This window comes from Methylobacterium sp. 10 (assembly GCF_000519085.1).
In the GTDB taxonomy this organism is placed as follows: Bacteria; Pseudomonadota; Alphaproteobacteria; order Rhizobiales; family Beijerinckiaceae; genus Methylobacterium.
The window spans coordinates 1,352,533-1,434,146 of the sequence record NZ_KI912577.1 but is presented as its reverse complement, the minus strand read 5'-3'; the positions used below and the strand labels follow the sequence as shown (position 1 = coordinate 1,434,146).

General features: G+C 67.8%; 73 protein-coding genes, 2 tRNA genes and 1 riboswitch. Of the genes, 42 read left to right on the top strand and 33 right to left on the bottom strand.

The genetic code is table 11. From position 1 onward, the window contains the following. The first annotated feature begins 405 nt into the window (after nt 1-405). Nucleotides 406-1,749 carry a recombinase family protein gene (locus K368_RS25855; protein WP_245259521.1) on the top strand — a complete coding sequence of 448 codons (1,344 nt, stop codon included), beginning with the start codon at nt 406-408 and terminating at the stop codon, nt 1,747-1,749. A 313-nt stretch (nt 1,750-2,062) separates the two neighbouring features. On the opposite strand, the gene K368_RS0106565 is transcribed toward K368_RS25855, so the two are convergent. Both K368_RS0106565 and K368_RS0106560 read right to left on the bottom strand, forming a co-directional pair. Further along, nucleotides 2,063-2,139: transfer RNA gene (locus K368_RS0106565), tRNA-Arg, on the bottom strand. A gap of 173 nt (nt 2,140-2,312) precedes the next feature. Beyond that, nucleotides 2,313-2,699, bottom strand: coding sequence for a transposase (locus tag K368_RS0106560; RefSeq protein ID WP_027171706.1), 387 nt, complete (start codon nt 2,697-2,699; stop codon nt 2,313-2,315). A 251-nt stretch (nt 2,700-2,950) separates the two neighbouring features. Here K368_RS0106560 and K368_RS24025 point away from each other — a divergent pair, with 251 nt between their 5' ends. From K368_RS24025 to K368_RS0106530, 6 genes are read left to right on the top strand one after another with little or no spacing between them, the layout of a single operon-like run. After that, nucleotides 2,951-4,177, top strand: a complete 1,227-nt coding sequence (locus K368_RS24025) for a transporter substrate-binding protein (protein ID WP_051439785.1) — start codon at nt 2,951-2,953, stop codon at nt 4,175-4,177. After that, nucleotides 4,170-5,801 (top strand): urea ABC transporter permease subunit UrtB, encoded by a 1,632-nt coding sequence (urtB, locus tag K368_RS0106550; RefSeq protein WP_027171705.1) that lies wholly within the window; start codon nt 4,170-4,172, stop codon nt 5,799-5,801. Before K368_RS24025 ends, urtB begins: the two co-directional genes overlap by 8 nt. A 23-nt stretch (nt 5,802-5,824) precedes the next feature. Further along, on the top strand, nt 5,825-6,910 hold the full coding sequence (gene urtC, locus K368_RS0106545; RefSeq protein WP_051439784.1) for an urea ABC transporter permease subunit UrtC: 1,086 nt from the start codon (nt 5,825-5,827) through the stop codon (nt 6,908-6,910). Further along, entirely contained in the window at nt 6,907-7,617 is a 711-nt protein-coding gene (locus K368_RS0106540; protein ID WP_027171703.1) for an ATP-binding cassette domain-containing protein, read from the top strand. Before urtC ends, K368_RS0106540 begins: the two co-directional genes overlap by 4 nt. Further along, a complete protein-coding gene (gene urtE, locus K368_RS0106535; RefSeq protein ID WP_051439783.1) occupies nt 7,614-8,342 on the top strand; it encodes an urea ABC transporter ATP-binding subunit UrtE in 729 nt (242 codons plus the stop codon). Before K368_RS0106540 ends, urtE begins: the two co-directional genes overlap by 4 nt. Nucleotides 8,343-8,367: 25 nt before the next feature. Then, nucleotides 8,368-9,318, top strand: coding sequence for an acetamidase/formamidase family protein (locus K368_RS0106530; RefSeq protein ID WP_027171701.1), 951 nt, complete (start codon nt 8,368-8,370; stop codon nt 9,316-9,318). Nucleotides 9,319-9,428: 110 nt separating this feature from the next. On the opposite strand, the gene ybaL is transcribed toward K368_RS0106530, so the two are convergent. After that, nucleotides 9,429-11,255, bottom strand: a complete 1,827-nt coding sequence (ybaL, locus tag K368_RS0106525; protein ID WP_027171700.1) for a YbaL family putative K(+) efflux transporter — start codon at nt 11,253-11,255, stop codon at nt 9,429-9,431. Nucleotides 11,256-11,546: 291 nt separating this feature from the next. Here ybaL and K368_RS0106520 point away from each other — a divergent pair, with 291 nt between their 5' ends. After that, nucleotides 11,547-12,719, top strand: coding sequence for a YihY/virulence factor BrkB family protein (locus K368_RS0106520; protein WP_027171699.1), 1,173 nt, complete (start codon nt 11,547-11,549; stop codon nt 12,717-12,719). A gap of 28 nt (nt 12,720-12,747) precedes the next feature. Here the strand turns inward: K368_RS0106520 and K368_RS0106515 are convergent, their stop codons facing one another. Continuing rightward, nucleotides 12,748-13,938: a PQQ-dependent sugar dehydrogenase gene (locus K368_RS0106515; RefSeq protein ID WP_027171698.1), complete on the bottom strand. Its 1,191-nt coding sequence runs from the start codon at nt 13,936-13,938 to the stop codon at nt 12,748-12,750. 147 nt (nt 13,939-14,085) lie between these two features. Here K368_RS0106515 and K368_RS0106510 point away from each other — a divergent pair, with 147 nt between their 5' ends. The 4 genes from K368_RS0106510 to K368_RS0106495 all read left to right on the top strand — a co-directional run bounded on the left by K368_RS0106510 (nt 14,086) and on the right by K368_RS0106495 (nt 18,839). Next, nucleotides 14,086-14,382: a nucleotidyltransferase gene (locus tag K368_RS0106510; RefSeq protein ID WP_027171697.1), complete on the top strand. Its 297-nt coding sequence runs from the start codon at nt 14,086-14,088 to the stop codon at nt 14,380-14,382. Next, nucleotides 14,363-14,578, top strand: coding sequence for a HepT-like ribonuclease domain-containing protein (locus K368_RS27295; protein WP_245259520.1), 216 nt, complete (start codon nt 14,363-14,365; stop codon nt 14,576-14,578). The genes K368_RS0106510 and K368_RS27295 overlap by 20 nt, the downstream gene beginning before the upstream one ends. Nucleotides 14,579-14,765: 187 nt before the next feature. Next, a complete protein-coding gene (gene polA, locus K368_RS0106500) occupies nt 14,766-17,819 on the top strand; it encodes a DNA polymerase I (RefSeq protein WP_027171696.1) in 3,054 nt (1,017 codons plus the stop codon). Nucleotides 17,820-18,116: 297 nt separating this feature from the next. Next, nucleotides 18,117-18,839 (top strand): DUF4142 domain-containing protein, encoded by a 723-nt coding sequence (locus K368_RS0106495; protein ID WP_036266021.1) that lies wholly within the window; start codon nt 18,117-18,119, stop codon nt 18,837-18,839. A gap of 345 nt (nt 18,840-19,184) precedes the next feature. On the opposite strand, the gene K368_RS0106490 is transcribed toward K368_RS0106495, so the two are convergent. From K368_RS0106490 to K368_RS0106475, 4 genes are all read right to left on the bottom strand, one after another. Beyond that, nucleotides 19,185-19,949, bottom strand: a complete 765-nt coding sequence (locus K368_RS0106490) for a TetR family transcriptional regulator (protein ID WP_027171694.1) — start codon at nt 19,947-19,949, stop codon at nt 19,185-19,187. Nucleotides 19,950-20,099: 150 nt separating this feature from the next. Then, a complete protein-coding gene (gene proC, locus K368_RS0106485; protein ID WP_027171693.1) occupies nt 20,100-20,927 on the bottom strand; it encodes a pyrroline-5-carboxylate reductase in 828 nt (275 codons plus the stop codon). Next, the gene (locus K368_RS0106480; protein ID WP_018045511.1) at nt 20,924-21,427 is read right to left on the bottom strand and encodes a YbjN domain-containing protein; all 504 of its coding nucleotides are present in this window, start codon (nt 21,425-21,427) and stop codon (nt 20,924-20,926) included. The genes proC and K368_RS0106480 overlap by 4 nt, the downstream gene beginning before the upstream one ends. A 293-nt stretch (nt 21,428-21,720) precedes the next feature. After that, complete coding sequence (locus K368_RS0106475; RefSeq protein WP_027171692.1) at nt 21,721-22,026, bottom strand: accessory factor UbiK family protein; 306 nt, start codon at nt 22,024-22,026, stop codon at nt 21,721-21,723. Nucleotides 22,027-22,255: 229 nt separating this feature from the next. Here K368_RS0106475 and bla point away from each other — a divergent pair, with 229 nt between their 5' ends. The 5 genes from bla to K368_RS0106450 all read left to right on the top strand — a co-directional run bounded on the left by bla (nt 22,256) and on the right by K368_RS0106450 (nt 27,411). Then, a complete protein-coding gene (bla, locus tag K368_RS0106470) occupies nt 22,256-23,143 on the top strand; it encodes a class A beta-lactamase (protein WP_027171691.1) in 888 nt (295 codons plus the stop codon). A gap of 103 nt (nt 23,144-23,246) precedes the next feature. Next, on the top strand, nt 23,247-24,374 hold the full coding sequence (locus K368_RS25505; RefSeq protein WP_027171690.1) for a hypothetical protein: 1,128 nt from the start codon (nt 23,247-23,249) through the stop codon (nt 24,372-24,374). Between the two features lie 149 nt (nt 24,375-24,523). Continuing rightward, entirely contained in the window at nt 24,524-25,252 is a 729-nt protein-coding gene (locus K368_RS0106460; RefSeq protein WP_027171689.1) for a response regulator, read from the top strand. Then, nucleotides 25,249-26,682, top strand: coding sequence for an ATP-binding protein (locus K368_RS0106455; protein ID WP_027171688.1), 1,434 nt, complete (start codon nt 25,249-25,251; stop codon nt 26,680-26,682). Before K368_RS0106460 ends, K368_RS0106455 begins: the two co-directional genes overlap by 4 nt. A gap of 150 nt (nt 26,683-26,832) precedes the next feature. After that, nucleotides 26,833-27,411 carry a hypothetical protein gene (locus tag K368_RS0106450; RefSeq protein WP_027171687.1) on the top strand — a complete coding sequence of 193 codons (579 nt, stop codon included), beginning with the start codon at nt 26,833-26,835 and terminating at the stop codon, nt 27,409-27,411. 41 nt (nt 27,412-27,452) lie between these two features. On the opposite strand, the gene K368_RS0106445 is transcribed toward K368_RS0106450, so the two are convergent. After that, nucleotides 27,453-28,109 carry a glutathione S-transferase family protein gene (locus K368_RS0106445; RefSeq protein ID WP_027171686.1) on the bottom strand — a complete coding sequence of 219 codons (657 nt, stop codon included), beginning with the start codon at nt 28,107-28,109 and terminating at the stop codon, nt 27,453-27,455. 312 nt (nt 28,110-28,421) lie between these two features. On the opposite strand from K368_RS0106445, the gene phaZ reads away from it, so the two are divergent. Beyond that, a complete protein-coding gene (gene phaZ / locus K368_RS0106440; RefSeq protein ID WP_027171685.1) occupies nt 28,422-29,636 on the top strand; it encodes a polyhydroxyalkanoate depolymerase in 1,215 nt (404 codons plus the stop codon). 232 nt (nt 29,637-29,868) lie between these two features. Continuing rightward, nucleotides 29,869-30,177: a 30S ribosomal protein S21 gene (rpsU, locus tag K368_RS0106435; RefSeq protein ID WP_018045519.1), complete on the top strand. Its 309-nt coding sequence runs from the start codon at nt 29,869-29,871 to the stop codon at nt 30,175-30,177. Between the two features lie 83 nt (nt 30,178-30,260). Here rpsU and K368_RS0106430 read toward each other — a convergent pair whose 3' ends face one another. Then, entirely contained in the window at nt 30,261-30,686 is a 426-nt protein-coding gene (locus tag K368_RS0106430; RefSeq protein ID WP_051440013.1) for a response regulator, read from the bottom strand. Nucleotides 30,687-31,084: 398 nt separating this feature from the next. Between K368_RS0106430 and K368_RS0106425 the strand changes: the two genes are divergently transcribed. Together K368_RS0106425 and K368_RS0106420 are read left to right on the top strand one after the other, a co-directional pair. After that, entirely contained in the window at nt 31,085-31,876 is a 792-nt protein-coding gene (locus K368_RS0106425) for a class II glutamine amidotransferase (RefSeq protein WP_027171683.1), read from the top strand. A gap of 88 nt (nt 31,877-31,964) precedes the next feature. Beyond that, on the top strand, nt 31,965-33,401 hold the full coding sequence (locus K368_RS0106420) for an NAD-dependent succinate-semialdehyde dehydrogenase (RefSeq protein ID WP_027171682.1): 1,437 nt from the start codon (nt 31,965-31,967) through the stop codon (nt 33,399-33,401). A 101-nt stretch (nt 33,402-33,502) separates the two neighbouring features. Here the strand turns inward: K368_RS0106420 and K368_RS0106415 are convergent, their stop codons facing one another. The 4 genes from K368_RS0106415 to ppk2 all read right to left on the bottom strand — a co-directional run bounded on the left by K368_RS0106415 (nt 33,503) and on the right by ppk2 (nt 37,450). After that, a complete protein-coding gene (locus tag K368_RS0106415; protein WP_027171681.1) occupies nt 33,503-33,730 on the bottom strand; it encodes a hypothetical protein in 228 nt (75 codons plus the stop codon). A gap of 202 nt (nt 33,731-33,932) precedes the next feature. Then, nucleotides 33,933-35,441, bottom strand: a complete 1,509-nt coding sequence (locus K368_RS0106410; protein WP_027171680.1) for a carbohydrate porin — start codon at nt 35,439-35,441, stop codon at nt 33,933-33,935. Between the two features lie 169 nt (nt 35,442-35,610). Further along, the gene (locus tag K368_RS0106405; RefSeq protein ID WP_027171679.1) at nt 35,611-36,405 is read right to left on the bottom strand and encodes an enoyl-CoA hydratase/isomerase family protein; all 795 of its coding nucleotides are present in this window, start codon (nt 36,403-36,405) and stop codon (nt 35,611-35,613) included. 118 nt (nt 36,406-36,523) lie between these two features. Next, the gene (gene ppk2 / locus K368_RS0106400; RefSeq protein WP_027171678.1) at nt 36,524-37,450 is read right to left on the bottom strand and encodes a polyphosphate kinase 2; all 927 of its coding nucleotides are present in this window, start codon (nt 37,448-37,450) and stop codon (nt 36,524-36,526) included. Between the two features lie 330 nt (nt 37,451-37,780). Here ppk2 and K368_RS0106395 point away from each other — a divergent pair, with 330 nt between their 5' ends. The 4 genes from K368_RS0106395 to K368_RS0106380 all read left to right on the top strand — a co-directional run bounded on the left by K368_RS0106395 (nt 37,781) and on the right by K368_RS0106380 (nt 42,341). Then, nucleotides 37,781-38,128, top strand: coding sequence for a hypothetical protein (locus K368_RS0106395; RefSeq protein WP_027171677.1), 348 nt, complete (start codon nt 37,781-37,783; stop codon nt 38,126-38,128). A 162-nt stretch (nt 38,129-38,290) separates the two neighbouring features. Next, the gene (locus tag K368_RS0106390; protein WP_027171676.1) at nt 38,291-39,319 is read left to right on the top strand and encodes a CorA family divalent cation transporter; all 1,029 of its coding nucleotides are present in this window, start codon (nt 38,291-38,293) and stop codon (nt 39,317-39,319) included. A 62-nt stretch (nt 39,320-39,381) separates the two neighbouring features. After that, entirely contained in the window at nt 39,382-41,727 is a 2,346-nt protein-coding gene (locus tag K368_RS0106385) for an Orn/Lys/Arg decarboxylase N-terminal domain-containing protein (RefSeq protein ID WP_027171675.1), read from the top strand. Then, the gene (locus tag K368_RS0106380) at nt 41,724-42,341 is read left to right on the top strand and encodes a GNAT family N-acetyltransferase (protein WP_027171674.1); all 618 of its coding nucleotides are present in this window, start codon (nt 41,724-41,726) and stop codon (nt 42,339-42,341) included. Before K368_RS0106385 ends, K368_RS0106380 begins: the two co-directional genes overlap by 4 nt. Nucleotides 42,342-42,354: 13 nt before the next feature. On the opposite strand, the gene K368_RS0106375 is transcribed toward K368_RS0106380, so the two are convergent. Beyond that, entirely contained in the window at nt 42,355-42,864 is a 510-nt protein-coding gene (locus K368_RS0106375) for a DUF533 domain-containing protein (protein WP_027171673.1), read from the bottom strand. A gap of 172 nt (nt 42,865-43,036) precedes the next feature. Between K368_RS0106375 and K368_RS0106370 the strand changes: the two genes are divergently transcribed. Then, nucleotides 43,037-43,480 carry a TIGR01244 family sulfur transferase gene (locus K368_RS0106370; RefSeq protein ID WP_027171672.1) on the top strand — a complete coding sequence of 148 codons (444 nt, stop codon included), beginning with the start codon at nt 43,037-43,039 and terminating at the stop codon, nt 43,478-43,480. A 15-nt stretch (nt 43,481-43,495) separates the two neighbouring features. Here K368_RS0106370 and K368_RS0106365 read toward each other — a convergent pair whose 3' ends face one another. Both K368_RS0106365 and K368_RS0106360 read right to left on the bottom strand, forming a co-directional pair. Beyond that, nucleotides 43,496-44,023, bottom strand: a complete 528-nt coding sequence (locus tag K368_RS0106365) for a DUF2721 domain-containing protein (protein ID WP_027171671.1) — start codon at nt 44,021-44,023, stop codon at nt 43,496-43,498. 219 nt (nt 44,024-44,242) lie between these two features. Continuing rightward, nucleotides 44,243-44,998, bottom strand: a complete 756-nt coding sequence (locus K368_RS0106360) for a BA14K family protein (protein ID WP_036266017.1) — start codon at nt 44,996-44,998, stop codon at nt 44,243-44,245. A gap of 283 nt (nt 44,999-45,281) precedes the next feature. Continuing rightward, nucleotides 45,282-45,388: riboswitch (TPP riboswitch) on the top strand. Between the two features lie 85 nt (nt 45,389-45,473). Between K368_RS0106360 and thiC the strand changes: the two genes are divergently transcribed. Further along, nucleotides 45,474-47,381, top strand: a complete 1,908-nt coding sequence (thiC, locus tag K368_RS0106355) for a phosphomethylpyrimidine synthase ThiC (protein ID WP_027171669.1) — start codon at nt 45,474-45,476, stop codon at nt 47,379-47,381. Between the two features lie 46 nt (nt 47,382-47,427). On the opposite strand, the gene K368_RS0106350 is transcribed toward thiC, so the two are convergent. From K368_RS0106350 to K368_RS0106340, 3 genes are all read right to left on the bottom strand, one after another. Then, nucleotides 47,428-48,693 (bottom strand): D-amino acid dehydrogenase, encoded by a 1,266-nt coding sequence (locus tag K368_RS0106350; protein WP_027171668.1) that lies wholly within the window; start codon nt 48,691-48,693, stop codon nt 47,428-47,430. A 366-nt stretch (nt 48,694-49,059) separates the two neighbouring features. Then, nucleotides 49,060-49,449 (bottom strand): tautomerase family protein, encoded by a 390-nt coding sequence (locus K368_RS0106345; RefSeq protein WP_027171667.1) that lies wholly within the window; start codon nt 49,447-49,449, stop codon nt 49,060-49,062. A 68-nt stretch (nt 49,450-49,517) separates the two neighbouring features. Then, nucleotides 49,518-50,867, bottom strand: a complete 1,350-nt coding sequence (locus tag K368_RS0106340) for an aspartate aminotransferase family protein (protein ID WP_027171666.1) — start codon at nt 50,865-50,867, stop codon at nt 49,518-49,520. Nucleotides 50,868-51,037: 170 nt separating this feature from the next. Here K368_RS0106340 and K368_RS0106335 point away from each other — a divergent pair, with 170 nt between their 5' ends. The 4 genes from K368_RS0106335 (at nt 51,038) to K368_RS0106320 (ending at nt 54,874) form a co-directional block, all read left to right on the top strand. Beyond that, nucleotides 51,038-52,444, top strand: a complete 1,407-nt coding sequence (locus K368_RS0106335; RefSeq protein WP_027171665.1) for a PLP-dependent aminotransferase family protein — start codon at nt 51,038-51,040, stop codon at nt 52,442-52,444. Between the two features lie 59 nt (nt 52,445-52,503). Next, a complete protein-coding gene (locus K368_RS0106330) occupies nt 52,504-52,920 on the top strand; it encodes an HIT domain-containing protein (protein WP_027171664.1) in 417 nt (138 codons plus the stop codon). After that, nucleotides 52,920-53,825, top strand: a complete 906-nt coding sequence (gene nudC, locus K368_RS0106325) for an NAD(+) diphosphatase (protein WP_027171663.1) — start codon at nt 52,920-52,922, stop codon at nt 53,823-53,825. Before K368_RS0106330 ends, nudC begins: the two co-directional genes overlap by 1 nt. A gap of 188 nt (nt 53,826-54,013) precedes the next feature. Further along, the gene (locus K368_RS0106320) at nt 54,014-54,874 is read left to right on the top strand and encodes a porin family protein (protein WP_027171662.1); all 861 of its coding nucleotides are present in this window, start codon (nt 54,014-54,016) and stop codon (nt 54,872-54,874) included. A 73-nt stretch (nt 54,875-54,947) separates the two neighbouring features. Here the strand turns inward: K368_RS0106320 and K368_RS0106315 are convergent, their stop codons facing one another. From K368_RS0106315 to K368_RS0106290, 6 genes are all read right to left on the bottom strand, one after another. Next, nucleotides 54,948-57,524, bottom strand: coding sequence for a TonB-dependent receptor (locus K368_RS0106315; RefSeq protein ID WP_051439782.1), 2,577 nt, complete (start codon nt 57,522-57,524; stop codon nt 54,948-54,950). A gap of 120 nt (nt 57,525-57,644) precedes the next feature. After that, the gene (locus tag K368_RS0106310; RefSeq protein WP_027171660.1) at nt 57,645-58,589 is read right to left on the bottom strand and encodes a FecR family protein; all 945 of its coding nucleotides are present in this window, start codon (nt 58,587-58,589) and stop codon (nt 57,645-57,647) included. A gap of 96 nt (nt 58,590-58,685) precedes the next feature. Continuing rightward, complete coding sequence (locus tag K368_RS0106305) at nt 58,686-59,195, bottom strand: RNA polymerase sigma factor (protein WP_051439781.1); 510 nt, start codon at nt 59,193-59,195, stop codon at nt 58,686-58,688. A gap of 523 nt (nt 59,196-59,718) precedes the next feature. Continuing rightward, entirely contained in the window at nt 59,719-60,222 is a 504-nt protein-coding gene (locus K368_RS0106300) for an ureidoglycolate lyase (protein ID WP_027171658.1), read from the bottom strand. Further along, a complete protein-coding gene (locus K368_RS0106295) occupies nt 60,222-61,058 on the bottom strand; it encodes a bifunctional allantoicase/(S)-ureidoglycine aminohydrolase (protein WP_027171657.1) in 837 nt (278 codons plus the stop codon). The genes K368_RS0106300 and K368_RS0106295 overlap by 1 nt, the downstream gene beginning before the upstream one ends. 232 nt (nt 61,059-61,290) lie before the next feature. Continuing rightward, complete coding sequence (locus K368_RS0106290) at nt 61,291-62,592, bottom strand: dicarboxylate/amino acid:cation symporter (RefSeq protein WP_027171656.1); 1,302 nt, start codon at nt 62,590-62,592, stop codon at nt 61,291-61,293. A gap of 214 nt (nt 62,593-62,806) precedes the next feature. Here K368_RS0106290 and K368_RS0106285 point away from each other — a divergent pair, with 214 nt between their 5' ends. Beyond that, a complete protein-coding gene (locus K368_RS0106285) occupies nt 62,807-63,706 on the top strand; it encodes a LysR family transcriptional regulator (protein WP_027171655.1) in 900 nt (299 codons plus the stop codon). Between the two features lie 353 nt (nt 63,707-64,059). After that, entirely contained in the window at nt 64,060-64,443 is a 384-nt protein-coding gene (locus K368_RS0106275; RefSeq protein WP_051439780.1) for a hypothetical protein, read from the top strand. Between the two features lie 108 nt (nt 64,444-64,551). Here the strand turns inward: K368_RS0106275 and K368_RS0106270 are convergent, their stop codons facing one another. Continuing rightward, nucleotides 64,552-64,791, bottom strand: coding sequence for a hypothetical protein (locus K368_RS0106270; RefSeq protein WP_036266011.1), 240 nt, complete (start codon nt 64,789-64,791; stop codon nt 64,552-64,554). A 373-nt stretch (nt 64,792-65,164) separates the two neighbouring features. On the opposite strand from K368_RS0106270, the gene K368_RS0106265 reads away from it, so the two are divergent. The 3 genes from K368_RS0106265 (at nt 65,165) to K368_RS0106255 (ending at nt 68,342) form a co-directional block, all read left to right on the top strand. Continuing rightward, nucleotides 65,165-67,252 (top strand): M48 family metallopeptidase, encoded by a 2,088-nt coding sequence (locus tag K368_RS0106265; RefSeq protein ID WP_036266781.1) that lies wholly within the window; start codon nt 65,165-65,167, stop codon nt 67,250-67,252. Between the two features lie 11 nt (nt 67,253-67,263). Beyond that, nucleotides 67,264-67,761, top strand: coding sequence for a hypothetical protein (locus K368_RS0106260; RefSeq protein WP_027171651.1), 498 nt, complete (start codon nt 67,264-67,266; stop codon nt 67,759-67,761). A 77-nt stretch (nt 67,762-67,838) separates the two neighbouring features. Beyond that, complete coding sequence (locus K368_RS0106255; RefSeq protein WP_027171650.1) at nt 67,839-68,342, top strand: hypothetical protein; 504 nt, start codon at nt 67,839-67,841, stop codon at nt 68,340-68,342. Nucleotides 68,343-68,550: 208 nt separating this feature from the next. On the opposite strand, the gene K368_RS0106245 is transcribed toward K368_RS0106255, so the two are convergent. Further along, nucleotides 68,551-69,690: an HPP family protein gene (locus K368_RS0106245; RefSeq protein WP_051439779.1), complete on the bottom strand. Its 1,140-nt coding sequence runs from the start codon at nt 69,688-69,690 to the stop codon at nt 68,551-68,553. Between the two features lie 415 nt (nt 69,691-70,105). Here K368_RS0106245 and K368_RS0106240 point away from each other — a divergent pair, with 415 nt between their 5' ends. Together K368_RS0106240 and K368_RS0106235 are read left to right on the top strand one after the other, a co-directional pair. Beyond that, the gene (locus K368_RS0106240; RefSeq protein WP_027171648.1) at nt 70,106-71,728 is read left to right on the top strand and encodes a Na+/H+ antiporter; all 1,623 of its coding nucleotides are present in this window, start codon (nt 70,106-70,108) and stop codon (nt 71,726-71,728) included. Nucleotides 71,729-71,908: 180 nt separating this feature from the next. Next, entirely contained in the window at nt 71,909-72,175 is a 267-nt protein-coding gene (locus K368_RS0106235) for a hypothetical protein (protein ID WP_027171647.1), read from the top strand. Nucleotides 72,176-72,434: 259 nt separating this feature from the next. On the opposite strand, the gene K368_RS24010 is transcribed toward K368_RS0106235, so the two are convergent. From K368_RS24010 to K368_RS0106215, 3 genes are all read right to left on the bottom strand, one after another. Then, complete coding sequence (locus tag K368_RS24010; RefSeq protein WP_036266779.1) at nt 72,435-74,456, bottom strand: PAS domain-containing sensor histidine kinase; 2,022 nt, start codon at nt 74,454-74,456, stop codon at nt 72,435-72,437. A 441-nt stretch (nt 74,457-74,897) separates the two neighbouring features. Continuing rightward, complete coding sequence (locus K368_RS0106220) at nt 74,898-75,308, bottom strand: DUF1236 domain-containing protein (protein WP_027171646.1); 411 nt, start codon at nt 75,306-75,308, stop codon at nt 74,898-74,900. 146 nt (nt 75,309-75,454) lie between these two features. Then, nucleotides 75,455-75,529: transfer RNA gene (locus K368_RS0106215), tRNA-Thr, on the bottom strand. Nucleotides 75,530-75,740: 211 nt separating this feature from the next. Here K368_RS0106215 and K368_RS0106210 point away from each other — a divergent pair. Next, nucleotides 75,741-76,637: a diguanylate cyclase gene (locus tag K368_RS0106210; protein WP_027171645.1), complete on the top strand. Its 897-nt coding sequence runs from the start codon at nt 75,741-75,743 to the stop codon at nt 76,635-76,637. A 238-nt stretch (nt 76,638-76,875) separates the two neighbouring features. Next, complete coding sequence (locus K368_RS0106205; protein ID WP_027171644.1) at nt 76,876-77,559, top strand: response regulator transcription factor; 684 nt, start codon at nt 76,876-76,878, stop codon at nt 77,557-77,559. Nucleotides 77,560-77,871: 312 nt separating this feature from the next. On the opposite strand, the gene K368_RS0106200 is transcribed toward K368_RS0106205, so the two are convergent. Further along, nucleotides 77,872-79,056: a DNA topoisomerase IB gene (locus tag K368_RS0106200; protein WP_027171643.1), complete on the bottom strand. Its 1,185-nt coding sequence runs from the start codon at nt 79,054-79,056 to the stop codon at nt 77,872-77,874. A gap of 156 nt (nt 79,057-79,212) precedes the next feature. On the opposite strand from K368_RS0106200, the gene K368_RS0106195 reads away from it, so the two are divergent. Then, nucleotides 79,213-80,370, top strand: coding sequence for a glycosyltransferase family 4 protein (locus K368_RS0106195; protein WP_027171642.1), 1,158 nt, complete (start codon nt 79,213-79,215; stop codon nt 80,368-80,370). Continuing rightward, nucleotides 80,367-81,035 carry a methyltransferase gene (locus tag K368_RS0106190; RefSeq protein ID WP_027171641.1) on the top strand — a complete coding sequence of 223 codons (669 nt, stop codon included), beginning with the start codon at nt 80,367-80,369 and terminating at the stop codon, nt 81,033-81,035. Before K368_RS0106195 ends, K368_RS0106190 begins: the two co-directional genes overlap by 4 nt. Here K368_RS0106190 and K368_RS0106185 read toward each other — a convergent pair. Beyond that, on the bottom strand, nt 81,025-81,399 hold the full coding sequence (locus K368_RS0106185) for a PsiF family protein (RefSeq protein WP_027171640.1): 375 nt from the start codon (nt 81,397-81,399) through the stop codon (nt 81,025-81,027). The genes K368_RS0106190 and K368_RS0106185 overlap by 11 nt on opposite strands. Nucleotides 81,400-81,614 lie beyond the last annotated feature (215 nt).

Below are 81,614 nucleotides of genomic sequence, written 5' to 3'. Positions count from 1 at the left end.
CACCACGCGCAGGCCGCTTAACCTCTCAACCCAGATGGACCAGAGCCTCCGCTCCTGAACACCGCTGAATGTCCCAAATCGTCTGACGACGGACAGTCGGACGGCGCAAGCCTCGCGCCGAGATGGACGGCATGCACCGGGAGCCCGAGCACGCATTGGACGGCGGCGTGCACCTGCAACTGGAAACGTACGTGTCGTCGTCGTCGCCATGCCGGAATCCGTGATCGAGCGCGAGCTTGACGCGGTCGAGCACTATCTCGCTGACGAGATTGACAATCTCCTTCGCTGAACGACGTTGGAGCATTTAACCGCCGCGCAACGAGGTGTTGGCGGCGGCCGCTCGACCCTGTCGCATCGCCTTGCGATCCATCATTCTGTAACCCGAAGAGAATCGAACGGACCGTCATGGCTCGTCGCGCATCACGGCAAAGCTCAGCCGTCTCAACTACTCCGCCTGCACACCGGCAGCTGAGAGCCGTTGCCTACACACGTGTCTCGACCGGCCCCCAAGCCGAAGCCGACCTATCGCTGCCCGATCAGAGAAATCAGATCGCTGAATGGTGTCTGGCGAACGACCACGTTCTCGTCGGTGAGTACGAAGAGCGTGGTGCATCGGCGACGAGCGAGAAGGGACGGCCGCAGCTCGCGGCGCTGCTCGAACGTGCCTGTGATGGATCACGGCCTTTCGACCTCATCGTGGTTCACAGCTTCAGTCGCTTCTTCCGAAACAACTTTTTGTTCGAAGGGGTGCGACGAAGGCTGAAGAAGCACGACGTGCGCGTGGTCTTGATGACCCAGCCCTTCACGGAGGAAGATTCAGCGCACGTCCTGGCTCGAAACATTTTCGGCTTGTTCGACAAATACCAATCTCAAGAAAACAGCAAGCACGTGCTTCGTTCGATGAAGGAGAATGCGCGCCAGGGCTACTGGAATGGCTCGATGCCGCCGTTCGGCTATCGCACTATCGAGACGGAACAGAAGGGCAAACGGCTCAAAAAGATTCTGGCCATTGATCCGGTCGAGGCTGAACTCGTACGGCTGATCTACCGCCTGATCGGCGAGGGCGATGGACGGTCAGGCCCGCTCGGTGTCAAATCAGTCTGCAACTGGCTTAACGAGCGAGGCCACGTTACGCGGACTGGGGCGCGCTGGGGCATCGGACCGCTGCACGATATTCTGACGAGGCCGCTTTACGCAGGAACCTATCAGTTCAATCGGCGCGAGGCGAAGACACGACAGCTCAAGGCGCAGGCGGAGGTTATCGAATCGACGGCTCCGGTCATCGTGACGCCGGATCTCTATCAAGCGGTGCAGGACCCCCTTCGCAGCCGGAGGCCGAGCGAGGCGCCGCCACGCGAGGTCACGGTACCGATCCTGCTTACGGGCATCGCCAAGTGGGCGGCCTGTGGCGGCGGCATGACACTGCGCACTGGCACCTCCAGCACCGGGAGGGTCTATCGCTACTATACCTGCTCGCCGGCGATGCGGATGGGCAAACGTACCTGCCCGGGTACGAACATCGCGATGACCAAGCTCGACGATCTGGTCACTACCGCGCTGGTCGGGCGTTTGCTGACGACGGACCGAGTGCAGGAAATCCTCTCGGGCTTGGTCGCGCGCCGCCAGTCTCGGGTCGGCCCTGCACAGGCGCGGATACAGGCTTTGGCAACCGAAGAGGCCGAAGCCGAGGTACGGCTGAAGCGCCTGTACGCTTCGATCGAGGCAGGCGTCGCCGATCTGAGCGATTGAACCCTGAAACAGCGTCTCGACGATCTGCGGGCTGACCGTGATCGGGCGAGAGCGGCTCTGGAGCGGCTTCGTGAGCAGATTCGGGAACCTGTCACGGTGACACCGGAGCAGGTCGACTCCTTCGTGCGTGTGATGCGATCACGGCTACAGGAGAGTGAAGTGCCGTTTCGGAAAGCCTACCTCCGAGCCATCAACGATACTGTCGAATTTGCAAAGGAAGAGGTGCGGATCACAGGCCGCCGGGATGTTCTGGGAAAAAGCCGTAGGGAACGGCCCTAATGCCCCCCCCGGCGTTCGTAGTTCTGTACGTGAATGGCGCACCCGACACGATTCGAACGTGTGACCTTTGCCTTCGGAGGGCAACGCTCTATCCAGCTGAGCTACGGGTGCTGACCGTGCACGACACCTAGCCCAAGCCGTGCCTCCGCGCAACGGTGTCGTTGACCATGGGACGCTTGCAGGGATGTCTGTGTGACCCTCCTCGAGCACCAGTCGCACGGTGGACGCATGCCGGGCGCGCGGAGGGAGCCTTCCTGAGCCGATGAGGGTGACGGGACCGGGTTCTAGTTGGCCCCTCGCACGAAGGCGTAGCGCCCGACGGAGACGGCTCCCCCGCGATAGCGCACGCTTCCGACGCTGGCCGAAGGCGTTCCGGGGCGGTGGTGTCCCGTTCGGACTGGATGTCCCGTGCTGTCGGCATGGCGAGGGGACAGGGCGAGCAGGGATTGCCTGAGGCGGACCAGTTCGGCCTTCAGAGCGGCGTTCTCGCGCTCGACCTGCCCGAGATGGGCGACGCCTGCCGGCGGTAGGCCGCCGAGGCGGCGACGCCAGCGGTAGAAGGTCCCGACCGAGATATGGGCCGCCTTGCAGATCGCGGCGACGGGGATGCCGTCCTCCGCCTCCTTCAACAGAAAGGCGACTTCCTGATCGGTGTGTCGGGATCGACGCATGGGCAAGCCTCCGCGATGCGAGATGGCGATGCGGCCCAAGCAAGAAGCGCACCGGTGAACGGGAGCCAAGATCTGCTCGCGGTTATCGTCATTCTTGGTAATTTTGACGTTTTGCCCAGCATCAAGCCTGCTTCGTAGGCGGTCCGCCAAGGTTTTGCGCAGACCGGAGGGCATGTGCAGCCCATTTGACCTTCCACCGCGCCATCGGGAATCCGACACTTCGCCTCGTGTCAGGGGAAGGTACAGAGCCCATGGTCGATGTCACGAGGCGTCATTTCATCGGGACCGCGGCGGCGCTCGCCGCCCCCGCCATCATCCGCCCGGCCTGGGCGGCCGATACGGTCAAGCTCGGGTGCCTGTTCTCCTCCTCGGGCACGATGGCCAATATCGAAGGCCGACTGAACCATGTGGTGCGCATGGCCGCGGACGGGCTCAACGCCAAGGGCGGCGTCAACGGGCGCCGCATTGAGGTCGTCACCTCGGACCCCGCCTCGGACTGGCCGCTCTACGCCCAGATCGGACGGCAGATGCTGCAGCAGGAGAGGGTCGCCGCCCTGTTCGGCTGCTGGACCTCGGTCTCGCGCAAATCGGTCCTGCCGGTGGTCGAGCAGAATGACGGGCTGCTGTTCTATCCGCTCCATTTCGAGGGCGACGAGAACTCCAAGAACATCGTCTACGTGAACTCGCCGCCGGCGAGTTCGGTGCTGCCTGCCGTCGATTACCTGATGGGTACGGAGGGTGTCGGGGCCAAGCGCTTCTTCATGATCGGCTCCGATTACGTCTGGCCGCGCACGATCAACAAGCAGCTGAAGGCTTATTGGGCGTCGAAGGGCGTCGCGGCGACTGCCTGGCGCGAGGAATACGTGCCGCTCGGCTTCTCCAACTTCCAGACCCTGGTGAATCAGATCCGGAGCTTTGCCGCCGAGCCGGGCGGCCAGCCGATCGTCGTGCTGACGGTGGTGGGGTCGTCGATTCCCGACTTCCTGCGCGAATTCGCCAACCAAGGCATCCGCGCCACCGATGTGCCGATCCTCGGCCTCGACATGGTGGAGGCCGACCTCGAGGGGCTGGATACCGCGCCGCTCGTCGGCCACCTCAATTGCTGGGCCTATCTCCAGGCCGCCAAGGCCGAGGCCAATACCCGGTTCCTCGGAGACTGGGCCGCTTACGTGAAGGCCAAGTCGGTGCCCTTCAGCGCCGACACGGTCATCGATCCGATGGTCTCGGCCTATGACAGCGTCCAGCTCTGGGCACTGGCGGCGGCGAAGGCGGGGAGCTTCGACGTGCCCGAAGTGCGCAAGGCCTTCGCGGGCCTGAGCTTTGCCGATCCCTCCGGTTACACCCTGACGATGACGGGGGAGAACAACTACGTCTCTCGCGGCGTCTTCATCGGCTCGGTCAACGAGAAGCAGGGCTTCGACATCCTCTGGCAATCGCCCGATGCTCCCAAGCCCGTGCCGTTCAGCCCGTATGGCTGAGGGCGTGAAGGCCTGGATCTGGGGTGCGTTCCTGCTCATCGCCGGTCTGGTGCAGCCGACCTTCGGGGCGACGCCCGGCCTCGACCGCGCCGGTTTCGCCGTCAGCCTGTGCGGCGATGGCGCCGCGCAGACCAGGGCGCTGGATGCGCTGATCCGGTCGAGCGGCGAGGAAGCGGTCGACGATCTCGCCGCCGCGGGCGTCCTGCTGCGCGGCCTGCTGGAGAGACGCCTCGTCTGTCTCGGCGACACGGCCGTCCTGCTCGACAAGGCGGGAGCATCGGCCGGGCGCGAGGTCGGAAGCGGCGCCGTCCGTTCCGCCGAGGGCGGACGCTCGCCGGTGCTCGGCCTGCGCCAGCGCGCCCTCACCGAGACCGCCCTCGGCATTGCGACGCTGGTGGCGGGTGAGACCGTGGAGCTTCGGTCCAGGGGGCTGGCGGCCGTCGAGCGACGCATGGCAGGCGTGCCCGATGCCGTGCTGCTGCGGGCGCAGACCAACGAGAGGGATGCCGGGTTGAAGGCGGTGATCGGCATCGCGGCACAGGGGGCCGCCTTGTCCTCGCCCGACCCGGCGCGGCGTCTGGCGGCGATCCGCGCGGTGGCCGACGCCCCGTCGGGTGCAGTGGTCTCTCGCCTCTCGGCCCTGAAGAGCGATCCCGCCTATGGCGCGGACCCGACCTTCCGCGCGGCTCTGGACGCCGGGATCGTCAGGGTCGAACGGGCAGTGTGGATCGGCAACGGTCTCGCGCTGCTCTACAACGGCTTGAGCTTCGCCAGCATTCTCTTCATGGCCGCTGCGGGGCTGGCGATCATCTTCGGGCTGATGGGCGTGATCAACCTCGCCCAGGGCGAGTTCATCATGGTCGGCGCCTACGCCGCCTACGGCGTGCAGGAGGCGTTCCGCCGGTTCGCGCCGGGCTTCCTCGATCTCTACCTCCTCGCCGCCATCCCCGTCGCGTTCCTCGCCGCCGCGCTGGTGGGGATCCTCATCGAAGCGCTGATCCTGCGCCACCTCTATCGCCGGCCGCTGATGAGCCTGCTCGCCACCTGGGCGGTGAGCCTGTTCCTGATCAATCTCGTGCGCGTGATTTTCGGATCGCAGAACCTGCAATTCGCCATGCCTACCTACGTGAGCGGCGGCGTGCCGCTCTATGCCGATTTCATCGTCACCTGGAACCGGCTCTTCGCCATCGCCTTCGCCGCCGCCACCCTGGCGCTGACGCTCCTGATCCTGAAGCGCACCCCCCTCGGCCTCGACATCCGGGCGGTCACCCAGAACCGCGACATGGCGGCGTGCCTCGGTATCCGCACCCGCCGGGTCGACCGCCTCGCCTTCGGCTTCGGCTCGGGACTGGCCGGGCTCGCCGGCGTCGCCCTGTGTCCGATCTACAGCGTCAATCCGGGCATGGGTGCGACCTTCATCGTCGACAGCTTCATGGTGGTCGTGCTCGGCGGCGTCGGCACCGTCATCGGCACCCTGGTCGCGGCTCTGGGCATCGGCGGTGCCAACGTGCTGATCGAGCCGTTCTACGGCGCGGTCGCCGCCAAGGTGATCGTGCTCGCGGGCATCATCCTGTTCCTCCAGCGCCGGCCCGAGGGGCTGTTCGCCGTCAGGCGACGGCGATGAGCGAAGCAATGGAGACATCGTCCATGACGGCGTCCCGCCGCCTCGTCCCCGGTCTGGGCGGCGATCCGCTCCTGGCGGCGGTGATCGCCCTCGTCGTCGCCGGCGCCCTCGCCCTCGTTCTGCTGCAGCCCGCGCCTTACCTCGTGAACATGGTCGGGCAGCTCGCGGCCTTTGCCATCCTCGCCGTCTCCCTCGATCTGGTCTGGGGCTATCTCGGCATTCTCAGCCTGGGGCACGGCCTGTTCTTCGCCATCGGCGGCTATGTCTGCGCCATGCACCTGCTCTCCCACGCCTATGCGGTCACCGGCGTGGCGCCGGACCTGATGCAGTTCATGGGGTGGAAGACCTTGCCGCTGTACTGGTCCGGCCTGGCGAGCGCGCCGTATGCCCTCGTCGTGGCCCTGGTCCTGTCGGCCGCCATCGCCTTCGTGTTCGGCTATGCTTCGTTCCGCTCGCGGGTGAACGGCGTCTACTTCTCGATCATCAGCCAGGCCCTGGTCTATGTCGCCATGCTGCTGATGTTCCGGAACGATACGGGGCTCGGCGGCAACAACGGCATGACCGGGTTCCCGCTCCTGTTCGGCCATCCCATCGGCGCGCCCGGCACGGTCACGGGTCTGGCCGTGGCGACCCTCCTGGCCCTGGCCCTGGTCCTGGCGGGCGCACGGGCCCTGGTGGTCGGGCGCATCGGCCGGCGCATGCTCGCCTGCCGCGACGACGAGGCCCGCCTGCGCACCCTCGGCTACAGCACCACGCGCCTCAAGCTCGGGATCTGGTGCCTCTCCGCGACGATCGCGGCCTTGGCCGGAATCCTCTACGTGCCCCAGGTCGGCATCATCAATCCGCGGGTCCTCAGCCCCGACCTCTCCATCGAGATCGCGGTCTGGGTGGCCATCGGCGGGATGGGCCGGCTCGGCGGCGCGGTGATCGGCGCCGTCGTGGTCAATGCCCTCAAGTTCTGGCTGAGTGCCGCGATGCCGGAGGCCTGGCCCTTCATCCTGTCGGGCCTCGTCCTGGTGGTGGTGCTGGGACTGCCGAACGGCCTCCTCGACCTCGCGACCCTGCGCCTGAGGCCGACTTGGCTGCGGCGCGGCGGGGAGCTCGGATGAGCGCCCTGGTCATCGAGAACCTGAGCGTCGTGTTCGGGCGGTTCCGCGCCCTCGACGGCCTGTCCCTGGCCATCGATCCCGGCGAGGTCCGGGCCGTGATAGGACCGAACGGCGCCGGCAAGACCACGCTTCTCGACGCCATCACCGGCATCGCCAGACCGACATCAGGCCGCATCCTGCTCGGCGACGATCTCGACCTGACCCGGCGCTCGGAGGCGCAGATCGCCCGCGCCGGGGTGCGTCGCAAGTTCCAGAAGCCCAGCGTCTTTCCCGCCCTCACCGTGCGCGAGAACCTGGAGATCGGCTGCGGCCTCGACTGCCCGACCGCCGAGCGATCCGACCGCGTGGCGGCCTCCCTCGCCGAGACCGGCCTGGAGGGGCGCGCGGACACGCTCGCGGGCTCTCTGGCGCATGGAGAGAAGCAATGGCTCGAGATCGGCATGGTGCTCGCTTCCCGTCCGAGGCTGGTCCTCCTCGATGAACCCGTGGCGGGATTGTCCGATGCCGAGACCGTGCGGACCGCCGACCTGATCCGGTCCCTGCGCCGCCCCGACCGGACGATCCTGGTGATCGAACACGATATGGCCTTCGTCGAGGCGATCGCCGACCGGGTCACCGTGCTGCACGAAGGCCGCACCCTGTTCGAGGGCGGGATGGCCGGCGCCCGCGCGGATACACGGGTCATCGAGGTGTTCCTGGGCCGATGAGCGATGCGTCCCACTCCCTTGCGCCGAGCCCGTTGGGCCTGTCCGTCACCGGCCTCGACCAGCATTACGGCAGTGCGCAGGTGCTGCGGAACGTGGGCTTTTCCATCGCGCCCGGCGCCTGCCTGGCGGTGCTCGGCCGCAACGGTGCGGGCAAGACCACGCTGCTGCGCTGTCTCGCCGGACTGATCCCAACGAGCCAGGGCCGCATCGCCCTCGGCGAGACCGACATCACCGACATGTCGCCGGACCGGCGGGCGCGGGCGGGCCTCGCCATCGTGCCCCAGGGCCGCGAGATCTTCGCGGACCTCACCGTGGCGGAGAACCTGCGCGTCGCCGCACGGGCGCACGGGCTCGACCGCACGGACGCCGTGGACGAGGCGGTTGCCCTGTTCCCGGCCCTGCGCGGCCTGTGGAACAGGCCCGGCGGAAACCTCTCGGGCGGCCAGCAGCAGCAGCTCGCCATCGCCCGCGCGCTCAGTACCCGCCCCCGCCTCATCCTCCTCGACGAGCCGACCGAGGGCATCCAGCCCTCCATCGTTTCGGCGATCGAGGCCGTGATCGAAGGGCTCCAGGGCCGGATCACCGTGCTCCTCGTGGAGCAGTATCTCGAATTCGCGGTCCGGCTCGCCGATTCCTTCGTCGTCCTCTCGCGCGGCGGCGTGGTCGAACGGGGCACGCGGGAGAGCTTGGACCACGCCGCCCTCGCCCGGCACATCGCCGTCTGACCATCGATCATCGAAAGGATCCCTCATGTCGACGCATCACGAGATTCCCGCGACACCCGACACGATGGTGCTCGGCTATTTCGACGCCGCTCTGCCGCCGGTCCTGGAGATCGAGTCCGGCGACACCGTCACGCTCCATTCGTTTCCGGCCGGCGGAAGGGAATCCCTCCACCCCGACCCGGCCCGGGTGCCGCCCGATTATCTCGCGGCCCTCGATACGCTGGCCTCCGGCCCCGGACCGCATTTCGTCACCGGCCCGGTCCATGTCCGCGGGGCGGAACCCGGCGACGTGCTTCAGGTCGACATCCTCGATCTGAAATTCCGCATGGATTGGGGCTTCGTGGCGATCCTGCCCCTGCTTGGCACCCTGCCGGACGAGTTCACCGATTACGAGACGATCCATCCCGATATCGATGTCACCCGCGGCGTCGCGATCCTGCCCTGGGGCGCCGAGCTGCCCCTCGATCCGTTCTTCGGGATCATGGGTACGGCACCTCCCGCCGCCTGGGGCCGGGTCGGTTCTCCGGTACCCCGCGCCTTCGGCGGGAACATGGACAACAAGGAGCTCAAGGTCGGCACGTCGCTCTATCTGCCCGTCTTCAACCCTGGCGCCGGATTCTATGCCGGTGACGGCCACGGCGTGCAAGGCGACGGCGAGGTCTGCATCACGGCCCTCGAGACCGGCCTTTCAGGAACCTTCCGCCTCACCGTGCGCAAGGATCTCGGCTTCTCATGGCCCTTCGCCGAGACGCCCACCGATCTCATGACGATCGGGTTGCATGAGAGCCTCGACGAGGCCATGCGCCAGGCGGTGCGCGAGATGGTCCGTCACGTCTGCGCTCGCAGCGAACTGACCCGCAATCAGGCCTACATGCTGTGCTCTTTAGCCGGCAATCTGCGCATCACGCAGACGGTCGATGGTAACAAGGGCGTCCATATGCTGCTGCCGAAGAGCGCCTTGTCCGCGCCCGGCTGAGCCGCGACCGACGAGCCGCCGATGGCCGGACCCTCGAGGTCGATCCACCGGTCGGGATGGCGCCGCCGGCGCTTTCCCGTCTCGCTTGGCCGACGGGAGGAGCCGCGCACCTACCCCTTCCCCTCCACCGCGTCCGATTTGTGCGGGCGTAGTTCCGGCGCGCCCTGGTCGATCTCGGTCTCCACGGGAGCCAAGCGGCTTTCCACGCGGGTGCTGTCGACGAAGATGCGCGCTTCGCCCTCCTTCAGCCCGAGGCTGCGCAGGGCGTAGAGTGTCATCCCGTAGGCGAGTTCGCGCTCGGCCATGAGGACGAGGCCGACGCGCTGCTCCTCGAAATAGCGCCGCTCGCCGTCATTGTGGGTGCGCACGAGGGTGTCGATGCCGGGATTGGCCTCGCGGGCGAGTTCGACGAGGCGCCGTGCCGTATGCGGTTCGGGCGACGCGATCACGATGAGCTTCGCCTGTCCGATATCGGCCGCTTCGAGGATGCCCGGCGCGGTGGCGTCCCCGAACACCGCCTCGACTCCGTCTTTGCGCAGGTCGAGGACGCGGCGGCGGTCGCGGTCGATTACGAGGTAGGGCATGTCCCAGGTCGCGAAGGCGTTGGCGATGGTGCTGCCGACACGGCCGTAGCCGATGACGATGGCGTGGCCGCGATGGGGTTTGGCCTCCTCGGTGACGGCCATCGCCGCCGCGCCGCGCCGCTCGAACCGGGCGGCGAGATCCGGTCGCTCGGCGAAGAAGCGCGTCGCCCGGTCGGCCAGAACGAAGAACAGCGGGTTGAGGGTGATGGAGAGGATTGCGCCGCCGAGGATGAGATCGCGCCCCTCGGTGGGGAGCAGCTTCAGCGACAGCCCGAGGCTGACCAGGATGAAGGAGAACTCGCCGATCTGCGCCAGACTCGCCGCGATGGTGAGGGCCGTGCCGATGGGATGCTTGAAGGCCAGGACGATCGCCACCGCCGCGATGGACTTGCCGAGGAGGATGATGCCGAGGACGGCGAGCACCGAGAGCGGCTCGCGCAGGAGGATGCCGGGGTCGAACAGCATGCCCACGGAGACGAAGAACAGAACCGCGAACGCATCCTGCAGCGGCAGGGAATCGGCAGCCGCCTGATGGCTCAGGTCGGATTCGGCGAGCACCATGCCGGCGAAGAAGGCGCCCAGCGCGAAGGAGACCCCGAAGAGTTCGGCCGAACCGAAGGCGATGCCCAGCGCCAGGGCGAGGACCGCCAGGGTGAAGAGCTCGCGCGAGCCGGTGCGCGCCGCCTGATCGAGGAGCCAGGGCACCACGCGGCGCCCGCCCACCAGCATCACCAGGGCGAACACCGCGACCTTGGCCAGCGTCAGCGCCAGGGTGAGCCAGATGTTGCCATCCCCCACATGGTGGGCCGCGCCGTCGCCGGTTCCCCCAAGGGACGGCGCGAGGGCGGGGAGCAAAACCAGGGCGAGGACCATGGCGAGATCCTCGACGATGAGCCACCCCACCGCGATACGGCCCTTGTCGCTGTCGAGGAGCCGGCGCTCCTCCAGCGCCCGCAGCAGCACCACGGTACTCGCCACCGACAGGGCGAGGCCGAAGACGAGACCCGCGCCGATGCCCCAGCCCCAGAGATGTGCCAGCAGGCCGCCCATGGTGGTGGCTGCCACGATCTGCACGATGGCGCCCGGCAGGGCGATGGTGCGCACCGCCATCAGGTCCTTGATCGAGAAGTGCAGGCCGACCCCGAACATCAGCAGGATCACGCCGATCTCGGCGAGCTGGCTCGCGAGCTGGCTATTGCCGACGAAGCCGGGCGTGTACGGCCCCACGAGCACGCCGGCGAGGAGATAACCGACCAGGGGAGGCAGCCGCAGGCGTTGGGCCAGCATCCCACAGGCGAAGGCCAGCACGAGACCGAGGGCGATGATGGCGATCAGCTCTGTCGCGTGCGGCACGGTGCGGTCGTGTCCTCGTTTGGGAAATTTCGCGAAAACGGTGAGGGCAACGGCGGCCGAGGGCAAGCGCCGAATGGCGGCTCGTAACCGCAGACGGTTTGACAGTCCGTGCCTGGGAGCACGCACCGTGCCGAACGGCGCTCCAGCGGTTACCCCGCAGTCTTCTCTGTACGCTGTAAGACCGTTCTATTCCCTGAACGACCGTCGGGGACGCTGCATGAAACCCTCCGCGTGCCGGAAGGTTGTCGAAGGGGATTGTATTCACTTCTCGCCCCGTAGGACGAACCGCCGATGGCCGAACCACATCACGAACCGGCGGGAGCGGCGGGCCCTGAACAAGCGGGCTCCACCCTATGGACGCTGGGGCTCGTGACCGCGCTCGTCGGTCTCGTCGTCCTGCCGAGGAAGGGCACGCGGCCATCCTCGTCCGGGTCATTGTCGGACCCGTCTCCATCCGCCCCGCGCACGAGCGAGCCCTCCCCCTCCCATGAGGGAATGGATGCCAAGCACGTTGCCAGGACAGAGACCGAACGCGGGCGGCAAGCATCCAAGCCCTCGGAAATCCCGGCCAAGGGCTGGAAGGATATCGGGCTGCGGGTCTTCCACGATGTCGGCGAGAACAACCTCGTCTCGGTGGCGGCGGGGGTGACCTTCTACGTCCTCCTGGCGATCTTCCCGGCCATCGCGGCGCTGGTCTCCTGCTACGGGCTGGTGGCGGATGTCGCCACCATCAACGACCATCTCCGGACGCTCCAGGGCGTCGTCCCCTCCGGTGCCCTCGACATCATCGGCGAGCAGGTGAAGCGCATCGCGGAAAAGGGTGACACCACCCTGGGCCTGACCTTCTTCACCGGCCTCGGCCTCTCGATCTGGAGCGCCAATGGCGGGATGAAGGCGGTCTTCCAGGCCCTCAACATCGTCTACGAGGAGCGTGAGACCCGGAACTTCTTCTGGCTCAACCTGCGCTCGCTCGGCTTCACCGCGGGCGCCTTACTGTTCATCGTCCTGGCGCTGGTGGGCATCGTCGTGGTGCCGGCGGTGATCAACGTCGTCGGTCTCAGCGCGGAGGCCTGGTACATCTCGCTCCTGCGCTGGCCGGTGCTGCTGCTGGCGGTGCTGGCCGGTCTCGCCCTGCTCTACCGCTACGGTCCGAGCCGGGACGCGCCGCGCTGGCGCTGGGTCACCTGGGGCAGCGCCATTGCCGGCGTGCTCTGGCTCGCGGGCTCGTTGGGCTTCTCCTGGTACGTCTCCAATTTCGGCAAGTACAACGAGACCTATGGCTCCCTCGGCGCCGTCGTCGGTTTCATGACTTGGATCTGGATCTCGACCACGATCGTTCTCCTCGGCGCCGAGATCAACGCCGAGATGGAGCACCAGACCGAGATCGACACCACCGTGGGACGGGAACAGCCGCTCGGCACCCGCGATGCCCGCATGGCCGATACGGTGGGCGCCGCGCCCTGAGCGGCACCCACGTGTCCCCTCGGCCGGATCAGCCCTTGTAGCTGATCCGGTAGACGATCCCGTGCTGGTCGTCACCGAGATAGAGGCTTCCGTCCTTGGCCACCGCCAGGCCGAAGGGCCGGGCGAAGCGCGACCAGCCGCTCGGGCCGCCCTCGGTGAGGAAGCCCGAGACGAACGGCGTGATCGTCGTCGGCCGGCCCTTCTCGAAATGCACGCGCAGCACCTCGTAGCCGCTCGGCGGCTTGCGGTTCCACGAGCCGTGCATCGTAACGAAGGCGTCGCCCTTGTACTCGGCCGGGAATTGCGCGCCGTCATAGAAGGCGAACTGCATCGAGGAGGCGTGTGCCGTCCAGGTGAGGACCGGCCGTTCGCTGTCCTTGTCCCACTGCTCCAGGGAGCTCTTCGGGACTTCGCGGTAGAGATTCTTGATCCCGGCGCCGAAGATGTAGGGCCAGCCGTATTTCTTGCCCGCCTCGATCTTGTTCAGCTCCTCCGGCGTCTCGTCGTTGCCGAGCCAGTCGACGCCGTCGTCCCAGCCGTAGAGGGCCTTGGTCCCGGGCTCCCAGGCGAAGCCGATGGTGTTGCGTAGGCCCGAGGCGACGATCTCCCGGCCCGACCCGTCCGGCTTCATCCGCACCATGGTGGCGTTCTCGGGGTTGCGCTCCTCGCACTCGTTGCAGGTGGAGCCGAGGCTCGCATAGAGCCAGCCGTCCGGCCCGAAGCCGATGGTGCGGTTGGGGTGCTGGCCGGCATCGGGCAGGTCGGAGACGAGCCTCGTCTCGGGGCCGAGGCTGCCGTCCGCCTTCATCGGCGCGGAGAAGATCTCCTTCACCGTCACGTAGAACAGGGTGCCGTCATGGATGGCGAGGCCGTGCACGTCCGGCTTCTTCAGGACGACCTGCCGCTTGGCCGGGTCGGCCGCATCGATCCGGGTGACCGTGCCGGCATCGCGGTCGCTGACATAGAGCGCCCCGTCGGGGGCCACGACGATGACGCGCGGCGCGCCGAGATCGCGGGCGAAGGCTTCAATCGTGAACCCCGGGGGCAGCTTCAGGGCGGCGATCCGCTCCGGCGTCGCCTCCAGCGGAGCGGCCTTGACGACATGCGCCTCGATCGTCGCAGTGCCGGGATTCTGGAGCGCCTGAGCAAGGACTGGCAGCGGGGCGGCGGAGAGGGCGAGGGTCAGGGCGAGACAGGTCGAACGGCGGACCGTGATCATGCGGCGGGAATCCGAAGCTGTGGAGGACGAGGCTGAAACGCGACCCCGGAAACCGCCGTTCCCGCATGCGACGCTTCCACCCGTATCGGCGAGCGACCGCTCCAATGCCACTTCAGCAAGCGATGGTCTTGCGCTTACCATAGCGAGATGGATTCCCGGACGGCCATCGACATTCTTCGCGCCCATGAAGGCGAGTTGCAGCGGCGCGGCGTCCGCCACGCCGCTCTGTTCGGCTCCGTCGCGCGCGGCGATACCCATCCCGGTAGCGATGTCGACATCGTCATCGACCTCGACGAGGGTCTTAGGCTCGACGTCTACGGCTATGTCGGTCTCTGCAACTTCATCGACGACCTGTTCCCGGTGGCGGTGGATGTGGCGAACCGCAGAACCTTGAAGGAGCGTGTCCGGGCGCGGGTGGAACGGGATGCCATTCCCGCCTTCTGAGCGCGAGCGCGAGGCTTGCGAGACCATCGTCGAGAATGCCGGGGCTGCTCTCGACTTCACGGCCGGGATGACCTTCGCGGCTTTCGAGGCCGATCAGCGCACCAACTATGCCGTCGTCCGCTGCCTGGAGATCATCTCCGAAGCGAGCAGGCGCCTCAGGGCGGAAACCAAGGCGCGACATCCCCGAATAACCTGATGCGACATCGCCGACGCCGGCGACTTCTATCGACATGCCTATCACCGGCTGGCGCTGGACAACGTCTGGAAGACCGTCCACGACCAGCTGACCGAGATCATCGAGGCCTGCCGCGCCGAACTGAGCAGGCCGCCGGCCCCGTGAGAGCGGGCGACCTGAAGCATCCTTCGCGAGACATTGCCGCCTGATGACGACCAGCGCTTCCGCCCCCGTCGGCCCCGGCGATCAGATTATCCTGGTGGACGGGTCGTCCTTCATCTTCCGCGCCTACTTCCAGTCGATCAACCAAGACCAGAAGTACAACACCCGGCCCTCGGACGGCCTGCCCACGGGGGCGGTGCGGCTGTTCTGCACCAAGATCGCCCAGTTCGTTCAGGACGGCGCGGCGGGGATTAAGCCGACACATCTGGCCATCGTGTTCGACAAGTCGGAGGGTTCGTTCCGCAAGGAGCTGTTCCCCGACTACAAGGGCCACCGCCCCGACGCGCCCGACGACCTCAAGCGCCAGATGCCGCTGATGCGCGAGGCCGTGCGTGCCTTCGGCCTGCAGCCCATCGAGCTCGAACGCTACGAGGCCGACGACCTCATCGCCACCTATTCGCGCCAGGCCGAGGCGCGGGGGGCGGGCGTCATCATCGTCTCCTCCGACAAGGACCTGATGCAGCTGGTCGGGCCGCTGGTGCGGTTCTACGATTTCGAATCCGGCGTGAAGGGCAAGCCCGGCCACCGGCCCGAGCGCAACCTCGACCTCGACGCCATCATCGCCAAATGGGAGGGCCTGCAGCCGAACCAGATCGGCGACGCCCTGGCGCTCATCGGCGACACGTCCGACAACGTGCCCGGCGTGCCCGGCATCGGCCTCAAGACGGCGGCGGCGCTGATCAAGGAATACGGCAGCCTCGACGCGCTGCTGGAGCGGGCGGGCGAGATCAAGCAGCCCAAGCGCCGCGAGACCCTGCTCGCCAGCATCGACCAGGCCAAGCTCTCGCGCCGGCTGGTGGCGCTGGTGGAGGACGTGCCGCTCCCCGTGGCCCTCGACGACCTGCGCCTGCCCGCGCCCGACCCGCAGAAGCTCGTCGGCTTCCTCAAGGCGATGGAGTTCAACACGCTCACCCGCCGCATCGCGTCGATGCTGCATGTGGACCCCGAGGCGGTGAAGCCCGACCCGGCTCTGCTGCCAGGCTCGGTGGGCACCGAGGCGCCCCCGTTCGAAGGAGCGACGGAAGGCGGCGAGGTCGACCCCTTCGCGAACCTGAACCTGCCGGAGGGCGGGCGGACACCGCGTGGCCCCGTCGAGGCGACGCCCTCCTCCCTCGTCGCCATCCGCGCGGCGGAGGGGACCAACCCCATCGACACCACGGCCTACGAGACGATCACCAATCTCGGCCAGTTGGAGGCCTGGATCGCCGAGGCGCGCGAGGCCGGGGTGGTGGCGGTGGATACCGAGACCGACTCCCTCGACGCCAACAACGCCGCCCTCGTGGGCGTGTCCCTTGCGGTGGCGCCGGGGCGGGCGGCGTACATTCCGCTGGCCCATCAGGAGCCGGTGGCGGCATCCGAGGCGGGCGACCTGTTCGGCGATGCCAAGGCGGCCACGGGGCAGTTCAGCCCGGTCGGCGGACAGATCCCGATCGATGCCGCCTTGACGGCCTTGAAGCCGCTCCTCGAAGATCCGGGCGTTCTGAAGGTCGGCCAGAACATCAAGTACGACTGGCTGGTGTTCCGGCGCCAGAGCGTCGCCATCGAGATCGCCCCCTTCGACGACACGATGCTGATCTCCTACGTGCTCGATGCCGGCAAGGGCGGGCATGGCATGGACGAGCTCGCCCGCCGCCATCTCGGCCACCAGCCGATCAGCTTCTCGGACGTGGCCGGCACCGGCAAGGCCAAGATCACCTTCGACAAGGTGCCGCTCGACAGGGCCACCGCCTACGCCGCCGAGGATGCGGACGTCACCCTGCGCCTGTGGCGGATGATGAAGCCGCGCCTCGTCGCCGAGCACCGGGTCACGGTCTACGAGACCCTGGAGCGTCCCCTCATCCCGGTCATCGCCCGGATGGAAGCGGCGGGCATCCGCGTCGACCGCAACATGCTGAGCCGGCTCTCGGGCGATTTCTCGCAGATCCTGGTGCGGCTGGAGGAAGAGATCCAGGAGGATGCCGGCGAGCGCTTCCAAGTCTCCTCGCCGAAGCAAATCGGCGACATCCTGTTCGGCAAGATGGGCCTGCCCGGCGCCAAGAAGACGCCGTCCGGCCAATGGGCCACGCCCGCGACCCTGCTGGAGGAACTGGCCCAGGCCGGCCACGAACTGCCGAAGAAGATTTTGGAATGGCGCCAGCTCGCCAAGCTGAAATCGACCTACACGGATTCGCTCCAGCAGCACGCCGACCGGGAGACCGACCGGGTCCACACCTCGTTCTCGCTGGCCGCCACCACCACCGGCCGGCTCTCCTCCTCCGAGCCGAACCTGCAGAACATCCCGATCCGCACCGAAGAGGGCCGCCGCATCCGCCGCGCCTTCGTGGCGCCCGAGGGCAGGAAGCTCATCTCGGCCGATTACAGCCAGATCGAGCTGCGCATCCTCGCCCACATCGCCGACATCCCGCAGCTGCGCCAGGCCTTCGAGGACGGCGTCGACATCCACGCGGCCACCGCCAGCGCCATGTTCGGAGTGCCCCTGAAGGACATGACCTCGGACTTGCGCCGGCGCGCCAAGACCATCAATTTCGGCATCATCTACGGCATCTCGGCCTTCGGATTGGCCGACCGCCTCGGCATCGGCCGCGAGGAGGCCTCCGCCTTCATCAAGCAGTATTTCGAGCGCTTCCCCGGCATCCGCGCCTATATCGACGACACCAAGAAGCTCTGCCGGGATCTCGGCTACGTCACCACCCTGTTCGGCCGTGTCTGCCACTATCCGCAGATCCGCTCCAACAACCCGAACGAGCGGGCGAGCGTCGAGCGCCAAGCCATCAACGCCCCGATCCAGGGCTCGGCCGCCGACATCATCCGCCGGGCCATGACCCGGATGGAGCAGGCGTTGCGCGCGGAGAAGCTCAACGTGACCATGCTGCTGCAGGTGCACGACGAGCTGGTGTTCGAGGCACCCGAGGACGAGGTGGAGAAGGCCCTGCCCGTGATCCGCCGGGTGATGGTCGAGGCGCCTGCCCCGGCGCTGACCTTGCGCGTGCCGCTGGTGGTGGAGGCGCAGGCGGCGGGGAACTGGGAGGAGGCGCATTGACGTCGTCCTGCTCGCTCACCTGATCCCGAAGCGGAGCCCTCCAATTCGCATGTGGGTTCTGAAGCCCGCCTTGGAGGCCCGACGCGGGCACCTCCGGATAAGGTCCGCGGACGGGATTCGGACCCCGCCCGTGTCTCGCATCTACGGCACATGCCGAATCACAAACTGGTGAAGCATGCTGCGCCGCACCACTGCCATACCCCTCACGCGGGAACCGCCCTGTTAACGAAACGTTCATGCCGGACGAAACGTTCGTTCAACCAAACGCCGTAAAGGCGTGTGAGGACAACCTCCGCCATGATCAACACCAAGCTTCTCGCCGCCCTCGGCTTCACCGTCGCGGCGATCACGACCCCGGCCCTGGCCCAGGAGCCCCTCGGCATCCGCGTCGCCCCCCAGTTCGACGCCAACGCCCCCGAGGCCCGCGACACCTCCTCGTTCCGCGCCGCCGCCCTGCGCTCGGATGCCGTGAGCATCGAGTCGAGCCGCATCGCCCTTGAGCGTTCGCGCAACCCGAACGTCCGCAACTACGCCAAGAACGTGTTGGTCGAGCGTGAGGCCACCACCAAGGCGCTGCTGCCCGAGGGCACCTCGCTGACCGCCGGCGGCACCGTCGTCTCCGACAGCCAGCCCTTCGAGACCCGCTTCGACAACCCGGTCGGCGTCGTCCTCGCGCCGGTGACGATCTCGGCCACCATCGCCTCGAAGATCGTCGGCGGCGTCCTCGGCGGCGTCGGCATCATCGACAACACTCCTGGCGAGCCCGGCCGTCGCGTCGCCATCGGCCCCGAGGGTCAGGCCCGCATCGACCGCCTGAAGAACGCCCCCACCGGCCGCGATTTCGACCGGACCTTCGTGCAGCAGCAGGCCCGCTCGGATGCCCGCACCCTCGGCCTCTACGAGTCCTACTCGCGCAACGGCGACAATGCCCAGGGCCGCGAGTTCGCCAACCAGGCGCTGCCCTACATCGCCAACCAGCACGGTCACTCGGCCGTTCTCGCCAACCGCATCGGCGGCTGATCGACCGAACTCAAGAAGGAAAGGGCCGCCCGATGGGGCGGCCCTTTTTCGTTCGGGCTCAATCCACCCTCACCCCTCTGCGGGCTACCGGATTCACACATCTGCTCGACGGCTGTTCGCTCGATCCAAGCGGGTTCGCCATGAGGCGCGGGGGCTCCCTCTCCTGGAAGGAGAGGGAGCCCCCGCATCCCGCAAGATGTTTGAATGCCGTAACCTCTGCGGGAGAGGGTGCCTGCGGAGCAGGCGGGAGAGGGGACGACCTCTCCGGAGATGGCACTGCCCCTCTCCCGGTCGCTCCGCGACCACCCTCCCCCGCAGAGGGGGAGGGAAACGTTTCTCGTCGGGTCACACCGTCTGCTGGTCGACCTCGTCCTCGGGCCGCTTGCCCCGACGCTGGCGGGCGCCGCGATCGAGGAGCGAACGGCCCAGCGCACGGAACGGCGCAGTGAGGCGGCGGGCGTCGTCGGCGCGCTCCATGAAGCGCTCGCCGTTGCGGATCTCCTTGTCGAGGCGCGCCATGGTCCGCGCCAGGGCCGGATCGTCGTCGTCCAGCCAGACTTCCACCGTGCGAGCGAAGGCGATGACCACGCCCTGAAGTTTAAGCCGGCCGAGCGGCCCCTCGGTGTCGATGCCGGCGGCCGCCAGCATGAAGCGGTGCGAGTTCAGTGCCACGCCGTTGAGTGCCACGAGGGAGAGCGGGTCGCCGCGCAACGCATAAGAAATCCGGCGCAGGGCGTCCTTATAGGGGGTCATCGCATCGAGGCGCCGCATGAGCACGTCGAACAGGCGCTCGCGGGTGGGCTCCTCGGCGAGGTCGGAGGAATCGCCCTCCAGCACCGTGCGGTCGATGATTCGTGACAGGCCGCCGAGCACGGCTCCTTTCGATGGGAACAGCTCGCGGAACTCGGCGAGGGACAGGCCGGCCTCGCGGGCGATATCGCCGATCTCGATGTCGTTCCAGGGCTGTACGGCGGCGAGCCGCATCAGGGCCTCGACGACCGCCTCGCGCGGGGATTGCTGCGGGGCGGCGGCAGCGATCTCGGTTCCGCCGGTCTCGTTGCCGCCGGTCTCATTACCGCCCTTGGGCTTCGCACCTGTGGTGTTGGCCATGGTCGTTCGATCCTCGTGTCTGTTCCCTACCATGTAGGTTGCGCAGGCGGATCGGTTAGAGTGCCTCGCAAAACTCCCGATCACCGTCGGCTCACGCTCGGAGCACGACGGCGCAGCCGGAGATTTGCGAAAGGCACTTTCGGGGGACGCTCAGCCGGAGAGTTCGCCGGCCCGCACCGCCGCCGCGGCGACCGCCTCACGCATCAGGTCCGGCACACCACCCTCGCGCATGAGCACGGCCAGGGCCGCCGCCGTGGTGCCGCCGGGCGAGGTCACGTCGTGCCGCAACTGTCCCGCCTCGTAGGGGCTGGTGGACAGGAGCGCCCCGGCCCCCGCCACCGTGGCGCGGGCGAGCCGCGCGGCCATGTCGGCGGACAAGCCGGCGGCCACGCCCGCCTCCGCCATGGCCTCGGCCAGGAGGAAGACATAGGCCGGGCCGGAACCGGACACCGCCGTGAGCGCGTCGATGAGCGCCTCGTCGTCGAGCCATTCCACCGCGCCGACGCCCTTCAGCAGCGTATCGGCCTGATCACGCTGATCGGAGGATACGTCGGCGCTCGCCACCGCTCCGGTGACGCCGCGGCCGATGCTCGCCGGAAGGTTCGGCATCGCCCGGACGATAGCGCGGGCGGAGGGCAGGCGGCGGCGCAGGTCGGCGATGGTCTTGCCCGCCAGGATCGAGACCACGAGCGTATGGGGTGCGATCAATCCGTCGAGGAGACCGGCAGCGCCTTCCAGCCCTTGCGGCTTGATCGCGAGGATCAGCGCGTCGTTGGCCGGCAGGTCGCTCGGGTTCAGGGCGATGCCGTGGCTCCCGCAGAGCCGCACCATCTCGGGCGAGGCCTGCGGATCGACGACGCAGGTCCTGGCGGCATCGAGTCCCCCCGCGAGCCAGCCCGCCAGCATCGCGCCGCCCATCTTGCCCGCCCCCACCAGGGTGAGGGACGCGGGCAAGGCGGAGGAAGACGGGATGGTCACGCCTCGCCTTCGGTCTCGAACAGGACCGCATCCAGGGATTCCCGGGCGGACTTGCCCGCCCAGAGCACGAACTGGAACGCCTGATAATAGCGTTCGCAGGCATCGACAGCGGATTTCAGCATCATCGCGCACTGGCTCTGGGTCGGCGCGGCGCCGTCCGTGAGCAGCAGCGAGTGCCGGAACATCACCACGCTATCGGTGGACCACAAGTCGAAATGGCCGACCCAGAGCTGCTCGTTGACGAGGGAGATGAGGGTGAGGATTTCGGTGCGGCGGTGAGCCGGCACCTTCAGGTCGAAGGCGCTGGCCACGTGGAGGGCCTCCACGTCCTCGATCCAAGTGAAGGCAACGTGATAGTCGGACCAGCGGCCGGCCACGGCCACCGACATCTCGTCGGTCTCGGCCCGGTCGAAGATCCAATCGCGAAGGGAGGCGAGCCGCTCGACGATGTCGAGGGGGTGCTCGTTCCGGTCGAGGCCTTCGATGTGGAGTTGGGTCATAGCGGTCCAGGTTGGCGTCCCGTAAGGGGCGCCGATAATGGTGAACGACAATCGATCCCACTCGCGAGTCACCGTTCCCAAGCTGAATCCGCGCATAGGCAAGGCACAGCTTGGTCGGCGAGAAGTTTAAGGGTCGAAGGTCGGGTCCGGGGGCGAAGCGAATCAGTGCTTCACTCACTATAGACCGTGGCGGACTCGCGTTTCAAAGCGCTCCGGAGAAGCGGTGAACAGGAAAGCGGATTTCCACCGTTCCTTCCTGTGCACAAGCTTAGACCGGACTCAGCGTCGGCGAATCAGACCGATGTCGCCGGCGGAGGGGGCGTATCCTGCGTGCCGAGGCGGCCTTCGAGCACCGAGACGCGGGCGGCGAGGGCATCGTTCTGGCTGCGGAGCGCCGAAACGAGGTCGCGCAGGACGTCCACCTCCTCGCGTGAGGCGATGTCCATGTCGCGGATCAGGCGCTCCACCTGCGCCTTGAACACCGTCTCCGCCTCGCGCTTCACCCCCTGCGCCGCCCCGGCGGCGTCGGTCATCAACCGGGCGAAATCGTCGAACAACCGGTTCGAACCGCGGCCCGCGCCGTCCTTAGAGCCTTGCATCGTCGTCTCCCGAGATCGAGGCCCGCGTCGGACATCGCGCCGGCACCTGAGAGGAGGAGATAAGAATCGACGGCCCGCGAGGCAATCCGATCCCCCGGCCCGGAAGCGAGGAATCGACGGCGGGACAGGCCGGAGCCCCATTCCGCTGGCCAGGACGACACCGTAATGCCGCCGCGTTGCTCGGCGACGATCCGCCGGACTCGAATCCCGATCCCCGGCGAGGGCATGCATGGTCAGGCGACGCGAATTTACCCTCGGCGCGGCAGCATGGGCCGTGGGGAACTGGCTCGGCGCGGGACATGCCGTCGGGGCGGAAGGAGCGTTCCGCCAGGATCTCGCCGACCGGTTCGTACATATCGAGGAGGCGAGCGGCGGGCGGCTCGGGATCGGGCTTCTCGATACCGGCAGCGGTGCACAGGCGGCGCATCGCGGCGCCGAGCGCTTCCCCCTATGCAGCACGTTCAAGATCCTCGCTGCCGGCGCCGTGCTGGCGCGGGTTGACCGGGGCGAGGACAGCTTCGACCGGCGCCTTCGCTACGAGCCGCGGGAAGTCGTGCCGTATTCGCCCCTGAGCGGGCCGAGGGCGGGGGGCGAGGGCATGACCATCGCCGAACTCTGCGAGGCGGCCGTCACGGTGAGCGACAACACCGCCGCGAACCTCCTCCTCGGGACGATGGGCGGCCCCGCCGGACTCACCGCCCGGATCCGCGCGTTCGGCGATGAGGCGAGCCGGCTCGACCGCACCGAGCCCGATCTCAACGAGGCCGCCCCCGGCGATCCGCGCGATACCACCACGCCGCTGGCCATGGCGGAAACGCTCCGGCGCCTCGTCCTCGCGGACGCGCTCTCGCCCGCCTCCCGCGCCCTGCTCACCGCTTGGCTCGTCGGCTGCCGCACCGGCGATGCGCGGTTGCGCGCCGGCCTGCCGAAGGACTGGCGCATCGGCGACAAGACCGGATCGGGGGAGAACGACACCGCCAACGACGTCGCCGTGATCTGGCCGGCGCGCCGGCCTCCCCTCGTCCTGACGGTCTACCTGACCGGGGCGAGGACATCGCCAGAGGCGCGCAGCGCCACCATCGCGTCGGTGGCCCGGGCCGTCGTCGCCTCCCTGTAAGCGTCCCTTAAGTGCAGATCTGCCATGCTCGACCGAAGAACGGTTGGAGTGGCGATGATCCGGTCGGCCCCGCTGCCGCTTCCTCGTCGCTCGGGAGGGCGAGATGATGAGCAGAGGCCGTGGGCATCGTGTCGGCATCGCGCCTAAGAGGGCCGGACGATCGAAGATCGCCTCGCCTGCCGCACTCGCATTCGGGATCGTCGCTTTGGGAATCGCCGCACATCCGTCCCATGCCACCGACAGGCCGGATTACGACGGCTTCCGCCAGGGCACGTATCTCTCCTACCTGAACGCGGCAGAGGACGGCGCCGAAATGACGCGCTCGCCGCGTCTCGGCCTGTCCTTCGGGGGAGAGGTGCGCCCCGTGCTGATGGATACGGGCTCCACCGGCATCGTGGTCTCCGCGAGCCGCATCCCCGGCTTCGACTCGATGCCCTCGCGGCCGGGGCGGCTCACCTACAGCAGTTCGGGCCGGATCATGATCGGGCGCTGGGTGACGCTGCCGGTCACCCTGGTCGGCCGCAACGAGGCCAGCGTCACCACCGCGCCGATCCCGGTCCTCGCGGTGACGCGGATCGATTGCACGGACACGGCTCGCGCCTGTACGCCCGAGACGATGCCGGAGCATGTCGCGATGATGGGCGTTGGCTTCGGGCGGGAGGGTGACGCGCAGAGCCAGAGCACGCCCGACACCAACCCCCTCCTCAACCTCGCACCCGAGGGTCGGGGGCCTGCCCGGCGCGGCTATGTGGTGACGCGGGCGGGAATCCATGTGGGGCTCACCGGAGCGAATACGCGCGGCGACATCCGCTTCGTGAAGCTCGATCCGCACCCGGACATTCCCGGCGAATGGCAGGGTGTCCCGGTCTGCATCACGGTGAATGGGCAGGCACCCGGTGCCTGCGGCCGGGCGCTCGTCGATACCGGGGTGTCGGTGATGTACCTGACCCTGCCGGGCGAGGCCGTGAACGGTGCCGTCGCCGTCGATGACGACGGCCGGAGCCAATTCCTGCCCGGCACCCGCCTCGGCTTCGCCTTTCCCGGACGAGGCGCAGCACCGGCGGCGGCCTACGACATCGTCGTGGGCGACACGTCGCCCCTCTCGCCGGACAAGGTGACCCTCAACACCCGCCGCCCGGAGCCCTTCGTCAATACCGGCCTGCGCTTCCTCAACGGCTTCGACGTGCTCTACGACGCCGATGGCGGCTATTTCGGGTTTCGCCGGCGGTAGAGGCGGCGCGGACGCACTCTTTCGGCCGACAACATTTACCGAACGTGTCCTGAATACGGAGCCGAAACAGACGTTTACAATTCCGGTCTCGCGATCCCCTTCGAATCCCTCCGCCGACGCGCCATAAACGGCCACCGGATGGACGAGACATGACTCAGACGAATCCCGCCACGCCCCATATCCTCGTGGTCGAAGACGACCGCGAGATCAGCGCCCTGGTGGCGCGCTACCTGCGCGCGAACGAATGCCGGGTGAGCCTGGCCGGGGACGGGCGCGAGATGGACCGTGCGCTGGCGGATGCGCGGGTCGACCTCATCGTGCTCGACCTGATGCTGCCGGGCGAGGACGGCTTGAGCCTGTGCCGGCGACTGCGGGCGGGATCCTCGATCCCGATCCTGATGCTCACCGCCAAGGCGGAGGAGATCGACCGGATCATTGGCCTCGAGATCGGCGCGGACGACTACCTCGCCAAGCCCTTCAACCCGCGCGAGCTCCTCGCCCGCATCCGCGCGATCCTGCGGCGGGGCGCCGGCACCGAGGCCGCCGGCGACGACGGCGCCCGCCGGCTGCGCTTCCTCGACTGGACCCTCGACGTGTCCCTGCGCCAGCTCCTCAGCCCGGAGGAGGCCCGCATCACCATCACGGGCGCGGAGTTCGACCTCCTCCACGCGCTCTGTCTCAGGCCCGGCCGGGTGCTCTCGCGCGATCAGCTCCTCGACCTGACGCAGGGGCGCGCCGCAGGCCCGTTCGAGCGCAGCATCGATGTCCTCATCAGCCGCATCCGCCAGAAGATCGAGGCCGATCCGCGCAATCCGGAGATCATCCGCACCATCCGCTCGGGCGGCTACCTGTTCACGCCGGCGGTGACGCGATCATGAGCGCGGCCGCGAAGGGCCGGTGGCGCCGCCTCGTCGGCTATCCGCCCCGCAGCATCGCCGGCCAGATCGCGATGCTCAGCGTGGCCGCCATCGTCGTCAGCCATGCGGTGGCGACCCTCGCCTTCCTGCTGCTGCGCGAACCCTGGAACCCGGACAATCATCCGGGCGTGGCCGCGACCCGGCTGGCCACCATCGTACGCCTGCTCGATGCCGCTCCGCCGGGGGATCGGCCGCGCCTGTTGCAGGACGCGGCCCGCAGCCTGCCCGCCCTGCAGATCGAAACGGCCCCGGCCTCGCCGGAACCTCCCGCCGCCGGCACCCGGAACGGGCGGCCGGACCATCCCATGGTCCGGCGCATGCGCGAGGGTTTCGGCCGGCCGCTCACGATCACCGATCTGTCGCCGCCGGGCCGGAGGGAGCCAGGAGGCGGCACCCGCATCGGCATCGTGACGCCCTCGGGGGCGAGCCTCCGGGCCACCCTGCCGGACGACGACCGGTCGCCCTTCGGCCCCGGCCCGATCGTCTTCACCTTCGTCCTCCTCGGGATCACCCTGTCCCTCATGTCGATCTGGGCGACGCGGGCCCTGACCGCGCCGCTGGCGAAGCTCGCCGAGGCCGCCGAGGCCTTCGGCACGGGCATGAACCTCGTGGCCCTGCCCCGGAACGGCCCGAAGGAGGTGATGGCGGTCTCGCGCGCCCTCGACACCATGCGCGGGCGCGTCCGCCGCCTGATCGACGACCGGACCCAGATGCTGGCGGCGATCAGCCACGATCTGCGCACCCCGATCACCCGCCTGCGCCTGCGGGCCGAGTTCATCGAGGACGACCACGCCCGCACCATGACGCTGCGCGACCTCGACCAGATGAACGGATTGGTGGAAGCCGCCCTGTCCTTCGTCCGGGACGGACAGGCGGGCGGCGCGCACAGCCTCGTCGACCTCGCCTCGGTGGTCCAGACCGTGTGCGACGGCTTCACCGATGTCGGCGCCGACGTGCGCCTGGAGCAGACGCGCCACGTCCTCGTGCGCGGCCGGGCGGACGATCTCCAGCGGGCCATCGTCAACCTGGTGGACAACGCGGTGAAGTATGGCGGCTCGGCGCGGCTGACGATGCATCCGTCCGAACAGGGGGTGGCACTGGAAGTGTCCGATGACGGCCCCGGTATTCCGGAGGCCGAGCGCGACGCCATGATGCAGCCCTTCGTGCGCGGCGACCGGGCCCGGAACCTCGACGAGGCCAGCGGTTTCGGCCTCGGCCTCTCGATCGTGCTCGCCATCGTCGAGGGGCATGGCGGCCGGCTGACCCTGTCGACCAAGGCGCCCCGTGGCCTCGTGGCCCGCATCGACCTGCCCCTCGCCGTCGCTCAGGGAGCGCCGCCGCGCGCGGCTCCATCGCCGAACCATGGGGCCGTCGCACCGGCCACGCGATGATTTTGGCATCCGAATGTTTCGGAGCGCGGGGCGGAAACATCGGGAAACTCTCGTGCCGGCTGCGGGCAAGGTCCGATTAACCTCGGGCATCGCTTTCTGGACACCCGTCGCCGGCCCCACGCGACGGCATGCGACCGAGGCGACCGCGCCATGACATCCGTCAGTTCCACCCAGACCTCCGCCCTGTTCCAGGCCCAGCGTCCGCCGCCGCCCAAAGGCAATCCGGTCGCGCAGGCCATCGGCAGCGAAGTCTCGACGGGCAGCATCAGCGCCACCGACGGCACCGCTCTCTCCAGTGCCCTACATTCGATCGATGCGAGCCTGAAGAGCGGCGGCTCCGCTTCGACCGGCAGCACGCGTACCCGCCTCGACCCGTCGCAGATCCAGGACAAGATCAGCAGTCTGATCGACGATCAGGTCTCGAGCGGCAGCCTCACCGACGATCAGGCCGAGACCCTGAAATCGCTGTTCGAGGCCAATGCACCGGGTAAGGGAGGAACCGGCGGCGCGGCGGGGGCCGGCGCACGCCCGCTCGGCCCCCCGCCCTCCGACGACGAGACGCAGAGCGCTTCAACCTCGAGCGAGACATCGGCCAGCGTCAGCGAGCTTCTGGAGAGCTTCATGACGACGCTCCAGGCCTCCCAGGCCAGCGCGTCCGGCTACGCCGCCTCCGGCGCAAAAGAATCCAGCGCTTCGAGCAGCGCCCTGTTGTTCGACTTCAACACCTGAAGGTGATGCGTCCCCGGTGCAAGCGCGCCGGGGACGGTCTCTCAGAACTCCATGTCGAGTTCTTCGATCTCGTCGGGCTCGGCAGCGGCCGCCTCGGTCCACTCCACCATCAGCGGCCAGGCGAGGATGGTGTCGCGATAGGCGGCGACCTTGCCGGGCAGCGGGACGCCGTAGGTCTGGAACCGGGTGCAGACCGGCGCGAACATGGCATCGGCCAGGCTCGGGCGTGTCCCGAACAGAAACGGGCCGTCGTAGCGCGACAGGCAATCCTCGACGATCGTGATGACCCGCTCGATATCGCCCCGGGCTCCGTTGAAGATCTTGAAATCGGTGTGGCGGGCCCGGAGGTTCATCGGCAGCGCCGAGCGCAGGTTGATGAACCCGCCATGCATCTCGCCCGAGATCGAGCGGCAGCGCGCCCGGGCCACGGGATCCTTCGGCAGGAAGCCCGCATCGGGATAGGTCTCGTTGAGATACTGGGAGAGGGCCAGGGTATCCCAGACCTCGATCTCGCCATGGACCAGGCGGGGCACGAGGAAGGACGGCGACAGGTGCAGTAATTCGGCCCGCGTGGATGCGTCGTCGCCGGGCAGGACTTCGGTCTCGAAATCGAGCCCCGCCATGCGGCAGACCAGCCATCCCCGGAGCGACCACGAGGAGTAGTTCCGGCTCGAGATCGTGAGCGTGGCGACCGGCATGTCCATCCCCTGTTGTCGTTGTCCCCGAATGTCCATGGAGTTCTCGGCCCGGGATGCGCAAGGGACATCCAAGTCTCGTGCCGCGCGGTGCCGCCCCCCCACGGCAAGAGATAAACCTTTCCTGTTACGGGGATGGAACAGTGGTGCATTCTCACAACATTTATTACAGATCGTACTTTGAGCCGATTGCGTTGCGCGCAACCGTGGCCCAGCCTAGCGGGCCGTAAACGACCGTCCGGAGACGATCCGGCGGTCGTGCACGACGAAGCGAATGGTTCGCTATCCGATCGTTCGCGCAGGAGTTCGAGCTTCATGCTCTACGATGCCTTCGAAGTGCAGTCCGACCTGGCCCAGCGCACCCGCTCCTGGGGCAAGCTCGTCCACGATGCCGTATCGCCCTGGGTCGGATCCGGGAACGCGGCGCCGATGAACTGGTGGTCGGCCGGCGCCCGGATGATGATGCGCGCCGGGCTGACCTTCGCCCGCCCCGCCTTCGGCATCGACAGCATCCGGGTCGGCAACCGCGAGGTTCCGGTCACCGAGGAGGCGACGTTCTCGACCCCGTTCGGGACGCTGCTGCGCTTCAGGAAGGACATCGATACCGAGCAGCCCAAGGTGCTCGTGGTGGCGCCGCTCTCGGGCCATTTCGCCACGTTGCTGCGCGGCACGGTGCGCACCCTGCTCGCCGACCACGACGTCTACATCACCGACTGGCACAATGCCCGCGACGTGCCATTGGCCGACGGCCCGTTCGGCTTCGACGATTACGTGGATCACCTGGTGCAGTTCCTCGGCGCGATGGGCGAGGGCTCGCACGTGGTGGCGGTCTGCCAGCCGGCGGTGCAGGCGCTCGCCGCCGCCGCCGTCATGGCCCAGTCGAGGGACATCGCACCTCCGCGCAGCATGACGCTCATGGCCGGGCCGGTGGATTGCCGCATCAGCCCCACCTCGGTGAACAAGCTCGCCACCTCGAAGCCGATCGCGTGGTTCGAGAAGAATCTCATCGCCACCGTGCCCAAGCGCCATGCGGGGGCGGGTCGACGGGTCTATCCCGGATTCATGCAGGTCTCGGCCTTCGTCTCGATGAATGCCAAGCGCCACCAGCAGAGCCATGCCGACCTGTTCTGGCACTTCGCCAACGGCGAGACCGACAAGGCCAACCAAATCGAGACCTTCTACGACGAGTATTTCGCCGTCCTCGACCTCGCCGCGGAGTTCTACATCGAGACCGTCCGGACAGTGTTCCAGGATTACACCCTCGCCAAGAACGAGCTGACCTATCGCGGCAACCCCATCGACATGCGCTCCATCCGCCGTACCGCGCTGATGACCGTGGAGGGCGAGCGGGACGACATCTGCGCGGTCGGCCAGACCATGGCGGCGCACGATCTCTGCAGCAGCCTCGCCCCCCACATGAAGAGCCACCATCTCCAGGCGGGCGTCGGCCATTACGGCGTCTTCACCGGTCGCAAGTGGGAGGGGCAGACCTACCCGCTCGTGCGAAACTTCATCCAGTCGCACGCATGAGGATGCGGGTCCGGCTCAGGATTTAGCCGACAGCGGTTGGAACTCGTGTCCGCTTGGTGTATGAGCCTGCCCCAAGTGAGTTTTCAGCGTCGATTCGAGACCGTCACACACAGGTCCCTCCCTGGAGCGATACAGGGCATGGGGCTATTGGCGGTTTGCCCTCGTCGGACAGGCGGGGGCGTTCGGAGAGGGCGCCGTCCGACAAACATACGTCTCTAAAGGATCAAGTCCGTTGCAGGTACTCGTTCGCGACAACAACGTCGACCAGGCACTCCGCGTTCTCAAGAAGAAGATGCAGCGCGAGGGCATCTTCCGCGAGATGAAGCAGCGCAAGGCCTACGAGAAGCCCTCCGTGCGCAAGGCACGCGAGAAGGCCGAGGCCGTGCGCCGCGCCCGCAAGCAGGCCCGCAAGACCGCCATCCGTGAGGGTCTGATCGCCGCTCCGAAGCCGAAGCCCCGTTTCGGCGCAGGTGCGCCGCGTCGTCCGGGCGGCTCGCCCTTCGCTCCGAGCGCCGCTCCCTCGACCAACGTCGCCTCGTAAGGCCAAGCGGCCGGTCTCGCACCGGCCGTCCTTCGATCTCACCCGACGCCCGGCCGCGGAAGCGGCGCGGGCGTCGTGTCGTTTCAGGCGATGCCCATGGCAGCGGAAGCGTGCTCCGCCTCCACCAGCACGTCGAGGGCGCGCCAGGGCTTCTGCATGTAGACGGCCTGTTCGGGCAGGCGGCCGGTGCTGCGCTCGTCGTAGCCCGAGGTCAGGACCATCCGCACGTCGGGCCAGCGCTGCTCCACCGTCAGCGCCAGGGCTATGCCGTCCATGGCCCCACCGAGGCGCACATCGGCGAACAGCAGGGCGACGTTCAGTCCCTTGCGCTCCAGGACGCCGATGGCCGCCTCGGCGCTGTCACAGGCGATGACGTCGAGATCGGTCTCTTCGAGAATGGCGGTGGCGAGGTCGCGGACCGCCGCATCGTCCTCCACCACGAGGGCGACGGGGCCATCGATCTGAGCCCGCGATGCGGCGCCGTCGATCGAGCGGATTGTGCGATCCATGAGGTCACTTTCCAAGGAATGAGGCCAGGCACGATGCCGGCCTTGCGGGGCGTCGTGCGCCCGGTCGATGATTCGATGATGCCGAGGCTGCCCCGCCGGGCTGGGATCGGCAAGGGTGCCATCCGCCGCCACGGCCATGCGCCTCCCGCAACGAAATTTCGGGAACCGCCTCAAAGCGGGCGTGGTGACCGTCTATGATCCCGGCATGCACGAAATCGGGCGCGTCTGCGCATCGCCTGCGCAGACGCACAAGGTTCAGGCATGCTGCAATGCATTAACGATCTGTTCACCGCGAAAGATCGAATGTTACAGTTCAACGACCGTCAAGCTGGATCATGGAACGGTTTCTGTTTCCCGATCCGGGGAGGGGTGCCGAAACAGGGGGTTGTTGCTCAGTCATGTGCCGCTTTCTCGCCTATAGCGGTGATCCGGTCTTTCTGACCGATCTCGTCTGCGCCCCGACGCACTCGCTGGTGCATCAGTCGCTGCACGCCACCGAGGCGAAGACGGAGACCAACGGCGACGGTTTCGGCATCGGCTGGTACGGCGAGCGGGCCGATCCGGGCCAATATCGCGACGTCTGCCCGGCCTGGTCGGACGAAAACCTCGTCAACCTCTGCCAGCAGGTCCGCGCGCGGATGTTCTTCGCCCATGTCCGCGCCTCCACCGGCACGGCCACCACGCGGGCGAACTGCCATCCCTTCGCCCATGGCCGGCACCTGTTCATGCATAACGGCCAGATCGGCGGCTACCATCGCATCAAGCGGCGGATCGAGGCCCTGATCCCGGACGCGCTCTACGAAGCACGGCGCGGCACCACCGATTCCGAGGCGATCTTCCTCCTGGCCCTGGCCAACGGCCTCGCCGAGGACCCGATCGGCGCCATGGCCGAAACCCTCTCCACGGTCCGCGACCTGATGCAGGCGGCCGGCGTCACCGAGGCCCTGCGCTTCACCGCCGTCGTCACCGACGGGGAGACCCTGACCGCCTATCGCTGGGCTTGTGACGGCCGGCCGCCGAGCCTCTATTACCGCCAGACCGAGACCGGCCTCGTGGTGGTCTCCGAGCCGATCGACGATTGCAAGGACGGCTGGATCGTGATCCCGCGAGGCGGCACGCTGCAGGCCACGCGCGGCGGTACGGTGACGGTGAAGGGTGCCGACGAGGCGCGAATCCGCATCGCCGCCTGAGGTCAGCCCAGAGGGTTGCGGCACAGAGGGTTGCGGCGCTGGCGCGAAGGGCGGACAACCCATGCTCCTTCGAGAGCGTGAGCCGCCGATGACCTTTAAGGACGTAGCCCTTCACATCGCCGGGGCCTGGACGCCCGGTTCCGATGCCCGGACGATCCCCGTTCTCAACCCCGCGACCGGCGACGCCATCGGCACGGTGGCGGTGGCGACGCGCAGCGATCTCGACCGTGCCCTGGAGTCCGCCCGTCGCGGATTTGCCGAATGGCGCAGGGTCGCAGCCTTCGATCGCGCCAAGGTGATGCGGCGGGCCGCCGATCACCTGCGCGCGCGCGTCGACGACATCGCCCGGACGATGACCCTGGAACAGGGCAAGCCGCTGGCCGAAGCGCGGGTGGAGACTCTTGCCGCCGCCGACGTCATCGACTGGTTCGCCGAGGAAGGAAAACGCGCCTACGGTCGCATCATCCCCGCCCGCGCGCCGGGCGTGACCCAGATGACCTTACGCGAGCCGGTGGGTCCGGTGGCCGCCTTCACGCCCTGGAACTTCCCGATCAACCAGGCCGTCCGCAAGCTCTCGGCGGCGCTCTGCACCGGCTGCTCGGTGATCCTGAAGGGACCGGAGGATACGCCCGCGAGCTGCGCCGAACTCGTCCGCGCCTTCCTCGATGCGGGAGTGCCGGGTGACGTGCTGTCCCTGGTCTTCGGCGACCCGGCCGAGATCTCGTCCTACCTCATCTCGCATCCGGTCATTGCCAAGATCTCGTTCACCGGCTCCACCGTGGTGGGCAAGGAGCTTGCGGCTTTGGCCGGGCGCCACATGAAGCGGGTTACCATGGAGCTCGGCGGCCACGCCCCTGCCCTGGTCTTTGCCGACGCGGACGTGGAGAAAGCCGTCTCAGTGCTCGGCGCCAACAAGTTCCGCAATGCCGGGCAGGTCTGCGTCGCGCCGACCCGCTTCCTCGTCCATGAGTCCGTCTACGACCGCTTCGTCGAGGGTTTCGTGGCGCATGCAGAGGGCATCAGGGTCGGCGACGGGCTCGATCCCGAGACCCAGATGGGGCCGCTGATCCATGCCCGCCGGCGCGAGGCGATGGAATCCCTCGTGGCCGATGCCGTGGCGCAGGGCGCGGAACTCCGCACCGGCGGCAAGCGTCTCGGCAACCGCGGCCATTTCTTCGAACCGACCGTGCTCGCTGAGACCCCGCTCACCGCGCGGATCATGAACGAAGAGCCGTTCGGCCCCGTGGCCCTGGTCCAGCGCTTCTCCGACGACGAAGCCGCCTTCGCCGAGGCGAACCGGCTGCCCTATGGTCTGGCCGCCTACGCCTATACGCGCTCGGCCGCCCGCGCGACGGAGATCGCCGCCCGGGTCGAAAGCGGCATGCTCGGCATCAACCATCACGGCCTCGCCTTCCCCGAAACCCCCTTCGGCGGCATCAAGGATTCCGGCTACGGGAGCGAGGGCGGCTCGGAGGCGATCGAGGCCTATCTGACGACGAAGTTCGTGAGCCAGGCGAGCGCCTGAGTGCCCGAGACCGGCATGGTCGATAAGCAAAGCGCTCCATGGGACGAACCCATGGAGCGCTGATGCGTGCTTATGCTTCGGCCCCGCTCAAGGGAGCCACCTTAGCGGGTCGCGGGGTTGAGGATCTCGGCGACGATGCGTCGGGTCGCGGGAGCACGCGAGGTCAGGGACGGGGTGGTTGTCAGCTCGGAGGCCGGACGCACGGCGGCCGTGACGCGGGCCTGCTCACGGTAGAGAGTGGGAGTGATGGTGATGCGCTCGTCGGCGGTCGCGGTACCGACCAGGGTGGCGGAGGCGAGAGCGGCGAGGACAAGGCTACGAATGGTCATGACGATGATCCCTCAGGTGTTTCGGGGCCGATGCCCCGTTTCATGAGAGGGATATATTTTGCGACGCACCATTCATCAAACAGATATGATCGATAAGCCATATCGATTCCGTCAATGTCGAAGACGAACGTGCGCTCGGTGAGCCGAAGCCGGTCACCCATCCTTGCCTCATCCCGAGGCGCACCGGCGCTATCGGCGTCTCTCAGTAACGCACCGTAGCCCGCAGGCCGAACACGGCGGCGTTCTTGATGCGGGCGCCGTTGGGGTCGCGCGGGTTGGGCACACCGCCGCTCGGACGGAACACGTACTGGACGTCCGGCTGCACCGTCACGCCCGGTCCGAGGACGGCCTGGTAGGTCGCTTCGAGGACCGCCTCGCTGCTGCGTCGGGGCATGCTGGCCCCGGCCAGCAGGATCGCGTCGGTATCCAAGCCGCGCGCGGAGTCCGAAATCCGCGCGATGGCGAAGGCAACACCGATCGTGTCGTCGGAGCGTCCCTTGAAGAGGCCCTTATAGGCGAGGCCGGCATCGGCGTAGAAATCCACGATGTTGCGGTCGGAGGGCGCCCCGGAGAGGCGCAGGAACACGCTGGCGCCGTCGTTCGGATCGTCGGGTTCGCGGTAGATGGTCTGGTCGATGATGCCGTAGAGGCCGCTGTCGCCGCGGAAGCGCCGGGCGATGCCGGTGGTGGACGGATCGGCCAGCGATCGCCCGGCCGTGTCGAAGCGCTGGCTGTCGAACCGCCCGAAATGGTGCCAGCCCCCCAGCGTCACCGTGCCGGGATCGCCGACATCGCCTTGCGCGATGTTGTAGGCGTAGGCGGCTTCCGCGATGATCAGGGCGGGATCGTTGGTGCGGAAATTCGTGCCGGTGCGGTTGCGGCGCTGCGGATCGAGATCACTGGGGTAGGGCCCCGCCGGATCGCCGTCGAAGATGCCGATCTGCAGGGAGAAATTCTCGCTGGGCACGTATTTCGCGCGGATCGCCGGCACCGCCAGGGGATAGATCGGCCCGCCGCTCGGCAGCACCTCGGCCATGATGTTGGGCCAGCCGAAGGTGGAGTTGATGAACAGCGTACCGGTCTGGCTCACCGCGAACTCGGTATCGGCCGCGATCTGACCCACTTTCAGTCCGAATTGTCCGTCGAACAGCTTCTGCTCGAGCCAGAGCTCGTAGAGCCGCGAGGACGGCAATGCCTCGATGGCGCTCGCGGTGATGAAATTGTTGACGTAGTAGCGCGACAGGCCGGTACCATGGATGAGGTAGAGGTTGGTGTGGAACGCCGCCCCCTGCCAGCCCGCCAGCTTTTCTAAGTCGGCATCGAACTGGACGTCGAGGCGTCCCTCGACAATGGCGCCGCGCCGCGCGCCACCCGTCGCGTTGCCGAGGCTCTCGCCGATATAGGTGAGGCTGTACTCGATGCCTTTGGTCTTCAGGAACGAGCGCAGGCCGTAGGGATCGCCATAGGGGCCGAGCTGGTCCTGGATCGAGGTGTTGAGGTTGGCCGAAGGCTTGGCCGACGCCACCGACTGCGCCACCGACGTCTGCGGATCACCGCCGGCGCCGCGGGGCGACCCGATGTCGAGGCCTTCCAGGGCCAGACGCGCCTGCCGGGCCGCGGTCTCGGCGGCGGTCTGAGCACAAGCTCCCGAAGCGGCAAGGCCCGATATCAGGGCTGCGGCGGTCGCCAGAGGAAACGAGCGGAGCATCATTCCTCGGAGAAAGCGTGTCCCAGGGCGACCGCCCCCTGCCCGTGCTCTATCACGGAGAGCATGACAGGGCTGCAACCGAGCCGAGGGAGCGGGGCGACCGGGGGCTTTCCCCGCCCGGTGTGTCACGCCGCCCACATCCGCATGGCGGCGGCGATGTTCGAGGAGCGCCTTACCGGCCGGTCCAGTCCGGCGGACGCTTGGCCAGGAAGGCCTCCATGCCCTCGCGGAAATCGGCGCTGGTGTAGCACATCAGGATGAGGTCATCGTCCGGGCGCGCGGTGACTTCCTCTTCGGCGGCGAGCCGGCGCAGCCCTTCCTTGGTGGCCCGCAGGGTCAGCGGAGCATGGCCGGCGAGCTGCGTCGCGAGTTCCGTCGCCCTCACGGCGAGGGCGGCGGCATCTTCCACCACCTCACCGACGAGGCCGGCCGAGAGCGCCTCCTCCGCGCCGAACAGACGGGCCGTGAAGATCATGTCCTTCACCCGCGCGGGACCGATGAGGCTGGACAGGCGCCGCAGGTTGGACATCGACAGGCAATTGCCCAGGGTCCGCGCGATGGGAAACCCGAACCGGGCGTCGCGCGTGGCGATGCGCAGGTCGCAGGAGGCGGCGATGGCGGCCCCGCCGCCGGTGCAGGCGCCGGCGATGGCGGCGATGACGGGCACGCGAAGACGCTCGAGTGCGCCGAGGACCCTGTCCATGAAGCGTTCGTAGCCGAGAGCATCCTCCGCACTGGAGAAGCCCCGGAACTGCGCGATGTCGGTGCCGGCGGCGAAGGCCTTCTCGCCGGCGCCGGTGATGACGAGGACCTTGATCCGCTCGTCCGCCTCGATCCGCCCGCACAGGTCGATGAGGCCCTGGTACATCGCGAAGGTCAAGGCGTTGCGCGCCTGCGGGCGGTTGAGGACGATGCGGGCGATTCCCACCGCATCAGTGTCGAACAGGATCTCGTCGGTGGCGCTCATGCGGGGTTCCCATGCCGGCCGAGGATCGGCCCGTCCGATACAGGTCTTGCCCATCCCGGCCGCTTTGGGCAACCGCGGCCAGCCGAGCGTCGGCGCCCGGCATGGCCCGCCGACACGGTCAGAAGAGCGACGGGACGAACATCTCCTGCGGCACCGGCTGGCGGGCATAATCCTCGTGGCGCATGCGCTCGGGCAGGTGCACCGGCGGGTGTTCCACCTCGCCGTAGGGGATCTGCGTGAGGAGATGGCTGATGCAGTTGAGGCGGGCCTTCTTCTTGTCCACGGCCTCGACAACCCACCACGGCGCCTCCGGGATGTGCGTACGGGCGAGCATCACTTCTTTCGCCTTGGTGTAATCCTCCCAGCGACGACGGGACTCGACGTCCATCGGCGAGAGCTTCCACTGTTTCAGGGGATCGTGGATGCGCATGTTGAAGCGCAGCTCCTGCTCCTCGTCGGTGATCGAGAACCAGTATTTCAGCACGATGATGCCTGACCGGACCAGCATGCGCTCGAATTCGGGCGCGGACTGGAAGAACTCTTCGTACTGGTCCGGGGTGCAGAACCCCATCACGCGCTCGACGCCGGCGCGATTGTACCAGGAGCGGTCGAACAGCACGATCTCGCCGCCCGCCGGTAGATGCGCCACGTAGCGCTGGAAATACCATTGCGTGCGCTCGCGTTCGTTCGGAGCCGGAAGCGCGGCCACGCGGCAGACGCGCGGGTTGAGCCGCTGGGTGATCCGCTTGATCGCGCCGCCCTTGCCGGCCGAATCCCGCCCCTCGAAGATCACGACCACCCGGAGCTCCTGGGTCTGCACCCAATCCTGGAGACGAACCAGCTCGTGTTGCAGGCGGAACAGCTCGCGGAAATAGACCTTCCGGTCCATGGTGGGCGGACGAGACTTGGCATCGATTTCGCTAGCGAGCTGCTCGAGGCGCTCGTCTTCGAGCTCCATCTCGAGTTCTTCATCGAAATCGTCGGCCATCTCTCGACGAATAGCCTCGATATCGAAAGGACGAGTCCCGGCGCGCGTGCCGTCCATATTATTGCCTTCCTGATGAATGGGAATCATCCGGTCGCTTAGATCATAGCCACATGACAGTACGGAGACCGCCCGTGGCAACGGCGCCGATTTCCTTACTCCATTCTCAGAATTCAGCATCGACCGCCGATGCCCGGAGAGGCACTGGACTCTCGGTGAGCTTGTGGTATTCGCAGTTTATCGAATTGATACGAGTCTTGGCCGATACCGGACCGGAAAGACGACAGGATTGACTGAATTATAAATCCTATATCATTTTTTTGCGTAACAAATACCTGATCGGTGGATAAAACAACGGTTTAACAACTCTATGATAGGAGATAAAATGCCATGGAGCGTTATATAGTTCGTTTTATCAAGCCAGTCGCATTGGCTGTCATTACCTTCGCGTCCGTTTATTTTCTGACCGGAAGTTCGTTTATTGCATTGATCGTGAGCAGCATTCCGCTGCTGCTGGGGTGGCTTGGCATCATGGAGACGTTCGCCTACGGCATGGCGGCGACGGTGTTCATCTCTGCTGTCGTCTGGGCCGTCGTTCCGGCCGACATGAAGGTTCTCGTCGGACATCAGGCCACCGTCTTCGCGGAGGAACTTCGCAAGGAAGCCGACAAAGGCATGAATCCCAAGGACGCCGACAAAAGCGTCAAGGAAGCCGACAAGGGCGTCGCGACCCGCTGAGGAGAGCCATCCGGCCTCGCCCCCTCCTGCGGATCGCATGACCCGCAGGCCGAACACCGATAGGCGGAGGGGCTTCTCCGTCATCACAGTGTCGCCCAGCGTTGCGATCCAGCGCGATTAGTGAGCCGGCATTTTGCCGGCCATGATCGCCGCGACCGCACCATGCAGCATCTTCTCATCGAGGAATCACCCCTCCCGGGGTTGATCTTCGCCCTCACCTTCGACGCCGAGGGTCGGGGACGCCAGGTCGGGCCGGGGGAGGAGATTCCCTCGCTCGACGACCCGGATCCCGGCTTCGTCTGGCTCCATGTCGACCTCGTCGATGCGCGGACCGAGGCACTGATCCTCGAAGGACGCCTCGGCCCGGCCCGACTCGCCGCCGCGACCTTCGCCCGCGACGAGCATCAGCGCGTCGTCGTGGACGGCCCCCATGCCGGTTTTGTCATCGCCGACCGGGAGCGCGCCTTCGACGGCTCGTCGAGCGAGGAGCCGAACGGCCGGCTCCATTGCATCCTCGGCCCGCGCTTCCTCGTCAGCGGCCGTCGCCATGCCACGGCGTGCGCGGTGGCCGCCCGCGACGCGGTCTTGTCCGGCATCCTCGTCCCCGGCCCGGCCAAGCTGCTGGAGCGCTTCGTCGGCAGCACCGTCGAGTCGCTGATCGCCACGGCCGACCGCCTGTCCTCCTCCCTCGACGCCATCGAGGACGACATGCTCGACGAGGCCAAGGCGGACGATCCGAAGCCCCTGGGACCGATCCGCCGCCAATCCGTGCGCTCCCACCGCCAACTCGCCGGGTTGCGGGCGGTGTTCCACCGCCTCGAGGACGAAGCCGGCACCGAGGGCGACCAATTGCCGGAGGCCGTGAGAGCCATGGCCGCGCGGGTGGTTCAACGCCTCGATTCGCTCCACCGCGACATGCATGTCCTGTCCGAGCGCAGCCGTCTGCTGCAGGACGAGATCGCCGCCCGCACCACCGCCCTGACCAACCGTCAGCTCTTCACCCTGTCGATCCTGACGGCCCTGTTCCTGCCGCCGACCCTGGTGACGGGCGTCTTCGGCATGAACACCAAGGGCCTGTTCTTTTCCGAATCCGACGACGGGTCGCTGCTCGCGCTGGGAATCGGCGCGCTCGCGGCGCTTGCCGTCTACCTCGTCATCCGCCGGCTCAGTCTCGCCGGCCGGCCCGGTTGATCCGGAACGCGAACGCGCCCACACCCCCCTCGATTCATCCGACCACCGGAGCCTTTCCCCGCATGGACTTCTTTCGCCGCTTCACCGTGCTCATGTGCGCGCCGAACTTCGACCCGGACGACCTCGAGGGCGTGCGCGTCCAGCAAATCATCGGCTCGGTGGAAAAGCTCGGCTTCGAGGTCGTCCGCGCCCGCCGCGTGGAGGATGCGGCCATCGCGGTCCAGACCGACGCGGCCATCGGCTGCATGGTGGTGGATTGGGGCAAGCGCGGCCTCGACGGCAAGGCTGCCGCCCTCATCAACCTGATGCGCAAGCGCGGGCTGGAAATGCCCATCGTCATCATGGTCCGGCGCAAGCGCTTGGAGGACATCCCCGTCGAGGTGCTCGACTTCATCGACGGCTACATCTTCCTCGCCGAGGAGACCCCGGACTACATCGCCCGTGGCCTCGTGAGCCGGGTCAAGCAGTATGCCGAGACCCTGAAGACGCCGTTCTTCGGCGCGCTGGTGGATTATGCCGAGCAGGGCAACCAGCTCTGGACCTGCCCCGGCCATAACGGCGGCATCTTCTACAACCGCTCGCCCATCGGGCGCATCTTCGTGGAGCATCTCGGCGAGGCCGTGTTCCGCGACGACCTCGATAACTCCGTGCTCGATCTCGGCGACCTCCTCGTCCACGAGGGCCCAGCCCTGAAGGCGCAGAAGGAGGCGGCCGTCATCTTCGGCGCGGAGAAGACTTATTTCGTCCTCAACGGCACCTCCGCCTCCAACAAGATCGTGCTCTCGGCCCTGGTCGCCGAGGGCGATCTCGTCCTGTTCGACCGCAATAACCACAAGGCCGCCCATCACGGCGCCCTGTTCCTCGGCGGCGCGGTCCCGGTGTTCCTGGAGACCGACCGCAACTGCTTCGGCCTGATCGGCCCGATGTACCATGAGGCCCTCGACGAGGCGGCCATCCGCGAGAAGATCCGCACCAACCCGCTGGTGACCGACAAGGAGGCCTGGAAGCGCGAGCGCCCGTTCCGCGTCGCGGTGGTCGAGCAATGCACCTATGACGGCACGATCTACAACGCGCAGATGATCCTCGAGAAGATCGGGCATCTCTGCGACTACATCCTCTTCGACGAGGCCTGGGCGGGCTTCATGAAGTTCCACCCGCTCTTCGCCGGGCGCTTCGCCATGGGGCTGAAGGGTCTCGACGAGACCTCGCCGGGCATCATCGCCACGCAATCGACCCACAAGCAGCTGGCGAGCTTCTCCCAGGCTTCGCAGATCCACACCAAGGACAGCCACATCCGTGGCCAGACCCGCCGCATCGAGCACCGGCGCTTCAACGAGACCTTCCTCGTCCACGCCTCGACCTCGCCGTTCTACCCGCTCTTCGCCTCCCTCGATGTGGGTGCGCAGATGATGAAGGGCCGCTCGGGCGTCGTCCTGTGGGACGACACGATCCGGCTCGGCATCGAATGGCGCAAGAAGGTCCGCGCCATCCGCCGCGAGTTCGAGGAGAAGGAGGGCGATCCCCTGCGCCGCTGGTTCTTCGACCCCTTCGTGCCGGACACGGTGAAGGGACCGGAGGGCAAGGTGCCGTGGGAGAGCCTCTCGACGGACGAGCTGGCCAGCACCGCGAAATACTGGGAGCTGACCCCGGGCGCCGCCTGGCACGGCTTCACCCATGTGGCGCCGGACTACGCCATGACCGACCCGAACAAGCTCACCGTGCTCACCCCCGGTTTCGACCGGCGTACGGGGGAATATGCCGAGCACGGCGTGCCCGCGCCCATCGTGGCCCAGTACCTGCGCGAAAACCGCATCGTGCCGGAGAAGAACGACCTCAACTCACTGCTCTTCCTGCTGACGCCGGGCGTCGAATCCTCCAAGGCCGGCACGCTCATCTCCGGCCTCGTAGCCTTCAAGCGCCTGCACGACGAGAACGTGCCCCTGGAGGACGCGATGCCGGAATTCGTCCGCCGCCGCCCCAACCGCTACAAGGGCGTACGCCTGCGCGACCTCTGCGCGGATTTCCACGCCTTCCACCGCGAGCACGGCACCAGCACGCTCCAGCGCAAGCAGTTCGAGCCGGGGCACCTGCCCGAGATGGTGATGACCCCCAAGGAGGCGGTACAGCAGCTCACCCGCAACAACGTCGATTACGTGCCGATCGCGGAAGCCGAGGGCCGTGTGGCGACGACCTTGCTTCTGGTCTACCCGCCGGGCATCGGCACGGTGCTGCCGGGCGAGAGACTGGACGAGCGGGCGAAACCCATGCTGGATTACTTCAAAATGTTCGAACGCTCGGCCAACCTGTTTCCCGGATTCGAAGCCGAGATCCAGGGCGTGTTCCGCAACGTCGATCCCGACGGGACGATCCGGTTCTACACCTACGTCATGCGCGAGAACCGCCCGTGAGTCCGGATGGGCTTCCCACCGCCTCCGATCCCACAGTGATCATCCGGCCGTCCTCGGATTCGGACGTGCCGGCGATGGTGGCGATCTACGCCCATCATATCCGGCGGGGCGTGGGCGATGTCGGCGATTTCGAGGAGGATCCGCTGCATCCCGACGACCTCAAGCGCCGCCGCAAGGCCATGCGCAAGAGGCGTCTGCCGCATCTCGTGGCCGACCGCGACGGGGTGGTGGCGGGCTACGCCTATGCCGTCCCGTTCCGCAAGCGCCCGGCCTATCGCTACACGCTCAAGCACTCGATCTACGTCCATCACGAGCACCTGAATGCCGGGATCGGACGGCGCCTGCTGCCGGCTTTGATCGAGGCCTGCGCCGCCGGCGGCTACCGCCAGATGATCGGCTATATCGACGCGCAGAACGAGGCGTCCCTGCGGCTCCACGAAGCCTGCGGCTTCGTCCGCGTCGGCCTGCTGCCGGCGGTGGGCTACAAGTACGGCCGCTGGAGCGACAGCGTCATGGTCCAGCGGGCGCTTGGCACCGGCGCCACCGACCAGCCCGGCACCTGGACGCGCTCGGTGGAGGCGCTGGTGGCCGGGCATGAATGGATAGGAAAGTAATCCGGCAGCGGTCTCAGGCCTCCTCCAACCCGGCATCCATCCGCGCGGCCACGTCCTGCGGGACGTCGAGGGCCTCGGCGAAGCGCTTCAGGAACTCGCGCTCCTGCAGGGTGTCGGCGTCGATGGCCAGACGTGCCGCGGCGTAGAGGCGCGTGCCCTGCTCCGGTGAATTCACACGCTCGGCGAGTTCGTCGATCTCGGCCGGTTCGGTGAGTTCCCTCTCCAGCCAAGCGCGGCCATCCCGGTCGATGCCGGCGGCCTCCACCGCCGCGTCGAGGCGCCGGCGCTCCTGCGCGTCGACGATGCCGTCGGCCAGGGTCGCAGCCACCATGGCGCGCAGCATGATGCGCGCCTCGTCCTCGCCGACCTGGCTCAGATCGGGGGTGTCGGATGGCGCAGAGGGACGGAGCGCCCGCAGGGCCAGACCCGCGACGAGGGCGAGGCCTCCGAGGGCGGCCGTGGCGGCGATGCCGCCCTTGCGTGAGCGCACGAGAGCGTCGACGATCTGTCTTGCATCGGCCATTGTGGTTGTCCTGAAGGCGGGGTGAGGGATCAGACCGGAAACGGACGAGCCCGGTCGCGGGTTCACGATGGGCGGTGCGGTGGAATGAACATGCCCCGCCTGTCCCGGCCGGAGCGCCATCCCCCGGCAAGCGGAACCGCACAGCCAGAAGGCAGCCCAAGAGAGAGGCCCCATGACGATCACGCCTATCGACTCCCGCCTGTCGGTCTCCGGCCAGCCGAACGAGGCCGAGATCGCGGACCTGTCCACGAGGGGCTTTGCCCTGCTGATTAACAACCGCCCCGATGGCGAGGAGCCGGGCCAGTTGGGTAGTGCGGCCGAAGCGGCGGCGGCCGAGGCGGCGGGGCTCGCCTATCTCCATCTTCCCGTCACCGGCCCCGGCATCACCCATGAGGACGTCGCGCGCTTCCGGGAAGCCGTGGAGGGCGCACCCGGCCCGGTCCTCGCCCATTGCCGCGGCGGCACCCGCTCGCTCACCCTGTGGGCCCTGTCCGAAGTGCTGGCGGGACGTCTAAGCCGCGACGACCTCCTGGCCTACGGCCGGGAGCGAGGCTTCGACCTCGGCGGCGCCGTGCGATGGCTCGACACGCATGGCGAAGCACCCACCGGGGCGTGAAGTCGCCGGCCCTGGTCAGGACCGGCCCGGTCGAGGCGAGCGGTGGGGGATCTCGGGTCCGCCCGCTTCCCGGTCCGAAGCCTCGACGGTCTGGCGGTCGACCTCGTCCCTGACGCGGCGGCCCGCCATCAGGATCTCCACGAGGAAGGCGACGATGGCCGCCACCGTGCAGACCAGGGCTATGCCGAAGCAGCCGAACAGGACGGAGGCCGTGGCGGCGTCGCGCAAGGCCCCGACGAACAGCGTCAGCACCGCGATGCCGGTCATGATGCTGCCGAACGAGGCGAGGACCACCGCCGCGTCGAGCATGAAGGAGCGCCGGCGCAGATAGGTCAGCTGGTACGACAGGTGGGCGGCCTCGTCCGCATCCGCCTTCTGCAGCCGGTCGGCGGCGTCATCGACCCGGTCGGCCACCCGCCCCAGGCGCGTGGAGAAGACGTTGAGCAGCGTCGCCAGTGCCGTCAGCAGGAAGGCGGGCGCAAGCGCGACCTGAATGACGTGGGCGATGTCGTCGGGAGCGAGGGAGGGACCGGAAGCGACCATGATAGGGCGTTACGCCATGCCGCCCCGCACCGGAAGATGCGCCGTTTCGGGCATGGCCACGTGCTCGGGATGCCGGTGCGAGGGACATGGCCTCGGCTTCGACGTCATTTCCTCATCGGCCGAGCGAACCGCCGCCCGGATGCGATGAAGCCCCGCAGCGGAGGCTGCGGGGCTTCTCGAAGCGAGGAGGCTCAGGCGTTCCTACCCGTCGGCAGGATGTTACTGCGGGCAGCGATGACGCCGACCGTCATTGCCGAGATAGGTGCCCGACCGCTGATCGTAGGACCGGAAGCGCTGGATACAGTAGGCCACGTCCTGGTCGGACCCGCCGACATCCTGTTGAACGTCCACGGCGCCACCGTAATAGGCCGGAGCATAGCCACCGCCATAATAGCCGTTGTCGTAGCCGTTACCGTAGTAACCGCTGCCGTAGCCATAGCCGATCCCGGCCCCCGCAAGACCGAGGCCCAGTCCAAGGCCAAGCCCACCATAGCCGTAGCCCCGGCCATACCCGCGGTTGTAGCCATAACCGCGGTTGTAGCCGTAGCCGCCTCTGTTGAAGCCACCGCCCCGGTTGTAGCCTCCACCGCCGAAATTCGGCCCGTGGGCGATACCGCCGTGCCCGCGTCCACCGCCGATTCCTTGACCGCCACCACCACCGAAGGCGCCGAGACCGCCACCGCCGCCGCGGCTCATACCGCCGCCGCCGCCACCACCGAAGGCACCAAGTCCGCCGCCGCCGCCGCGGCTCATACCACCGCCACCGCCACCACCGAAGGCACCAAGTCCGCCGCCGCCGCCGCGGCTCATACCACCGCCACCGCCACCGCCACCGCCACGGCTCATACCCCCTCCGCCTCCACCGCCACCGCCGGCGAAGGCACCCAGTCCACCGCCTTCACGGGCGTCGGCCGTCGCGGGAAGGAATGCGACCGCGCCAAGCAAGGCGGCCGATGCGAGAATAAGCTTGTTCATGGAACACCAGCCTGATCGTCTAGGGGACATTAGGATCGACAACGCGCGGCCGACCGGGAAGGCTCCATTGTGCGCGACCGTTTTACGGTCTGGCGAAAGTCACGCCAATAAAGAACTGTCCTTGCGGATTAAATCCGAGACTACGGTCAACGGTCGGATAACTGCCTGGATCGAAAGACCGGCGACCCAGGCGCCACGGCGGTCGACGAGAGGGGCGATCGTTCACTCCGGCGAAGATGTATCTCCCGGCAATTGACAAAGACGCGGCAAACGCAGACTTTCGAATCGTTCCGAGGGGGGCCCCGTTCAGGGGGCTGAGATAGGGCCGCAGCCCTGACCCTTGAACCTGATCCGGCTCATACCGGCGGAGGGACGGGAACTGCGTTTGGGTATCCGGCTCGTGTCGAGCGGGCGCCCGTCGTCCTGACGCACCGTTGCGAACCGGATCGCCTCCCACGCCAGGAGCGAACCCGACATGAACGCACCCGTCCTCCCCAAAGACCTTCCCGGACAAGAACCCGCCAAGGGGCAGCCGCAAGCGGTGACCACCGGCCCGATCATGGGCTCGCGCAAGGTCTATGCGAGCGTGGCCGGCCGCGACGACATCCGGGTGCCGTTCCGCGAGGTGACGTTGAGCGACCCCAAGGAGGCCCCCGTGCGGGTCTACGATCCGTCGGGCCCCTACACGGAGACCGATGCCCGGATCGACCTGAATGCCGGCCTGCCGCTCCTGCGCGACCCGTGGATCGCCAAGCGCGGCTACGCCACGATCACGCCGCGCGCGGTCAAGCCCGAGGACAACGGCTTCGTGCCGGAGGACAAGCTCGTCGCCCCCTGTCCGGCGACGCGCCAGATCCGCAAGGCCGGCCCCGGCCAGATGGTGACGCAGTACGAGTTCGCCAAAGCCGGGATCATCACCGAGGAGATGATCTACGTCGCCCACCGCGAGAACCTCGCCCGCGAGACGATGCTGGAAGGAGCACAGACCGCGCTCGCCGACGGCAACAGCTTCGGTGCGTCGCTCCCGGCCTTCATCACACCTGAATTCGTGCGCGACGAGGTGGCGCGCGGCCGCGCCATCATCCCGGCCAACATCAACCACCCCGAAGTCGAGCCGATGGCCATCGGCCGCAACTTCCTCGTCAAGATCAACGCCAATATCGGCAATTCGGCCGTGACTTCTTCGGCGGCGGAGGAGGTGGAGAAACTGGTCTGGGCGACCCGCTGGGGCGCCGACACGGTGATGGACCTCTCCACCGGCCGCAACATCCACAACATCCGTTCCTGGATCGTGCGTAACTCGCCCGTCCCTATCGGCACCGTGCCGATCTATCAGGCCCTGGAAAAGGTCGGCGGCGACCCGCTGAAGCTCGACTGGGAGGTCTTCAAGGACACGCTCATCGAACAGGCCGAGCAGGGCATCGACTACTTCACCATCCATGCGGGCGTCCGCCTGGCCCATGTGCCGCTCACCGCGCGCCGGGTCACCGGCATCGTCTCGCGCGGCGGCTCGATCATGGCGCGCTGGTGCCTCGCCGGGCACCGGGAATCGTTCCTCTACGAGCGGTTCGACGAGATCTGCGACATCATGCGGGCCTACGACGTCTCGTTCTCGCTCGGCGACGGCCTGCGCCCCGGCTCTATCGCCGACGCCAACGACGCGGCCCAGTTCGCGGAACTCGAGACCCTCGGTGAACTGACGAAAATCGCCTGGGACAAGGGCTGCCAGACCATGATCGAGGGCCCCGGCCACGTGCCGATGCACAAGATCAAGGTGAACATGGAAAAGCAGCTGGAGGAGTGCGGCGAGGCGCCGTTCTACACCCTCGGCCCGCTGACCACCGACATCGCGCCGGGCTACGACCACATCACGTCGGGCATCGGCGCCGCCATGATCGGCTGGTTCGGCTGCGCCATGCTCTGCTACGTCACCCCGAAGGAGCATCTCGGCCTGCCCAACCGCGACGACGTCAAGGAAGGCGTGATCACCTACAAGATCGCGGCCCATGCTGCCGATCTCGCCAAGGGCCATCCGGCGGCACAGCTGCGCGACGACGCCCTGTCACGGGCCCGGTTCGACTTCCGCTGGGAGGACCAGTTCAACCTCTCTCTCGATCCCGACACGGCGCGGGCCTACCACGACGAGACCCTGCCGAAGGACGCCCACAAGGTCGCCCATTTCTGCTCGATGTGCGGCCCGAAATTCTGTTCGATGAAGATCACGCAGGATCTGCGCGCCGAGGTGCTCGCCATGGAGGCGGCCGGACAGGTGCTGGGCGAGGCGACGCCCATGAGCCAGGCCGAGCGCGAAGCGGGCATGGCGGCCAAATCCGCCGAGTTCCAGGCCGAGGGCGGCAAGCTCTACGTGGAGGCGGCGGAGTAGGCCGCCTCACTCGGCCCTCTCGTGCCTCGGCGCGAGAGGGCCTTCGTCATGCGCCGCGAACGTAGCGGCTGACGGCAAGGTCCGGGGTGGCGATGTCCGGCGTGCGGCCGGAGATGAGGTCGGCCAGCACCCGGCCCGAGCCGCAGGCCATGGTCCAGCCCAGGGTGCCGTGGCCGGTATTGGTGTAGAGGTTCGACAGGTGCGTTCCGCCGACGATGGGCGTGCCATCCGGCGTCATCGGCCGCAGGCCGGTCCAGAACTTTGCCTGCGAGAGATCGCCACCCGCCGGGAACAGGTCGCCGACGGAGCGGACCAGGGTCTCCCGGCGCGGTCCGCGCAGGACCGCGCTGAAGCCGGCGAGTTCGGCGGTGCCGCCGACCCGGATGCGGTCGCCGAGCCGGGTGATCGCCACCTTGTAGGTCTCGTCCATCACCGTCGAGACCGGCGCCGCCTCCGCATCGGTGACGGGCAGGGTGAGGGAATAGCCCTTCACCGGATAGATCGGCAGGCCGATGCCGAAGGGTCGGAGCAGAGCCGGGGTGTAGCTGCCCATGGCCGCGACATAAGCGTCGGCCGTCAGGATCTCGCCGCCTGCCGTCGCCACGCCGCTGATCCGGTCGCCCTCGCTCCGCAGACCCGTGATCGCCGTGTCGTAGCGGAAGACCACGCCGATGCCTTCGCAGAGCGCGGCGAGGCGCTGGGTGAACAGATGCGCATCGCCGGTCTCGTCACCGGGGAGCTGCAGGCCGCCGACGAAGGTTCCGGCCACCCGTGCCAGGGCCGGTTCGGCCATGATGCAGCCGGCGGGGTCCAGCACCGCGTAGGGCACGCCGTAAGCGTCGAGGACGCGGGTATCGTCGCCGATATGGTCGAGCTGTTTGGCCGTCCGGAACAGCTGGAGCGTGCCCTGCTCACGATGGTCGTAGGCGATGCCGGTCTCGGTGCGCAGGTCGCGCAGCACGTCGCGGCTGTATTCGGCCAGACGCACCATCCGGCCCTTGTTGCGCTGGTAGGCCTCCTCCGTGCAATTCGCCAGCATGCGGGCGAGCCAGCCATAGAAGCGCGGCTCGAAGCTCGGCCAGACCACGAGGGGCCGGTGGCGCATCATCAGCCACTTCATCGCCTTGACGGGAATGCCGGGCGCCGCCCAGGGCGCCGAATATCCCGGCGAGACCTGGCCTGCATTGGCGAAGCTCGTCTCGAGCCCCGCCGCCGGCTGGCGCTCCAGCACGGTGACACGGTGGCCGGCCTTGGCCAGGTAATAGGCCGAGGTGACGCCGACGACACCGCCACCGAGGATGAGGACATGCATGGCCGACGTTCCGTAGAGGATCGGGGTGGGGTCCGGAATGGGCTTGGCGCCCCGAGCGGGTTCGCATTGGCTGGCCAACGCTCTCCCCCTCGCTCGGGCCTTCGGCGTGTCGCAGGTTTCAGGCCGCAGAAGCGGCAACCATCGTTGCGAAACCCGCCCAGGCCTGTTTGAGTTGTTTTTGCAAGGCCTTACCTCATCCTGAGGTGCCGCGTAGCGGCCTCGAAGGAGCCCTCCAGGGATCGCGCGACGACTTGAGGGCTCCTTCGAGGCCCTTTGCTCGAGCAAAGAGCGCCTCGGGATGAGGTGGTCGGCTTGGGTGATCGACTTTGGTTTGAGAAGCCGCTGAGAAATCCGATCAAACGGTTGTCAGAGCTCGCCGGTGAGGAACTGCGCGCGGCCGTGGCCGAAGGACCAATCCTCGTCGGTGTTCTCCACCGTGGAGACCATGACGTCGGCCGGGGCGATGCCGCAGGCGGCTTCGAGCTTCTCGGTCAACAGCCTGTAGAACAGCTGCTTCTTCTCCTTGCCGCGCGGCCGGGTGATCATCTGGACCACTACCACGTCCTTGGTGCGCGGGATGTCGAGGCCGGTATCCTCGACGATCATCCGCGAGGGCTTGTGCTCGGTGACGATCTGATAGCGGTCGCCCGGCGGGACGTTGAAGGCCTCCAGCATCGCCTCGTGGGCGGCGTCGAGGAGCGCCTTCAGTTCGGAATCGGTGCGGCCTTCCAGGATATCGAAGCGCATCAGGGGCATATCGGTTCAACCTTCGAAGAGAATGGAGTTGGTCACGGCCCGTCTATCGGGAGAACGCCGTCCGCCGGTCAGGCTTCGGCGCGGATGAGGCCGCGCAGCATCTCGATCATGCCGGTGATCTCGGCGGGGGTCGAGATGAAGGGCGGGCCCATGGCGATGGTGTCGCCGGTGAAGCGCAGGAGGATGCCCTCGCGCAGGCCGCGCTCGAAGATCCGCAGAGCGCGCGCGCCGGGCTGGCCCGGTGTCGGTTCGAGATCGACGGCCGCCGTCAGGCCGAAATTGCGGATGTCCTTGATGCCCGGCTCGTCGCGGAGGGTGTGGACGGCCCCCTCCAGGATCGGCTCCAACTCGCGCACGCGGGCGAAGAGGTCGCCCTCCTCCATCAGGTCGAGGGAGGCATGGGCGACGGCCGCGGCCAGGGGGTGCCCCGAATAGGTGTAGCCGTGGAACAGCTCCACCGCCGAGGCCGGCCCGGTCATGAACGTGTCGTAGATCTCCTTGCGGACGATGACGCCGCCCATGGGCACGATACCGTTGGTGATGCCCTTGGCGAAGGTAATGATGTCCGGGATGACGCCGAGACGGTCCGCGCCGAACGGCGCGCCGAGGCGGCCGAAACCCGTGATCACCTCGTCGAAGATCAGCAGGATGCCGTGCCGGTCACAGATCTCGCGCAGGCGCTGGAGGTAGCCGAGAGGCGGCACGATGACCCCGGCCGACCCCTGCAGCGGCTCGACGATGACGCAGGCGATGGTACCCGCATCGTGCAGCGCCACCATCCGTTCGAGGTCGTCGGCGAGATGCGCGCCCCAGGTCGGCTGGCCCTTCGAGAAGGCCATCTCGGCATAATCGTGGGTGTGGCGCAGATGGTCGACGCCCTGGATCATGGCGGTGGCGAACATCTTGCGGTTGGCTACCATGCCCCCCACCGACATGCCGCCGAAGCCGACGCCGTGATAGCCCTTCTCGCGGCCGATCATGCGGAAGCGGCCGGCCTCGCCGCGCAGGCGGTGGTAGCCGAGAGCGATCTTGAGGGCGGTATCGACGGCCTCCGAGCCGGAATTGGTGAAGAACACCCGGTCGAGCCCGTCCGGCGCCATGTCGGCGATGCGCTCGGCGAGCCGCAGCGTCACCGGATTGGTCATCTGAAACGCGGTGCAGTAATCGAGGGTCTCTGCCTGCCGGCGCAGGGCCTCGACGATCCGCGGCTGGGCATGGCCGAGGGGGCAGCACCATAGCCCCGACAGGCTGTCGAACAGCTCGCGCCCCTCGGCGGTGCGGTAATAGGCCCCCTTGGCCGAGGTGATGATGCGCGGCGTCGGATCGGCCTTCACGTGGCGGTTCGGCGTGAACGGCATCCAGTACGGCTCGACGTTGAGCTGCCGGTCCCCTGCCTGGTCGATGATCGCATGATCCATGTGTCTCTCCGCCGGTCCGCGATGCAAGATCCCGACCCTCGCGCTGGGTTATCGCCCGGCACGAACCAACCGACTATCGACAGTTGGCGGGTTGGCGCTCGCAGCTGTATCTGTTCACCGGCCCATACAGTCGGATCGCCGTGGCCGGTCCCGCCCTGAAAAGACGGCTCATGATCAGCCTCGACCCCGCCAGCACCGCCCCCCTCGTCGCCCAGCTGGTGGATGCCGTCTCCGAGCGCATCCGCAGCGGGAGCGTGGCGCCGGGCGCCCGCCTGCCCTCGGTGCGCAAGCTCGCCGTTCAGTGCGGCGTGAGCACGCTCACCGTCTCGAACGCCTACAACCGGCTGGTGGCGGACGGCCTGCTCGAAGCCCGCCGCGCGAGCGGATACTTCGTCTCGGCCCGGCTCCTCGACCGCAAGGCCGCCGTCCCCCAGCGGAACCCCGTGCAGATCTCGGTGGATTCCGGCTGGCTGCTCCAGCGGGTCTACGAGGACGACGCCTTCACCGTCAAAGCCGGCTGCGGCTGGCTGCCCGACAGCCACCTGTTCGCCGACGGGATCAAGCAGGCCTTGGCGGCCCTGGCGCGGCGGCCCGACCGGCTGGTCTCGCGCTACGGGCATCCCCTCGGCTACGCCCCCTTGCGCCGGGCGATCCAGCTGCTCCTCGCCCAGCGCAACATCGAGTGCGACCCGGACCAGATCCTGCTGACGCACGGGGCGAGCCAGGCCCTCGACCTGACCATGCGGACCTTCCTGCAGCCGGGCGACGTCGCCCTCGTGGACGATCCCGGCTATTGCAACCTCTACCCCTCGCTCCACGCCATGGGGGTGACCATCGTCGGCGTCGAGCGGACCCTCCAGGGGCCGTCGATCCCCGCGCTCCAGGCCCTGGCGGAGCGGCACAAGCCGAAGCTGTTCTTCACCAATACCAGCTTCCACAACCCCACCGGCACGTCCAGCACGCCGGCCACCGCCTATCAAATCCTCCGCATCGCCGAGAAACACGACTTCCAGATCGTCGAGGACGACATCTATGCGAGCTTCGTCGAGGAGACGGCGCCCAGCATCGCCAGCCTCGACCAGCTCGGGCGCGTCATCCACATCAGCAGCTTCTCGAAGACCATCTCGCCCGCCCTGCGGGTGGGCTATCTCGCCTGCAACCCCGAGAACGCGCAGCGGCTCCTGCGCATGAAGATGGCGGCGAGCCTGACCAGCTCGGAGATCTCCGAGAGCATCGTCCATTCCATCCTGACGGAAGGCCAGTACCGCCTCCACATCGCGCGGCTCCGAGAAAAGCTCGCCGCCGAGCAGAAGATTGTCGCCGAAGCCCTGCTCTCGGTGGGCCTGTCGCTGTTCCACCGTCCCGCCAACGGGCTCTTCCTCTGGGCCGGCTTCGGCGGCGATCCCGACACGACCAGCCTTGCGCAAAGGGCCGCCGCCAAGGGCATCATGCTCGCCCCCGGACACCTGTTCCGCGCCGATCAGGAGCCGACCCCTTGGCTGCGCTTCAACGTGGCGCATGCCAACGCGCCGGCCCTGTTCCGCTTCCTCGACACCGAGCGGCCCGCGCCCGCGTGACTTACAAGGCCGAACCGGCGAGAACTCCGCATTCCCGACGCATCCCAGCTTGAGCGGCGATGACAGACGATTTCACCCTCGACCCGCGCCTCGTCGCCGACACCGTTCCGGTGGGCGACCTCGCCTTGTGCAGCGTCCTGCTGATGGACGACGCCCGGTTTCCCTGGCTGATCCTGGTACCGCGCCGGGCGGGTGCCAGCGAACTCACCGACCTGTCGGCGGAGGATGCGCACGATCTCATGGACGAGATCCGGATCGCCACCGGCGTGATGCTGGCGCTTGCCAAGCCCGACAAGGTCAACGTCGCGGCCTTGGGCAACGTCGTGCCGCAGCTCCATGTCCATGTCATCGGGCGCTTCCTGTCCGATCCGGCCTGGCCCTCGCCGGTCTGGGGCGTCGGCACCGGCCAGCCTTATCCGCACCACGCCCGCGCCCAGATGATCGAGCGCATCGGCGCCCTGTTCACGGCCGCCTGATGAGCGTGCGCCTCGACGCTCTCGGCTATGCAGAAAGCCGGCTCATCCGCCATTCGGCCGAGAGCAGTGACCTCGTGCCGATGCCGGACGCGCCCGATTCGCGGATCGTGCTCGTGGCTGGGGACCGTATCGTCCTTGCCGGTGACACGGCGCTCCTCCCCTCCGGGCAGGCGGCGAGCGCCTGCCACGCCGATCTCACGCTGTTCCTCGGCCGCCTCGACGGCGCCCCGGTCTTCGCCTGCGCGGTCTCGCCGGAGGCCGCCGACGCCTACGACGCCGATCCCGGTTTCCGCACCACCGACCTGCGCAGCCTCGCCGCCGAGAACGCGGTGGCGCCGCACGAACTCGGCCTCCTCGCCACGGCGAAATCGATCCTGGCCTGGCATGCCCGCCACGGCTTCTGCGCCAATTGCGGAACCGCCACCCGTTTCGCCGCCGGCGGCTTCCGCCGCGAATGCCCGACCTGCGAGACCCATCACTTCCCCCGCGTCGATCCGGTGGTGATCATGCTGATCCGACGGGGAGAATCCTGCCTGCTCGGGCGTTCGCCGCGCTTCAAGGAAGGGATGTATTCCTGCCTCGCCGGCTTCCTGGAGCCCGGCGAGACCATCGAGGACGCGGTTCGCCGCGAGACCCTCGAAGAGGCGGGGCTGACGATCGGGGCGGTGACCTACCACGCCTCGCAGCCCTGGCCGTTCCCGTCCTCGCTGATGATCGGCTGCGCGGCGGAAGCCCTGGACGAGGCGATCACCATCGATCCGGCCGAGCTTGCCGACGCCCGCTGGTTCACCCGCGACGAGGTGGCGGCGATGATCGCCGGCAGCCATGGCGAGGGACTGACCGTGCCGCCGCCGATGGCGATCGCGCATCTGCTCATGCGCGCCTTCGTGGTGGGGCGGCTCTAACGGGCTGTGGAAACCTATCGCCGGGCTCATGACAGTGGCATTTTTACACCTCCCCGAGGGGGAGTTGTTCACGTCCCGTCTTGGTTAAAAGTTTCTGGCGGTCCGTCCGAAATTGTGTCTTCCCGGCACTATCCCGCAATCACGCCTTCGATTCTCGTCGCTGCCTCAATGGAGGCGGTGAGGGGACGATGGCGAGAGTTTTGTTGGGTGTCGGCGCGATGATCGGGCTGATGACCGGGACCGTGGCTGCGGCGGACCTGCCCCGACGCACTTCGCCACCGCCCGTCTTCGTGCCCCTCCCGAGCTTCAGCTGGACGGGCTTCTATGCGGGCGTGCAGGCCGGATACGGCTTCACCGACCGGCAGACCGTCCGTACGGCGGCGACCTCGGAGAACGGAAGCGGCACCGATTTCTTCATCGAGCGCTCCGGCATCGCCTCGCTGTCCTCGCAGCAACAGGGCTTCGTGGCCGGTGGTCAGGCCGGGTACAATTACCAGCTCACCCCCGGCTCGGGTCTCGTCCTCGGCATCGAGACCGACATCGCCTATACCGACCTCGATGAGACCAAGCGCAGGTCGCGCAGCCTCTTCGGTTCGGGCAGCGATGCGTTCGTAGTCAACACCACGCGGCAAAGCCTCGATTTCCTCGGCACCGTACGCGGCCGGCTCGGCTACGCGTTCGACCGCGTCCTGGTCTACGGCACCGGCGGTCTCGCCTACGGCAACGTGAACGACCAGAGCGCGACGAGCTTCCAGGTGGCGGGAGTTCCGACCCTCGATCTCTTCGCCGGCGGGATCGACCGCCTGGAGACCGGCTTCGCCTATGGCGGCGGCATCGAATACGCGCTGCCGACCGAGAGTTTCCTCAACGTCTTCCAGTCCTCCGCGGTGACGCTGAAGGTGGAATACCTGCATTATGACCTTGGCAAGCGTAGCGTCCCGCTGACGAGCTCCAGCGGACTCGGCCAGTCCCTCGTGGAGGCGACCTCCCGCTTCCGGTCGGAGGGAAGCGTCGTCCGGGTCGGGCTGAACTACAAGTTCGGATCGTAGGCCGAGTTCGGATCGCAGGTATCGAGGAAACCCGAGACGGGGCCGGTCGCGTGCCCCGTCTCGGAATGAGGCTTCAGAAGTCCATGGACGCCGACACGATGAAGGTCCGGGGTGCGCCGACGGCGAGGAACCCGCGCGCGGCGGAGGCCCAGTACGAATCGTCGAACAGGTTCTCGACGGTCGCGCGCAGCACCACGGGCTTGCCCGTGACGCCCTCGAAGGCATAGCGCAGGCCGGCATCGAAGCGGGTCCAGTCGGGGACCGACTGGGTATTGGCCTGATTGTAGAACTGGCGACTGGTATGGATGGCCCGCCCGGTCAGGGTCAGGCCGGGGGCCAGCCACGGCGGCAGATCGTACTCGCCGTAGAGGTTGATCGCCATGTCGGGGACGCCGGGGGCGGCGTTCCCGTCGAACTGCCCTCCGACGGTGTTGACCAGTTGCGCATCGATGAAGGCGATGCCGCCGAGAAGGCGCACGCCCGCGAAGGGCTCGCCGAACACCATCAACTCGGCACCCCTGTTGCGCTGCAGGCCGCTCACGGAGAAGCGTCTCGTGCCGGGATCGGTGAAGGCACTGGGCTGCTCGATCTCGAACAGCGAAGCGGTGACCGATACGGTGCCGAAATCGTACTTGGCGCCGACCTCCTTCTGCCGGCTCACGGTGGGGGCGAAGATCTCGTTGGCGTTGACCGCAGTCGTCGGCGCGGTCGGCCCCGAGTCGAGGGACTCGATGTAGTTGCCGTAGAACGAGAGGTTCTCGAAGGGGCGGATGACCAGGGCGATGGCGGGGCTGAACCGGCCCTTGTCGTAGCTCGACGCCAGCGAGCCCTGATTGGCCACCGGACGGGTGACGTAGCTGTTCAGGGCGATGTCCTGGAAACGCCCGCCGAGCGTCAGCATGAAGCGATCCTCGCCCAGCGACAGGGTATCGGCCACGGCCACGCTGCGCGCGCTGAGCTCCGAGAAGAGGGGCTGCCGGCTGGAGCGGGGGTAGACGCCCGTGGCGACGGATCCAAACGGCAAATAGGTCGGATTGTAGATGTTGGTCTGGAAGCTCGGCAGGCTCGGCGGGAAGTAACCGCGTGAAAAGTTCTTGTTCACGGCCTCGGTCGCCGAAATCGCGACCTGATGCCCGATGAAGCCGGTGTGGAAATGGGAGCGCAGCCCGATCTCGCCGGTGAGGCCCTGCAATTCGAGGGGAGCGATGGCAAGCGTGTTGGTGGCTTGGCCGGAGGCCCCCGTGATCAGGTAATAGGAGCTCAGGGAATCCTCGCGGTAGCGGCTGATGCCGCCTGCGGCGTAGATCGTCGTCTCGGGCAGGATGTCGAATTCGACCCGGCCGGCGGCCATGCCGTAGGTGCTGTCGATGTATTCCGACGAGCCCGCCGTGTTGCGCCGGTTGTTCGGGGCGCGGGGCACCGCGATGTTCGGTGCGGCCGCGTTGAACAGCGATGTCGGTGCCGTGATGTTCTGGTTGGAATGGTTCAGGTCGAGCGAGGCGCGGAACCGGTCGCCGCGATAATCGAGGCCCAACGCCGCGACGCCCACCTCGATGGCGTTCTTGTCGAGGGGGGTCGCCCCGTTGCGATAGGCGCCGTTGAAGCGGACACCCCATTCCTTGGCGGCGCCGTAGCGGCGTCCGAAATCCAGATGGGTCCCGACCTGGGCATCGCTGAAGTAGCTCGTCGTGATCCGGGTGAGCGGCTCGTCGAAGGCACGCTTCGGGATGAGGTTGATGGTGCCGCCGACACGGCCGACGCCACCGTTCAGGAGGGCAGTGGGGCCCTTCAGCACCTCGACGCGCTCAAGCCCCTCGGTGAAGCTTCGGCGCGCATTGGCGATGTAGAACAATCCGTCGAAGGCGGTGTCGAGGTTGGTGACCGAGAAGCCGCGGATGAAGAACGAATCGCGCTCGCTGTAGGGCGGCGCGTCGTTGCGCACCGAGGGATCGTTCTGCACGACGTCGCCCACCGTGCGCGCCTGCTGATCCGTAATCAGCTTCTCCGTATAGCTCGTCACGTTGAAGGGCGTCTTCAGCACGGAGCGGTTGCCGAGAAGGCCGATCCGGCTTCCCGTCGCCACTTGGCCGCCGGCATAGGGAACGGGCGGCTGGCCCACCGTTCCACTGGACGGGGGCAGCCCCGCGAGCGACGCGCGGTTCAAACGCTGCGCCTCGACGCTCAGCTCGGCGAGGGTCACCGCCCCGGCCGGCTCCGGGCCGAGCTGGACGTAGCTCGGATTGACGAGGGTAATGGTGGAAGGGCCCACCGTCCGGTGGGTCAGGCCGGTGCCTTCGAGGATCTTGGCCAAGCCGTCGAGGGGCAGGAACGCACCGTCGACGCCGTTCGTGCTCAGTCTCGCCGTCAGCTCGGTGGCATAGACCAGCTTGACCTTCGCCTGCTCGGTGAAGGCCACCAGGGCCGTTTCCAGAGGCCCTTTCGGAATGGACAGGGACACGCTTTCCCCGTCTCGCGGGGCCGAGGCTTCCGGAGCGAGGGCGATGATGCTCGCCTTTCGGTCCTTGGCCGATGGCGGGCGCTTCGCCTCCTGGCTTTGTGCCGCGGCAGGGACCATCACCAGCATCGACACGCCGGCGAGGAACACCCGCGCGCGCCGCTCCCCTGCAAACCCAAGCTCTCGCGCCGCCATTGCACGCCCCATCCGTCGGTTGAACAAGGACGGTGCGCTTCGCGCTCTCTCGTCCCTTACCGATTGAGATCAACGAGGCCGCGATCTCCTGACGTCGGAGCACCGAATTCTTTTGGTTTGCTACAGCGGCGAGCCGACCAGGACGAGAAGGGGCGTGAGACGGGTGACGCGCACGTTCATCGTTGCCGCGATGACGTCCAGGGCATCGTCCGTATTGGAGGGGTCGAACGCACCCGTGACCCGCCGCTCGCCGGCCTTGGCGTCGATGAGGACGACGCGGCCGTGGCGGTAGCGGTCGAGCTCCTCCAAGACGGCGGACAGCTTCTCGCCCGAAAAGACGAGCCGACCCTCCCGCCACGCCACGCTCCGGTTCAGATCCGCCTTGACGACGCCGAAGGGCGCCCCCTCTTCGCGGCGAACCGCCTCGCCCGCCGACACCAGCATGTGCCGGCGCTCGGCCGCCACATCCACGCGTCCTTCGGTGACCCCGACGGGACTGTCCGCGCCGTCCGCACGAACGAAGAATTGCGTGCCGATCGCCCGAACGCTCAGGCCGTTGCCGCGCACCACGAAGGGGCGCCGGGGGTCGGGGACGACGTCGAAGAACGCTTCGCCACGCAGGAGTTCGATCCCGCGTTCGGTGTCGGAGAACCGCAGGGCCACCGCCGTGTCGGTGTTGAGGTCGATGCGGCTCCCGTCGGCCAGGACCGAATGCCCGATCTCGCCGACGCCGCTCCAGAGGTCGGACCGGAACCGGTCGACGAGGCCGAGCTGATGGCCCAGTGCGGCGCACAGGATCACCGCCACGGCGAGGCCGGCTAGGCCTTTCGGCGACGAACGGCGCTTGCGGGGATCGGGCACGTGGCCGAGCCTGCGCCAGAGCGCATCCATCTCGGCGTGAGCCTCGGCATGGGCCGGATCGGCGTCGCGCCAGTCCGCGAAGGCGTCGCGGTCCTCGCTGGTGGCATCGGGGGAGGAGAGCCGCGCGACCCAGCCGGCCGCGGCCTCGAAGACGGGATCCTCGTCGTCGCCCGCCTGTGCGTCGGTCGTGTCGCCCTTGGCCACGGTTCTGCTCTCCGGACTCCGTTCCGGCCCGGAGGGCCGGGCCCTGCGTCCCTACTCACTAGGATCAACGAAGGGTCCGTTACCTGACGTCGCGTCTCACAGAAGATCGCGGCAATGGCGGCGGCACTGCAGGAGGGCCTTGATGAGGTGCTTCTCGACCATGTTGCGGCTGATGCCCAGACGCGCGGCGACCTCGCCATTGGAATGGCCGTCGATGCGGGCCAAGAGGAACACCTCCCGGCACCGGGGCGGCAACGCGTCGATGGCGGCGGCGAGCCGCCTGAGCTCCTGGCGCGCCATCACCTGCCGCTCCGGCAGGGCATGGCCATCGACGATCTCGGACATCTCCGCATCGCTGACGGACTGGAACAGCGTTCCTTCGAGCCGGTGTCGGTTTCGCATCCGCAGGGCGACGTTGTTGGCGACCTGGAACAGGAAAGCGGAGGGGTTCTCGACGCTCGTGCGCGAGAGCGCCGCGAGCATCCGCAGGTAGGTCTCCTGGTGGGCGTCGGCCGCATCGGCGGAGTTGCCAAGCAGACGCAGCAGGAAACGCTGAAGCTTCGCGCCTTGGCTACGATGCAGCGCATCCATCGATACCAGCTGCATGGAACCAGCTCCCATCACCTCGGGATCATCGCGGGATCGCACAATCTTTCGGAGTTGAAAACAAAGAGGCAAGTTGCAAATTATGCAAGCGTTTCAATAGTTTATATGATTTCTAAAAAGGCTGGCCGATAACGGATCAAGCCTTTGTGTTTCTGTCGGAAACATCCCCTGGTGCGGTCCCGCCGGCCAAACCGCCTCACTCCCCGCAGAGCGCGAAAGCCCTCCCCCTGTTGCGCCGAGAGCACATCTCCCGGCCATTCACCGGTCTGGGGCCGGACAGCGATCACATCTCCATGATCGGAGGAGGCGACCGGTGTCACGTCGGACCGGAGCCTCGCCTTGACCCGGCACTGACTTCACACATCTGCTCGAAGGCTGTTCGCTCTATCCAAACGGGTTCGACAAAAGGCGCGGCGGGCTCCCTCTTCTTCGAAGAGAGGGGACCCGAGCGGCCCGTGAGATGTGTGAATATCGTTGCCAAAAGGAGCACGGGAGCCGGGTGCCGAGCACCCGCCGCGGCGGCCTACGTGCCCGGCAGAGCGACCGTCCAGGGCTCGTCGAGCCGGACTTCCTCGAGATTGAGGCCCGTCCCGCCGCGATCGATCACCAGGAACTCCTGGGAGGCGCCGAAAGGGGTGAGTACGCCGTGCCAGGTGCCGAGAGCGTAGCAGACTCCCTGGCCCGACGCCGTGACGAAAGCCTGTGGTGGTCCGGGCCGCCCGTCCTCGTCGGGGCAGACGACGACGAGGAACGGCGCGGCGTTCAACGGCACGAAGGCCTGCGCGCCGAGGGGATGGCGCTCGATGAGGCCGACCTTCAACGGCAGGGGATAGGGCTGGGCTTCGACAAGGCCGATCACCACCCGCGCGCCCTCGCCGATGGTACGGACCTCCGCCAAATCGTGGAATCGGCGGGCCATGCCGGCATTCATGGGGCGCGGATCGACGGCCGCCTTGTCGATGACCTTCCCGAACGGGGCGAAGGCCTCGGGCGTGAGCGGGCGGGCGACGATGTGGCGGCCGGTCATCACCCGACCCTGCGCGGCGTGAGGGCCGGGTGGCGGTTGACGTCCTTGTAGAGCAGGTAGCGGAAGGGGCCGGGGCCGCCCGCGTAGCAGGCCTGGGGGCAAAAGGCACGCAGCCACATGAAATCGCCGGCCTCCACCTCGACCCAGTCGCGATTGAGCCGATAGACCGCCTTCCCTTCGAGCACGAAGAGCCCGTGCTCCATGACGTGGGTCTCCTCGAAGGGGATCGAGGCGCCGGGCTGGAGCGTGACGATGTTCACGTGCATGTCGTGGCGCACGTCATCGGGGGCGACGAAGCGGGTCGTGGCCCAGACGCCGTTCGTGCCGGTCATGCCCCGGGGCTCGATCTCGGAATCATGACGGATGAAGGCCGGGGGTACGTCGATGCCCGGCACGTGCTCGTAGGCCTTGCGGATCCAGTGGAAGCGGGTCGGCTCGTCGCCATGGTTGCGCAACGTCCAGGCGGCGCCCGGCGGCAGATAGGCATAGCTGCCGGGGCGCAGGGCATGTGAGGCCCCGTCGAGGACGAGGCTGGCATGACCGCCGACTACGAACAGGACGCCCTCGGCGCGGGCATCGAGTTCCGGGTGCTCGCTGCCGCCGCCAGGCGCGATCTCCATCAGGTACTGGGCGAAGGTCTCGGAGAACCCGGAGAGGGGCCGGGACAGGATCCAGGCGCGGGTGTCGTCCCAGAACGGCAGGACGCTGGTGACGATGTCACTCATCACGCCTTTCGGGATGACCGCATAGGATTCCGTGAACACGGCCCGGCCGGTCATCAGCGCGGTCTGGGGCGGCAGCCCCCCGCAGGGCGGGTTGTAGGAAGAGGCGGTCATGGGCTCGTCTCCAACAGATCATGCGGCCCGGACAGGCCATCGTCGTCGCGGGCGCAGCGCGGATCGTGCCACGGCGGACCCGGACCGGCCGGTTCCGGCTCGGGCGCGCCGGATGCGATCCCTGGAGCCTCATCAGGTTCGCGTTGGCAAGCCAACGCTTCACCTCGCTTAGGCCTTCGACGTGTCGCAGGTTTTGTTACGCAAAACCGGTGACCACTTTTGCTGAACCTGCTTAGGCCTTGGCGAGGGGGCCATCGAGCACCGCCGTCGTGTCGGTGGCGACCTCTCCGTTGAGGACGCGGTGGGCCTGCGCCCGGTCGATATCGCCTTCCCAGGCGGCGATGACCACCGTCGCCACGCAATTGCCGATGAGGTTGCCGAGCGCCCGGGCGATGCCGACGAACCAGTCGATGGACAGCACGAGCACCAATCCGATCACCGGGATTTCCGGCACCGCCGACAGGGTCGCCGCCAGGACGACGATGGCCGATCCGGGGACGCCATGCGCGCCCTTGGAGGTCAGGAGGGCGATGCCGAGGATCAGCATCAGGTGTCCGAAGGACAGGGGCGTGTTGGTGGCCTGCGCGATGAAGACGGTGGCGAGGGTGAGGTAGAGGGAGAAGGCGTCGAGGTTGAACGAGTAGCCGGTGGGGATCACGAGCCCGACGGTGGAATCGCGGATACCGAGCCGTTCGAGCTTGCGCATGATCTGCGGCAGCACGCTGTCGGAGGAGGCCGTGCCCGCCACCACCATGAGCTCCTCGCGCAGATAGGCCAGCAGCTTCAGGATGCTGAAGCCGGCCGCACGCAGGATCGCGCCGAGCACGACGAAGACGAAGAACGCGACGCCCACATAGAACAGGGCCACCAGCATCCCGAGCTGCCGCAGGGAGCCGATGCCGTACTTGCCGACGGTGAAGGCGACGGCGCCGAGGACGCCGAGGGGGGCCAGCCGCACGATGAAGCCGATGATCTTGAACAGGACCGCGGTGATCCGTTCGATACTCTGCGCCAGGGGCTGCCCGTGCTCGCCCAGCAACGCCAGTCCCGAACCGAACAGGATCGCGATGATGAGGACCTGGAGGATGTCGCCCTTGGCGAAGGCATCGACCAGGGTGGTCGGGATGATCTTCATCAGGAAGTCGACGGTGCCCGTCACCTGCCCGACCCGATCGGTGTAGCTGGCGATGGCCTTGGCATCGAGGGTGGAGGGATCGATGTTCATGCCGGCCCCCGGCGCGAACGCGTAGGCGAGGACGATCCCGAGGACGAGGGCCAGCGTCGTGACCGCCTCGAAATAGATCAAGGCCTTGAGACCGACCCGGCCGACCTTGCGCAGGTCCCCCGCGCCGACGATGCCGTGCACGACGACACCGAAGACCAGGGGCGCGATCGCCATCTTGATCAGCTTGATGAACCCGTCGCCGAGGGGCTTCAGGGCGACGGCGAAATCCGGCCATACGATGCCGAGGACGATCCCAAGGACGAGGGCCGCGACCACCTGACCGAACAGGGACGCAAAGAAGCGCCGCATGCGAACCTCCAACCGTTGCTTCAGGCCGTTCGTCGCTCCGCGTGCCCGGCCCCGGTGCATCGGAAGGTTCGTCGACGGGCGGCGGGACGTCCTGCTGGATCATTCAGGTGTGGCATGCCGTCGCCCATGGCCGACTGCAGCATTGTTCGACGCGAGGCGGCCGTCAAATATCTCTTTCGTCGCCATTAAGAGCTTCCACATATGAATGGCGGTCATGGAATTGCGCCACCTCCGCTACTTCGTCGCCGTCGCAGAAAAGCTCAGTTTCACGGCGGCGGCGGACGCCCTCGGCGTGGCGCAACCGCCGCTCAGCCAGCAGATCCGTGATTTGGAGGCGGAGATCGGGACCTGTCTGCTGGAGCGGACGACCCGCCGCGTCTCGCTCACGCAGGCGGGTCAGGATTTCCTGGTCAGGGCGAAGGCCATTCTCCACAGCGCGCAGGACGCCACCGAACGGGCGCATGCCATCGGCTGCGGCAGCGTCGGCGTTCTGAATGTCGGCCTGACGGGGTCGATGCTCGCCGGACCGCTCGGCGGACTCATCCATAAATTTCAGGAGACCTTTGCCGGAGTCGACATCCAGATCCACGAGATGTCGCCGGACAAGCAGATCGCCGCGCTGAAGTCGGGGCAGACGGACATCAGTTTCCTGAGGACGCCGCCGCAGGACCCGGACCTCATGAGCGAGCTGGCCTGGAGCGAGGGGATCGCCGTGGTCCTGCCCAAGGGTCACGGGATCGTCAGCGATTCAGTGACCTTGAGCCACCTCAAGGACGAGAAGTTCGTTTTCCTGCGTCTGAGGGATTCGCTGTTTGCCAAGCACATCCTGCAATGCTGCATCGGCAGCGGGTTCTATCCCCGGATTTCGCAGCAGGCGGTAGAGGCCGCCTCGCTCACCAGCCTCGTGGCGGCGGGATTCGGCATCGCCCTGATCCCGGAATTCGTGGCGAAGCTCGCCCACGCGAACGTCACCTACCGGCCGGTCGTCTCGCCGATCCTGTCGGCGGATGTCCATGCCCTCTACCACCTGCGCTCGGGACCGATGGCCCAGAACTTCCTGGCGCTGATGCGCAGCGACGCGGAACGCCTGGCCGCCGAATTGCGGCGGGGATGAAGCCTTGGTGGCCGCCGACCGGTGTTCAACATTGGCTAACCAATCGGGCCCACCCTGGGGGCCATGTCGAAACAAACCGTCAAAACCGCACGATGCGCCCTCTGGCTGGCCTCGCTGGCCCTCTGTTGCGTGTGTGCCTTCCAGCTGATGAAGATCCCCAAGACCGCGCCCCAGCCCGGTCCTCACGCCACCCTCGGCCGCGACCCCGACACGACGGGATCGATCGACACACGGCCGGTGAAGATCTGCCGACCGACCGTCTGTTAATGACGTCCCACCGATCGGCGGAGATCGATACCATTCGTTAACCACGGCATCGCACTGATGGGGCAACCCAACTTGCAGGTACCCGTGTGTTCCAGGCCCGTTCGATCGGCATCGAAGATTTCAACGACGACTGCCCTGTTTCCGGCGAACAGCTCGGAACGATCTACCGCGCTCACGCCGACGCGATCCCGGCGCTGATGGCCACCATCCCCGAGCGGACCCGCGCCCGCCTCGCCGCCTTCCTCTATGCCCGAAGCCATACCCGCGAACTCGGAACGAAGGTCGCCGCCTCCTGCCACGCGACCACCCTGCGGCAGGTCGCCGGCGATCTCGGCGACGCGATCCATCGGCAGTCGCGACAGGGCTACGCGCCGCCCACCTATGGCGACGGACACCGCGCGTCGAAGAAGGGCGTCAGCCTCGCGGGATCGGGCACAGGGTCGGGGATGACGGGCAGCCATCGCCTCTGAAACCAGACGGCGACCGCGCGGCGGCGGGCGTCCGCCGAACGCACTGACCCCGGCCAACGGTCGGGGGGAGTGCCGCCAGGTATGACCCGATGGCACCGGTGGGCGCGGCTAATCCATGCCGCGCGCGGCGCGCCATGCCGCCAACGCACTCTCGCGCGCATCATAGAGAGATCGGAGGCGACTTCCCTCCTCTCCCCGGCCGGCGCGCTGAGCCGCCATCTCGTCGATCCTCTCGGATCCGAATACGCTCGCCAATTCCGCGATCCACGCCGCGTCGGCCCCGATCAGATCGGCCTCCGTGGAGGCGAGCACGGGGGTGGAGAAACCCGGGAAGAGGTTGAGATTCATCCGCGCCGCTACGGAGCGGCATACAATAAAGTTTCATACCTCATTCCAGAATCTGATCTCGCCAGAGGGCGGAGCGCCCCGTTCCGTTTCCCCGTCCGGAACACCTCGGCGATGTCCGGGGCGCATCCCGTCCCGGCACCGATCCGGGCCGCCCTCCGCCTCGCCGTGGGGAGGAATCCCAAAAGGCCGCCCGGATCGGGCCTGTGCCCCGAAGGGTGATTCTTCCTAGGAAATGGCTTATGCCCATGCCCGTTTGCGCGAAGACGCATCTTGGGAGGCAGGCATCGCCGACGCTACGATTTCTCACGCACCGTCGCATCTGCGCTCGCTGGCCGGCCTCGTGGCCGCCACCGTCCTGCTACCCCTGGCCATCATGCTGCTCGGCGTTTGGGAGCAGGAGCGCGCCGCCGCCGACTGGGCCGATCTCGATGCGGAACGCCTGCACCTGACGCGGATCGTCCAGGATCTCGAGGCGCGGGAGCCGCGGGACGGCCGCGTCGATTACCGCATGCAGTTCCGGCGCAACGGCCAAACCTATGGCGGCCCCCTCGCCCTGGTTCAGGCCCGCGCGGCGCGCGACGAGGCCGCGACCCTGACCCTGCTGATGGATTGGCGCCGGGTTCTGCCGCCCGTCGTCATCGCGGCCGGGGGAGTCGCGGCGGCCCTGTCCGTTCTCGTCCTCCTGGCCGGCGCCCTGCTGGGATGGATGGGGCGGGCCTCGCGGGACGTGCTGGTGGGGGGCTTCTCCCTGGTGCGACGGCTGCTGCCCCCCATCCTCGCCATCCAGGTCCTCCTCACCGCCGGAGGGTTCGTCGCCGCCGTGATCTTTGAGGCCGGCATCCTCGCCAGGCCCGGCCTCGGCAGCGGCGAGATCAAGCTGCTGCTGATCGCCGCCGTGGCTGTCGGGGCCGTCCTCGTCACGGCGGGCGCGACCGTCCTCGGTCTGCGCCGCGCACTGGCCGCATTTGAGCCCGATCCGCTGCCGATCTTCGGCCGGACCGTCTCGCCGGCGGAAGCGCCCGGCCTGTGGCGTCTCACCGAGGGGCTGGCCGAACGGCTCGGCGCCTTGACGCCCGAGGCCGTGGTGGTGGGCCTGACCGGGGGGTTCTTCGTCAGCGCCGGGCCGGCCGTGGTGGAGCCGGGGGGCGAGCGGCTGACGGGCCGCATCCTCTATCTCCCGCTGCCCTACCTCGCCCTGATGCGCGGCGACGAGGTGGCGGCGATCATCGGCCACGAACTCGCCCATTACGCCGGGGGCGACACCGCCTACAGCCAGCGCTTCCTGCCGATCTATGCCGGGGTCGGGCGCTCCCTCGACGCGGTGGCTGAGGGGCATGCCGGATCCTTCGGGCTTCTGACCCCGTCCTTACGCCTCGGCGCCTTCGTGATGGAGCGCTTCCACCTCGCCGTGCGGCACTGGAGCCGGGCGCGGGAATTCGCCGCCGACGCCGCGGGCGCCGGGCCGACCTCGCCCGATGCCGCCGCGCGGGCGCTGCTCCGCACTGGCGCGGTTCAGCCGTGCATCGCCGAGGTGCTCGATGCCGCCGTCGAGAAGCCCGGATCGGCCCCCGCCGATCTCGTCGCCGCCATCCTCGATCATGTGATCGCACGCGGCCTCGACGACCCGGCCGCACATCTGGAAGCCGAGCAGCCCCACCCCACCGACACCCATCCGCCCACCCGCGAGCGCATCGCCGCCCTCGGCAGGACGCTCGACGCCGATCTCCTGGCCGCGTCTGCCATCGTGCCGCCGCCGCACGCCCTCGGGCAGCTCGCGGCTTACTTCGCGGACCCCGCCGGATTGTGTCGGGCGGCAACAGCAGATTTCCGCGGGGCGGTGGAAGAGCATGACGCGGCCGTGCGAGCGCATCTGGAGGCGACGGCGGCGGCGATCGACACCGAGGAGCGGGTCCTGCGCGAGAACAGCCGGCCCGGCGCCATCGTCCTGGTGGTCGCCGGCCTTCTCTTCGCCATGGCCGCCCTCGCCTTCGCGGCCCTCGGCTTCCCGGGATTGTCGGCCTGGGAGGCACGCCTCGTGGCGGCGGTGGCCCTCGCCTGCGGGACCGGGCTTGGGGGCTTCGGTCTGTTCAGGCTCTGGCGGGGCGAGCGGACCACGATGATCCTGCGGCCCGAAGCCCTGGTGATTCCCGGCCTGGACCGGCCCATCCCCTGGGACGACATGGCCGACCTCGACATGACACTGCAGCAGACCGGCATCGTCACGCGCCTGCTGCTGCCGCCAGAGGCCGCCTTCCCGCAGCGCGTGCCGGGAGGCCGAAAGGTCAAGCTCGACCCCAAGCGCCGCATTGTCACGATCAGGGCCGGCCTGCCGCGGAAGATGACGCTGCAGGACTTTGCCGACCTGATCGGCCGCTACCGGCAGGCGGCGGAAGCGCGCCGCGTCCTCGCCGAGGCCGGCTCGTCCCCGGCCCGTCCCACCCCCGACGCCCGAGCCACGTGAGGCCCGCACCCATGACCGCTCCCGCGAACAGCCCGGAACCCTTGCGCCTTCCTCCTCCCCGCCAGGGCTGGGGCAACATCTTTTGGACGCTGTTCGGCCTCGCGGCGCTGGCCGGCCTCCTGGGCGCCTGCCTCGTCTTTACGGCGCCGCCATTGCTCTCGGACTGGCAGATCCGCGACACGGCCCATCCCGTCGCCGACGCACGGGTGACGGACGGCAAGTGCAGCGCCAAGATCGTGATCCACATCTGCGACGCGACACTGAACCTGCGCACGCCCACGGGCACCGTGGCGCGCCGGGTGAACTACGTGTTCACGGGCCTGCATGTGGGCGATTACAGCATCCGGGTGATGACCGATGCGGGCCGTCCCGACCTCGTCACCACCGATCTCGGCCTCGACCGGTTGTGGAACCGGACCCTCACCTTCCTGGGGATCACCGGGGCGCTGGCCGCCATCATCGTGCTGGGCATCGCCGGGATGATCCGCAACCGCCGGGCGTCCTCCTGAAGGCTCCCCGCTCCGGCCGTCGAACCGTCACCCCAGGCCCGTGATCCAGGGCCGCCGCACCACGAAGGAACCGCCGCATGATGTCACGCCGCCACGTTCTCGAAGCCGCCGCCCTCGTCCTGCTCTCCGCATCGGCGGCCTGGGCCGAGCCGACCGTGGGCCTCGCCGAGCGCCGGGCGATCGCCGCCTACCGGCAGGACCGCTACCCCGCCTACGAAAAGGCGATCCAGGACGCGGCGGGCATGCCCGTGCCGGTGGAGGTCGCCTGGGACCAGCTGACGATCCCCGGCGATGCCAAATATTATGCGGACGAAGGCTATTTCGGGAAGACGATCTTCGAGCCCATCGCCGCCGGGCTGAAGGAGGTCGGCAAGGACAAGATGGGCCGGGACGCCCTCAGTCAGAAGCTCAAGGCGATCCGCATCCGGTTCGACGAGAAGACCGCGCCGGCCTCGAACTACCCCAACGGGCTGACCTTCGAGGGCGGCACCCTCGACGTGAACTGGCGGCCCTTCTCCAACGTCGCCGAATACAAGGACCGGGTCGATGCCGTGGTGAAGGTTCTGGAGAAGAACCTCTGAGGGCGGCGCCGGCCGCGTCTCGTTCAGGCGCGGCCGAGAAGCCGGTGGACCTGCCACGTGATCATCATGCTCGACGCCATCAGGATCGCGTAGAGAAGGTTGAGAAGAAGCGGCGTGTCGTGCATCGGCCCGAACCCGTGCTGTAACGGTGGGAGGGAAGCGCCTCTCAGGCAACATCCGGGCCATGCCCGCCCCGACGACGGGCCGCTCACGACATCTGCGGGCCGGTGGGTTCGAGGGCCTTGGTGGATACGAGGCGCATCAGGACCGCCAGCAGATCGGTCTGGGTGACGATCCCGCGGATGCGGCGATCCTCGGCCGTGACCACCACGGCATGCGTGCGTCCGTCGCTCAACGTCTCGACCAGGGAGAGAACCGGCTCGTCCGCCATCGCCGTCCTGGCCTCGGACATGACCTGCGCGATGGCCCCGTCGCCGCGCAAGGCGAGTTCGCGCAGGCCGAGCGTTCCCGCGAGACGGCCGGCTCCATCCACCACGGGCAGCGTCCGGATGTTGTGCTTGAGCAGAAGCTCGCGCGCCTTCGCGACGGATTCGTCCACCCCGATCGTGACCACGTCCCGCGACATGACGGTGCCGCAGTCCAGCGTCCCGTGCGTGCGCGTCAACGCCTGGCTTTCGACCTCCCGCAGCAGCCGGTCCAGATCGGTCCGGTCGATGTCGAGGGTTTCGTTCAAGGACTGGAGCGCCGCGTCCACGTCCCTGGCGTTGAAGCCGACGCGGAGCGGAGGGGGCAGGTCGGCCGTCCCGTGGGGGTTGGCGGGAGAAGCGGCCGGGACGTGAGGATATGTGCGCCCGGACAGGCGATGGAAGGCGATGCCGAGGCCGACCAGGATGATGGAGTTCAGGCAGACGGGGACGAAGGGAAACAGGAAGCCGGACGAGGTGACCGCCGACCCGCCGATGAGCGCCGTCAGGGCGGCGGCGCCGCCCGGCGGATGCAGGCAGCGCGTGAACGACATTGCGGCGATGGCGAGCGAGACGCCGACGCCGATGGCGAGGACGGGATTGGGGATGAAATAGGCCGCCGTCACGCCGATCAGGGCCGAGATCGTGTTGCCGCCGATGATCGGCCAGGGCTGGGCGAGGGGGCTCGCCGGCACGGCGAAGAGCAGCACCGCGGTCGCCCCCATGGGAGCCACGATCAGGGGGATATGCGGGCCTTCCCCAACGATCCAGCCGCTGACGAGACCGGTCAGCGCGATGCCGAGGAGAGCACCGAGGCAGGCGATGAGACGCTCACGCAGGGTCGCCCCCGCCAGGATCGGCCGAAATAGCCGGGATGCGAGCAGGTTGCCGATATGGCGACCGGGACCGGCGATATGGGACATCCCGTCTCCCCTCCACGTGCGCAATGCGCCCAACTTGCAGGCAAAAGCTGCGATTGCAGGCTGCGCCTTCTGGTATACCAGCAGGATACTGCGCTGCATCCTGCGAATTTGCAATCTTGCTGGGCAGCCTGCCTCCTTCCAAGGCATGCAGTGTAAGGCGGGCATTCAAGGGATCGCGCCGGACGTCGCCGCCCATGCGCTGCTACGAATTCAGCCGCGATCGGACGTCAAGGGCGTGCCGAACGATCACTGGAACGTGACCGCCCGTCATGGGATGCCCGTGGACATCCGGGCGGCACGCCCACTCCGCCGAGCCCCCCCCCGGTCAGCGCGCACCGCGACGGGCATCGGGGGTCATGACGTCAACCCGGTCGAGGCGCCGTCAGCCCCGCCGGCCCATGTATGAAAGAGGCGAATGGAAAGCGTTACCGTCGTACTGGCCCTGCTTCTGTCCGTCCTGGTCAGCGGCGCCCTCGGCCGCCTGCTTCCGTTGCCGCTGCCGCTGATCCAGATCGCCATCGGCGTGGCCCTCGCTCTCGGACCACTTCCGAGCACGGCCCTCGACCCCGAGATTTTCTTCCTCGTCTTCCTGCCGCCGCTCCTGTTCCTCGATGGCTGGCGCATCCCGAAGCGCGACCTGTTCCGTGACGGCAAGACCGTGCTGGCCCTCGCGCTGGGCCTCGTGGTCCTGACGGTGCTCGGCATCGGCGCGCTGATCCACGGCATGATCCCGGGGATGCCGCTGGCGGTGGCCTTCGCCCTCGCGGCCGTCCTGTCGCCGACGGACCCGATCGCGGTCTCGTCCGTGGCGGCACAGGCCCCGGTCCCGCGGCGCCTCATGCACATCCTCGAAGGCGAAGCCCTCCTCAACGATGCCACCGGCCTCGTCTGCCTGCGCTTTGCCATCGCCGCCGCCCTCACGGGCACCTTCTCGCTGCCGCAGGCCGCGACCACCTTCGTGTGGCTCGCGCTGGGCGGAATCGGCATCGGCGCCGCGACGACCTTCCTCCTCATGGGCGCCCAGGACCTGCTGCGGCGGCGCACCGGCGAGGATCCCGGCCTGCAGATCCTGTTCAGCCTGCTGACGCCCTTCGGCGCCTATCTCGCCGCCGAGCACGTCCATGCCTCCGGCATCCTGGCCGCCGTCGCGGCCGGCATCGCCATGACCTATGTGGAGATCCAGGGGCGCAGCCTGGGGGCCACCCGCGTCCGGCGCACCGCCGTCTGGGACACGGTGGCCCTCGCGGCCAACGGCTCGATCTTCGTCCTGCTGGGCGAGCAGTTGCCGGAGGTCCTCGGACAGGCCGTCAAGCAGGCCGACGTCCAGGGGGCCGGCTGGCTCGTCGCCTGGATCCTGGCCATCACCGCCGGGTTGATGGCGATCCGCTTCGTCTGGGTCTGGGTCTCGCTCCAGTTCGTCCTGATGAAGGCGCGTCGTAGCGGCGATCGACGAGAGACGCCGACCCTGCGCCTCGTGGCCGCGACGACCCTGGCGGGCGTCAAGGGTGCCATCACCCTCGCGGGTATCCTGACGCTGCCGCTCACCCTGAAGGACGGCACGCCGTTTCCCGCGCGCGACCTCTCGATCCTCCTGGCCATGGGCGTGATCCTGACCTCGCTCCTCCTCGCGAGCACGGTCCTGCCCCCGTTGCTGCGGGGCCTGCGCCTTCCGCCCGAGCCCAGCCACGATTCCGAGGAGGACGCCGCCCGCGCCGCCGCGCGCGACGACGCCGTGAAGGCCATCGAGGCCCTGCAGCATCGGCTCGTGGAGGAGCAGGAGGATGCCTCCATCGCGGTGGAAGCCAGTGCCCGCGCCATGGACCGCTACGAGGGGCTGGAAGCGGCAACGGCGGAGCCGCGAAAGGATGTGAGCCGCATCAAGCAGCTCGCCCTCACCGAGAAGCGCCTGCGCCTCGCCGGCATCGAAGCCGAGCGCCAGGCCCTCTATCGCCTGCGCCGCTCGGAGGCGATCGACGACGTGGTGCTGCGGCGGCTCGTCCGGGAGATCGATCTGGTCGAGGCGCGCCTCGTCGTCTGAGCGGGTCAGGCGGAAGCGCGGCGCGCGTTACAATCCATGACAGCGGGGCGCGCTTTATAATCCGTGACAGCGCGTGCGCGCGAGCACGCCAAGAATGGAGATGGCGCCCCATATTCATTTCCAACAGCAACAAGCAGACCTCATTCCAGATCTGCAGCTTATAGGAGCCACGTCACCCCCATGAAGACCCGTATTGCCGCCATCGCTACCGCCCTTGTTCTTGGTGTTTCTTCGATTTCGTCGGCGATGGCTTACGATCGCACGTCGCGCTACACGGGGTTCTCGCCTTACGATGTCGAGACGACGGGCTCGTTCCAGTCTCGGGGTGATGTCTTCTCGCGCAACCCGGCCACCTGCCCGATGAGTTCGGCTGCCGAAGGCAACGCCAACCAGCAGAACTTCCCGGTTCAGCAATACGGCCAGACCTCCGGTGGGAACCGCTGCTGATCGGTCGACGAGGGTTCGTCGATGCAGATGAAACGATTCAACTATGCGATGATCGGCGTCTTCGCCTTGGCCCTCATCGCGACGATCGTCAGCTCGCTGAAAGTCGCCATGGGGTTCTGAGAGCCCCGACGATCGGAAATCATCTCATACCGGGCCTCGATGAGTTCGTCTCATCGGGGCCTTTCCCCTTGGCGCCAAGGGGATTCAGGCTTTGGACAATCCGGATTCGTCGGGTGGGCGAACCCGCGCGCTCGTCCGATCAGCCGAGACGAGGGCCGGCCCCGGCCGTCATCGCGCCGGGGGAGCCGCCGGTCTCGTCCGCCACCGGCCGGAACGCCAGGATCCGGCGTTCGGCCTGCAATCTCGTCTGGATAGCCCGGGACAGCTCCTCCTGCCCGAATGGCTTGGTCAAGCGCACGTCATCGGCGTGCTCGCCCTCCGTCGGGTCAGCGTAGCCGCTCGCGAGGATGACCGGCAGTCCAGGATATTCCTGGCTGATCGCCGCGATGAGCTGCGTGCCGTTCATGCCCGGCATCAATCGGTCCGTGATCACGAGATCGAACGGTTCGGCGCAGCGGAGGACGTGCAGGGCCTGCGGACCCGACGCCGCCTCCTTCACCACATGACCGAGATCTTCCAGCATGGCCGCCGTGTTCATCAGGACCAGCGGGTCGTCATCGACCACCAGCACCCTCAACGACCTCGTTGAGGACGAGCAGAGGCCCGCTTCCGGCATCCCCCTTCCCGGTTCACCCGCCTCGGCCTCGGGCAACCACAGCTCCGCAATCGTGCCCTGGCCCGGGACGCTTTTAAGAAACAGCCGGCCGCCCGACTGCTCGGCGAAACCGTGGATCATGGAGAGACCCAGCCCGGTGCCCTTGCCGACCCCCTTGGTCGTGAAGAACGGCTCGGTCGCGCGGTCGAGGGTCTGCTCGTCCATGCCGTCCCCCGTATCGGTGACCGACAGACAGACGTAGCGTCCCGGGCCGAGACCAGGGGCCTCGTCGCGGGCGACCATCGCTTCACGCGCGGCGATGGTGATCGTGCCGCCCTCCGGCATGGCATCGCGGGCGTTGACGGCGAGATTGAGCAGGGCCAGTTCGAGCTGATTGGCATCGACGTTGGCGAGGGGCAGCTCCGGGGGGAAGAGCATGTCGACCAAGATGCCCGCACCGATGGAGCCCTTCAGCAACTCGGCCATGCCCCACACGAGCTTCGGCACGTCCACGGGGCCGGTCTCCAGCTTCTGCTGGCGGGCGAAGGCGAGCATGCGCTTGGTCAACGTGGCGCCCCGCTCGGCCGCCTGAATGGAGTTCTCCACCAGCTGCAGCAGCTTGCGATCCGGCGGGAGGCGTTTGCGGGCGAGATGCAGATTGCCGAGTACGACGGCGAGGAGGTTGTTGAAATCGTGGGCGACACCGCCGGTGAGCTGGCCGATCGCTTCCATCTTCTGCGACTGGACGAAGCGTGCACGGGTGTCTTCCAGGGTCCGCTCGGTGTTTCGCCGCTCCGTGACGTCCCGCGTGATCTTGGCGAAGCCGATGAGTTCGCCATGCTCGCCCCGGATCGGATCGATGACGACATGCGCCCAGAAACAGGTGCCGTCCTTGCGGACGCGCCAGCCTTCGGCCTCGAAACGGCCTTCGGTGGCCGCGGTCCGGAGCGCCTTGGCGGGCAGGCCCGAGGTGCGATCCTCGTCGGTATAGAAGCGCGAAAAATGCTCGCCGATGATCTCGTCGTCCGTGTAACCCTTGAAGCGCTGGGCGCCGCGATTCCAGCTCGTGACCTTTCCCTGAGGGTCGAGCATGTAGATGGCGTAGTCCCGCACGCCCTGGACGAGCAGGCGGAAATGCTGCTCGCTCCGTTCGAGGGCGGCCAGGGCGGCCCGTCGCTCGGTGAGGTCGCGGGTGACCTTGGCGTAGCCGACGAGGGTGCCGTCCTCGCCACGGATCGGATCGATGAGCACGTGGGCCCACATCAGGCTGCCGTCCTTGCGGACGCGCCATCCCTCCTGCTCGAACCGCCCCTCGGTCGCGGCGATCCTCAAAGCCCGGCCGGGCAGATCGATGGCCCGGTCGTCGTCGGTGTAGAAGCGCGAGAAATGCTCGCCGATGATCTCCGCGTCGGTGTAGCCCTTGAAGCGCTGGGCGCCGCGATTCCAGCTCGCCACCCGTCCCTGCGGATCGAGCATGTAGATGGCGTAATCGACGATGCTGTCCACCAGCAGGCGGTACCGCTCGTCATCGACCACCAAAGCTTCGACTGCATCCGCCGCCTTCATGGCGTGACCGATGGTGGGTTCTCGGTTGGAGACATCGTCAGCCATGGGGCCACCCTACGCGATACCGAACGGAATGTCGGTTGCGTCGCCTTTCGGACGCTTCGTCGCCCACTTGGTGAATGGTGCCCCAACGGTCCATGACCATACCTCGACCCGAAGTCGGAGACAGTCTCATGCCTGTCGCAACAGCATGACTGGATTTCCATTCCCGCTTCAATGCAGCGTGACTGTCAATTGATGACATCCGCCGCATCGGGGCCGTCGCATGGAGGCTCGGACCCGGTCACCGGAGTCCCTGCGCCGCAACGGCGTTCGCCATAGGCGGCTCTTGGATCGGCGCTTGGATCGGGCGGCCCTGCGGTCGCCCACGCGGGCCATCCGCCGGGACGCCCGGACCGGTTGGGATGGGAAACGAACGGCCGTGGCGGACGTGCGCCGTCCTCAGTCGATCACCTCGACGATCCGGCGGGTGCCCGGCTCGACCAGCACAGGGATATCGTTCACGACGGTGTAATTGTAGCCTTTCAGGGCGAATTCGGGGGGCACGTCGTAATAGACGATACCGCCCTCGGGCAGCACGGCGCCGACATGCACCTTGCCACGGTAGGCGAAGGACGGGCGACGCTCACCGCGCGTGTAGATCCTGAAGCGCTCTCGGCGATCGATCCCGAGGATCTCGTTGGCGGTCCCCACCGCACCCCCGATCACGCTGCCGACGGCCGCACCCAGGGGGCCGGCGATGTTGCCGCCGCGCTCGGCGCCGTCCTCGGTGCCCCGAGCGAAACCTTGTGCATGTGCCGCCATCCCGACGCTCAACGCCGCGAGCACACCCGCCGCAACACCTATCCGCATGGGTTTCCGCCCTCGTTCCCGACGTGCCGACATGGACGGACGACCGAAATCTCCCGACCGCCTCTTCATGGCGCGTTATCGTTAAAGAAGTCCGCGTTCGGTCCGGCCCCGAGATGGGCATCCGATCGGCATCAGCGATGGGGGAATGGTGCCGGATGAGGGGATTGAACCCCCGACCTTCGGTTTACAAAACCGCTGCTCTACCTCTGAGCTAATCCGGCCCGATGCGCTAGCTACCAGCCGCAGGCGCGCCGTTCAACCGTCGATGACGGGGTGCCGGCGCTCTGCCCTCCGAGGAGGCCGACCGCACGGCGATCCTCCTCGCACCCGGCCCCGGATCGACTCATGTGGGCGGGTCGTCTTGGCAACATATTAATCTGTCGCCGCCATGCTGAAGAACAACATGAAATTTCGGGACGGGCGACCAGGGACATGCATATCGTCATCGTCGATACGAGCCGCGTTGTCCTGAAAGTCGTTGCCGGCATGCTCGAGCCGCAGGGCCATACGGTCGATGTCTTCACCGATTCCCAGGCGGCGCTCGACTTCGTCACCTACACGCCCACCGTGCGCGTCCTGATCACGAGCCTGGAAGTCCGCCCCTTGAGCGGCCTCGAACTGTGCTGGTCGGCACGGCTGATCGCCGAAACGAACCGGCCGCTCTACGTCATCACCATGTCCTCGGCCCGCAACTCCCGCAATCTCGCCGAGGCCCTCGACAGCGGCGCCGACGATTTCATCGAGAAGCCCCCCGGCGCCGAGGAGTTGCATGCCCGCATGCGGGCGGCGGACCGACTGACGACCATGCAGAGCGAGCTGATTCGCCTCGCCGAGACCGATCCGCTCACCGGCCTCCTCAACCGGCGCGCCTTCCTGCAGCGGGTGCGGGACGCCGCCGACCGCGTGGGCAACCACGGCGACATGTCGGCGATCCTGGTGGATATCGACCATTTCAAGCGCATCAACGACGAGTACGGCCACGATGTCGGCGATGCGGCGATCCAGAGCGTCTGCAAGACCATCGCGGAGGAGGGCATCGTCGGGCGGCTCGGCGGCGAGGAGTTCGGCATCGTGCTTCCGCATCGGCCGGTGACCGATGCCGAGGCACTTGCATCACGGCTGCGCCGCCTGGTGGAGGCCCTGCGCATCCGCGGCGCCCGCACCCCGATCCGGCTCACCTGCAGCTTCGGTGTCAGCCAATGGTGCGAGGGCGATACGATCGAGGCCATGATCAAGCGGGCCGACATCGCCCTCTACGAGGCCAAGACCACGGGCCGCAACCGGGTGATCTCCGCCGCCGCCGACCTCGTCCTCGCCCGGGCGGGCTGATCCCAATCCCATTTCGAACCGGGCTGTTCCTGATCGAGACAGGCGCCCTCGGGCCATGGCCGCGCATCCGCCGGCGTTAACCGAGATGACGCGATTTTCGGGCCCGTTTTCGTAGAATACGCCCGTGTATTCGCGAGGCGCCGCCCGGATTCGACGAATATTCCCATGGAACGGGATTTGAACTGCTCTTGACCAGCCCGACCGCGATGTATCGCGATGGGACAGAGGGGGGAGCGGCATGAACCAGGCCGTGGGGGTTTTGATCGTCGACGAACCGGTGGGGCTCGGGCCTGTCCTGCGGGCCTTCCTGGAGCATGAGCCCAGCCTGCATACAGTAGGCGAGGCCGATCTGCCCCTGGGCGGTCCGGGCACCGAGAGCGTCGTCGCCCTGGTGTTCCTGCCCGAGACCGTGTCGAAGAGCGCCCTCGCCCGGATCGCCGCGCTCAAGCGTCATCCGAACCTGCGCGTGCTGGCGGCCTTCCAGAGCCTTCCCGCCGAAACCCTGCGGAACCTTCTCGAGGCGGGTGCCGATGCGGTGGTGGCGCAATCGGCCACCCCACGGGAGATCAGCGCAACGATCGTGCGGCTGGCTCATGCAGGCGTTGCGGACACGGCGGAATCCGGCCCGGTGGAAGCCGGCGACGGGCTGACCCCGCGCGAGGCGGAGATCCTGCGGTTCCTCAGTGCCGGCTTCAGCAACAAGGAGGTGGCGCGCCGCCTCAGCCTTAGCGTCCGCACCGTGGAGACGCATCGGCTCAACCTGCGCCGCAAGACGCAGACCGGACGGCTGAAGGACCTCGTCTGCCTCGCCCGGCAATTGGGTCTGGCCCCGGTGGTGGAGAGCGAGACGCCACGCCAGAGCAAGAGTGAATCCAGCCACCATGGCCACAAGACCGTCATCGAGACGATGGCGCGCCACTGAGGCAGCGCGAGGGGACGGGCCGGCCGCGATAGGACGCCGGGCGACCGCCCTGCGGCGTGGGCTACTGGTTCACAGAGTCCGCAGGCTGCGGCACCCTGCCCTCCTCCCCCTTGTGGGGAGGAGTTGGAGGTGGGGGTGGTCGGGTGACCCTCCTGCTGCTGCGGAGGCTGGCGGAACCACCCCCACTCCTAACCTCTCCCCACAAGGTGGAGAGGGACGCGCTCTGCCGATAAGGGCAGATGCGTGAACAGAGTAGGCGAGTTGAGGGCAAGATCTTCCCCCTTCCGCCGGGGCAGCGCTGCGAAGCCCAACCTATGCCGCGGCCCGAGCCCCGGATTCCGCCGGACCGGACCGCACCTTGCGCGGCACCGCCTTCCCCTTCCTGGGCGTGACCTTGGCCTTCACCGAGACCCTGCCCTTCGCCGCGTCGAGACGTGCCCGCAGCAATCCGAGAACCGCCGCCTCCTCGGGCTTCAGCCGGGCGATATCCGTCCGCAACTCGTCCTCCACCGCATTCGCGACCTGAAGCAGAAGCGCGCCCTCCAGGTAGCCGTCGAGGATCTCGGGATGGATGTAGCATTTGCGGCAGATGGTCGGCGTGTTGCCGAGCCGCGACGCCACGCTCTCGATGGCCGCGCGAAGGTTCTTCTTGGCCTTGGCCTCGCTGTCGAACGCCTCGAATTCCTGCAGGGCCAGGGCCGCGAGCACGGTTCCGGCCCAGGTTCGGAAATCCTTGGCGGTGATCTCCTGCCCGGTGATCTCGCGCAGATAGGCGTTGACGTCGGCCGAGGTGACGTCCCGCGGCTCACCCGCATCGTCGATATACTGGAACAGCTCCTGGCCCGGCAGGTCCTGGCAGGATTTCACGATGCGGGCCACGCGCCGGTCCTTCACCGACAGGTTCCACATCTTGCCGCTCTTGCCCTTGAAGCGGAACGTCAGCTCCGCGCCCGCGACGGTCACATGGGGGTCGCGCAGGGTGGTGAGCCCGTAGCTCTTGTTGGTGCGGGCGTAATCGTCGTTGCCGACGCGGATGAGGGTCGCTTCGAGCAGGTGGACCACGGTGGCCAGCACCTTCTCGCGGCTCAGACCGCGACGACCCATATCCTTGTCCACCCGCGCGCGGATGCCGGGCAGGGCATCGGCGAAGGCCATGATGTGCTCGAACTTCGTCGAGTCGCGCGCCTGCCGGAAATCGGGATGGTAGCGGTACTGCTTGCGCCCCTTCGCGTCCCGGCCCGTGGCCTGGATGTGGCCGTTGGCGCGGGCGCAGATCCAGACGTCGGTATAGGCCGGCGGGATCGCCAGGGACCGGATCCGCTGCAGGATCTTGGGGTCGCGGACGGCCTTCCCCTTTGCATCGCGATAGGAGAAACCCGTTCCGCTCTTGCGGCGCGTCAGCCCCGGCCGGTCGGCATTCACATAGGCCAGTCCCGCCTCGATGGCGGCATCCCGGGGATCGGCGACGACACCGTCTTCTTCGCGATCCGCCGCCATTCCTCGCCTCCCGGTTGGTTGTCAGGACCGATCAACCGGCGAGGCGGGGGCCGCGTTCCTCCCTGGTCCGGCGGCGCGATGTCTCGTCCGGACCTTCCTTCACCCAACCCTCCCGTCCGGCTTCCCGCGAGGCGGCGGCGTGCTACAGCGCCTGTCATGGCCACGTCCCCTTCACCCTCCTCCGCGCCGATGAAGCGTCTCGTCTTCGTCGTCACCGAGGACTGGTTCTTCGCCTCGCATTTCCTGCCGATGGCGCGGGCCGCCGTGGCGATGGGCCTGTCCGTGGCGGTGGTGACCCGCGTGCGCGCCCACCGGGCCGTGATCGAGGCGACGGGCGCACGCGTGGTCGAGCTGGAGGCCGAGCGTTCGAGCCTCAACCCCATGGCGGCGGGCTATGCGGCGGGCCAGCTCGCGGCCACCCTGAAGGGGCTGAAGGCCGACATCGTCCATTGCATCGCGCTGCGCTCGATCCTCGTGGGCGGGACGGCGGCGGCGATGGCGGGCATCTCAGGCCGGGTCTACGCCCTGACCGGGCTCGGCCTGATAGGCGCGCGCGCCGACGTCGCCGGCCGCATGGGCCGCCTTGCCCTGCGCCAGCTGATCCGTGGCCCCCTCGCCTCGAAACAGACCCGGTTCCTGTTCGAGAACCCGGACGATGCGCAGGCCCTCGGCCTCGATCCTGCCGACACGGCCGTCACCATCGTCGGCGGGGCCGGCATCGATCCCGCCCAGTTCTCGCCGGGCCCGCAACCACCCTCCCCGCCCCTGCGCGTCGCCATCGTGGCGCGGATGCTATGGTCGAAGGGCATCGACACAGCCGTGGAAGCGGCGCGCCTCGCCCGTGCGGAGGGCACGGCGGTGGAGCTCTCCCTCTACGGGGCGCCGGATTCCTCGAACCGGAGGGCGATCCCCGAAGACACCCTGCGCTCCTGGAGCCGGGACGGCGTCACCTGGCACGGCCCGACCCGCGACGTGAGTGCCGTCTGGGCGGAGCACCATGTCGGGTGCCTGCCCTCGCGGGGCGGCGAGGGTCTGCCGCGCACGCTGCTGGAGGCGGCGTCCTGCGGGCGCGCCCTCCTCACCACCGACGTGCCTGGCTGCCGGACGCTGGTCCGCGACGGGATCGAAGGCGTGTTGGTCCCGCCCGACGACGCGCGGAGCCTCGCCGCCGCGATGGTCCGGCTCGCCGCCGATCCGCTCCTCGTGGCGCGGATGGGCGAGGCCGCGCGGCGGCGCGTGGTCGAGGGGGGCTTTACCGAGGATGCGGTGATGCAGGCCGTATCGGGCCTCTACGCGGATCTGCTGCGCCCGTGACGCCCTCGGTCGATCCCCTCGCCTTCATCCGCGCCAATACCCGGCTCCTGCCCGTGCCCCACGCACCGGAGATCGTGCTGCACGTGGCCGATGAGGCCACGGAGCTGTGGCAGAAGACGGAGGACGAGCTCGATTCCATCGGCCTGCCACCGCCGTTCTGGGCCTTCGCCTGGGCGGGAGGGCAAGCCCTGGCCCGGCATATCCTCGACCGACCGGACCTCGTCGCCGGGCAGCGCATCCTCGATTTCGCCTCCGGCTCGGGGTTGGTGGCGATCGCGGCGACGCTCTCCGGCGCCACCCATGCGACGGCGAGCGACCTCGATGCCTTCGCCATCGCCGCCATCGGCCTCAACGCCGGGGCCAATGGCGTCGGCGACAGGATCGCGCCCGTCGCCGACGACCTCATCGGTGCGCGGCCCGCCGATCTCGGCGTCACGACGATCCTGGTGGCGGACATCTTCTACGAGCGGGACATCGCCGCCCGCGTCACCGACTGGCTGGCCGCCCTGCACGAGCAGGGCGCCACCATCCTCATCGGCGATCCCGGCCGCTCCTACCTGCCGAGGGACCGGCTCGACATCCTCGCGACCTACGAGGTGCCGGTGAGCCGGTCCCTGGAGGACGCGGAGATCAAGCGCAGCAGCGTCTGGCGCTTCAGGGCTTAGGAGCCGGGGGCGTCGCCTCCGGTGCCATGCCGGTGCCGGGGGGCACGGTGGAGCCGGGCGCCATCGGCGCGGCCGGGGCGGTGGCGGCTCCGGGCGCGGCGCCGCCCTTCAGGCAGGACTTGATGAAGGCGTGCCGGTCGGCCTTGTCCGAACCGGCCGATTTCGCCTCTTCCTTGCACGCCTTGCGCGCATCGACCTTGCAGGACTTTATGAACGTCTTGGCTTCGTCGCCCTTCAGGCCCTTGGCCTTCACCTGCTGCTTGCAGGCCCCAATGCGGCCGCCGACGGCGGCGGAGGCTTCCGTCACCGGCAATCCGGCGAGCATCCCGACAACCAGGACGGACTTCAACGTCGAACTCATCATGATCGCACTCGCTTCAACGGATCGAGGGGTGGGGTCGAGGCGGCGACGCGCCTCGTTTCGTCGTTCGCCGCGCCTTCGCGCGGCCCGGTCTTCGACCATGCCCGCCCTGGATGCAACGGCCTAGCCCGCTGCGGTCCGCCCGTAGCCCGGGCACATTCCCGTGAGGGAGATCTTTGCCCGTGAGGGAGATCTTTGCCCGTGAGGGAGATCTTTGC

Coding starts and splice junctions, on each gene's coding strand:
- K368_RS25855 (WP_245259521.1), top strand. CDS start 406: ATGGCTCGTCGCGCATCACGGCAAAGCTCAGCCGTCTCAACTACTCCG.
- K368_RS0106560 (WP_027171706.1), bottom strand. CDS start 2,699: ATGCGTCGATCCCGACACACCGATCAGGAAGTCGCCTTTCTGTTGAAG.
- K368_RS24025 (WP_051439785.1), top strand. CDS start 2,951: ATGGTCGATGTCACGAGGCGTCATTTCATCGGGACCGCGGCGGCGCTC.
- urtB (WP_027171705.1), top strand. CDS start 4,170: ATGGCTGAGGGCGTGAAGGCCTGGATCTGGGGTGCGTTCCTGCTCATC.
- urtC (WP_051439784.1), top strand. CDS start 5,825: ATGACGGCGTCCCGCCGCCTCGTCCCCGGTCTGGGCGGCGATCCGCTC.
- K368_RS0106540 (WP_027171703.1), top strand. CDS start 6,907: ATGAGCGCCCTGGTCATCGAGAACCTGAGCGTCGTGTTCGGGCGGTTC.
- urtE (WP_051439783.1), top strand. CDS start 7,614: ATGAGCGATGCGTCCCACTCCCTTGCGCCGAGCCCGTTGGGCCTGTCC.
- K368_RS0106530 (WP_027171701.1), top strand. CDS start 8,368: ATGTCGACGCATCACGAGATTCCCGCGACACCCGACACGATGGTGCTC.
- K368_RS0106520 (WP_027171699.1), top strand. CDS start 11,547: ATGGCCGAACCACATCACGAACCGGCGGGAGCGGCGGGCCCTGAACAA.
- K368_RS0106515 (WP_027171698.1), bottom strand. CDS start 13,938: ATGATCACGGTCCGCCGTTCGACCTGTCTCGCCCTGACCCTCGCCCTC.
- K368_RS0106510 (WP_027171697.1), top strand. CDS start 14,086: ATGGATTCCCGGACGGCCATCGACATTCTTCGCGCCCATGAAGGCGAG.
- K368_RS27295 (WP_245259520.1), top strand. CDS start 14,363: ATGCCATTCCCGCCTTCTGAGCGCGAGCGCGAGGCTTGCGAGACCATC.
- polA (WP_027171696.1), top strand. CDS start 14,766: ATGACGACCAGCGCTTCCGCCCCCGTCGGCCCCGGCGATCAGATTATC.
- K368_RS0106495 (WP_036266021.1), top strand. CDS start 18,117: ATGATCAACACCAAGCTTCTCGCCGCCCTCGGCTTCACCGTCGCGGCG.
- K368_RS0106490 (WP_027171694.1), bottom strand. CDS start 19,949: ATGGCCAACACCACAGGTGCGAAGCCCAAGGGCGGTAATGAGACCGGC.
- K368_RS0106480 (WP_018045511.1), bottom strand. CDS start 21,427: ATGACCCAACTCCACATCGAAGGCCTCGACCGGAACGAGCACCCCCTC.
- K368_RS0106475 (WP_027171692.1), bottom strand. CDS start 22,026: ATGCAAGGCTCTAAGGACGGCGCGGGCCGCGGTTCGAACCGGTTGTTC.
- bla (WP_027171691.1), top strand. CDS start 22,256: ATGGTCAGGCGACGCGAATTTACCCTCGGCGCGGCAGCATGGGCCGTG.
- K368_RS25505 (WP_027171690.1), top strand. CDS start 23,247: ATGATGAGCAGAGGCCGTGGGCATCGTGTCGGCATCGCGCCTAAGAGG.
- K368_RS0106460 (WP_027171689.1), top strand. CDS start 24,524: ATGACTCAGACGAATCCCGCCACGCCCCATATCCTCGTGGTCGAAGAC.
- K368_RS0106455 (WP_027171688.1), top strand. CDS start 25,249: ATGAGCGCGGCCGCGAAGGGCCGGTGGCGCCGCCTCGTCGGCTATCCG.
- K368_RS0106450 (WP_027171687.1), top strand. CDS start 26,833: ATGACATCCGTCAGTTCCACCCAGACCTCCGCCCTGTTCCAGGCCCAG.
- K368_RS0106445 (WP_027171686.1), bottom strand. CDS start 28,109: ATGCCGGTCGCCACGCTCACGATCTCGAGCCGGAACTACTCCTCGTGG.
- phaZ (WP_027171685.1), top strand. CDS start 28,422: ATGCTCTACGATGCCTTCGAAGTGCAGTCCGACCTGGCCCAGCGCACC.
- K368_RS0106430 (WP_051440013.1), bottom strand. CDS start 30,686: ATGGATCGCACAATCCGCTCGATCGACGGCGCCGCATCGCGGGCTCAG.
- K368_RS0106425 (WP_027171683.1), top strand. CDS start 31,085: ATGTGCCGCTTTCTCGCCTATAGCGGTGATCCGGTCTTTCTGACCGAT.
- K368_RS0106420 (WP_027171682.1), top strand. CDS start 31,965: ATGACCTTTAAGGACGTAGCCCTTCACATCGCCGGGGCCTGGACGCCC.
- K368_RS0106415 (WP_027171681.1), bottom strand. CDS start 33,730: ATGACCATTCGTAGCCTTGTCCTCGCCGCTCTCGCCTCCGCCACCCTG.
- K368_RS0106410 (WP_027171680.1), bottom strand. CDS start 35,441: ATGATGCTCCGCTCGTTTCCTCTGGCGACCGCCGCAGCCCTGATATCG.
- K368_RS0106405 (WP_027171679.1), bottom strand. CDS start 36,405: ATGAGCGCCACCGACGAGATCCTGTTCGACACTGATGCGGTGGGAATC.
- ppk2 (WP_027171678.1), bottom strand. CDS start 37,450: ATGGACGGCACGCGCGCCGGGACTCGTCCTTTCGATATCGAGGCTATT.
- K368_RS0106395 (WP_027171677.1), top strand. CDS start 37,781: ATGGAGCGTTATATAGTTCGTTTTATCAAGCCAGTCGCATTGGCTGTC.
- K368_RS0106390 (WP_027171676.1), top strand. CDS start 38,291: ATGCAGCATCTTCTCATCGAGGAATCACCCCTCCCGGGGTTGATCTTC.
- K368_RS0106385 (WP_027171675.1), top strand. CDS start 39,382: ATGGACTTCTTTCGCCGCTTCACCGTGCTCATGTGCGCGCCGAACTTC.
- K368_RS0106375 (WP_027171673.1), bottom strand. CDS start 42,864: ATGGCCGATGCAAGACAGATCGTCGACGCTCTCGTGCGCTCACGCAAG.
- K368_RS0106370 (WP_027171672.1), top strand. CDS start 43,037: ATGACGATCACGCCTATCGACTCCCGCCTGTCGGTCTCCGGCCAGCCG.
- K368_RS0106365 (WP_027171671.1), bottom strand. CDS start 44,023: ATGGTCGCTTCCGGTCCCTCCCTCGCTCCCGACGACATCGCCCACGTC.
- K368_RS0106360 (WP_036266017.1), bottom strand. CDS start 44,998: ATGAACAAGCTTATTCTCGCATCGGCCGCCTTGCTTGGCGCGGTCGCA.
- thiC (WP_027171669.1), top strand. CDS start 45,474: ATGAACGCACCCGTCCTCCCCAAAGACCTTCCCGGACAAGAACCCGCC.
- K368_RS0106350 (WP_027171668.1), bottom strand. CDS start 48,693: ATGCATGTCCTCATCCTCGGTGGCGGTGTCGTCGGCGTCACCTCGGCC.
- K368_RS0106345 (WP_027171667.1), bottom strand. CDS start 49,449: ATGCCCCTGATGCGCTTCGATATCCTGGAAGGCCGCACCGATTCCGAA.
- K368_RS0106340 (WP_027171666.1), bottom strand. CDS start 50,867: ATGGATCATGCGATCATCGACCAGGCAGGGGACCGGCAGCTCAACGTC.
- K368_RS0106335 (WP_027171665.1), top strand. CDS start 51,038: ATGATCAGCCTCGACCCCGCCAGCACCGCCCCCCTCGTCGCCCAGCTG.
- K368_RS0106330 (WP_027171664.1), top strand. CDS start 52,504: ATGACAGACGATTTCACCCTCGACCCGCGCCTCGTCGCCGACACCGTT.
- nudC (WP_027171663.1), top strand. CDS start 52,920: ATGAGCGTGCGCCTCGACGCTCTCGGCTATGCAGAAAGCCGGCTCATC.
- K368_RS0106320 (WP_027171662.1), top strand. CDS start 54,014: ATGGCGAGAGTTTTGTTGGGTGTCGGCGCGATGATCGGGCTGATGACC.
- K368_RS0106315 (WP_051439782.1), bottom strand. CDS start 57,524: ATGGCGGCGCGAGAGCTTGGGTTTGCAGGGGAGCGGCGCGCGCGGGTG.
- K368_RS0106305 (WP_051439781.1), bottom strand. CDS start 59,195: ATGCAGCTGGTATCGATGGATGCGCTGCATCGTAGCCAAGGCGCGAAG.
- K368_RS0106300 (WP_027171658.1), bottom strand. CDS start 60,222: ATGACCGGCCGCCACATCGTCGCCCGCCCGCTCACGCCCGAGGCCTTC.
- K368_RS0106295 (WP_027171657.1), bottom strand. CDS start 61,058: ATGACCGCCTCTTCCTACAACCCGCCCTGCGGGGGGCTGCCGCCCCAG.
- K368_RS0106290 (WP_027171656.1), bottom strand. CDS start 62,592: ATGCGGCGCTTCTTTGCGTCCCTGTTCGGTCAGGTGGTCGCGGCCCTC.
- K368_RS0106285 (WP_027171655.1), top strand. CDS start 62,807: ATGGAATTGCGCCACCTCCGCTACTTCGTCGCCGTCGCAGAAAAGCTC.
- K368_RS0106270 (WP_036266011.1), bottom strand. CDS start 64,791: ATGAATCTCAACCTCTTCCCGGGTTTCTCCACCCCCGTGCTCGCCTCC.
- K368_RS0106265 (WP_036266781.1), top strand. CDS start 65,165: ATGCTGCTCGGCGTTTGGGAGCAGGAGCGCGCCGCCGCCGACTGGGCC.
- K368_RS0106260 (WP_027171651.1), top strand. CDS start 67,264: ATGACCGCTCCCGCGAACAGCCCGGAACCCTTGCGCCTTCCTCCTCCC.
- K368_RS0106255 (WP_027171650.1), top strand. CDS start 67,839: ATGATGTCACGCCGCCACGTTCTCGAAGCCGCCGCCCTCGTCCTGCTC.
- K368_RS0106245 (WP_051439779.1), bottom strand. CDS start 69,690: ATGTCCCATATCGCCGGTCCCGGTCGCCATATCGGCAACCTGCTCGCA.
- K368_RS0106240 (WP_027171648.1), top strand. CDS start 70,106: ATGGAAAGCGTTACCGTCGTACTGGCCCTGCTTCTGTCCGTCCTGGTC.
- K368_RS0106235 (WP_027171647.1), top strand. CDS start 71,909: ATGAAGACCCGTATTGCCGCCATCGCTACCGCCCTTGTTCTTGGTGTT.
- K368_RS24010 (WP_036266779.1), bottom strand. CDS start 74,456: ATGAAGGCGGCGGATGCAGTCGAAGCTTTGGTGGTCGATGACGAGCGG.
- K368_RS0106220 (WP_027171646.1), bottom strand. CDS start 75,308: ATGCGGATAGGTGTTGCGGCGGGTGTGCTCGCGGCGTTGAGCGTCGGG.
- K368_RS0106210 (WP_027171645.1), top strand. CDS start 75,741: ATGCATATCGTCATCGTCGATACGAGCCGCGTTGTCCTGAAAGTCGTT.
- K368_RS0106205 (WP_027171644.1), top strand. CDS start 76,876: ATGAACCAGGCCGTGGGGGTTTTGATCGTCGACGAACCGGTGGGGCTC.
- K368_RS0106200 (WP_027171643.1), bottom strand. CDS start 79,056: ATGGCGGCGGATCGCGAAGAAGACGGTGTCGTCGCCGATCCCCGGGAT.
- K368_RS0106195 (WP_027171642.1), top strand. CDS start 79,213: ATGGCCACGTCCCCTTCACCCTCCTCCGCGCCGATGAAGCGTCTCGTC.
- K368_RS0106185 (WP_027171640.1), bottom strand. CDS start 81,399: ATGATGAGTTCGACGTTGAAGTCCGTCCTGGTTGTCGGGATGCTCGCC.